This is a genomic window from Thiobacillus denitrificans (assembly GCF_001530125.1).
Classification (GTDB): Bacteria; Pseudomonadota; Gammaproteobacteria; order Burkholderiales; family Thiobacillaceae; genus Thiobacillus; species Thiobacillus denitrificans_C.
This window is the reverse complement of the sequence record NZ_LDUG01000007.1, coordinates 1-80,744: the sequence shown is the minus strand read 5'-3', so window position 1 is coordinate 80,744 and position 80,744 is coordinate 1. Positions and strand designations below refer to the sequence as shown.

The following is an 80,744-nucleotide window of genomic DNA, read 5'->3' as shown; positions in this document are numbered from 1 at the left end:
CGGTGCGATGGCATTTCACGCATTGGTGACACTCTCCATCGGCGCGGTGCTGGTGGACCCCACCCATTTCCATCAATATCAGGAAGTGGCGCGCGCCGCCTCCGAAGCCAAACACATGGCCAAACGCGTCGACGGCAGCAGCCTGTTCATCGACCAGCGCCGCATGCCTTTTGGCCGACGGCTGCTGGAGGAAACAAGCCCTATCCGGCCGGACGTCAGGTCAGAAGTCGCCTTCCCGCCGCTCTCCCACGCAATTTGACCCGCAGCACGCCGCCGCGGCTGCGGCCCAGTGCACGACCTCGGCTTTCCATTTCACAGCCTGGCGCCGGTTGGCGCTCATTACTCCAACAGCCGTTTGGCGCTGATCGTCAGCCTGGCTGACAATCTGTTTGGAACTTTCGACGTCGCCCGGTATAGCGCGGAGCATATCCCGCACGCCCGCTTCATCGGTTACGCGAGTGGGGGGCATCTATGGGTTGGGCACCAGTTGGGCACCAGAATGGAGTGATGTCGGAAATGGCTGCCTTTCTCCGGGAAGCGATGCAACCGGACGGTGACCCGACCGGGGCGCTTGGCATTGAGTTTGGGCGCAGTCTTGGCGAAGAGATCAGTCACACTGATGCTGCGCCCAACACCCGTTTCAATCCGGCCGTAACCTTCGCTAACGCGCCGAAGCACCCTTCCCTTGCCGCCATATCAAAACCATGACCAAGCTGACGATCTACCACATCCCCGTATGCCCTTTCTGTCAGCGACTGGAAATCCTGCTATCGCTGAAGGGCCGGCAAAACGACGTGCGTTTTCAGGTGATCGATATCACGCAACCACGACCCGCCTGGCTGCTGGAGAAGACACGCGGGACGACTGCGCTGCCTGTCCTGGAGACTGCTGACGGGCACATCATCAAGGAAAGCCTGGTCATCATGGAATATCTGGAGGCCATCTTCCCGGAGCGATCCGTTGCGCAGCGTGATCCCTATTGGACACCAACCTCTACCCAAAAGGCATTCGTGTAAGCGACGATGAACTGGAAATGGTTAACCTAACCAAGGCGCCATTCCACGGCGAATGGAACTACGCCATTGCTAATAACTGTTCAGGTTAAATCTGGACGGGCCCTTAGCTGACTTCGTCGATCCACGCCATCTGGATCGCTTCGAGGATTTTCTCGCCGGAGTGCTCGGGGTTATCGTCGAAATCCGGCAATTCCATGACCCAGCGATGCAGGTCGGTGAAGCGGATGCTGCGGGGGTCGATTTCGGGGTGCGCTTCGGTGAGTTCGATGGCGATATCGAGGGAATCCGTCCACTTCATTTCAATGCCCTTCCTTGACCATGTTGATGGTGTACTTGGGGATTTCGATCACCAGGTCTTCACCGTTGACGCGCGCCTGGCACGACAACCGCGACTGCGGTTCCAGCCCCCAGGCCTTGTCGAGCAGATCATCCTCTTCTTCGGTGGACGCTTCCAGCGTATTGAAGCCTTCGCGCACGATGACGTGGCAGGTGGTGCAGGCGCAGGATTTCTCGCAGGCGTGCTCGATCTCGACGCCATTGGCGAGCAGGGTGTCGCAAATGGTGTCGCCCGGCTTGGCTTCGATGACGGCGCCTTCGGGGCAGAGTTCGACGTGGGGCAGTACGATGAGTTGGGGCATAGGTTTGAGTTAGTTCAGTAAGTCAGGCGGCCTGGGCGTGTTGGCTGGGCAATGCTTTCAGCACACCGTCCCAGAATTGTAAGCGAGCGTTGACCGCGGCTTCGGCTGCGGCTTCGGCCTCGCGCCATTTATCGGCATCTTCGCCGCACAGGGCGGCGAGCAGGCGCAGCGACAGCGGCGCGTGGAAATCCTCGTCCAGGTGGACGTGGCGGTTGAGGTAGTAGTGGAAGCTGGGCGCCTGCGCTTCGGTCACCGCCATGCGCGACAGGAAGGCGCGGAACATCGACGGGATGACGTGCTCGCGCCCCAGCGCCAGCGCGGCGGCGACGGTGTGCGGCTTGCCGCTGGCAAGAAAACCAAAGGTAGTGCGGGTAAACGCAGCCGATGGCGCGGGCGCGAGACCCGAGGCGAGCGCAGCGTCGATCCCCTGTTCTGCCACGTGCTGCACGAATCGCTCGGGCGTGTCGGCATCAGCGTCGATTTCGCGCATGGCGGCGAGATACAGCATGAAATGGCTGGTGTGCCCTTCGTGTCCCGGCAAGGCGATATCGGTTTCCTCTTCCAGCACCAGTTCGTTGATGAAGCGCTGCACCGAGGCGTCACCGCCCGGCGTCCATGGCCAGCGCGCGGGAGCGACTTCATTCTGCAGGTACTTGATCAGCGACATGAAGTCCCACACCGAATAGACGTGGTGCTGCATGAACACGCGCAGGTCGTCCAGCGTGGACACGGCCGCGTAGATCGGGTGCACTTCGAGCTTGACCCGCAGGGATTCGATGAATTCATCGTTCAGCATGCGCTTAACCAAAGATTTCCAGTTTCTGCCCGGCCATCGCGCGGCGCACGTTCTGATCCATGCGACGCTGGGCAAATTCGGTGGTGGCCGCATTCAGCGCCTCGATGCCGCGCTTGATGGCCTTATGGTCGGTGCCGGCCAACAGGTTTTCAAGGGCAGCGATGCTGGCTTCGATCGCCACGGTTTCGGCCGCATCAAGCAGCGCAGCGTCTTCGGCCATCGCCGCGCGGGTGGCGGCGATCAGGCCCTGCGCGTCGACGATCTGCTCGTTCAGCGCACGCGCAAACATGTCGCCCTTGGCATACGTGAAGGCGTCCTTCAGCATGCGGGTGATGTCGTCGTCGGCCAGGCCATACGACGGCTTGACCTGCACGCTGGCCTCGACGCCGCTGCTCTGCTCGCGCGCCGACACCGACAACAGGCCGTCGGCGTCGACCTGGAAGGTGACGCGGATGCGCGCCGCGCCCGCCACCATCGGCGGGATACCGCGCAGTTCGAAGCGCGCCAGCGAGCGGCAGTCGGACGCCAGTTCACGCTCGCCCTGCAGCACGTGCACGCTCATCGCGGTCTGGCCGTCCTTGAAGGTGGTGAACTCCTGCGCGCGCGCGGTGGGAATGGTGGTGTTGCGCGGAATGACTTTCTCGGTCAGCCCGCCCATGGTTTCGAGGCCAAGCGACAGCGGGATGACATCGAGCAGCAGCCAGTCGTCGCCGGCGCGATTGCCCGCCAGCACATCGGCCTGCATGGCGGCACCGAGCGCGACGACCTTGTCGGGGTCGAGGTTGGTGAGCGGCGTCTGCTTGAAGAGCCCGGCCACGGCGTGGCGGATGCACGGCATGCGGGTGGAGCCGCCGACCATCACCACGCCCTTGACCTCGTCCACACTCAAGCCGGCATCGCGCAGCGCCTTGCGGGTGGGTGCCAGTGTCTTGTTGACAAGGCCGGTGGTCATGGCATTGAACGCGGCCTGGGTCAGCGTCGCGTCCATCATTTCGCCGGTCGACAGTACGGCGGTAACGCGCACTTCGGTGTGTTCGGTCAGGGCTTCCTTGGCGTCGCGCGCCTTGGTCAGCAGCATCCGCATGTCGCCCGCCGACAGCGGCGCAAATCGGCCCTGCTCGAGCATCCAGCAGAAGATGCGCTGGTCGAAGTCGTCGCCGCCCAGCGCCGAGTCGCCATTGGTGGACAACACCTCGAACACGCCCTTGGATAGCTTCAGAATGGAGATATCGAAGGTGCCGCCGCCGAGGTCATACACCGCATAGATGCCTTCGGACGCATTGTCGAGGCCATAGGCGATGGCCGCGGCAGTCGGTTCGTTCAGCAGGCGCAGCACGTTGAGGCCGGCCAGTTGCGCGGCGTCCTTGGTGGCCTGGCGCTGGGCGTCGTCGAAATACGCCGGCACCGTGATCACCGCACCGACGAGTTCGCCGCCCATGGAAGCTTCGGCGCGCTGGCGCAGCACCTTGAGGATTTCGGCCGAGACCTCGACCGGGCTTTTCACCCCGGCGGCGGTTTTCAGCTGCACCATGCCGGGCGCATCGACGAAGTGATACGGCAGGCTGGCGACGTCGTCGATGTCGGCAATGCCGCGGCCCATGAAGCGCTTCACCGACGCGATGGCGTTGTGGGGATCGCTGTTTTGCGCAGCCTGGGCGGCGTAGCCCACCTCCACGTCGCCGCTGGCACAGTAGCGCACCACCGACGGCAGCAGCGAATGCCCGGCTTCGTCGTCCAGCACCACGGCCAGGCCGGAGCGCACCGTGGCCACCAGCGAATTGGTCGTGCCCAGATCGATCCCGACTGCCAGCCGATGCTGGTGCGGGGCGGTGGTTATGCCAGGTTCGGCAATTTGCAGCAAGGCCATTAACTTTCCAGTTCTTCGTAGACGTCGCCTACTTCGGCGATGAGTTTGTCCATGAATCGCAGCTGGCGCACGGCTTCTGAGGCCGCCGCAAAATCGTGTGCGGCGTCGATCAGTTCGGCCAGTTGCGCCTCGATTCGGCGATGTGCCGCGCGCAGATCATCGGACAAGGCATCCAGCGCCGCTGCATTTTTCGCCGCGCGCGCATCCTCGACTGCCTCGCGCCATTCCATCTGCTGCATCAGGAACGCCGGCGCCATTTTGGTGTTGCTGGCGTCGAACGCGTCGATGCCCTGCAGTTTCAACAGATACACGCCGCGGTTCACCGCATGCTTAAGCGTCTGATACGCCTCGTTGACCTGCGTCGCCCACTGCATCGCCACCCGCTGTTCCGCCTCCGGCTGCGCGGCGAAACGGTCGGGGTGCACCGTGTTCTGCAGCTCGCGGTAGGCCGTGTCGAGCTTGTCGCGATCCAGCGCATACGATTGCGGCAGACCGAAGAGTTCGAAGTGGGTTTGGGAAAAGTCCATTTAGGGGTCAGGATTCAGGGATCAGGATTCAGGGGGCTTTGTGCTGCGCTTTATTTAAAATGCGGCCAGAGGCCGCACAAGAAACCCTGACCCCTGGCCCCTGAATCCTGACCCCTACTATCAAATGTTGAACGACTCGCCACAGCCGCACTCGTTCTTCACGTTCGGGTTATTGAACTTGAAGCCTTCGTTCAGGCCTTCACGGGCGTAGTCGAGTTCGGTGCCGTCGATATAAGGCAGGCTTTTCGGGTCGACGAACACGGTGACACCGTGGCTGGTGAACACCTCGTCGTCCTGCGGCGCCTCGTCGGCAAACTCCAGCTTGTAGGCCATGCCGGAGCAGCCGGTGGTGCGCACGCCGAGACGGATGCCGACACCCTTGCCGCGTTTGGCCAGGTAGTTGGAAACGTGTTGCGCTGCGCGCTCGGACAGGGTCACCGCCATGACTTACTCCATACCCTTTTTCTGCTTGTAGTCGGCGACCGCAGCCTTGATCGCGTCCTCGGCCAGGATCGAGCAATGGATCTTTACCGGCGGCAGCGCGAGCTCTTCGGCAATCGCGGTGTTCTTGATTTCCATCGCCTGGTCGAGGGTCTTGCCCTTGACCCATTCGGTCACCAGCGAGCTTGATGCAATCGCCGAGCCGCAGCCGTAGGTCTTGAACTTGGCATCCTCTATCAGGCCATCCTTGCCGACCTTGATCTGCAACTTCATCACGTCGCCGCAGGCGGGCGCGCCCACCATGCCAGTGCCGACGCCATCGTCGTCCTTGGTGAAGGAACCGACGTTGCGGGGGTTTTCGTAATGGTCGAGTACTTTATCGCTGTAAGCCATGTTTGTTCTCCTTGATTTAAATCAATGTGCAGCCCACTGCACGGTGTTCAGATCGACGCCTTCCTTGAACATCTCCCACAGCGGGGAAAGTTCGCGTAGTTTGCCAATCTTTTCATGTAACAGTTTGATTGCATAATCAACTTCTTCTTCAGTGGTGAATCGACCGATCGAGAAGCGGATCGAGCTGTGTGCCAGTTCGTCGCTGCGGCCGAGCGAGCGCAGTACATAAGAGGGTTCCAGGCTGGCCGAGGTGCAGGCAGAACCGCTTGATACCGCCAGTTCCTTGATCGCCATGACCAGTGATTCGCCTTCGACAAAGTTGAAGCTGACGTTAAGGTTATGCGGAACACGCTGCTCCATGTCGCCGTTCAGGTGCACTTCCTCGATGTCCTTGAGGCCGTTGTAAAGGCGGTCGCGCAGCATACGGATGCGCTCGTTTTCGGTCGCCATTTCTTCCCGGGCAATACGGAAGGCTTCCCCCATGCCGACGATCTGGTGAGTGGCCAGGGTGCCCGAACGCATGCCGCGTTCGTGACCGCCGCCGTGCATTTGCGCTTCCAGACGCACGCGCGGCTTGCGGCGGACGTACAGTGCGCCAATGCCCTTGGGGCCATAGGTCTTGTGTGCCGAGAACGACATCAGATCGACCGGCAGTTTGGTCAGGTCGATCGGCATCTTGCCGGTCGCTTGCGCCGCATCAACGTGAAAAATAATGCCTTTTTCACGACAGATATTGCCGATCGCTTCAATGTCCTGAATTACGCCGATTTCGTTATTGACCAGCATCACCGAAGCCAACACGGTGTCGGGGCGGATCGCCGCGCGGAACACGTCCAGATCGATCAGGCCGTTTTCCTTGACGTTGATATACGTCGCCTCGAAGCCCTGGCGCTCCATTTCGCGCACGGTATCGAGCACGGCCTTGTGCTCGGTGCGCACGGTGATGATGTGCTTGCCCTTGGTGCCCGAGTAGAAGTGGCCTGCACCCTTGATGGCGAGGTTGTTCGATTCGGTGGCACCCGAGGTGAAAACAATCTCCTTGGGGTTCGCACCGACTAGCGCGGCCACTTGAGCGCGCGCGTCCTCCACTGCCGCTTCAGCTTCCCAGCCAAACGGATGGGAGCGCGAAGCGGGATTACCGAAATGCTCGGTCAGATAGGGAATCATCTTGGCCGCCACACGGGGATCGACGGGAGTGGTGGCGGAATAATCGAAATACAGTGTTTTCATCGTGTTGCCCTTAATAGCTGAATCTGAGATAGCCCATTCCGGAGTCAGGCCGCCAGCGGCGTCACCTTCAACGCACGGCGATCCTGCATCACCTTTTCCTTGCATTCGTCCTGCTTGGCCACCAGGGTCGCCAGCGTCACGTTGTCGAGGTAGTCATATATATGGGCATTCAGGCCCATCCACAGGTCGTGGGTCATGCAGCGGTGCTCGTCCTGGCAGTTTTCCTTGCCGCCGCACTGGGTCGAATCGATGGGCTCGTCCACGGCGCGGATAATGTCGGCCACGCTGACGTCGCCGAGCGGCCGGGCGAGATAATAACCGCCACCGGGGCCGCGTACACTCTCGACCAGTTCGTGCCGGCGCAGACGGCTGAACAGCTGCTCCAGATACGACAGGGATATGTCCTGGCGCTCGCTGATGCCGGCCAGTGTCACCGGATTCTTGCCGCCGCGCAGCGCCAGATCCAGCATGGCGGTGACGGCGAAGCGGCCTTTGGTGGTCAATCTCATGACTTGTTCTCCTGAAATTTCGCTCGAACTATAAAATTCCCGAGCATTTCAGTCAACTATTGCTTACCTTAGCAATTTAGTCAACTATTTTGTTCAGATAGTTTGGGTCGAAATCGTCGGGCTGGTCCTGCCCGATCGGAATTTCCACGCCCAGCTTCTGCAACTGCGCCAGAATCAGCTCCAGCCGGTGGTCGACGTGGGCCGAATGATCGACCAGGCCGTGGATCGCCTGGACCACCGGGTCGTTCATGTCGGCCGATATGGCATAGGCCGAGAACCCGAGCTTTTCCGCCTGCTGATTGCGCTGCTTTTCGGCTGCGCTGTCGAGAATACGGGCGGGAATGCCGACCGCCGTCGCATTATCCGGCACGTCCTTCACCACCACGGCGTTGGAGCCGACGCGGGCATTGGCGCCGATGGTGATCGGGCCGAGAATCTTGGCCCCCGCCCCCACCACCACGCCGGGCATCAGGGTGGGATGGCGCTTGCCCTTGTTCCACGAGGTGCCACCGAGGGTGACGCCGTGATACAGCGTGCAGTCGTCGCCGATCTCGGCGGTTTCACCCACCACCACGCCCATGCCGTGGTCGATGAACACCCGGCGGCCAATGGTGGCGCCGGGGTGGATTTCGATGCCGGTGAGCCAGCGCCCGATGTGCGAGGTGAAGCGCGCCAGCCACTTCCATTGCATGCGCCACAGCTTGTTCGCCAACCGGTGGATGACCATGGCATGAAAGCCGGGGTAGGTGGTGACGACCTCGAAGGTCGTGCGCGCCGCCGGGTCGCGGTCGAACACGACGGCGATGTCTTCCTTGAGTTGGCTGAAGAGGTTCATGCGCTGAGGATGCTATTTCCGAGTAATTTAGTCAACTATTTCGCATCGGGGTTCCGTGCCGATAGCGCTGCACGCTTCGCGCCCTGCGCCGCGGTCAGTATCCCGCGCAGGATATTCACCTCCTCCTTCGCCAGCCGGGTGCGCGCAAACAGCCGCCGCAGTTTCAGCATCAGTTTGCTGGGCGAGCCGGGGTTGAGAAACTCCAACTCGGCCAGCGCGGTTTCCAGGTGGCCGTAAAACCGCTCCAGTTCGTCCCCCGTCGCCGCGTCCATTTCAGGCTGCGGCGTGCTCGCATGACCCAGCCAGGCCTGGCGGATTTCATAGCTCAACACCTGCACTGCCGCCGCCAGATTGAGCGAGCTGTAGTCCGGGTTGGCGGCTATCGTCACCAGCCTCTGGCACAGCCCCAGTTCCTCGTTCGACATGCCGCTGGTTTCGTTGCCGAACACCAGCGCCACCGGGGCGGCCTGCGCCTCGGTCAGCAGGCGAATGGCCGCTATGGGCGGGGTCAGCACCTCGGCCACGATGTCGCGCCGGCGCGCCGACACGCCCAGCGCCAGCGTGGTGTCGGCCAACGCCTCGGCCAGCGTGGCACAAACGCGTGCCTGCGCCAACACGTCGCCCGCGCTCGCGGCCATTGCATCGGCCTGGCTATTGGGAAAAACGGCGGGGGCGACGAGATATAGCTGCGACAGCCCCATCGTCTTCATCGCCCGCGCCGCCGCGCCGATATTGCCGGGGTGGCTGGTGCGGGTCAGCACGATGCGAATATTGGCGAGAAGTTTCGGGTCGGCTGAGTCCGTATGGTTCATAAATTCACGTGATGATCGCGCAGGATTTTGCTTTGTAGGGGAATTGGGGGATGGAGTGGCGTAGTTATTCATACGCCCGACTGAGCAAAGTTTCCATACGAAACAAAAGACCAGCGAGGGCACGTGAATTTATGAACCATACGGACTCGATACATCAAGTAAAATATATGTTCGTTCTTTGAATCTATTGCCAGACATCATGCATCCCATGCTCAATACGGCGGTGAAAGCTGCCCGCAAAGCCGGGGCGATCATCAATCGCGCCTCGCTCGACCTCGACCAACTCACCGTGCGCAGCAAGCAGGACCGGGATTACGTGACCGAGGTCGACCAGATGGCCGAGCGCGCCATCATCGAAACCCTGCTCGACGCCTATCCAAACCATGGGATTTTAGCAGAGGAGTCTGGCACGGCCGACGCCAAGAACGGCGAAGACTACCAGTGGATCATCGATCCGCTCGACGGCACCACCAACTTTCTGCACGGCCTGCAGCAGTATTCAATCTCGATCGCGTTGAAGCACAAGGGCCAGATCACCCAGGCCGTGGTGTACGACCCCGCGCGCAACGAACTCTTTACCGCCAGCCGCGGCCGCGGCGCCATGCTCAACGACCGCCGCATCCGCGCCAGCAAGCGCGCCAAGTTAAGCGAATGCCTGATCGGCACCGGCTTCCCCTTCCGCGATTTCAGATTCGTCGATGCCTACCTCAACATGTTCCGCGACATGATGCTCGCCACCTCCGGCCTGCGCCGCCCCGGTTCGGCCGCACTCGACTTGTGCTACGTGGCCTGCGGCCGCTATGACGGCTTCTGGGAAATGCACCTGCAACCCTGGGATCTCGCCGCCGGCAGCCTGATCGCGCAGGAATCCGGCGCGCTGGTCGGCAACTTCATGGGTGACGAAGGCTTTCTGGAGTCCGGCAACATCGTTGCCGCCACCCCGAAAATCTTTGCGCAGATGCTGCAGATCATCGCCCCGCACCTGCCGCCCGAACTGAAGGTCTGATCCCGACGCGCTTCCGTCCATGTCCATCGCCAAGGAGCCCACTGCCCACACGCCCATTGTGTTGGGACACTGACTCAATGCGCTGCCAGAAATCGACTTTCCCCTTTTGCAGCAACAGGTTAGGCCGAGGACGACCATCGCCTCACGAAGGTCGAATTGGCATAGATGGGCATGGTTTGGCGCTCAAATTGCCCCAAATTTGCCCCACGAAATCAGGTCGAATACTGGGGCATAGCCTGTCGTGTGCGAGCGTAGTTTTCAAGAGGACTACGCGGCACTGCGCTGGACTGTGACGACATGCGATGGACGGCGCGATTGCCGGAGCACTAATCCAATGCGTACCCCTCCTGAAGAGTTTGACTTGCGTCCTTAGTGCGTATAATATTTTATACATGGTGGAATAATGAGTGACGAAAAAGAGATTCGCTGGTTAGGTTCCGCCTATGACGACTTGTTGGCATTCCCGGACGAACCACGCCGCTATGCCGGTTTTCAGTTGGGCAAAGTGCAAGTTGGGTTGGACCCGGACGACTGGAAGCCATTCGATGATGTCGGGGCCGGCACCAAGGAAATCCGCATTCGGGAAACCAGCGGCATCTATCGGGTGATGTACATCGCCAAGTTTGAGGAAGCCGTGTATGTCTTGCACTGCTTCCAGAAGAAGACGCAGGCGGCCAGTAAGCAGGACAAGGGCATTGCCGAGGCGCGCTACCGCGCCGTGGTCAACGCGAGAAAGGCACAGAAATGACGATCGACACCGAAATCCGCCATGTGACGAAGCCGGGAGCGAACCTCTTCCTGGAGCTTGGCTTCGCGCCTGCTGAGGCCAAGCGCTTACAGGCAGCCTCTCGCAAGCAGATCAACGACACCCAGTTGCTGAAGCAGCAGCTGATGGACGAGCTGTCCACCTGGATTACCGAGCATCACCTGAAGCAAGCCGAGGCCGCCGAGATCCTGATGGTCTCGCGCCCGCGCGTGTCCGACGTGGTAAACAAGAAGACGGCCAAGTTCACCATCGACACGCTGGTGGAAATGCTCAGTCGCGTCGGCAAGTCGGTCAAGCTGGCCATCGGTTGACATGAAGTGGAGCAACCTGACCCGGCGCGCCGAGGTCCGGCACCGCCCGCCTTACCAGACCCGCCACACTTATGCCTGCTGGAACCTCACCGCACGCGGCAACCTGGCCTTCATCGCCAACCAGATGGGACACAGTGACTACTCGATGCTCGTGAAGGTCTACGGCCGCTGGATAGATTCGGAGTCCCCCAGAGAGCTGGGGCGCATCTGGCAGGGCATGAAAAAACTCGTTCAAATTGCCCCAAATTTGCCCCAATAAAAATAATAAAATAATATAAATAATTGATTTTTATGGGTAAAGAAGACTTATATACGCACACGCCCATGATGCAGCAGTACCTGGGCATCAAGGCGCAGCATCCCGACATGCTGCTGTTCTACCGCATGGGCGATTTTTACGAGCTGTTTTTCGAGGACGCCGAAAAGGCCGCGCGGCTCCTGAACATCACGCTCACCACGCGCGGCGCCTCCGCCGGCAGCCCGATCAAGATGGCCGGGGTGCCCTACCACAGCGCCGAGCAGTATCTGGCGCGGCTGCTGAAGCTGGGCGAGTCGGTGGTGATTGCCGAGCAGGTGGGCGATCCTGCAACGTCCAAAGGCCCGGTCGATCGGCAGGTGGCGCGCATCGTCACGCCCGGCACGCTGACCGATTCCGGCCTGCTGGACGAGACGCGCGACACGCTGATTCTGGCCATCGCCCCCGGCATGGTTAATACAGCGCCGGGAAACGAAACGGTCGGCGTCGCATGGCTCAACCTCGCCGCCGGGCGCTTTCAGGTCACCCAAGTCAATACAGCAACCCTGCCCGCCCTGCTGGCGCGAGTGCGGCCAGCGGAAGTCCTGGCACCCGATGACTTTGCTTTCGACGGTGCCCCTTGCGCGGTACGCCGACTGGCACCATGGCAGTTCGACCCGGGCGGCGCGCAGACCCGGCTGGCGCAGCAATTCGGCAGCCGCGACCTCGCCGGTTTCGGCGTGGCCGACCTGCCGCTGGCAATTGCCGCCGCGGGCGCCCTGCTCGACTACATCCAGACCACCCAACGCACCGCCCTGCCGCACATCCAGGCCATCCACGCCGAGCGCGACAGCGATTTCGTGCAGCTCGATGCCGCCACCCGGCGCAACCTGGAACTCACCGAGACCCTGCGCGGCGAAGCGGCGCCGACGCTGCTGTCGGTGCTCGACACCACTGCCACCGGCATGGGCACGCGTCTGTTGCGCCACTGGCTGCACCACCCGCTGCGCGACCGAACCGTGTTGACCCGGCGGCGCGATGCCATCGGCGTGCTGGCCGAGGCATCCGACGCGGCGGCGGCGATCAACCGGCTGCTGAAAAGCTGCGCTGACGTCGAGCGCATCAGCGGCCGCATCGCGCTGAAGAATGCGCGGCCGCGCGACCTCTCAGGCCTGCGCGACACCCTCGCCCTGCTGCCCGGGCTTGCCGCGGCGCTGCCCGACGACCGCGCTCGTCTGGCAGACCTGCAGGCCGCGCTCGCCGCGCGTCCCGACCTGCATGAGCTGCTGGCAAGTGCGATCCAGCCGGAGCCCGCCAGCGTGCTGCGCGAAGGCGGGGTAATTGCCGATGGCTATGATGCCGATCTAGACGAGTTGCGCGCGCTGACGCGCGACGCCGGCGCATTTTTACTGGAACTGGAAACGCGCGAGCGCGCGCGCTCCGGCATCGGCACCCTCAAGGTCGAATACAACAAGGTGCACGGCTTCTACATCGAGGTCAGCCGCGCGCAATCGGAAAACGTCCCCGACGATTACCGCCGCCGCCAGACGCTGAAAAACGCCGAGCGCTACATTACGCCGGAACTGAAAGCCTTCGAGGACAAAGCGCTATCAGCGCGGGACCGCGCGCTGGCACGTGAAAAAGCGCTGTTCGATGCGCTGCTGGACACGCTGACGCCGCATGTTCAGGATCTGCTGGCGATTGCCGCCGCGCTGGCCGAGACCGACGTGCTGGCGAGCCAGGCCGAGCGCGCGGGCACGCTCAGGCTCAACCCGCCCGAGTACGACGAGGAACCCGGCATTGTCGTCTGCGGCGGCCGCCATCCGGTGGTCGAGGCACAGGTGACGCACTTCATTGCCAACGACGTCAGCCTGACCCGCAGCCGCCAGATGCTGCTGATCACCGGCCCCAACATGGGCGGCAAGTCAACCTACATGCGGCAGGTGGCGCTGATCACGCTCCTGGCCTGCTGCGGCCTGTGGGTGCCCGCCAGCGCGGCGAAGATCGGCGACGTCGACCAGATTTTCACCCGCATCGGTGCGTCCGACGACCTCGCCGGCGGCCGTTCGACCTTCATGGTCGAGATGACTGAGACCGCGCACATCCTGCACAATGCCAGCGCGAATAGTCTGGTGCTGCTGGACGAAATCGGCCGCGGCACCTCGACCTTCGACGGCCTCGCGCTGGCGTGGGCAGTGGCGCGCCATCTGGTTACCGCGACCCGCGCGTTCACCCTGTTCGCCACCCACTATTTCGAGCTGACCCAGCTGGCGCAGGAATTCCGCCAGCTCGTCAACGTGCACCTGGATGCCAAGGAACACGGCGCTGACCTGGTGTTCCTGCATGCGGTGGAAGAAGGCCCGGCCTCGCAAAGCTACGGCATCCAGGTCGCGCGTCTGGCCGGCGTGCCCACTCCGGTCATCCACGCGGCGCGCCGCCACCTGCGCGAACTCGAGGACGCGCAACTGCAACCCGGCCCGCAGGGCGACCTGTTCGCCGCCCACCTGCCCAACGACGAGCCGCCACCGCACCCCGCGCTCGACCAGCTGCGGGAACTCGACCCCGATACGCTCACACCGAAGGCGGCGCTCGATATGCTCTATGCGCTGAAGGCGCATTTATGAAGGCAGGCGCATTGAAGGCTCTGACCGATACGTCACTATGAAAACCCTGCATCTGGAGAGCGCCGAACTCGGCCTCGACTTCAATACCGCACTGAAATTGGCGACGGCCATCGCCCAACAGCAGCTGGGGGATGACACGATGTTGTTGAGCTGGTACGACCTTGAACGCGATCTCGAATCCCCGGCGGGGGTGAGCGAATGCCACGTAGGCTGCGCCACCAAGGGCTCGTGGGACTATGCGAAGAACCGCGGGGCGCGGCTGGCGGTAGAGTTTGATTCCGGCCGTTTCTTCTTCTGCTTTCTTTGAGCGCAGCCGTTTTGGGCCTGAAAGCTTAGTCCGCCACAACCCGAACAGTCTGCCCAAGACACTGCACCGTCTGATTGGCCCGAATTTTTGCTGTCTTGCGGCTTTCGGGCCGGCCGTCAACGGTGACTTCGCCGTTGGCGATCATGAGCTTGCCTTGCCCGCCGCTGCCGGCGATACCGGTGAGTTTGAGCAGGTCGCAGAGTGCGACGTGTTCTCCGCGCAGTTTGAATTCCATGGTGTCCATGCCGCCTAACCCCCGCGCCGCCGCCACAAGTAACGGTAAACAAACCCCGGATAGGCAAACACCACGAACAGCGATGCGTTGACCGCGTAGAACTCCCAGTTCTGTTTATGGATATCGCCAAGCTTGCCTTCCAGCAGCAGCCCGATGCCACCGACCACAAAAAACAGCACGATCAGTTCCAGCAGCCGCCAGGCGAAGGACTTGCTGCCGGTTTTGGGTTTGACGACGAAGAAGATGCGTCCGAACAGGAACGGCAGGTTGGCGGCGATGAACGCCAGAATCAGCAGCAGGGTAGTGGAGAAATTCACGATGGATCCGAAAAACAGATGATGCCGGAGCAGACCTGCTCCGGCGGGGTTTGGTTCAGAACGACGCACCAATAGCGTACACGCACACCGTCATCAGCGGCTGCGGCAGGATGCCGAGCGCCAGCACGGCCAGGCCGTTGGCCGACATGATGACACGGGTGTCGGGGCTGGTGACAATCGGTGACGTGTCGTGCGGGGCATCGAAATACATCAGCTTGACGATGCGCAGGTAGTAAAAAGCCCCCACCAGTGAGAACAGCACCGCAGCCACCGCCAGCCACACATAACCGATCTCGACCACGGCCTGCAGCACCGCCAGCTTGGCGTAGAAGCCGACGGTCGGCGGCACGCCGGCCATCGAGAACATCAGCAGCAGCATCAGGAAAGCCAGCCACGGGCTGCGGCGGTTGAGGCCCTTGAAGTCGTCAAGCTGATCGGCCTCGAAGCCGGCGCGCGACAGCAGCAGGATCATGCCGAAACCGCCTAGGCTCATCAGCGCATACACCAGCACGTAGAACATCGCGCTGCCGTAACCGTTCTGCGAGCCGGCCAGAATGCCCAGCAGCATAAAACCCATGTGCGAGATGGTCGAATAGGCCAGCATGCGTTTGAGGTTGGTTTGCGCGATGGCCGCGATGTTGCCGACCGCCATCGACAGCACCGCCAGGATCACCAGCATATCGCGCCATTCGGCCACCTGCGATTCCAGTCCCTGCCCCAGGATGCGCACAACGAGGGCGAAGGCGGCAATCTTGGGGGCGGAGCCGATGAACAGCGTCATCGCGGTTGGGGCGCCGTGGTAGACGTCGGGCACCCACATGTGGAATGGCACCGCGCCGAGCTTGAATGCGAGACCGGCGACGATGAAGACGATGCCGAACACCAGCGGGATGCGCAGATCGGTGCCGTCGGCCAGGATCTGCGCCATGTCGGCCAGCGCCAGCGAGCCGGTGACGCCGTAGACCATCGACATGCCGTAGAGCAACATGCCGGATGCCAGCGCGCCCAGCACGAAGTACTTCATCGCCGCCTCGGTCGCCACGCTGGAATCGCGTTGCAGCGCGACCATGGCGTACAAGGACAAGGACAGCAGTTCGAGGCCCATATACAGCGTGAGAAAATGGCTGGCCGACACCATCACCATCATGCCCAGGAGCGCAAACAGCGCCAGCACGAAGAATTCGCCCTTGTAGAGCCCGCGCTGCCGCAGGTAATCGCGTGAATACACCAGCACTATCGCGACAGTCAGGTAGAGGAACAGCTTCAGCACGTCCGACAGCGGATCGTCGATAAACAGACCGCCGAGCGCCAGCACCGGCATGGTGGAGAAATCGCGCACGGTGAGGAAAGCTGCGCCGGCCAAGGTTGCGAGCGACAGCACGTAGGCGATGTAGCGCTTGCTGTCGCCGACGGCGGCGTCGATCACCAGGATCAGCGAGACCATCGCCAGCACGAAGATCTCGGGCAGTGCGGGGGTGAATTGAGTGAGGAAGTCGCTCATCTTGGAACCTTAAGGCAGTTTGCTTTGGGCGACGTGCGCCAACAGGTCGACCACCGACACGTGCATGACGTCGGTGAACGGCTTGGGATACAGGCCCATGGCCAGCACGAGGACGGCGAGGACGCCGAGCAGCAGAATTTCGCGCGCGTTGATGTCGGTCAATTCCTCAACGTGCGGGTTGGTGACTTCGCCGAACACGACGCGCTTGTACATCCACAGCGTGTAGGACGCGCCGAGGATCAGCGTGGTGGCCGCAACGAAGGCATACCAGAAATTGACCTGGGTGGCGGCCATGATGACCATGAACTCGCCGACGAAGCCGCTGGTAGCGGGCAGGCCCACGTTGGCCATGGCGAACAGCATGAAGAAGGCGGCGAACAGCGGCATCTTGTTGACCAGGCCGCCGTAGTCCTTGATCTGGCGCGAGTGCAGACGGTCGTACATGACGCCGATGCAGAGGAACAGCGCCGCCGAGACGAAGCCGTGGGAGATCATTTGCACCAGCCCGCCTTCGACGCCGAGCGGGTTGAACATGAAGAAGCCGAGGGTGACGAAGCCCATGTGCGCAATCGACGAATACGCGATGAGTTTTTTCATGTCGGACTGCGCCAATGCCACCAGGCCGATGTAGGCGACCGCGATCAGCGACAGGGCGATGACGAACCAGGCGTGTTCCGCACTGGCATCCGGCAGGATCGGCAGGATGAAGCGCAGGAAGCCGTAGGCACCGACTTTCAGCGTGACCGCCGCCAGCACCACCGAGCCGCCGGTGGGCGCCTCGACGTGGGCGTCGGGCAGCCAGGTGTGCACCGGCCACATCGGCACCTTGACGCCGAACGCCAACAGGAAGGCGAAGAACATCAGCGTCTGCGCCGTCATGCCGAGCGTGGTGGTGTGCCAGGTCTGGATGTCGAAGCTGCCGCCCGACTGGAAGTAGAGATAGATCATCGACACCAGCATCAGGAGCGAGCCGAGCAAGGTGTAGAGGAAGAACTTGAACGCGGCATAGACGCGCTTCGGCCCGCCCCACACGCCGATAATCAGATAAAGCGGGATCAGCATGCCTTCGAAGAAGACGTAGAACAGGATGCCATCGAGCGAGGCGAACACGCCGTTGATGAGGCCGGACATGATGAGGAAGGCCGCCATGTACTGCGCGACCTTGTCCTGGATCACCTGCCAGCCGGCGATCACCACCAGCACGGTGATGAAGCTGTTCAGCAGGACCAGCGGCATCGAGATGCCGTCGACGCCGAGGTGGTAGTGGATGTTGAACGCTGGAATCCACGCCGCCTTTTCGACGAACTGCATCGCCGACGTGCCGGTGTCGAATCCGATGACCAGCGGTACCGCGACGACCAGGCCCAGCAGCGCACCCGCCAGGGCAATCCAGCGAGCAAGTACGGCATTGCGGTCGGAGCCGGTGGCGAGCACGGCCACCCCGGCCAGAATCGGTACCCAGATGACGAGAGAGAGAATCGACTGTCCGAACATGGGTAGGCTTTAGTTGAGTCGCGCGAACCAGGTCACCAGGGCAAACACCCCGATCAGCATGGCAAACGCGTAGTGGTAGATGTAGCCGGACTGGAAGGCTTTGAGCGAGCGGGACAAGCGTTCGACCAGATGTACCGTGCCGCTTACGAAAAAGCCGTCGATCATGCCTTGGTCGCCACGCCGCCACAGGCTACCGCCCAGCACGCGCGCCCCCTTGGCGAACACCCAGCTGTAGAGTTCGTCGAACCAGTATTTGTTGAGCAGCATTTGATGCAGGAACTTGAAGCGCTGCGCAATGGCTGCAGGGATATCCGGACGCTTGAGATAGAAGAACGCCGCTAGCGCCACCCCCGCCACCGCCAGCCAGAACGGCAGCGTCACCAGCGCGTGCAGCCCCATCGCCGCCGCGCCGTGGAAATGCTGGTTGAGCTCGTGCATCACCGGATGGCGATCGGCGACGTAAATTGCGCTGCCGAAAAAGTCGCCGAACAGCATGGACTCGATCGTCATGTAGCCAATCGCCAGAGAAGGCAGCGCCAGCGCAAGCAAGGGCCCGGTGATGACCCATGGGGTTTCATGCGGCTTGCCGCCATGGTGCTCATCGTGGTGCGCGTCGGGCTCGTTGCCGTGGGCATGTCCCTGATGGAAGCGCTCCTTGCCGTGGAACACCAGGAAATACATGCGGAAGGAATAAAAGGCGGTGACGAAGACGCCGATCAGCACCGCCCAGTAGGCGATGTCGGCCACCGGCAGGTGCGACAGCCTGACCGCCTCGATGATGCTTTCCTTGGAATAGAAGCCCGACAGGAAGGGCGTGCCGATCAGCGCCAGCGAACCGATCAGCGAGGTGACCCAGGTAATCGGCATGTACTTCTTCAGGCCGCCCATGTAGCGGATGTCCTGGTTGTGGTGCATGGCGATGATGACGCTGCCTGCGGCAAGGAACAGCAGCGCCTTGAAGAAGGCGTGCGTCATCAGGTGGAACACCGCGACCGAATAGGCCGAGGCGCCGAGCGCGACCGTCATGTAGCCCAGCTGCGACAGGGTGGAATACGCCACCACCCGCTTGATGTCGTTCTGCACGATGCCGAGGAAGCCCATGAACAGCGCAGTGATCGCGCCGATCACCATGATGAAGGAGAGCGCCACGTCGGACAGCTCATACAGCGGCGACATACGTGCAACCATGAAGATGCCGGCAGTCACCATCGTCGCCGCGTGGATCAGCGCGGAAATCGGCGTCGGGCCTTCCATCGAATCGGGCAGCCAGACGTGCAGCGGAAACTGCGCTGACTTGCCCATCGCGCCGATGAACAGGAGGATGCCGATGACCGTCATCAGCATCCACGGTGTGTCGGGCAACAGGGTGATGGTCTCGCTGGCCAGCGACGGCGCCAGGGCGAACACGGTGGCGTAATCGAGCGAGCCGAAATGCGCCAGCACCAGGCCGATGCCGAGGATGAAGCCGAAGTCGCCCACGCGGTTGACCAGGAAGGCCTTCAGGTTGGCGTAGATCGCCGTTTCCTTGTTGTACCAGAAGCCGATCAGCAGATAGGACACCAGACCGACCGCTTCCCAGCCGAAGAACAGCTGCAGGAAGTTGTTGCTCATCACCAGCATCAGCATCGAGAAGGTGAACAGCGAGATGTAGCTGAAGAAGCGCTGGTATCCCGGGTCATCCTTCATGTAGCCGATGGTGTAGATGTGCACCATCAGCGAGACGAAAGTGACGACCAGCATCATCATGACCGTCAGCGCATCGATCAGGAAACCGACCTCGAAACGAAGGTCGCCCAGCACCATCCAGGTGTAGACCGTGCCGTTGTAGGTATGGCCGGCGAGCACGTCCTGAAACACCAGCACCGAGGCGATCAGCGACACCGCCACGCCGGCGATGGTGACGCCATGGGCGCCGGTGCGGCCGACCAGCTTGCCGAAAAAGCCCGCAACGATCGCGCCGAACAGCGGCGCCAGCGGCACGATCAGATAAAGCGTCTGCATGTCCATCGTCATCAACCTTTCAGATGGTCGAGGTCATCGACGTTGATGGTGTGCAGGTTGCGGAACAGCACCACCAGGATCGCCAGGCCGATGGCGGATTCCGCCGCGGCAACGGTAAGGATGAAGAAGACGAAGATCTGGCCGTGGATGTCGCCCAGATAATGCGAAAACGCGATGAAGTTCATGTTCACCGCAAGCAGCATCAGTTCGATCGCCATCAAGATGATGATCACGTTCTTGCGGTTGAGGAAGATGCCCAGCACGCTGATGGCGAACAGGATGCCGCCCAGCACCAGGTAATGCGATAAGGAAATCATGCGCCGCCCTCCCCTGCGCCCGGCTTCTGCGTGGCTTTCATTTTGATAATGCGCAGCCGGTCATTGCGCTTGACCTTGACCTGCTCGGCAGGGTTGATGTATTTGCTGTCCTTGCGACGGCGCAACGTCAGTGCGATGGCGGCGACGATCGCCACCAGCAGGATCACCGCGGCCAGCTCGAACGCGTAGATGTAGTCGGTATACAGCAGCCGCCCAAGCTCCTTGGTATTGCTGTAATCCGCCGGGTGCGCCTCGGGCGTGGCCATCACATCGAGCCCGAAATGGCGGCTGCCGAGGATCAGCGCCATTTCGATCATCAGCAAGACCGAGACGAATCCCGCGATCGGCAGGTAATCCCAGAAGCCCTCACGCAGTTTGTCCAGGTTGATGTCGAGCATCATTACCACGAACAGGAACAGCACCATCACCGCGCCGACATAGACCAGCACCAGGGTGATGGCGAGGAATTCGGCCTCCAGCAGTATCCACAGGCCGGCTGCGGTGAAGAATGCCAGCACCAGAAAAAGGGCTGCGTGCACCGGGTTGCGCGCGGTGATCACGCGCAGCCCGGCAAACACCAGGATGGCGGCGAAGAAATAGAAAATCGCGGTCGTATAGGTCATGTTTATCGTGATTAAGGCTCGGCGTCAGCGGTACTTTGCGTCGGCCGCGCGGTCTTTTGCGATTTGTTCTTCGTTCTGATCGCCGATGGCGTGCAGCATGGGCTTGGTGTAATACAGGTCACCGCGTTTTTCACCGTGGTATTCCAGGATGCGCGTCTCGACGATGGCATCCACCGGACAGGCTTCTTCGCAAAAACCGCAGAAGATGCACTTGGTGAGATCGATGTCGTAGCGTGTGGTGCGGCGGGTGCCGTCATCGCGCTTCTCCGACTCGATGGTGATAGCCAGCGCCGGGCAAACGGCTTCGCACAGCTTGCAGGCGATGCAACGCTCCTCGCCGTTGGGGTAGCGGCGCAGCGCGTGCAGCCCACGGAAACGTGGCGACTGCGGGGTTTTCTCTTCGGGGAACTGCACTGTGATCTTGCGCGCGAACATATTGCGGCCGGTGAGCATCATGCCGCGCAGCAGTTCGATCAAAAGCAGGCTGCCGAAGAATTGGGTGATCCGTTTCATCCTAGAAACCGTAGTTGGACGCACTCGATGGCGCGTTCAGGCGAGTGGCTGGCGCGAAGCGATGACGCTGTCTACCGGGGTAGGCAAGGAGGAGCGACAAAGCAAGGCGCTTGACTGGACGTGCCAGCGAGTGCGTAGTGAACTCACCTAAAGGGCACACTGCATCGAAGGCACGAAGCTCAATTTTCATATGGCCTTTGAAACATGATAAGCGGTCAACTGCGGTTTTTAGGATCATGGCGCGCTCAATGGAAGAGGTAACCATACGGCGTCTGCATCATGCCGCCGACGACGACGATCCAGGCGATGGTAATGGGAATGAACACCTTCCAGCCCAGACGCATGATCTGGTCGTAGCGATAGCGCGGGAAGGTGGCGCGGAACCACAGAAACAGGAACAGCACGAAGCCGATCTTGAAGAACAACCAGACGATGCTGTCGGGCAGGAAGGGGACCGGAGACTGCCAGCCGCCAAGGAACAACAGGCTCGTCAACGTCGCCACCAGGATCATGTTGGCGTATTCGGCGAGGAAGAACACGGCGAATGCCATGCCGGAATATTCCACATGAAAGCCGGCAACGATCTCGGATTCGCCCTCGGCGACGTCAAATGGCGCGCGGTTGATTTCGGCCACGCCGGCGATCAGATACACCACGAACAGCGGGAACAGCGGCCAGATGTACCACTGATGCAGACCGCCCGACTGGCCCTGCACGATGTCGATGAGGTTAAGGCTCTGCGCCGCCATCAGCACGCCGACCAGTGCGAAGCCCATGGCGATTTCATACGACACGATCTGCGCCGCCGAACGCATCGCGCCTAGGAAGGCATATTTTGAATTGGACGCCCAACCCGCGATGATGACGCCATACACCCCCATCGAGGTGATCGCCATCACATACAGCAGGCCGGCGTTGATGTTGGCCAGAACCAGCGTATCGGTGAACGGAATCACCGCCCACGCCGCCAGCGCCGGTGCGATGACCAGAATGGGGCCGAGGATGAACAATCCGCGGTTGGCGCCGGCAGGAATGATGATTTCCTTCATCAACAGCTTGAGACCGTCGGCAATCGGCTGCAGCAGGCCCAGGAAGCCGACGCGGTTGGGACCGATGCGCACTTGCATCCAGCCGATGATTTTTCTTTCGGCGTAGGTGAGATAGGCCACGCCCAGCATCAGAGGCATCACCAGTGCCATGATCTTGATCAGCGTCCAGACGACGGTTTGAATGGCGGTCCAGTCCATGCCCACGCTCTCCATCAGACTGACTCCGCCGTGATCGGGCCGAACATCGGACCCAGCCCCGCTGTCAGCGGATGGCCGCTGGGGATTCGCACGCAGGTATCGGGCAGCAGGTCGTCGCGCTGCACCTTGAGGGTCAGCGCGCAAGCCGTTTGGCGCACCGAGACACGACCGTTTTCCGTGAGACCCAGCTTCGCGATCAGGCGGCTGTGCATGCGCGCCACCGGCAGCGTGGCATCCTGCGTCATCTGCAGCGAGGGCGAGCGGCGCACCACGGCGTCGGTCTGGTAAATCGGCACCTCGGCGACGCGCTCCAGGCCTTCGTGCGTCTGGGGTGGTGCCACCGTCACGCCACTGACTTCATTATTGAGGAAGGCCTGGACGCTGCCTGTGGGGGTATCGCCGATCGCGTCGCGCAGCACGTCCTTCGAGTCGTTGTGATCGAAACCGGCCAGTCCCAGCAGATTGCCCAGCACGCGCAGCACCTTCCACGCCGGGCGGGTCTCGCCTAGCGGCTTGACCACGGCGCCGAAGCTCTGCACGCGGCCTTCGGTATTGATGAAGGTGCCCGAGGTTTCGGTCCACGGCGCAATCGGCAGCAGCACGTCGGCATAGTCGAGCGACATGCCCTTGTAGGGCGACATCACCACGACGAATTCCGCGGCGTTGATGCTGGCCATCGCCGACACCGGATCGTGGGTATCGAGTTCGGCTTCGACCCCCAGCAGCAGATAGGCGCGCAAGGGATTGGCCAGCATCTGTTGCGCGTTCAGCCCCTTGACGGCTGGCTGCCCGAGCGGGCCGCAGCCCGGAATCGCGCCGACCGCCACCGCCCCGACGCTGTTGGCAGCCTCGCCCAGCACGCCGAAACTCGCGCCGGCGAGCTTCGCCACTTCCTGCGCCAGCGCGTGGATCTGCCCATAGCTGGAATGATGCTGCGCCATGTTGCCGAGGAAGACCGCGCGGGTTTCGCCGCCTGCGAGGCTATCAGCCATCTTCTTCGCGGTGTCGTCGACAATGCCGTGTGCGGCAATAGCGGGCAGCGGCAGGTTTTTCAGCTCGGCCAGCGCACGACACACGCCGGCGAGCGCAGCGGCAAGCTGCGACGGCGCGACGATGCGCTTGGCGTGCACCTTGCCGAGGAATTCGTCTTCCGCCGCGTTGATGAGATTGAGCTGGCCGTACCAGCGCACCGATTCACGGATGCGATGTGCCATCAGCGGGTGGTCTTTTCTGAGATTCGAACCCACCACCAGCATGCGCTTGAGGCGCGACATGTAGGTCACCGGCATACCGAGCCAGAAACCGCCGTGCGCCTTGTCGTCAAGCGAGAAGTCCGACTGCCTCAGGCGGTGGTCGACGTTGCCGCTGCCCAGTCCGCGCATCAGCTTCTGCAGCAGGAACAATTCTTCCGCCGGACGGTACGGCGTCGACAGCGCACCGATCTGGTCGGCAGGGATGGCTTTCAATTTGTTCGCGACCAATTCGAGCGCTGCCTGCCAGGTGGCTTCTACCCACTGGCCGTCGTGCTTGAGCATCGGCCGGGTCAGACGCTCGGCCGTGTTGAGGCCTTCGTAGGAGAAGCGGTCGCGGTCAGCCAGCCAGCATTCGTTGACGTCTTCGTTCTCGCGCGGCAGCACACGCATTACCTTGTTGTCCTTGACGTGGACTTCAAGGTTGGAGCCGAGGCTGTCGTGCGGGCTGATCGAGGGGCGGCGCGACAGCTCCCAGGTGCGGGCGGAGTAGCGGAAGGGCTTGCTGGTCAGCGCGCCCACCGGACACAGGTCGATGACATTGCCAGACAGTTCGGACGCCACCTGATTTTCCAGGAAGGGCATCACTTCGACATGCTCGCCGCGCCCGGCCATGCCGAGTTCCATCACGCCGGCGATTTCCTGGCCGAAGCGCACGCAGCGGCTGCAGTGGATGCAGCGCGTCATGTCGGTGGCGATCAGCGGGCCGAGGTTTTTCTCGCGCACCACACGCTTGATTTCCTGGTAGCGCGACGACGAGCCGCCGTAGCCTACCGCCAGATCCTGCAGCGTGCATTCGCCGCCCTGGTCGCAGATTGGGCAGTCGAGCGGATGGTTGATGAGCAGGAATTCCATCACGCTTTTCTGTGCATTGATCGCGTATTCCGAACGCGTATGCACCTTCATACCCTCAGTCACCGGGGTGGCGCAGGCGGGCAGCGGCTTCGGCGCCTTCTCCACCTGCACCAGGCACATACGGCAGTTGGCAGCGATCGACAGCTTCTTGTGATAACAGAAATGCGGGATCGTAATGCCGGCCGCATTCGCCGCATCCATGATGGTGTCGCCGCTTTCAACCTGAAGCGTGCGGCCGTCGATTTCGATATTGAGCGTGGCCATTCTTACTGCTCCGTTCCGTCCATGCAGCGCTTGTGTTCGACGTGATGCTCGAACTCGTGGCCAAAATGCTTGAGGAAGCTTTGCACCGGCATCGCTGCCGCGTCGCCCAGCGCGCAGATGGTGTGACCGCCGATTCGGCCCGCGACACTGTTGAGCAATTCGATGTCTTCCGGCTTGCCCTGCCCGTGTTCGATGCGGTGAATGATGCGATACATCCAGCCGGTGCCTTCGCGGCATGGCGTGCACTGGCCGCACGATTCCTCGAAATAAAAATAGGAAAGCCGCTCCAGCGCACGCACCATGCAGACGGTTTCATCCATCACAATGACCGCGCCCGAGCCCAGCATGGATCCGGCCTTGGCGACGGAGTCAAAGTCCATGGTGCAGTCCATCATGATGTCGGCCGGCAGTACCGGTGCCGACGAGCCGCCGGGAATCACGGCTTTCAGTTTGTGGCCGCTGCGCACCCCGCCCGCCATCTCCAGCAGCTTGGCAAACGGCGTGCCGAGCGGCACTTCGAAGTTGCCTGGCTTGTTGACGTGGCCCGAGACCGAGAACAGCTTGGAGCCGCCGTTGTTGGGTTTGCCGAGTTCAAGAAATGCCTGGCCGCCGTGCTGCATGATCCACGGCACGCTAGCGAGTGTCTCGGTATTGTTGATGGTCGTGGGCTTGCCGTAGAGGCCGAAGCTTGCCGGAAATGGCGGCTTGAAGCGCGGCTGGCCCTTCTTGCCCTCGAGGGATTCGAGCAGCGCGGTTTCCTCGCCGCAGATGTAGGCGCCATAACCTGCGTGCGCATGCAACTGGAAGCAGAAGTCGGTGCCGAACAGCTTGTCGCCCAGATAGCCGGCGTCACGCGCTTCCTTCAGCGCGGCCTCGAATATCTGGTAGCAATCGAAAATCTCGCCGTGGATGTAGTTGTAGCCGACGCGCGCGCCCAGCACGTAGCCGGCGATCGCCATGCCCTCGATCAGCTGGTGCGGGTTGTAGCGCAGGATGTCGCGGTCCTTGAAGGTGCCCGGCTCGCCCTCGTCGCTGTTGCAGACAATGTACTTGTCGCCGGCGAACGCGCGCGGCATGAAGCTCCACTTGAGGCCCGTGGGGAAGCCCGCGCCGCCGCGTCCGCGCAGCGCGCTGGTCTTGAGTTCGGCGATGATGTCGTCGCCGGAAACCTGTTCCGTGATCACACGGCGCAGCGCCTGATAGCCGCCGTTTGCGACATAGGTCGCGAGCGAGCCCGGGTTGTCGAGCGCCTGCGTCCAGCTGCAGACCTGTGGGGTGGGCGCCAGCAGGCTCATTTCAGTTCATCCAGCAATTCATCCACCTTGTCGGGGGTGAGATGCGTGTGCATGGCATGGTTGTTGTGGAGGCACATCGGCGCATCGCCGCAGGCGCCCATGCACTCGCCTTCCTTCAGCGTATAGCGGCCGTCCTCGGTGGTTTCGCCGAAATCAATGCCGAGCTTGTCCTTGAGATGCGCGGCAATCTTGTTCGCGCCCATCAGTACGCACGGCAGATTGGTGCACAGGGTGATCTTGTGCCGCCCCACCGGCTGGGTGTCGTACATGTTGTAAAAGGTGGCGACCTCATACGCGGCAATCGCGGGCATATCGAGATATGCCGCAACGTATTCAATGGTTTCAGGCTTGAGCCAGTCTTTTTCAGACTGGGCGATGCGCAGCGCGCTCATCACGGCGGACTGCTTCTGGTCGGCCGGATATTTGGCGACCTCCACATCGATCAGCGCAAGCGATTCAGCACTCAGCGGAAGGCTGTCGTTCAGATTGGGATTGGCCATCAGCGGTCGATCTCCCCGAAAACAATATCCTGCGTGCCGATGATTGCGACGACGTCGGCAATCATGTGGCCACGGCTCATTTCGTCGAGCGCCGACAGATGTGCATAGCCCGGCGCGCGGATTTTCAGACGATAGGGTTTGTTGGCACCGTCCGACACCAGATAAATGCCGAACTCGCCCTTGGGGTGTTCCACCCCAACATAGGCTTCGCCCGCCGGCACGTGCATCCCTTCGGTAAAAAGCTTGAAGTGGTGGATCAGCTCTTCCATGTTCTGTTTCATGTCGATCCGTGACGGCGGCGCGACCTTGTGGTTCTCGACGATGACCGGTCCCGGATTTTTGCGCAGCCAGTCGACACACTGCTTGATGATGCGATTGGACTGCCGCATTTCCTCGACCCTCACCAGATAGCGGTCGTAGCAGTCGCCATTGGTGCCGACCGGAATGTCGAAATCCATGCGGTCGTAGACTTCGTAGGGCTGCTTCTTGCGCAGGTCCCATTCGACACCGGAGCCGCGCAGCATCGGGCCGGTAAAGCCCAGCGCCAGCGCGCGCTCGGGCGACACCACGCCGATGCCGACGGTGCGCTGCTTCCAGATGCGGTTGTCGGTCAGCAGCGTCTCGTACTCGTCGACATAGGTCGGGAAGCGCTGGGTAAAATCCTCGATGAAGTCGAGCAGCGAACCCTGGCGGTTGGCGTTCATCGACTTCATCGTCGCCTCGTTGCGGGTGTGCTGCGCCGCGTACTGCGGCATCGTGTCGGGCAGGTCGCGGTAGACGCCGCCGGGACGGTAGTAGGCCGCGTGCAGGCGCGCACCGGAGACCGCCTCGTAGCAGTCCATCAGGTCTTCGCGCTCGCGGAAGGCGTACAGGAATACCGTCATCGCGCCGACGTCGAGCGCGTGCGCGCCCAGCCACAGCAGGTGATTCAGCACGCGGGTGATCTCGTCGAACATCACGCGGATGTATTGCGCGCGCTCGGGGACGTCGATCTGCAGCAGCTTCTCGATCGCCATCACGTAGGCATGCTCGTTGACCATCATCGACACGTAGTCGAGGCGGTCCATGTAGGGAACCGACTGGATGAAGGTCTTGTGCTCGGCCAGCTTTTCGGTGGCGCGATGCAGCAGGCCGATGTGCGGATCGGCGCGCTGGATCACTTCGCCGTCGAGCTCCAGCACCAGACGCAGCACGCCGTGCGCCGCCGGATGCTGCGGACCGAAGTTCATCGTGTAGTTCCGGATTTCAGCCATTTGAACACTCCGGGACAACACCCATTAATCTAGCGTAGTTACGGATTTCGGCCATCAGCGCACATCTCCGTAGCTTTCGTCGCGCACGATGCGTGGCACGATTTCGCGCGGCTCGATCGACACCGGCTGATAAATCACCCGCTGCTGGCTTGGGTCATAGCGCATCTCGACGTTGCCGGAGAGCGGGAAATCCTTGCGGAACGGATGGCCGATAAAGCCGTAGTCGGTAAGAATGCGACGCAGATCGGGATGGCCTTCAAACACGATGCCATAAAGGTCGAAGGCTTCGCGCTCATACCAGTTGGCCGATGGCCAGAGGTCGACCATTGAGGCCACCACCGGCAGGTCGTCTTCGGGGCAAAATACACGCACCCGCACCCGCTGGTTGCTCGACACCGACAGCAGATGCACCACCACGGCAAAGCGGGCGCCGTCCCACGACCCGTCGCTGCCACCATCCGCACCGTAGCCTGAGTAATCCATGCCGCACAGGTCGATCAGCTGATCGAAGCGGCAATCGGGATGGTCGCGCAGGGTGCGCATCGCCGATTCGTAATGCTGCGACTTGATGACCAGCGTCAGTTCGTCCAAACGAACGAACGACTGCGCCAGCGCATCGCCTAGCACCATTTCAAGCGACAAAGAAAGAGCTTCCACAGTCTGGGGCATGGGCAATCAGCGGGCGATGGTGTTGGTGCGACGGATCTTGTTCTGCAGCTGGATGATGCCGAACAACAGCGCCTCCGCGGTGGGGGGGCAGCCGGGAACATAGATGTCGACCGGTACGATGCGGTCGCATCCCCGCACCACCGAATACGAATAATGGTAATAGCCGCCGCCGTTGGCGCAGGAGCCCATGGAAATCACCCAGCGCGGCTCGGCCATCTGGTCGTAGACCTTGCGCAACGCGGGCGCCATTTTGTTGCACAGCGTGCCCGCCACGATCATCACGTCGGACTGCCGGGGGCTGCCACGGAACACAATGCCGAAGCGGTCGAGGTCGTAACGCGCGGCGCCGGCGTGCATCATCTCCACCGCGCAACATGCCAGACCAAAGGTCATCGGCCACATCGAGCCGGTGCGCATGTAGTTGATCAGCTGATCGGCCTTGGTGGTGACAAAGCCCTGCTCGAGAACGCCTTCGATGCTCATGACCGGATCCTCCTGGCAAGCTTGACTGACGCCCCTGGGTTCAAAACCCTTACTCCCATTCCAGCGCCCCCTTCATCCATTCGTAGATGAAACCAACCACCAGGATGCCGAGGAACATCATCATGGCAAGGAAACCTGCCAGGCCGATTTCCTCAAGCACAATGGCCCAGGGAAAGAGGAAGGCGATTTCCAGGTCGAACAGAATGAAAAGAATGGCTACCAGGTAATAGCGCACATCGAACTTCATGCGCGCATCCTCGAATGCCTCGAAGCCGCATTCGTAGGGGGAGAGTTTTTCGCTATCGGGGCGATTCGGCGCCAGCAGGCCGCCTGCAACGATGGGGACAACACCAAAGGCCAGCCCGACCAGAACGAACAACAGAATGGGGAGGTAGTTCTCCAGCACCGGGGTCCTCCGTTATGCCTATTTCAGGCTATTGAGTGATTATGACCCGAGTTTATTAGCGGAGCGGCTCGACTGTCAAGCCGAAAAATTGGTATTTTTGTCTTAAAAATCAAAAGCTTATTCGATAGCGAACGCTAATGAATGAATCAGGAAATTTGATGGTGCCGACGGCGAGACTCGAACTCGCACGACCTAGGTCACTACCCCCTCAAGATAGCGTGTCTACCAATTCCACCACGTCGGCCAAAGGGCTTGCGCCCCAATGTGTTCTGCTGGTTTACTGCGGAATGTCACCCGCTTTCGAGCCGTTGCCCTGGCCTGGAATTTGTGCGGGCGCAGCGGGCTGCGTCGCTGTCGCCGGCACCGATGTGCGATCCAGCACACTGGCGGCCGGCTTGTGCTGCTGCAGCCCGAAATAGGCCAGCCCCAGACTGGTCAGGAAAAACAGGGTCGCCACGATGGCGGTGCTGCGGCTCAGAAAATTGGCAGAACCGGTCGCGCCGAACAGGCTGCCGGACGATCCGCCGCCAAACGCCGCGCCCATGTCCGCGCCTTTCCCATGCTGCAGCAGCACCAGCGCGATGACCGTGATGGCAACGATAACGTGAACGATCCAGAACAAGGTTTCCATATTTTGACTCTTACTTGGCTGCCGCGCGGCAAATCGCGATGAACTCGTCAGCGACCAGAGAAGCGCCGCCAATCAGGCCGCCATCGATATCCGGCTGAACCATCAATTCTGCCGCATTCGCGGCTTTTACGCTACCCCCATACTGGATCACCAGCTGGTCTGCCACGCCCGCATCGAGTGCGGCGATCTTGCCGCGTATGAAGGCGTGTACCGCCTGTGCCTGCTCCGGTGAAGCCGTTTTGCCGGTACCGATTGCCCACACCGGCTCATATGCCACCACCGCCTTGGCCAGCGACGCCACGCCGGCGGCGTTGATCACGGCATCGAGCTGACGCGCGACGACAGCTTCGGTCACGCCCGACTCGCGCTCGGCCAGCGATTCACCCACGCACAGAATAGGCGTCAAGCCCGCTGCCTGCGCGGCCACGTATTTGCTCGCCACCAGCGCGTCGGATTCGCCGTACAGACTGCGCCGCTCGGAATGACCAACAATCACATAGGTGCAGCCGAAATCGAGCAGCATGGAGGCCGACACTTCGCCGGTGAAAGCACCTTTGGCCTGCTCGGATACGTTTTGCGCACCCCAGGCAATCGACGAACCGGCGAGTTCGGCCTGCGCCTGCGCCAGATACGGAAAAGGCACGCACACCACGGCCTCGATACCGGACAGGGCGGGTTTGAGTGCGGCCAGCAACGCGGCGTTTTCCGCCAGGCTGCCGTGCATTTTCCAGTTACCGGCTACGAGCTTCTTGCGCATGGGAGTCTGCCGAACAAAAGTGCGCGATGGTAAGCGCAACGCGCCCGCCGGTCAACCGCCGAACCCGCTGCGCGCGCAGAGGGATTAGCCGAATCGGCCGGTAATGTAGTCTTCGGTCTGCTTCTTGCCCGGCTGCATGAAGATAGTGCCGGTTTCGTTGAACTCGATGAGTTCGCCCAGGTACATGAACGCCGTGAAGTCGGAAATCCGCGCAGCCTGCTGCATGTTGTGGGTGACGATGGCAATGGTGTATTCGCTTTTCAACTCGTTGATGAGTTCTTCGATTTTGGCGGTGGAGAGGGGATCCAGCGCCGAGGTTGGTTCATCCAGCAATACAATTTCTGGCTTGACCGCGACCGCGCGCGCAATGCACAGACGCTGCTGCTGGCCACCGGAAAGCGACAGGCCGTTCTGTTGCAACTTGTCTTTCACCTCGCCCCACAGCGCAGCTTTCTTAAGCGCCCATTCAACACGATCGTCCATCGCACTTTTCGACATGGGCTCGTACAGTCGCGCGCCGAAAGCAATGTTTTCATAGATCGTCATCGGAAATGGCGTCGGCTTCTGGAACACCATGCCGATCTTGGCGCGCACCAGGTTCACGTCCTGGCTCTTGTCGAGCAGGTTCTTGTCGTGGAACAGGATCTGGCCTTCGGCACGCTGCCCCGGATACAAGTCGTACATGCGATTGAAGGCACGCAGCAAAGTGGATTTACCACAACCGGACGGCCCGATGAAGGCCGTCACCTTCTTGTTGGCGATGTCCATATTGACATTGACGAGAGCTTTGAAATCGCCGTAGAAAAAATCCAGGTTGCGGACCTGCAGGGCAGCATTTTCGCCGGTGGGCAGGGCTTGATCGGGCATCGTGAAGCTCCGGAGAAATTAACGTTTGACTTTGTTGCGGAAAATGACGCGGACACCGATATTGACCGCCAGCACCAGGATGGCAATTAGCAATGCGCCACCCCAGGCCAGATTGACCCAGTTGTCATACGGGCTCAGTGCGAACTGATAAATTACCACCGGCAGGTTACCCATCGGTTCGGCCATATTGGTGCTGAAGAACTGGTTGTTCAGCGCGGTAAACAGCAGCGGCGCGGTCTCGCCGGTGATGCGCGCCATCGCCAGCAATACGCCGGTCACCACGCCCGACTTGACTGCCCGCAGCGTCACTTTGAGCGACACCTGCCAGCGTGGCGCACCTACCGCAAAGGCCGCTTCACGCAGACTGGTGGGTACCAGTTTCAGCATGTTTTCAGTGGTGCGCACCACCACCGGGATGGCGATCAGCGCCAGCGCCAGCGACCCCGCCCAACCTGAAAATCCGCCGGTGGTCGCTACGAACAAGGCATACACAAACAGGCCGATGACGATGGAGGGAGCCGACAGCATGATGTCGGTCATGAAGCGGGTGAACGACGCAAACCGGGAAATGCGCCCGTACTCGGCCAGATAGATGCCGGCCAGAATGCCGATCGGCGTCGAGATCAGCATGGAAAAAAACAGGATGAGGCCGCTGCCGACGATGGCGTTGCGCAGGCCGCCGCCTTCGGACCCCGGCGCCGGCGTGTCCTGGGTGAACAAATCCCAGCTCAGCGCGGCAAAGCCCCTGGAAAACAGCGTCCACAAAATCCACAGCAACCCGATCAGCCCCAGGCTCATCGCGACCATCGACAGAGCGATGCCGATGCGGTTGATCCAGACGCGGCGGGTGTACAGACTCATCATGATTTACAGGCCCTCGGATCCCATGCTGCGGCTGATCAACCAGCGCGAAATCGCCAGCACGATAAAGGTGAGGATGAACAGCACAAGGCCCAACTCGAACAGGGAAGCGATATGCAGACCGGGATCGGCCTCGCCAAATTCGTTCGCCAGGGTCGAGGCAATCGAGGTGCCCGGCGCAAACAGGCTGCCGTTGATGCGGTTGGCGTTGCCGATGACAAAAGTCACCGCCATGGTTTCGCCCAGCGCGCGCCCCAGCCCCAGCATGATGCCGCCGATGACGCCAACGCGGGTGTAGGGCAAGACAATGTTGCGCACGACTTCCCAGGTGGTGCAGCCGACAGCATAAGCCGACTCCCTCAGTACGTCCGGCACCGTCTCGAACACATCGCGCATCACCGAGGCGATAAAGGGAATCACCATCAGCGACAGCACGATACTGGCGGCGAAAATGCCCACCCCGATGGGCGGACCGGAGAACCAGCCGCCGATTACCGGCACATGACCCAGCAGATCCTGCAGGTGGGGTTGTATATATTCAGCAAACAAGGGGACGAAAACGAACAGGCCCCAGATGCCGTAGACAATGGAGGGGATCCCTGCCAGCAATTCAATCGCGGTGCCCAAGGGGCGACGCAACCACACCGGGCAGGTTTCGGTCAGGAACAGGGCGATGCCGAAGCTGATCGGCACCGCAATCAGCAGCGCCAGCACGGATGTCACCACCGTGCCATAGATCGCGGCCAGTGCCCCGAATTTGTCATCCGGCACACTCCAGATGTTGGTCCACAGGAAAGCCGGGCCGAATTCCTTGAGGCTGGGCCAGGCCTCGATGGTGAGCGACACCAGAATCCCCACCAGCGCCGCCAGCACGACAAACGCAAACAACTGGGTAGTGCGATGGAAAAGCAGGTCCTGCAAGCGGAATTTCCTGACCTGCCTGGCATGCAGATCGATTCCGGCGGTTACGCTGGGCTCACTCACGGTGGGGGGTGCCTATCGGTTCGTCTATTATCTGCGGAAGCACCCGCTGGAACAGGCAGGTGTTTTCGTAGAAAAGCCGGAGGCGGCAAGCCGCCTCCGGCATCCATCAAGTTAACAGATGCTTACTTGATTTTCTTCATTTCTGCTTCGACCATCTTCACGACATTGGGTGGCAGCGCCACAAAGCCGAGATCGGCGGCCATTTTCTGACCGTTGTTCAGGGACCAGGTAAAGAAGTCTACGATACCTTTCTGCTTGGCGGCATCGCTGCCCTTTTCATACGCCAGCATGTAGGTGGCGCTGGTGATGGGCCAGGCGTTCTTGTGCGACTGGTCCAGCAGGTCAGGCGCCATGCCCTTGACCTTGAAGTCGGCACCGGCAGCCGCGTCGGCAACCGAATCCTGGCTCGGCACGATATAGTTGCCGGCACGGTTCTTCAGCGCCACGAAGCTCATGTTGTTCTTCATCGCATCGGCGATATCCACATAGCCGATCGTACCCTTGATCTTCTGCACGTTGGCCGCGACACCCGGGTTGCCCTTGCCGCCCACCGCGTTCGAAGGCCAGTTCACTGTGTTGCCGGCGCCAACGTCACGCTTGAAAGCCAGCGACTGCTTGGCCAGGTAGTTGCTAAACGCATAGGTGGTGCCCGAACCGTCGGAACGATGCGACACCGTGATGGCCAGGTCCGGCAGCGTGACGCCGGGATTCAGCTTGGCGATGGCGGGATCGTTCCACTTGGTGATGGCGCCGCGGAAGATGTTGGCGGCAGTGTCGCCGTCCAGCTTCAGCTTGCCGGATTCAATACCGGGAACGTTCATGACGATGGTCACGCCGCCCATCACGGTCGGCACCTGAACCAAGCCTGCCGCACCCAGGTCGGCCTCCTTGACCGGTGCATCCGTACCGCCAAAATCGACAGTCTTGGCCTTGATTTGCTTGACGCCGCCCGATGAACCGATCCCCTGGTAGTTGACCTTGTTGCCGGTGGCAACCTGATAGGCTTCGGCCCACTTAGTGTAAACCGCGTAAGGGAAGGTTGCACCCGCGCCCGTGATGTCCGCGGCCAGCGCGCTGATCGAGAAAGCCAGTCCCATGGCCGCAGCCAGGGTACCTTGAGCGAGTTTGTTGAGTGTACGCATTTGAAATATCTCCGGTAGTAGTTGACGTTGCCGCATGGGCGACGTCGCCATACTAACGGGCGAATATTACAGAAATATTTCAGGACGGGAAATCATCCGGCCGCGGCTGCAATCTTTACAACAGAGGCGATTGTTTCAGCTGTGTGTCGGACCTGATCAACATCGCGCCCCTCCACCATCACGCGAATCAACGGCTCAGTGCCGGACGCACGCAGGACAACCCGCCCGTTGCCGTTCAAGGTCGCCTCGGCTTCCGCCACCGACGCACTGACTGCCGGCGTTGAGTCCACCTTGAAGCCTTTTGCCACCTGGACATTGATCATGACCTGGGGGTAAATGGCCAGATCGGCGGTCATTTCATCCAGGGTTTCACCGCTCTCCCGGACCGCGCGCAGCACCTGCAGCGCTGAGACAATCCCGTCTCCGGTGGTGTGCTTGTCCAGGCACAGAATATGTCCGGAGGTCTCGCCGCCGAGGGTCCAGCCGTTGGCATGGAGACGCTCCAGCACATAGCGGTCGCCCACCTTGGCGCGCTCGAACGGGACATGAATACGGCCGAGCGCGTGCTCCATGCCGAGATTGGTCATCAGGGTGCCGACCACCCCGCCCTTCATGTAGCCGGTCTGGATTCGGTGACGTGCGATGACATAAACCAGCTGGTCGCCGTCGTAAATCCGTCCATGGGCGTCGGCCATCATCAGGCGGTCGCCGTCGCCATCAAGCGAAATCCCAAGATCCGCGCGATGCGAGCGCACCGCATCGGAAAGTGTCTTGGTATGGGTTGCGCCGCATTCGTCGTTGATATTGAAGCCATTCGGTTCGTTGCCAATGGCAACCACCTCGGCGCCCAGTTCGTGCAGCACGTGCGGGGCAATGTGGTAAGTGGCGCCGTTGGCGCAATCGACCACGATGCGCATCCCCCGCAAGTCGAGCTGATTGGGGAAGGTGCTCTTGCAAAACTCGATATAACGCGCCGCTGCGTCCTCCATGCGGCGGGCGCGTCCCAGCTGGCGCGCATTGACCGTCACGATCGGGTGGTCCAGCCGCGCCTCGATGGCTTCCTCGACGCTGTCGGGCAGTTTCTGGCCGTTGGCCGAAAAAAATTTGATGCCGTTGTCCTCGAACGGATTATGCGAGGCCGAGATCACCACCCCGGCCTGCAGGCGCAGGGCACGCGTCAGATACGCCACCGCCGGCGTCGGCATCGGCCCGGTCATCAGCACGTTCACGCCGGCGGCGGTGAGCCCAGCTTCCAGCGCGGCTTCCAGCATGTAGCCGGAAATTCGGGTGTCCTTGCCGATCAGCACGGTCGGATGCTGGTTCGGCGGCAGGCTGCCGCGGTCGGCCACCAGCACCTGTCCGGCGGCGTAGCCCAGATGCATGACAAATTCGGGGGTGATCGGCGACTCGCCCACCCTGCCCCGCACGCCGTCGGTACCGAAATATTTACGTCCCATCCTGTTGTTCCTCCACTGCATTCCAGATGACCAGCGCATCGCGCATGGCCGCTACATTGTGTACCCGGAGCAGCCGCGCGCCGCGCGCCACGGCAGCCAGATGCGCCGCCACCCCGGCGAATTCGCGCGCCCCGACATCGCGTCCGGTCAGCGTGCCCAGCATGAACTTGCGCGACAGGCCGGCCAGCACCGGCAGCCCCAGTTCAACCAGGCGATTCAAGTGGCGGAGCAAGGCCAGATTGTGTTCCAGCGTCTTGCCGAAGCCAAAGCCCGGGTCGATTACCAGCCGCTCGCGGCTGATGCCTGCCGCTTCGCAGGCCGCAATGCGCTCCTGCAAAAACCGCTTCACATCTTCCACCACATCGGTGTAACAGGGCGCCTGCTGCATGCGCTGCGGCTCGCCCTGCATATGCATCAGGCACACCGCCGCATCGGACGCTGCCACCGTTTCCAGTGCGCCGGAGGCGCGCAAGGCCATCACATCGTTCACCATGACCGCGCCGGCACCGAGCGCCGCCCGCATCACCGCGGGCTTCATCGTGTCGACCGACACCACGCAGCCGCGACCGGCAAGCGCCTCGATCACCGGCAACACGCGGCGGATTTCCTCGTCGGCAGGCACAGCCGCCGCGCCAGGGCGAGTGGATTCCCCACCCACGTCAAGGATATCGGCGCCTTCTTCCTGCAACTTGAAACCGTGTCGGATCGCCGCCTGCGCATCGTCCAGACGGCCCCCATCCGAAAATGAATCAGGCGTGACGTTGACGATGCCCATGATGAGGGGCCTTGCCAGGGAGAGGCAGTGCGGACCTGCGCGGAGAAAGGACATAAAAATAGAGGAGCCTAAGCCCCTCTATTGTAGTGCGTGAACCCGAATCCTCATTCAGCCTTCCTGCACAGGCTGGGTGGTCGGCGCCGGTGCGCTCGGCTTGTCATCGCCGCCTGCCGGAGGCTGCGGGGTGGCGAGCGGCTTGGGCTGACGCACCGGACGCCCCGCCATGATGTCGCCGATCTGATCGGAATCGATAGTTTCGAATTCCAGCAACGCGGCAGTCATTGCTTCGACCTTGTCACGGTTGTCTGTCAGGATTTTCTTTGCCACCGCGTATTGCTCGTCCAGAATGCGGCGAACTTCGGCGTCGATCTTCTGCATGGTGGCTTCGCTCATGTTCTTGTGCGTGGTCACCGAACGCCCCAGGAACACCTCGCCCTCGTTTTCGCCATACACCATCGGCCCCAGGGCTTCTGACATGCCGTAGCGCGTCACCATGTCGCGCGCGATGCTGGTGGCACGCTCGAAATCGTTCGATGCGCCAGTCGAGATACTGCCAACGAAAATTTCCTCGGCCACCCGGCCGCCGAACAGCATGCTGATCTGCGACAGCATCTCATCCTTGTACAGGCTGAAACGGTCCATGGTGGGCAACGACATGGTCACGCCCAAGGCTCTGCCACGCGGGATCACGGTCACCTTGTGGACCGGGTCGCACCCTGGCAGGGACATGCCGACCACCGCATGGCCCGACTCGTGGTAAGCGGTTTTTTTCTTGTCCTCGGGCGTAATCACCATGGACTTGCGCTCGGCACCCATCAGGATCTTGTCCTTGGCCTTCTCGAAATCGTCCATATCGACCAGGCGCTTGTTGCCACGGGCGGCAAACAGGGCTGCTTCGTTGATCAGGTTGGCAAGATCGGCGCCGGACATGCCAGGGGTGCCGCGCGCCAGGATATCGGCCCGCACGTCGGGGGCGACCGGCACCTTGCGCATGTGCACCAGCAGGATCTGCTCGCGGCCGCGAATGTCGGGCAGGCCCACGAACACCTGGCGATCAAAACGGCCCGGCCGCAGCAGGGCTGGGTCGAGCACGTCGGGACGGTTGGTCGCCGCGATGACGATGACGCCAGTGGTCGCTTCGAAGCCGTCCATTTCCACCAGCAGCTGGTTCAGGGTCTGCTCGCGTTCGTCGTTGCCGCCGCCCAGGCCTGCACCACGCTGGCGGCCGACCGCGTCAAGTTCGTCGATGAAGATGATGCAGGGCGAACTCTTCTTCGCCTGCTCGAACATGTCGCGCACCCGTGCGGCACCCACGCCGACGAACATTTCGACGAAATCCGAACCCGAGATGCTGAAGAACGGCACTTTGGCTTCGCCCGAAATCGAGCGCGCCAGCAGCGTTTTACCCGTGCCCGGGGGACCCACCATCAGCACGCCGCGCGGTATATGGCCACCCAGTTTCTGGAATCGGGTCGGATCTCGCAGGAAATCCACCAACTCGGCCACGTCTTCCTTGGCCTCGTCACAACCCGCCACATCGGCAAAGGTCACCGGGTTGGTATTTTCGTCAAGCAGACGTGCCCGGCTCTTGCCGAACGAGAACGCACCGCCCTTCCCGCCCCCCTGCATCTGGCGCATGAAGAAGATCCAGACGCCGATCAGCAGCAGCATCGGGAACCAGGAAATAAGCAGGCTCATCAGGAACGACGGCTGCTCTTCCGGCTTGGCTTCGATCGAGACGTTGTTTTTCAGCAGGTCGGACACCATCCACGGATCGCTTGGCGCATAGCTGGTGAAGCGCTGGCCATCGCTGCGCTCGCCCTTCAGCACGTTGCCCTCGATCACCACCTTGGTGATCTGCTGCTGGCGCACCTCTTCGATGAACTGCGAGTACGGCATCTGCGTCTGCGCGGTGCGCTGCGCGCCGAACTGGTTGAAGACCGTCATCAGGACGACGGCGATGATCAGCCAGACAGCGATGTTTTTAGACAAATTGTTCACACTTACTCCTTGTGCAGCATATTTAATTCAAGCGCAGCACGTTAAATCCCAGCGCAGCACGTTTAGACTCATTCTAATCCGACTCTTGCCGGCTTGTCACGGCAGTTTCCTCTGCCGCAGCCTTGGTCGCAACGGGGTGACGCCCCAGCAGATAAACCTCGGCACTGCGGTCGCGCGAGGCATCGGGCTTGCGGATCTGTACCTGCTCGAATGCCTGCCGCATCTGCGCCCGAAAATCCTCAAAGCCGACGCCTTGAAATACTTTGACGAGAAAAGCGCCGTCTGGTTTCAACCAGTTCACAGAAAATTCGAGCGCCAACTCACACAATTCATACTGTCGCGCCTGATCTGACAGCATCACTCCACTGATATTGGGCGCCATGTCACTTAATACAAGGTCAACCCGTCCGTTTTGCAACTTTTCTTCCAGCCAGGCCAGCGCCGCCGGCTCGGTAAAGTCGCCTTCCAGGCTGTCGACGCCGGCGATGAGCGCCATTGGCAGCAGGTCGATCGCCAGCACCCTGCCCTGCCGCTTCATCTTCTCCACCGCCACCTGGCACCAGCTGCCGGGGGCCGCGCCCAGATCTACCACCGTCATGCCGGGGCGCAACAGATGGTCGCGCTTGTCGATTTCCAGCAGCTTATAAGCGGCGCGCGAGCGATAGCCGTCCTGCTGCGCTTTTTTGACGTAGGGATCCGTCACGTGTTCGTGCATCCAGGCACTGCCCGATTTGGTTCGCTTCGGTTTCTGCGCCATATCGTCTTTCAGCTACAATCCGCGCTCAGATTTAAGGAAAAAGCATGAAATCACTCACGCCCGCACAACGGCAATACTTGAAAGGGCTGGCCCACACGCGCCAGCCGGTGGTCATGATCGGCAACCAGGGGTTGACGGCTGCCGTGTTGAAGGAGATCGACCAGGCGCTGAGCGCGCACGAACTGATCAAGGTCAAGGCCGCCAGCAACGAGCCGGACACGCGCAGCGCCTGGCTGGATGAAATCTGCACTGCCACCGGCGCAGCGTCGGTGCAGCAAATCGGCAAGGTATTGGTGATTTATCGCACTGCCGCCAAGCCCGTCATCGTCCTGCCGGGCTGAATGTCGTCTGACGGGGCTTATCGCGCCAATCCCGAACGCCAGACCAGCAACAAGCCCAGCGCGCTCTGGATCAGGTAGAGAATGCTCGAAACGCCGTGCCAGTGGCGGAAGCGGTCGGCAAACACGCTTTGCATCACCGCGTGCGGCATGGCCTGATCCTTCAGGCTCTGCATGATGGGTTGGATGCCAAAGAGGCCGATCAGGATCAGGGCCAGCATGACCACCACTGCCCAGAAAAACAGCGTTTTCAGCGCAGCGCTACCGTCACGCGCGATGCGATAAATCAGCAGATAGATCGCCGCAGCAATGCCAATCCACGCCATCACCTCGAACAACTTGCCGGCCAGCATCCCGGCCAGCTGCTTGTCGCCCAGGCTGGCAAACAGCACGGGCGCGGCGACATAGCCGATCGCCCAGATGCCGCCGATCCACAGCACCAGCATCGTCCCGGCGAGGCCGTCCCAGAAACGCCGCATTATTTGTATTGGACGTCCAGCACTCCGTACTGACGCACGCCACCTGGCGCCTGAACGTCCACGCTGTCGCCTGCATACTTTCCGATCAGCGCGCGCGCGATCGGTGACGACACGGAAATCATGCCCAGCTTGATATCGGCCTCGTCGTCGCCGACGATCTGATAGGTGACGGACTCACCCGATCCGACATCTTCCAGTTCAACCGTGGCGCCGAAAACGATGCGGCCATCTGCATCGAGCGTCTTGGGATCGATGATCTGCGCATTCGACAATTTGCCTTCGAGATTGGCAATGCGGCCTTCGATGAAACCCTGTTTTTCCTTGGCCGCATCGTATTCGGCGTTTTCCGACAGGTCGCCCTGCGCACGCGCCTCGGCAATCGCCTGGATGACAGAGGGGCGCTCCACGCTCTTCAGATTCTGTAACTCAGCGCGCATCTTTTCTGCGCCCACGACAGTAATGGGAAATTTGCTCACTAGCTTGCCTTTTCAGATCAGTGCAGACGCTGATGCAGCGACTGCAGGGAATATATTTTTAACGAATCGCCGTGCTGCATGCCCATGCAGGCGGCATGCGCACCGGCCAGGGTGGTGAAGTACACCACCCTACGTGCCAGCGCCTCTGCGCGGATGGCGTAGGAATCCTTCACTGCTTTCTTGTCTTCGACCACGTTGACGATGAAGTCGATGTCGCCATTCTTGATCATGTCGACAATGTGCGGGCGGCCTTCTTTGACCTTGTTGACGATGGCCACCGGAATGCCTGCCGACTCGATCGCCTGGGCGGTGCCGCGCGTCGCGACCAGGTTGAAGCCGAGATCGCGTAGCGCCTGCGCGACCTCGACGATGGCGTCACGGTCGCCCGACCGCACGCTGACAAAGGCGCGTCCGCCCGGCTTCGGCAGTTCGGAGCTCGACGCCAACTGCGACTTGACGAAGGCTTCGCCAAAATTGTCGCCAACACCCATGACTTCACCGGTTGATTTCATTTCCGGGCCGAGGATGGTGTCGACGCCGGGAAACTTGCGGAACGGGAACACCGCTTCCTTGACCGAGAAATACGGCGGGATGATCTCTTTTTCGAACGCCTGTGACTTCAGCGAAATGCCCGCCATCGCGCGGGCGGCAATTTTCGCCAACGGTGCACCGATGGCCTTGGACACGAAGGGCACGGTGCGCGACGCACGCGGGTTTACTTCCAGCACGTACACGGTGCCGCCCTGAATCGCGAACTGCACGTTCATCAGGCCGACCACTTTCAGCGCCTTCGCCATCGCCACCGTCTGGCGGCGCATCTCGTCCAGCACGTCCTGCGTCAGGCTATAGGGCGGCAGCGAACACGCCGAATCGCCCGAATGCACGCCGGCCTGCTCGATGTGCTGCATGATGCCGCCAATCACCACCTGTTCGCCGTCGGACAGCGCATCGACATCGACCTCGATCGCGTCGTTGAGGAAACGGTCGAGCAGCACCGGCGACTTGTTCGATACCTTGACCGCCTCGGTCATGTAGCGCCGCAGGTCGGATTCCTCGCGCACGATTTCCATCGCGCGGCCACCCAAAACATAGGATGGGCGCACCACCAGCGGGTAGCCGATTTCCTCGGCCATGCGGATAGCGCTCTCGGGATTGCGCGCGGTGCGGTTGGGCGGCTGCTTGAGACCGAGGTCGTGCAGCATCTGCTGGAAACGCTCGCGGTCTTCGGCCGCATCGATCATGTCGGGACTGGTACCGATGATGGGCACGCCGTTCCGTTCCAGGTCGCGCGCCAGCTTCAGCGGGGTCTGGCCGCCGTACTGCACGATCACGCCCCAGGGCTTCTCGATGCGCACGATTTCGAGCACGTCTTCCAGCGTCAGCGGCTCGAAATACAGCCGGTCGGAGGTGTCATAGTCGGTCGAAACGGTTTCCGGATTGCAGTTGACCATGATGGTCTCGAAGCCGTTTTCGCGCAGCGCCAGCGCGGCATGCACGCAGCAGTAGTCGAATTCGATGCCCTGGCCGATGCGGTTCGGCCCGCCGCCCAGCACCATGATCTTCTTGGCGTCGGTCGGATGCGACTCGCACTCTTCCTCGTAGGTCGAGTACATGTAGGCGGTTTGCGTGGAAAACTCGGCCGCGCAGGTGTCGACGCGCTTGTAAACCGGATGCAGCGCCAGTTCATTGCGGCGCGCGCGCACCGCATGCTGGTCGGTGTTCAAAAGCTTGGCCAGGCGGCGGTCGGAGAAGCCGGCGCGCTTGAACTGGCGCAGTTCATCGCGCCCGAGGTCAATCAAGGCTCGTCCGGCCAGCGAGGTTTCCATCTCGATCAGACCCTGGATCTGGTCGAGGAACCACGGGTCGATTTTCGAAAGCGCGTGGATTTCCTGCATGCTCATGCCGACGCGGAACGCATCGCCGACAAACCAGATGCGATCGGGGCCGGGCGACATCAGTTCGGCCTCGATCTCTTCCTGGTCGGTGGTCTTGGGGTCGAAACCGTCGGCGCCGACTTCCAGCCCACGCAGGGCTTTTTGCAGCGATTCCTGGAAAGTACGGCCGATCGCCATCACCTCGCCGACCGACTTCATCTGCGTGGTCAGGCGGTCGTCGGCCTGCGGGAATTTCTCGAACGCGAAGCGCGGGATTTTGGTCACCACGTAATCGATCGAGGGCTCGAACGAGGCTGGGGTCGCGCCGCCGGTGATGTCGTTCTGCAACTCGTCGAGCGTATAGCCGACCGCCAGTTTGGCCGCCACCTTGGCGATTGGAAATCCAGTCGCCTTGGACGCCAGCGCGGAAGAACGCGACACCCGCGGGTTCATCTCGATCACCACCATGCGCCCGTCTTCGGGGTTGATGGAGAACTGCACGTTGGAGCCACCGGTTTCGACACCGATCTCGCGCAGCACTGCCAGCGAGGCATTGCGCATGATCTGGTATTCCTTGTCGGTCAGCGTCTGCGCTGGCGCCACGGTGATGGAGTCGCCGGTGTGCACGCCCATCGGGTCGAAGTTCTCGATCGAGCAGATGATGATGCAGTTGTCCTTGCGGTCGCGCACCACTTCCATCTCGTATTCTTTCCAGCCGAGCAGCGATTCCTCGATCAAGAGCTCGTGCGTCGGCGAAGCTTCCAGACCGCGCTCGCAGATAGCGATGAATTCGTCGCGGTTGTAGGCGATGCCACCACCCGAGCCGCCCATGGTGAACGAGGGGCGGATGATCGAGGGGAAGCCCAGCGCAGCCTGAACCTGCAGCGCCTCTTCCAGGCTGTGAGCGATCGACGAGCGCGCGGAGCCCAATCCGATCTTGGTCATCGCAGTCTTGAATTTTTCGCGGTCTTCGGCCTTGTCGATGGCCTCTTTCGACGCGCCGATCATCTCGACGCCGTATTTCTCCAGCACGCCGTGCTTGGCCAGATCGAGCGCACAGTTCAGCGCGGTCTGCCCGCCCATGGTCGGCAGCAGCGCATCGGGGCGTTCCTTCTCGATGATCTTCTCGACCACCTGCCAGGAAATCGGCTCGATGTAGGTGACATCGGCCATGTCCGGGTCGGTCATGATCGTCGCCGGATTGCTGTTGACGAGGATGACCTTGTAGCCCTCCTCGCGCAGCGCCTTGCATGCCTGGGCGCCGGAATAGTCGAACTCACACGCCTGCCCGATGACGATGGGGCCGGCGCCGATGATGAGGATGCTTTTAAGGTCAGTGCGCTTGGGCATGGTCGGCCATCAACTTGATAAATCGGTCGAACAAATAGCTCACGTCGTGCGGGCCGGGGCTGGCTTCCGGGTGGCCCTGGAAGCTGAATGCGGGGGCGTCGGTGCGCGCAATCCCTTGCAGCGAGCCGTCGAACAGCGATACGTGGGTGCTGCGCAAGTTGGCTGGCAGGGTCGCCGGGTCCACCGCGAAGCCGTGGTTCTGGCTGGTGATCGCCACCCGCCCACTGTCGAGGTCCTTGACCGGATGGTTGGCGCCGTGGTGGCCGAACTTCATCTTGACGGTCTTGGCGCCCGAGGCGAGCGCCAGCAGCTGATGGCCCAGGCAAATGCCGAAGGTCGGCACGCCTGCGGCGACCAGCTCACCGATCGCCTTGATCGCGTAATCGCACGGTTCCGGATCACCGGGGCCGTTGGAGAGGAAAATGCCGTCCGGCTTCAGCGCCATCGCCTCGGCCGCGGTGGCGGTGGCAGACAGCACGGTGAGGCGGCAGCCGCGCTCGGCCAGCATGCGCAGGATGTTGCGCTTGACGCCGTAATCGAAGGCCACCACATGGAAGCGCGGCTCGGTTAGCTGGCCGTAGCCGCGCCCGAGCTTCCATTCGGTCTCGCTCCACTCGTAAGACGCCGGCGCGCTCACCACCTTGGCCAGGTCCATGCCGGCCAGGCCTGGGAATGCGCGCGCAGCCTCGAGCGCGTTCGCCTCGTCCACCGCGCCGGCCATGATGCAGCCGCCCTGCGCACCCTTTTCACGCAGGATGCGCGTCAGCCGCCGCGTGTCGATGTCGGCAATCGCCACGATGTTCTGGTGTTTGAGATAGTCGGCCAGCGAAGATCCGGCACGGAAATTGGAATGCAGGCGCGGCACATCGCGCACCACCAGGCCGGCGGCATGAATGCGGTCCGCCTCGATGTCTTCGAGGTTGATGCCGGTGTTGCCGATATGGGGATAGGTCAGCGTCACGATCTGACTCGAATACGAGGGATCAGTGAGGATTTCCTGATAACCGGTCATTGCTGTATTGAACACCACCTCACCGGTCGTGACACCGTCGGCGCCGATGGATAGGCCGCGAAAAACCGAACCGTCAGCTAGAACAAGGATGGCGGGCTGGGCACGTAACAAGGAGGACTCCGCAAGGCAGTAAGCGTGGTGCAGGTGACAAAATTCAGGCGAGCCGCTTGCGCGAACCCGCCTGAACTTGAATATCGTAATTATAGCCGAACTAGCGCCCGGCTTCAATGCTCGACGACGCTTGAGCGGGCTATTCCCCGCCCGGATCAGGGCTGCAGGTGATCCAGCGCGCCGTCCATGTCGAGTTCGGTCAGCTCGGTGAAGCCGCCGATACAGGTACCTTCAACAACGATCTGCGGAACGGTGCGCGCGCCGTTGGTGACAACGGCGAATTCTTTCATCGCCTCGCGGTCGAGATCGATGCGGACTTCGTCATAGCCGATGCCGCGCTTGTCGAGAAAGGCCTTGGCCTTGACGCAGATGGGGCAGGTGCCGGTACTGTAGACCTTGACGGCGTTCATGTTCGTTTCCTGGTTGGTGCGGTTAATTCAGATTCAGCACGTCGCGCATGTCGTAAAGACCCGGCGCACGGCCCTGCAGCCATTTGGCAGCACGCAGCGCGCCCTGGGCGAAGGTGGCGCGGCTGCTGGCCTTGTGGGTGAGTTCGACGCGCTCGCCGATGCCGGCGAACAGCAGCGTGTGGTCGCCGACGATGTCGCCGCCGCGCACGGTGGCAAAGCCGATGGTTTTGGGGTCGCGCTCGCCGGTGATGCCCTCGCGCCCGTACACCGCGCAACTGGCCAGATCACGGCCGATGGCACCAGCCACGGCCTGGCCCAGGCCCAGCGCAGTGCCGGACGGCGCATCGACCTTGTGGCGGTGATGCGCCTCGATGATCTCGATGTCGTAGCCGTCCTGCAACACCTGGGCGGCGAGTTCGGCCAGCTTCATCAGCAGGTTCACCCCCACGCTCATGTTGGGCGTGAACACGATGGGAATCCGCTTTGCTGCCGCAGCGATGCGTGCCTTGCCGGCTTCATCGAAGCCGGTGGTGCCGACCACCAGCGGCACGCCGGCCGCCATGCAGGCATCGAGATAAGCGAAGGTGGCTTCGGGGCGGGTGAAATCGATCAAGACGTGCGCGCCATGCAGAACGGCGGCGGGCTGGTCGGTGACGTTCACCCCGCTGGCCGCACCCCAGGCAGCGCCTGCGTCCTGCCCCAGCAGCGGGCTGCCGGGACGATCAATGGCCGCATGCAGTGCGCAACCGGCATCGGCCGCCACCGCTTCGAGCAACGTGCGCCCCATGCGGCCGGACACGCCGGCAATCGCGGTCCGCACCGTCAAGGCTGGACGCCTTGCCCGGTCGACGCAGGCGACGGCTCGACCGGGGTTGCAACCGGCGGCACATCGCCTTCCATGCGCACCAGCGTATCACCCTCGAAAAACAGCGTGATGCGCTTTTGCTCGGCAAGCTTGCCCGCCTTGTAATACATGTACACATAATCCCAGCGATCGGTGCGGAACGGGTCGACCACCAGCGGCGTTCCCAGCAGGAAGCGGACTTGGGAACGGCTGAGGCCGGGCTTCAGGCGGGCGACGCTATCCTGGTCGAGCGCATTGCCCTGCTGCACATCGATGCGGTGGGGGCCGATATTGACGCTGGAACACCCGGCGGCCAGGCTCAAAAACAGGACAGAAATCAGGAAATGACGCATAGCCAGGAAACCGGGAAAGTTGGGACGGTTGGAAAAAAACGTATCATAACGTATTCCCGTTCCCGTTCTGGAGACCCCATTGAGCCATCCGTCCGATCTCAAGAGCATCGGTCTCAAAGCCACGCTGCCGCGCCTGAAAATCCTTGAATTGTTCGAGCAAAGCCACAAGCGGCACATGACCGCCGAAGAGGTGTATCGGCTGCTGTCCGACGAAGGCCAGGATATCGGCCTCGCCACGGTCTACCGCGTGCTGACCCAGTTCGAGCAGGCCGGGCTGTTGATCCGCCACCACTTCGACAGCGACAAGGCGGTGTTCGAACTGAACCAGGGCGAGCACCACGACCATCTGGTCTGCCTGCAATGCGGCAAAGTCGAGGAGTTCTTCGACGCCGAAATCGAAAAGCGCCAGACCCGCATCGCCAAGGAACGCGGATTTTCCATCCACGACCACTCGCTGCATATCTACGCCGACTGTATCAAGGAAAACTGCCCCAACCGCAAGCCGGGCGACAACCGTCACCGCGCATAGGCCTCCACTGCCGCACACAGTTCGGCCACGCCCTCGATCAGGCGCGGCGTGGGCCGATGCAGCAAATCCGCATTCACCCGCACAAATGCCTGATTTTTCACCGCCGGCAGGCCGGCAAAGCGCTGCCACTGACGGCGCATGTCGGGCGCGTCGCTGCCGCTCACGATCAATTCCGGCGCGCGCCGCAGCACCGTCTCGCGCGACACCACCGGCGAAGCCGCACGCAGGTCGGCAAACACATTGCGCGCGCCGCACAGCGCCAGCGCATCGCTGATCCAGTGGGTGCCGCCCACCGTCATCAGCGGGCGATCCCATACCTGATAGAACACACTCAGCGGCGGTTTCTGCCCGCCCCGTACCCGCAGCGCGTCCAGCCGCGCGGAGTACGCCCGCGCCGCCGCCTCGCCTTCGTCGGCATGTCCGCTCGCCTGCCCGATCAGGCGCAGCAGGCGCGCCACGTCGTCGAGCCGGGCGGCCTGCGTGTGCAGAACGGGCAGGCCCAGTTTCTTCAGACCGTGGATGTCCGCCGCGCGGTTGCCGCCGACCCAGACGATGACCAGATCCGGTTTCAGCGCCAGGATGCGCTCGAAGTTGATGCGGCTGTAGTCGCCGACGCGCGGCAGCGCCTGCGCCGCTTTCGGGTAATCGCTGGCGCTGTCCGCGCCCACCAGCTGCGCCCCGGCGCCGACGGCAAACAGCAGCTCGGTAAGATGCGGCGTCAGCGAAATAATACGCTGCGGTGGCTGGGCGAATTCGAGGGTTTGCCCAACGTCGTCGACCACCCGGAGGGCGGCTGCCTGCGCCGCCGGCAATGCCAGCAGCAGGCACAGCCACAGAAGGATGCGGCGGATCACCGGCCGACGCGCGTACTGCCATGGAAGATCAGGCTGGCGCGGCCGGCGTCGAAGCGCAGGCGCGTCAGCGAAGCGGTCGCCACTTCAATCCGGTAGACGTGTTCCAGCGGAATGTGCAGCGCCCACGCCAGCGTCATGCGCATCACGCCGGCGTGCCCCACCAGCAGCACATGCTGGCCGACGTGTTGCGCCAGCAGGTCTTCCAGCGCAGCGGCCACCCGCGCATGAAAGTCCGCCAGCGGCTCGGCGCCTTTCGGCCGCGCATTGACCGGGTCGGCCTTGAAGCGCGCCAGCGTGCCGGGCGCGTCCTGCTCGATCTCGGCCGCCGCCTTGCCCTCCCATTCGCCGAAGCCGATTTCCTTCAGGCGCTCATCCAGCGCCAGCGGCAAGCCATGGCGATCGGCCAGTGTTTGGGCAAACGCGCGGCAGCGCAGCAGCGGCGACGAGACGACGCGTGTCCACGGCACCGTGTCACCGACCGCCGCCTGCATCTGCGCCCAGCCCTTCTCCGACAGCGGATCGTCGATCTGGCCGCGATAGCGGCGACCGCCGACGGGTTCGCCGTGACGCATCAGGTCCAACATGGTCACGCCAGCATCACCAGATTGTCGCGGTGGATCAGTTCCGGCTCGTCCATGTAGCCGAGCGCCGCCTCGATCGCGCTGCTCGGCTTGCCGGCGATGCGGCGCGCCTCACTCGCGCTGTAGTTGACGAGGCCGCGTGCGATTTCGCTGCCGTCGGTGTCGACCACCGCCACCACTTCGCCGCGCGCGAATTCGCCGAGCACGCCTTTGACGCCGACCGGCAGCAGGCTCTTGCCGTCCTCGCGCAGGGCGCGCACCGCGCCATCGTCGAGCACCACGCTGCCGCGCAACTGCAGGTGGTCGGCCAGCCACTGCCGCCGCGCGTCGAGCGGCGCCTGGCGCGCCACCAGTTGGCTGCCGATCGCCTCTCCAGCGGCTAGCCGCAACAGCACGTTCTCCTCGCGTCCGCTGCAGATCACCGTATGCGCGCCGCTGCGGGCCGCGCGCTTGGCGGCGAGTATCTTGGTCAGCATGCCGCCGGTGCCGACGCTGCTGCCCGCACCGCCCGCCATGCGTTCGAGTTCGGGGTCGCCGGCGTGGGCGTCCATCACCAGCGTGGCGTCGGGCACCTTGCGCGGGTCGGCGGTATACAGGCCGGACTGGTCGGTGAGGATGATCAGGCAGTCGGCCTCGATCAGGTTGGTCACCAGCGCGCCCAGCGTGTCGTTGTCGCCGAGGCGGATTTCGTCGGTGGCGACGGTGTCATTTTCGTTGATGATCGGGACGACGTTCAATCCAAGCAGCGTGCGCAGGGTGATACGCGCATTCAGGTAGCGGGTGCGGTCGGCCAGGTCCTCGTGGGTGAGCAGTACCTGCGCGGCATGCAGGTCATGGCTGCGGAAAATAGATTCGTAGGCCTGCACCAGCCCCATCTGCCCCACGGCGGCGGCGGCCTGCAGTTCGTTGATCGCTTTCGGGCGTTTTTTCCAGCCCAGCCGTGCGATGCCTTCGGCAATCGCGCCGGAGGACACCAGCACCACTTCCCTGCCCTGTGCGGTCAGTGCGGCGATCTGACCGGCCCAGCGCGACAGCGCGGCGTGGTCGAGCCCGCGCCCTTCGGCGGTGACCAGGCTGGAGCCGACCTTGACGACGATGCGCCGGGCGTGTCTCACCACGGAATGCATCAGTGCGCCGCGCGCCGCAGGTTGCGCACGGCCTCTTTGGCGTCCTTGACACGGATGTCGTCGGGACAGAAATGATCCTCGAACAGCGCCTTGTGATACGACAGCAGCGAACGGAACTTGATGCCTTCCCAGCCGGCGGTGCGCGCCTTCGACCAACTGCCGTCGGGCTGGCCGTAGGCATACAGGCGGCGCTCGCCGGTGGCGCAGCGCATGCCCTCGAAGGAAACGTTCTTCGCCCCGCCGGCCGCTTCGATCACCACGCTGTAGCGCACCACCTTGTCCTCGCCGACGCTGATCGATGCCGTGTCGACGAAATGCCGGTTGCGCGTGGCCGACGACACATTGAACTCGACCAGATTTTCGGGCTTGGGATAGGGCGGCAACTGGGTGGACAGTTCCACCCATGGCTTGTCGCTTTCAAATTCGAAATCAAATTGTCCCCATTCGGCGTTGGCCGTTAGGGGCAGGATCAGCAGCAAGGCGGAGAGGATTTTCATGGCCGCCATTTTATGGCTTCGGCTACGGGATGTCTTTAGGAATATGGGGCGTCAGCGCGCCTTCAGTGGCGCCACGAGGCTAAAACCCCTTTGCACTTTCCAATCAGGCGTTTCCCGGAGCGCGAACAGGCCCTGAACTACAATCGAAATCCCTACTGGGCCCTCGCGACACATCGACATGCTGCCCCCCTCCCTCAAACGCTATGCCTGGCTCTCTATCGCGGCGGCCGTGGCGACTATCCTGCTCAAGGGCTGGGCCTGGTGGATCACCGGATCGGTCGGCCTGCTCTCCGACGCGCTCGAATCCTTCGTCAACCTGGCGGGGGCAATGATGGCGCTGGCCATGCTGACGCTGGCGGCGAGGCCGGCGGACGACAACCACACGCACGGACACGGCAAGGCGGAGTATTTCTCCAGTGCGTTTGAAGGTTTCCTCATCCTCATCGCTGCAATCCTCATCGGCTACGCAGCGATCGATCGCCTGCTCAATCCGCAACCGATCGAAGCCGTGGGCATCGGGCTGGCGGTGTCGGTAGTCGCCTCGATCATCAACCTGGCCACCTCGCGCATCCTCATGGGGGTGGGCCGAAAATACAAATCCATCACCCTGGAAGCCGACGCCCACCACCTGCTCACCGACGTCTGGACCTCCGCTGGCGTCATTCTCGGCGTCGGCCTCGTCTGGCTGACCGGCTGGCTCTGGCTCGACCCGGTGATTGCCCTGCTGGTGGCGGTGAATATTGTGTGGACTGGCTGGCAACTACTGCAGCGATCCGCCTCAGGATTAATGGATGTTTCCATTCCCGTGGAAGACCTCAAGGCGATCGAAGGCGTGCTGGACCGCTATCGCCAACAGGGGCTGGGGTTTCATGCCTTGCGCACGCGGCAGGCCGGCAGCCGCGCCTTCATTTCCCTGCACGTGCTGGTGCCTGGCGCCTGGACCGTTCAGCAGGGGCACGACTGGTCGGAACGCATCGAGGCCGACATCCGCCAGGCCGTGACCTATGCCCACATCATTACCCACCTGGAGCCGATTGAAGATCCCGTCTCGCTGGCGGACCAGGAGTTGGATCGCTGGGCGGATTGAGCCGATCGGGATTGATCAATTCCGCACTTCTTTCACGGCATCAGAGCGGCCACACCCAAAGCAGCATCGGGAGGCTGACAGCGATCACCAGCACCTCAAGCGGCAGCCCGAGACGCCAATAGTCGCCGAAACGAAAGCCGCCGGGGCCGAGGATCAGCGTGTTGTTCTGGTGTCCAATCGGGGTCAGGAAGGCGCAGGGGGCGCCGATGGCCACCGCCATCAGAAACGAGTCGGCATTCACACTCAGCCCCCGGCGGTACCAGTGGACGCCATCGCGCCGGCCACCGGTATGAGCGCGCCGAGCAGGACAACCACCGGCCAGTCGATGGCTGCATAGACCGCGCGTGGCGGGATGGTGCGCAGCGCCATCGAGGCCAGCACGCCGAGGGCGAACGAGATCGCTGCCGGAAGCAAGCCAAAGGCGGCGACGGCGACGGCAAAAGCCATGATGCCGCCGGCCATCCACGCCTTGCGCTTGTTCGGGATGCGCAACTCGCGTTCGGCCAGTGGCGCGCAGCCGGAGTCGGCCGCAAACTCGGCCAGCACCTCCTGGGGGCCCTGCATCAGCAGCAGATCGCCGGGCTGAATTTTCAGGGTGCGCAGCCGTGCCTTCGAGCGCGTGCCCTCGCGTGACACGGCCAGCAGGTTGAGCCCGTAGCGGGAGCGCAGCTGCATGTCGCTGGCCGAGCGACCGACAATCGCTGACTCGGGACGGACGACGAGTTCCATCAGCACAATCTTGTCGGAGGGCGGCGCCTTCTCTGCCGTCTCGTCGGCTTCTTCTCTGCGCCGGGCTCGTGGTCGATGGCCTTGCTGCTGTTGCGCCGCCCGGATTCCCGGGTCTCGCCCTCACTGGTTTCGTTTTGAGCATCCGACGAAACCGCTTCTTCCAGCGTCAAGCCGAGGCTGGACAGCACACTGGCCAGGGCCTCGACCTCGGCCTCGATGATCAGGATGTCGCCGGGCAGCACCTTTCGTCCGGCTTGCGGTGCGTTCATGCGCAGCTCATTGCGAACCCCAGACCCACGACTTGCGCGTCGGCCTCGTCGAGCGCGCTCTCGATGTCGCGCAGGGTCATGCCGGCAGCCTTGCTATCGTCCGTCACGCGGACTTCGGTGGTGTACGCCCCTGTCTCGAAACCCTCTGTGCCGGCCTGCTTGCGTGCTGGCACCAGCCGCCAGCCAACCAAGGCCACAAAAGTCACCCCGGCCACGGCCAGACCGACTGGCGTGAAGTCGAACATGGCGAAGCCGCCGGCGTTGTTCAGGGTGCGGAAGCCGGACACGATCAGGTTGGGCGGCGTACCGATCATGGTCGTCATGCCGCCGAGGATGGTGCCGAAGGCAAGCGGCATCAGCACCCGCCCGGGCGGCAGGTCGAGGCGCCTGGCAAGCTGTATGGCCACCGGCATCAAGAGCGCCATCGCCCCGACGTTGTTCATGAAGCCGGACAGCACCGCACCCAGCCCGACCAGCGCAGCCAGACTCAGCGTCGGGCCGGCATGCTTCGGCAAGGTATGACGGGTGAGCACATCGACCGCGCCGGACGTCTGCAAACCACGACTCAGCACCAGCACGCAAGCGACCGTGATCACTGCCGGATGACCGAAGCCGGCGAATGCGTCTGCCGGGGCCACCAGTCCGGCCAGCACGCAGGCCAGTAGCGCGCCCACGGCCACCATGTCGTGGCGCCAGCGGCCCCACATGAACATGGCTATCGTTGCCACCAGCACCGCAATGATTGCAGCGTGTTCATTCGCCATCAAAATTCACTCGGGGACAAACTACACCCAAATCCAGTTTCAACGGGAGACTGGCCGGGTGTCACGGTTGCGGTGCCGCAGCAAGTCGATGGGGCGCTTTAAAATGGCCAGACTTCATGGCCGGACGCGACTATCCGCAAACAATCGGCTCTGGCCCGCTGGATTGCTGCCCAGCCACCACGCAACTCATTCGCCGCGATAGATGAAGTCCCGTTTGAATGGATAGTTTGGCTGGTTGCCGTCCACGGCCTTGCCCGCCAACACCTGCCACAACTCCATCCAACCGTGGTCGAAGGCATAGGCGGAGCCCGCCATGTAGATGCGCCAGATGCGGTATTTCTGCTCGCCGATCAGATGGCGCGCCTCGTCGGCGTGTTGCTCCAGGCGCGTGACCCAGTGCCACAGCGTCTTGCCGTAATGCGGGCGCAGGTTTTCGGCATCGAGGCATTCGAGACCGCTGCCCGCGGCGGCGCGCAGCACGTCGGAGGCGTGCACCAGTTCGCCCCCCGGGAACACATAGTCTTCGATGAATTCGGATATGCCGCTGCCCAGCCCATTGGCCTCGGGTTCGGCCGTGGTGATGCCGTGGTTCAGCACCAGCCCGCCCGGCTTCAGCAGCGCGTTGATCTTGACGAAATAGGCAGCGAGGTTCGCGCGGCCGACGTGCTCGAACATGCCGACGCTGGCGATCTTGTCGTAGCCGCCGTTCTCGGGGACGTCGCGGTAGTCCATCCTGCGCACCTCGACCCGGCCGGTCAGGCCGCGCGCTTCGATTTGCTGGCTGACATGTGCATGCTGATCATCCGACAGGGTGATGCCGACCGCGTGCACGCCGTAGCGCTCCGCCGCATGCAGGAGCAGCCCGCCCCAGCCGCAGCCGATGTCGAGAAACTGCTCGTCGGGCTTGAGGTCGAGCTTACGGCAGATGTGGTCGAGCTTGGCTTCCTGCGCGGCTTCCAGGCTCATGTCCGGGGTCTTGAAATAGGCACACGAGTACACCCGCCGCGCATCCAGCCACAGGCCGTAAAAATCGTTGGAAACGTCGTAGTGATACTGGATGTTCCTGCGGTCCTTGGTGCGCGTATGGCGCCACCATTTCCAGCCGTCCGAGCCGGTTTTCGGCTTGAGATCTCCGGCATTGCACAGGCGGTCGCCGAGCGCGAGGATGTCGCGGACATTGCCTATGAGATCAAGATCCCCTTCAACATAGGCGCGTGCCAGTGAACCCAGGCTGGGGTCGGCCATGGCCTTCAGGCTGGCCGCCTCATGCAGCCGCACCCGCACGGCGGCATCGGCAGCATTGCCCACCAGTTCGCCGTTCCACAATTCGACGATGAACGGCAGCCCCGAGGCCTCCACCCGTCGCCGCACCTGATGAACCAACAATTTATCCAGCATCCCATCCTCCCCAAAGAGCAGGCGGCACCTTGTTGTGTTTCAACCGCCTGAACTTAGATTTAGGACAAATCGAGCACCAGTGCTGAACGGGTGTTCTCCGCCAGCGCGATCGGCTCCACCTTGTAGGCTTCGTGATCGATGCCCATGCGGATCGGGCTGCCGGCCTTGGCGGCCGCGACCGAGGTGGCATCGAGCTCGAAACGCAGAAAATGCACTGCCGAGGTTTTCTCCTCGTTCTCACGCGCCATATCCTCGTCGGCGATCGCATAAACCTTCGCCTGGTCGGCCACCTGCACCCACACGCGTTCCTCGATGCCCTTCAGCTTCGCCAGCGCGACCTTGCGCGCGTCCGGGTCGGAATACTGGATCATCATGGTCGCTTTCCAGTTGCTGCCGTCCGGAACCAGCGGGTTGTAGGCGTCGAGCTCGTCCTGGATACCGGCTTCCTCGAAGGTGCGCTCGGCGCGCAGCATTTCCTGGATCTGGTAGCGCATGGTCTTTTCGTCTTCGAAAATCAGCGTGACGTGGTCGCCCAACTCGACCATGCGGTTCTTCTTGTGCGCCATGACTTCGGCGCGCATTTCGGGGCGGACCTTGGCGTAGCCTTCCAGGCTCATCAGGCTGTCACGGGTAATGTGCGGCATGTTTTGCTCCTTACTCAATGTCGGTTGATTTAAAACCCTTCACCACAGAGACACAGAGAAACCCAGAAAGATATCGCGCTGCCTGTCGCGATATCCTGTTTTTCCTCTGTGTCTCTGTGCCTCTGTGGTTCAACAGGTTTACTCAAGACCATAGGCGATGCGCAGCAGCGTGATCGGATGCTGTTTCTGCGCGGTGGACTCGCCCATGCCCTGCAGGATGTGACGCGCGGCAATCGCGCAGTCGGAACTCACGTAATCCGGTTGCGGCTCTGCCATCTGGCGGAACACTGGCTTGCCGATCTTCATCGACTTGTCGAAGTATTCGCGCTTAACGCCCCAGGTGCCGTCGTGGCCCGAGCAGCGCTCGACCATCGTCACTTTGGCGCCGGCCAGCTGCAGCGCGTCACGCGTCTTGTTGCCGATGTTCTGCACCCGTTGGTGACAGGGGACGTGATAGGCCACCTTGCCGAGTGGGTGATTGAAATCGGTCTTCAAGAGGCCGTCGACGTTGCGCGCCATGAGGTATTCGAACGGGTCCCACATCGCCTCCTTCACCGCCTGCACGTCGGAATCGTGCGGGAACATCAGCGGCAGCTCTTGTTTGTACATCAGCGTGCACGAAGGCACTGCGGTGAGGATCGCGTAGCCTTCGCGCGCGAGCTTCGCCAGATGTGGGATGTTGATCTCCATCAGCTTTTCCACCGCGTCGAGGTCGCCCAGTTCCAGCTTGGGCATGCCGCAGCAGGCCTCCTTCTCCACCAGCACAGCGGGGATTTCGTTGTGCGCCAGCAGTTTCAGCAAGTCGTGGCCAATGCCGGGCTCGTTGTAGTTGACGTAGCAGGTGGCATAGATCGCCACCTTGCCCGGCGTTTTATCGCCGGCCTTCACCGCGAAATCGCCGCGCGGCTTGGCGGTGGAGCGGAATTTTGCGCTGTCGTATTCGGGCAACTTGCGGTCGGCGTGGATGTGCAGCACGCTGTCGACCAGCTTGCGGATCGGCTTGCTCTTCAGGCTGGCGTTCACCGCCTGCACCACCACCGGAATCGAGGCGAGCTTGCCCATCGCATCGGTGCTGGACAACAGCTTGTCGCGGAACGTGGTGCCGCCCTTCTTGAACTTGATCGCCTTGGCACGCAGCATGACGTGCGGAAAATCGATGTTCCACGGGTGCGGCGGCACGTAGGGGCATTTGGTCATGTAACAGAGATCGCACAGGTAGCACTCGTCCACCACCTTCGCGTAGTCGGCCTTGGCGACACCGTCCACTTCCATCGTCGAGGATTCGTCCACCAGATCGAACAGCGTCGGAAACGCGGTGCACAACGACACGCAGCGGCGGCAGCCGTGGCAGGCATCGAAAACACGCTCGAGCTCATGGTTGAGCTTCTCTTCGTTGTAGAAATCCGGGTTTTTCCAGTCGAGCGGGTGGCGGGTGGGGGCTTCGAGGTTGCCTTCGCTCATGCGAACTCCATTGGGATGCGTAGGGAATGGTTTTAAATCTTTCACCACAGAGGCACAGAGACACAGAGAAAATCGATAAACAATGGGTTATGCGTTTGCCTGTGGTTTATCCACCGGACAGGACGCGAATAGAAGCCCCTTTTGATTTTTCTCTGTGCCTCTGTGCCTCTGTGCCTCTGTGGTGAGAGGTCTTTGCAGCAGAAAAAGCGGGTCGAACCCGACCCGCTTTTTACCTGGGCAGGATTACGCGCCCAGGGTGTCCAGCGTCTTCTGGAACTTGTTGGCGTGCGAACGCTCGGCCTTGGCCAGCGTCTCGAACCAGTCGGCGATTTCGTCGAAACCTTCGCTACGTGCATCCTTGGCCATGCCGGGATACATGTCGGTGTACTCGTGGGTTTCGCCCGCAACCGCAGTTTTCAGGTTGTCGGCGGTGGGGCCAAAAGGCATGCCGGTGGCGGGGTCGCCGCACTTTTCCAGGTATTCCAGGTGGCCGTGCGCGTGGCCGGTTTCACCTTCGGCGGTGGAACGGAACACGGAGGCAACGTCGTTGTAGCCTTCCACGTCAGCCTTTGCTGCGAAGTAAAGGTAACGGCGGTTGGCCTGCGATTCGCCGGCGAAGGCGGCTTTCAGATGGTCTTCGGTTTTCGAGCCCTTGAGTTGCATAACCTGATCTCCTTGATTGACATAGATATGCTTTGCAGCACTGATAATCCATCCCTGTCCAACTTGCCCAACTATTTGTTTATAGCAGGCATCCCAGTGGATGAAATACGGTTTTTAGACTAAGTCTAATACCTGAACGAAGAATAAACCTGCTTCGATGACGCTGTCAACCGTGTCGCGGACAACCCTTGTGACACAGGGGCAATTGGGCCAGCCGCGACCGGCAACGGGTAAACTTCGGCGTATCAGGAGATATCATCATGACTGCAGACAAAACCAGAACCGACGCCGAATGGCGCGCCGAACTGTCCCCCGAGCAATACCGCATCCTGCGCGAGCACGGTACCGAACAGGCGTTCACCGGGGAATACTGGGACCACCACGAGGCCGGCGAATATCGCTGCGCGGCCTGCGGCGAGCCGCTGTTTCCATCCGCTGCCAAGTTCGATTCCGGCACCGGCTGGCCAAGCTTTTATCAGGCGCTGAATGCCGATGCGGTAGCGGAAAAGCACGACACCAGCCATGGCATGGCGCGCGTCGAGGCGCTGTGTCGCCGCTGCGGTTCGCATCTGGGCCATGTCTTCCCTGACGGCCCTGCCCCCACCGGCATGCGCTACTGCATCAACTCGGCCTCGCTCGCTTTCCAGAAGAAACAGGACTGAGCTTTGCACATCTTTGACGCGCAGATTGCTGCAATCACCCCTGCCACGCCCAGCATTCACGCCCTGCGCCTTGCCATCCCCGATCCCGCTTTCCGCTTTCTACCGGGGCAATGGGTGGACCTCAGCATCGAGGTCGATGGTGTGACGCACACCGCCGGCTATTCCATCACCACCTCGCCCATCCATCAGGGCGAAATCGAACTGGCGATCAAGGCAAGCGCGCACCATCCAGTGGCGCGCTGGATGCACGAACAGGCACGGGTAGGTGACGTCATTCGCATCTCGCAGGGCCAGGGGCCGTTCGTCTACCTGCCGGAAATGAGCGACAACGTGGTGCTGATCGGCGGCGGGGTCGGCATTACCCCGCTGCTGTCCATCTTCCGTCACGTGCGCGATGCCCGGTTGCCGACGCAGGCGCATCTGGTCTACAGCGTATCGGACAGCCGTGAAATCCTGTTTCGCGATGAACTCGACGCGGCCGCCCGCAACCACGACAACCTGCACGTGAGCATCACCGTGACCCAAGCCGACGCCGGCTGGCACGGTCTCACCGGCCGCATCGACCCAGTCAAGCTGCACGCACTCGACGTGCCGGACGACACGCTGTATTACCTGTGCGGCCCCAAGGGCATGGTCGAGGATATGAGCACCCTGCTGCATGACCTCGGGGTGCCGATGAACCGCATTATTTTCGAGAAGTGGTGGTAGGGCTATTCGACGTTCAAGGCGACCGCTACACGCGGTAGCCTTCAGAGGCGGGTGACGCTGGCGGCCCTGCCTGGCTGCCACTCGCCATCGAGGCTGACCCATTCGACCCGGTTGCCGAGCATGCGGATGACGCCGGGACGGCGGTTGTCGCCCGTGTCAGAAAACTCGAAGCGGTAATCGCGCAGGAACTGCAGCTGGCCGCTGCCGTTGCGCGCAAAGCGGGTTCTGCTCAAGGCCACGCTGTCGTCGAGGAACTGCAGACCGGCGTCGGTGCAGGCACGGCGGCCGACCGCGACGGCCTGTTCGCGCACCTGCATGCCGGCGTACCAGTACCAGCCGACGGCGCCGAACATCCCCAGCAGGAGGATTTCCCAGCTCACTGGCCAGCGGAATCGGGTTTGACCGGGCTGCGAAACAGCGCCGCGATCTGCTTTTTGGGCCCCGGCCGCACCAGGGCGGGCGTGCCGACGGCGGGCGGCGCCTCGCTGGGTTCATAGGGCACGTCGAACAGCGCATCGCGCGACGCGGCCGGTTTGGCGCGCGGCGCCCGGTGCTCGGTTGAAGGACGTTCGGCTGAACGCTCAACAGGGCGATCAGGCCGCGGCGGGCGCGACTGGTACGCGGGCACGTCGGCCACGCCCGGTTCGAAGCCGGGAACGATCACTGTCTCGATGGGGTTGCCGATGAGTTTTTCGATGTCCTTGAGATAGCGCGTTTCCGATTCGCTCACCAGCGAGATCGCCTCGCCGCTGGCACCGGCGCGCCCGGTGCGGCCGATGCGGTGAACGTAATCCTCGGCATTGTGCGGCAGGTCGTAATTGACGACGAAGGGCAGCGCCTCGATGTCGATGCCGCGCGCGGCGACGTCGGTGGCGACCAGCACGCGCATGGTACCGGCCTTGAAGGCCTCAAGCACCTTGATGCGCTCCTGCTGGGTCTTGTCGCCGTGAATGGCGTCGGCGTGGATCCCCAGCTTGTTGAGTTCGTTGGCCAGGCGGTTGCAGCCCAGCTTGGTGCCGGTGAACACCAGCACCTGCCGCAGATCACGACTCGTGATCAGATGCGCGAGCAGCTGCCGTTTGCGCTCGTGGTGCACCGGATGCACCACCTGGGTGACATTCACCGCGGTTTCGTTGCGCGCCACCTCGATGAAGGTCGGCTGGTTGAGGATGCTGTCGGCGAGCTTGCGGATTTCTTCCGGGAAGGTGGCCGAGAACATCATGTTCACCCGCTGCGCCGGCAGCAGCGCAACGATACGCTTCAAGTCGGGCATGAAGCCCATGTCGAGCATGCGGTCGGCTTCGTCGAGCACCAGCGTGTTGACCTGGTTCAGCATCAGCGTCTTGTTTTGCACGTGGTCGAGCAGGCGGCCGGGCGTCGCCACCAGGATTTCGACGCCGGCCTTGAGGATGGGAATCTGCGTGTTGATGCTGACCCCGCCATACACCACCAGCGAGCGCAGCGGCACGTGCTTGATGTAGGCCTGCACGCTTTCCTCGACCTGGATCGCGAGCTCGCGCGTGGGGGTGAGGATCAGCGCGCGGATCGGATGCTTGGCGGGCGAGGTGCCGGTGTTGGCGAACGGCAGCAAACGCTGGATCAGCGGCAGCGCGAACGCCGCCGTCTTGCCGGTGCCGGTCTGCGCCGCGCCGAGAATGTCGGCGCCCTGCAGCGCCAGCGGGATGACCTGCTCCTGGATCGGGGTCGGCGTGAGGTAACCCATCTCGTCGAGGGCACGCAGGATGTCGGGAGCAAGCCCGAGTTCAGCAAAAGTCGTCAAAGCGTTATCCAATTAAACCCTGCCGTCTGGCAGGCCACGCGCACATCGTCGTCCGCACAGTTCAGCACGCGGGCCAGCGCGCGTTGCGCCAGGGCGGCCGTATTGTTCTTGTGTGAAACATGCGCTGCCATCACGCATTGCAGTTTGTCGTGCTTCAGCTTGTCCAGCAAGGCCGCAGACTGGCCGTTTTCCAGATGGCCGAAACGCCCCCCCACACGCCGCTTGAGGCTGGCCGGATACGGCCCGTTTTCCAGCATCGCCGCGTCGTGGTTGCATTCCAGCACCAGCGCGTCAACGCCGGCCAGCATGGCCTCGATATGCAGGGTATCGCTGCCGGTATCGGTCAACACGCCGAGGCGCCGGTTGCCGTCGCCAAACACGTACTGCACCGGCTCGCGCGCATCGTGCGGCACCGGAAACGGCTGGATTTCCAGACCGTCCACCGCAAACGCCGCATGGCTGTCGATCACCTGCACCGCCACGCCGTCGAGGTCCTGCGCCATCACCAGGGTGCCGGCGGTGAGCCATACCGGCAGCTTGTGCTTGCGCGCCAGCCGCCCCACCCCGCCAATATGGTCGCTGTGTTCATGGGTCACCACAATGCCGGCCAGATCGGACGCCTGCAAGCCCAGCCGAGCCAGCCGCGCCTGGCTGTCGGCCAGGCCAAAGCCGCAATCCATCAGCACCCGGGTGGCGCCGGCCTCGATCACCAGGCCGTTACCGCCGCTGCCGCTGCCGAGACTGGCAAACCGCATGGACACGTCTATAAATCTACTGCGCGATCATGATCCGGGCGCATACGATCTTTCACGGGCTTCAGCCCGTAGAAAGTCGGAGTCCCCTTGTGGGGCGTCCGGTGCTCGGAATCCTCATGTATACCCACATACACTCCGGTTCCTGCGCTCCGGGCGCACCCGGCTGATGACCGCTCGCTACGATTTCTAGACGTGTCCATTACTTCAATTCTTGATGCAGCAGGTTGAGGATGCGGGTCTGCGTACTGGTGTCGGCCGGCTTGCCGTCCGTACCGGTGACGCTGACCCGGCTCTTCTCGCCCGCCTCGTTCACCACGATCTGCAATTGCGGCGAGGCCTGCTCTTTCTTGCCTCGCCAGAAGGCAAATTTGGACAGGAGGCCTTCGTCGCGCTTGCTGTCGTTGTCGATACCGGGATCGATGTAGCGCACGAAGTACACGCCCTTGGAACGGTCGCGGTCTTCCACCGCAAAGCCGACGCGATCCAGCGCCAGGCCGACACGACGCCAGGCGCGGTCGAAATTCTCGTCCATTTCCAGCACCGACGTGCCAGCTTCACTGAGGATGCGCGCCTGTTCCGGCGTCTGCTGTTTGACCAGCAGGGTCTGGGCGCGACTTTCTTCGACGCCGAAGCGCAGCATCAACCGGCGCAGCATTTCGGCCTCGAGCTCGGGGTTGGCCGGACGCGGCTGCCACACTGTCCTGTCCTGGTTCGCGGAGTCGTAGACTTCCATCATGCCGCGGTGGCTGACGTAGATTTCGGTGCCGCCTTCCTTGCCTGCTTCGATGCGGGTGCGGAACTTGTCGCGCTCGGCGGTGGAATACAGGCCGTCGAGCACCCTGCCGATGGTGCGGCGAATCACGTCCTGCGGGATGTTGGCGCGGTTTTCCGCCCAGTCGGTTTCGATCACGCCGGTTTCGGGCGATTCCAGATTGACGATGAAGCCTGTCTCCTGCCAGAAATCCTTGATCACCGGCCATACCTGCTGCGGCGTCGCCTGCACCACCAGCCAGCGCTGAGTGCCGGCGCGTTCGATGCGGGCCTTCTCCTGCGCGGGCAGCAGGGTTTGCACGCCGCTCGGCGTGGTCTGGCGTTCCTGGCTGTAGGTCGACAGGGTGGCGGTGCCGCTGCCCTGGGTATCGGGAATGGCGTAACGGTTGTCTCCGGCCGGCGCGGTGAGGTCGGGCGGCATTTCCAGTGTCGGCAGCTTGCCGGCCGATTTATAGTCGATCTTTTTGGATTCGATCATGCCGCAGCCCGAGGTGGCCAGGCTAAGCATCACAAACAAGGGCAATAAACGCATCAGGTTTCCTAAACGAAGATTTGCATCGAACCGGCAGGGCACATAGCCGCGCAAGACTGGATTAAATTAAATTGGCGTGGCGCATCGCGTCACGCAGGGTGTCGTGCAGGCCGGCAGACAGCGGGGTCAAGGGCAGGCGCAGGCCGTATGGGATCAGTCCCATCTCGGCGCACGCCCACTTCACCGGAATCGGGTTGGCCTCGACAAACAGCTTGTTGTGCAAAGGCAGCAGCCTATTGTTGAGTTCACGCGCGCGCGCCAGGTTCCCGTCGAACGCGGCCACGCACATCTCGTGCATCAATTTCGGCGCGACGTTGGCGGTGACCGAAATCACGCCATGCCCGCCCAGCAGCATGAAGGGCATCGCCGAGGCGTCGTCGCCGCTGTATAGCGCGAAGTCCTTCGGCGCACGACGCAGCAGGTCGGCCGCGCGCTCCATGCTCCCGGTGGCGTCCTTCACCCCGACGATGCCGGGCACTTCGGCCAGGCGCAGCGTGGTGTCGTTGGACAGGTCGGCCACCGTGCGTCCCGGCACGTTGTACAGAATCAACGGCAGGTCGACCGCTTCGGCGATTTTCTTGTAGTGCTGGAACAGGCCTTCCTGGGTCGGCTTGTTGTAGTACGGCACCACCGACAGGCCGGCCTGGGCGCCCGCTGCCCTGGCGCATTCGGTGAGTTCGATTGCTTCGGTCGTGGAATTCGCGCCGGTGCCTGCGATCACCGGCACCCGTCCGGCGGCCTGCTCGACCGTGGTGCGGATCAGCATGCAGTGCTCGTCGTAGCTCACCGTCGGCGATTCGCCGGTGGTGCCGACGATGACGATGCCATCCGTCCCCGCCGCGATGTGCCAGTCGACCAGGCGGCGCAGCGCGTCGAGGTCGAGCGCGCCGTCGTCCGACATCGGGGTGACTATCGCAACCAGGCTTCCTTTGACCGTATTTATGTCTGCCATGCTATTTCCGTCGCTCTTGTTTCAAACATTCGCCTTCGCCGTTGTCCCCGACGATGTCACGATAAACCCCGCATTCTAATCTATCTGGTCGTGCCGGGTTTTCTAAGATTTCCGATTCACGATACGCGTGTTGCTAGCCCTGGGGCGGACGTGGATTATGCCAACGGCCGCCGGCAAGCAGCAGGTCGGCCTCGGACGGGCCCCACGTGCCGGGTTCGTAGACATATGCCGGGTCGCGACGCGAAAGCACGGGTTCCACCACGCGCCATGCCGCTTCCACCGCATCCTGGCGGGCGAACAGCATGGCCTCGCCGTCCATGGCGTCGCCAAGCAGGCGCTCGTAGGCGCTCATCTCTTCCGGATGATTGTTGCAGACGTACAGTTCCACGGGCCGCCCGACCATGCGATCGCCCGCATTCTTGGTGCGCGCGCCCAGCGCGATGGATACGGTGGGCGACAAGCGCATGCGCAGGTAATTGGGCGCCAACGGTCCGGTCTCGGACAGCGCGAATACGCGCTGCGGCGGAACCTGAAACTCGGCGCGAATCTCGGTGGTGGTGAGCGGCAGGTTTTTGCCCGTGCGCACGATAAAGGGCACGCCCGCCCAGCGCCAGGTGTCGACGAAGAAACGCACGGCGGCAAAGGTTTCCGTGTCCGAACCATGTGCGACGCCTTCCTCATTGCGATAGCCTTCGTACTGCCCCCGAACCAGGTCGCCGGGGGCCAGCGGGCGGATCGCCTTGAGCAATTTGGCCTGTTCATCGCGAACCGCTTCTGCACTGGTGCCGAGCGGCGGCTCCATGGCCAGCAGGGCGAGGATCTGCAGCAGGTGGTTCTGCAGCACGTCGCGGATGGCCCCGACCGAATCGTAAAAGCGCCCCCGCCCGGCCACGCCGAAGCTCTCCGCCATGGTGATCTGGATCTGCCGGATATGGTTGCGATTCCAGATCGGTTCGAGAAAGGAATTGGCAAAGCGGAAATACAGAATGTTCTGCACCGCTTCCTTGCCCAGGTAATGATCGATGCGGAAGATTCCGGATTCGGGCAGCGCTTCGTACAGCGTTGCATTGAGCGATTGTGCCGATTCCAGATCGCGCCCGAAGGGCTTCTCCACCACCACGCGCGCGCCCTCGGTGCAACCGACGGCGGCCAGTCCGCGCACCACCACGGGAAACATGGCCGGCGGAATGGCAAAGTAATGCAGCGGGCGCTGCCGGTTCTCAAGCGCACGGCGCAGCGCCACGTAAGTTGCCGGGGCCTCGTAGTCGCCGTTGATATAGGTCAGCAAGCTGGCGAGATTGCGGAACACCGCCTCGTCCACCGCACCGCCAAATTCGGCAATGCCATCATGGGCGTGGGCGCGCAAACGCTCAAGATCCCACCCCGGAGAATTCGCCACGCAGACGATGGGCGGCAGCGTGCGTCCATGCCGCAACATGTCATGCAGTGCGGGAAATATCTTGCGTCGGGCAAGGTCGCCCGTGGCGCCAAACAGGACCAGGGCATCTGAGATTGGTCTCTCGGTCACGGCATCAAGCTCCAGGTTCGTTTCAGGCTGACGCAATAACCGCCACGCAGGCGCGCCGAAGATTTTTCATACAACAGCATTTCTTGATGGTCCATGCTCATCTGAGCCGACCCAGCCAGCCCGCCAGCTGCTCGATGCCCAGCCCGACACCGTGAGCGACCAGTGGCACTGCCCACACCCAGGCGGCCATCAGCCCCAGCATCGCCACCCCCAGCCCGACCGAGAACATGTCCAGCCCCGGCGTGGTACGCGCCACGATGCCGAGTGCCAGCTGGATCAGCAGCGCCAGCGCCAGCAGCGGCAAGGCCAGCTGCACGCCGGTAGCGAACAGCCAGCTGCCGGCTTCGGCCAGCTGGCGCAGGTCGGTTGCGGCGGGCAGGACGGCAACCGGCATGACGGCAAAGCTGTCGCGCAGCGCGTCGACGATCAGCAGATGGCCGCTGGCAGCCAGAAACGCCATGGCCGCCAGCCACCCCGCCAGCGCGCGCCAGGCGGCGTCCGCGGGTGCCGCCTGCTCGGCGGTCAGGGTCAGCAGGCCGCCGGTCGCCGTGTGGCCGGTCCATACCAGCATGGCCTCGACCGCAGCAAAAACCAGCCGCACGCAAAGCGCCAGCGCCGCGCCCCACACGATTTCCAGGCCCAATGCCAGCATGCCTTGGACGGTGAAGGGTGCAATCGCATCGATCACCAGGCCCGGCGCCAGCGCGGCGGCCAGCACGGCGGCCAGCAGCAGTCGCAGCAGCAGTGGCAGGCGGCCGGTCAGCGGATCGAACAGCGTCCATCCGGCGAGGCGGGCGAAGGCGAACAACCAGACCGCCAGGCTCGCTTCGCTCAGGGGCATAGGCCATTCACTCGACGAGACCCGGGAAATCGGTCAACAGCATGCGCGCAAACTCGACCAGTTGCCCGCCCATCCAGCTGCCCAGTACCGCCAGCACGACCAGCATGACGATGAGCTTGGGCACAAAGGACAGCGTGGGCTCAAGAATTTGGGTGGCGGCCTGGAACAGGCTGATGGCGATTGCGGTGAGCAGTCCCGCCAGCAATACCGGCGCGGCCACCAGCATCAACAACCACAGCGCGTCGCGCGCCACGCCCTCCATTAAAAAACACCGCCTTCCATCAAAAACTCCCGAGCAGTGAACCGACCAGCAGGTGCCAGCCGTCGACCGTAACGAACAGCAGCAATTTGAGCGGCAGCGACACCAACTGCGGCGGCAGCATGATCATGCCCAGCGCGGTCAACACGGCGGCGACCACCAGGTCGATCACCAGGAAGGGCAACACCACCATGAAGCCGATCTGGAACGCGGTCTTGAGTTCGCTGGTGAGGAAGGCCGGCGCCAGCGCCGCCAGTGGCACGCTCTCCACCTGCTGGGGATCGACGGTCTTGTCGTCGCCGGTAAACAGGCTCAGGTCTTCGGCGCGGGTCTGCCGCAGCATGAAGCTTTTCAGCGGCTGTGCGGCTTGCTCGGCGGCGTCGTTGAAGCTCAGCGCGCCGGACAGGAAGGGCTGATAGGCCTCGCTGTTGATGGTCTTGAGTGCGGGCGACATCACGAAAATCGTCAGCAGCACGGCCAGCGCCATCAACACCAGGTTGGGCGGCGCGGTGTGGCTGCCCAAGCCCTGCCGCAGCAGGAACAGCACCACCGCGATGCGGGTGAAGGCGGTGAACGCCAGCAGCAAGGCCGGCAAAAACGGGAACAGCAGCAGCCACGGCAGGCTCGCGCCCGGCACACCGATCACCTGCCCGCCTGCGCCGGGGGTCACGGCGAGCAGCGGCACGCTGCTGTCCACGCCCAGGGCAGGCACACTCAGCGCCAGCGCCGCCAGCGTCAGGATCATTTTCATCATGCGCGCTCCGCCAGAGATTTGGTTGGATCGGCAGGCCGCGGCAGGGTATGAAGCAGCCGCACGTTGCCGCCCCCCACGCCCAGCAGCAGCCAGGTGTTGTCGACCTCGACCACCACGACGCGCTCGCGCGTGCCGACCGGCGTCGTCCCCACCACCTTGACGGCGCCCTGCGCGCCCATGCCCGGCAGATAGCGGCGGGCGAGCCACGCCACCGCGACGAATCCGCCCAGGATCAGCCCCAGGCTCAGCAGCACGGTGAGCATGCTGGAAGCGGTGTCGGGCGCGGCCAGCGCCCATGAAGGAACTAGCAGCAACGCGCCTGCCGCAACGAACTTAACCATGCCGTATCACTCCTCGCGCCCAGCGCGTCATGTCGGTTGTGGGGTGCGGCAAGCGCACGGTGAGCGTTGCCTGCGTGTGCGCTGCCATGATTTGCCACACCAGCGCAGCGGGCAGCGTGGCCTGTGCCGCCGCATCCAGCCAGCACTCCGCCAGCGCGGCGTCCAAGGTATGGATCAGGGAGTGCGGCACAAAGGGGGTCGCGCCCATCACGCGCTGGCCACCGAGGCGGCGGACCAGCCACAAGCTGGCAAGCGCGACATCGGGCTGCCAGGCGGGGAACGCCGGCGCATCGGCCGGCACATCGACCGACATCGCCATCGCCTGAACCGGCAGGCGCAAACGCGCGCTCAGCGTCGCGGCAAGCTTGCAGGTCAGGCGAGGCTGCAAGTTGTCAGGGTCAGCGGCAGGCGCCGTCAGGAAAGCGGTTTCCGCGGGCGTAAGTTCCCGCAAACGCATCAACGCCCCCACCGTCCCGCAACCTGATGATGCGTCAACTCCACCAGCTCGTCGTGCTCACGCTGCTCGCTGCGGCGTTGCTGGATGGCGGTCTGCGCCAGATGGCGCTGCTCCAGCAGGCGTAGCGCCTTGACCCGCTGCTCGACCTGCATCCACTCGGCCAGCCGCGCCTGCCAGTCACGGTGCGCAGCGTCGATGGCGGCCTGTGCGGCCTGCATTTCGGCTGCCTGCGCGTGCTGCAAATAATTCATTTCCTGCAGCTGCGCGGCCGACACGCCATCGCGCAAGTGGCGGGCCAACTGCGCAACGTGCGCATCGCGCAACGTGGTCAACTGCACCTGCCGCCCGCGCGCGCGCAGCCAGATGCCGTGCGCGAACTTGACTGCGCGCGACAGGCCTTCGGCCCGGCGCTCGGCCAGCTGCAGCACCCGCGCCAGGGAAAACGGCTTCAACCGATCACCTCATCCAGTCCGGTGCGAGCCGAATCCATCGACGCGCGTTCGCGCATGCCCTGCATCAGATAGCCCTGCATTCTGGGGTACAGCCGCACCCCCTCGTCCAGCACCAGATCCGCACCCGGCACATAGGCGCCGACGGCCAGCAGGTCGCGGCTGCGCATGTAGCGCGAATAGAGATATTTGAAGCGGCGGGTGCGCTCCAGCGCCTCCTCGGAAAGCAGGTCGGGCTGGACCCGGCTGATCGAGGCTTCGATATCGATGGCGGGGTAATGCCCGGCGTCGGCCAGATCGCGGGAGAGCACGATGTGGCCGTCGAGGATCGCGCGCGCCGCATCGGCGATCGGGTCCTGCTGATCGTCGCCTTCCATCAGCACGGTGAAAAACGCGGTGATCGAACCGCTGCCGTTGCGGCCGTTGCCGGCGCGTTCGGCCAGCTGCGGCAGCTTGGCAAAAACCGACGGCGGATAGCCCTTGGTGGCGGGCGGCTCGCCGATCGCCAGCGCCACCTCGCGCTGCGCCATCGCGTAGCGGGTGAGCGAGTCCATGATGAGCAGCACGTGCTTGCCCTGGTCGCGAAAATACTCGGCGATCGACATCGCATACGCCGCGCCGTTCAGCCGCATCAGCGGCGGATGGTCGGCCGGCGCGGCCACCACCACTGCGCGCGCCATGCCTTCGGCACCGAGGATGCGGTCGATGAATTCCTTGACCTCGCGGCCGCGTTCGCCGATCAGGCCCACCACCACCACGTCGGCTTCGGTGAAACGCGCCATCATGCCGAGCAACACGCTTTTACCGACGCCGCTGCCAGCGAACAGGCCGAGCCGCTGCCCGCGCCCCACCGTCAGCAGGCCGTTGATCGCGCGTACGCCCACGTCCAGCGTCTGCCGGATCGGCGCACGCTCCAGCGGATTGATCGGCCGGCTGTACAGCGGCACCCGGCGTTCCAGCGACAGCGGGCCGAGGCCATCCAGCGGCCGCCCGGCGCCGTCGAGCACACGCCCCAGCAAGTGTTCGCCGACCGGCACCTGTCGCACCCGGTCCTGCGCGCGGCGACGCGGCACGTAGCGCATCCCCAGGCGGGGCGGCTGCGCCGCCATCGTGTTGTCCGGAATCACCCGTGCGCCCGGCATCACGCCGTAGATGTCGGTCGCCGGCATGATGAACAGGCGGTCGCCGGAAAACCCGGCCACCTCGGCCTCGATGCTCTGTCCGCCGGGCACCTGCACATGACACTGACTGCCCACCGGCAGCTGCAGCCCCACCGCTTCCATCACCAGACCGGACACCCGGGTGAGGCGCCCACTGGCCGCAATCGGCGATGCCCAGCTCACTGCGCGCCGGCAGTTGGCAAGGTACTCACGCAGGCGGACGATGCGGTCCATTATCCTAAAATCCCTGAACCACAGAGACACGGCAGCATCCCGCGGGGGTGTGCTGTTGTAGGAGGCCCGCCCTCGGGCCGATGCCGTGGTGGTTGCGACGGCGCGCAAATCGGGGCGAGGGCGCCCCTCCTACAGCGCTGGCCAACACCAACAAATAACGATGAAAGCGCCATTTATTAAAATTATTCCAGCCAGTTCTTGTTGCTGCCGAGCACCTGCACCACTTGGCGCCAGCGCCCGGGCAGCGTGGCGTCGAGGTCGCCCTGCGCGGTTTCGATCAGGCAGCCACCCCGCACGATGCGCACGTCTTCAACGATGCGCAGGCGGTTCTTGTCCAGCACCTGGTCGAGGTGCGGCCGCACCAGCGCAGCATCGTCCGGATTCAGCAGCAGGCGCGCCTCGCGGCTGGTTTCCGCCATCTGTTTCAGCGCCAGATTGACCACATCGAGAATCCGCTCCGGACGGGCCGCGAGCTCGCCCGCCACCACCTGGCGCGCCACATCCAGCGCCAGTTCCAGCACCATGTCGGCAAGGCGAAAATCGAAGTTGTCGAGGGTGTTGCCGAAGCTTTCGGCCAGCTGTTTCATGCGCCCGCAGGCCTGTTCCCCTTCCACTCGCCCGGCGGCCAGCCCTTCGGCGTAGCCCTCGGCGCGCGCGGCATCGCGCAGCCTGACGCACTCGGCCTCGACATCCTCGGCGGGCGTCGCCGCCTCGCTTGCAGACGCGGCCAGCTCCACCACCTCCCATTGTTCAAACGCCGTGGCTTGATTGAGCGTGGCTTGATTGAACGGGGTGTCGTCGTCTGTGCTCATGCCGCCTCCTCTTCCGGGAACAGGATCGCCCCTTCTGCCGTCAGCCGCCGCAAGGTGGCGCCGGCCTCGTCCTGCGCCGCCTGGATCGCGGTCACCGGCAGGGCGCCCAGGGTGTCGAGATCATCGCGCATGCGCTGCGCCGCGGTCGGGCTCATCACCGCGGCGAGCGCATCGAGCACCCGCCCGTCGCTGCCCTTCAACGCATGCAGCAGGGTGCGCGCGCCGACGTTGCGCAAGAAAGTTTTGCGGCTCGCTTCCGGCAGCCGCGCCAGGTCCTCGAATGCGAGATGGCGTACGCGCAGGCGCGCAGCCAGCGCCGCATCGTTCTGGTCGAGCTGGCTCAAGGCGGCGGCCGCACTGCCCTCGCTCATCTGCCCCAGCAGGTTGGCGACGGCGGCTTCGCCCTGCGCCGGCGCGACGGCTCCGAGCCCGGCCAGCCAGTCGTCCAGTTCGCGCAACATGTCGGCACTGGGGGCGTCGCTGTGCGCCAGACTCTGTAAAGTGTCCGCGCGCGTTTTACCGGGAAGCAGGTCGAGCACCGCGGCCGCAACGTCGCGCGGCAGCTGCGCCAGCACCACGGCAATCAGCTGCGGCGGCTGCGCCTCCAGCAGGCCGGCAATCTCCGCCGGTTCGCGCCAGGCAAGTTTTCCCAGCGTCTGCGCGCCCGTCGCACCCAGGCGTTGCAGCATCGCCTGCGCGCGTTCCGGGCTCAGTGCCCGCTTGAGCGTCTCATCGAGAAAGCGTCCGGTATCCGCGGCAAATCCGGTCTGTTCGGCTGCCTCGGCGGCGTAATCGCGCAGGATTGCGCGTACGCGTTCGCGCGGCAGCATCTCCAGTTCGCGCATGGCGCTACCCAGACGGCTCACCTCGAGCGGGCTCAGGTAACGCAACACCGCAGCCGTGGCCTCCTCGCCCAACGCGAGCAGCAGCACGGCGGATTTCTCGATTCCGGCCTGGCTCATGCGCGCATCCATAGCTTGATGACATCCGCCGTCACGCGCGGATCGGCCAGCACCCGGCTGCGCGCCGCGTCGAGCTCGGCGTCGAAATCCATCACCTCCGCCGCAGCTGCGGGCGTCCGGCGGGCTCGCAGCCATGCCGAGACCGCGAGCAGGATCAGCGCCGCAGCAGCAGCCGCCAGCGACCAGTGCGGCAAGGCAAACGGACTGGCCGCAGCGGGCGGCGGGTTGGCCGGCTGCACTGGCTGCACCGTGGGTGCCGGCACGGGAGCCGCGGCCTGGGGTGTTTCGGCAGGCAAATCGGCCTGCGGTTTGGGCGCCGCCGCAGGCAGCGCATACACGCGTAGCGTGTCGCCGCGCGCCGGCTGTAGTCCCAGCGCCTGGCCGGCCATCTGCCTGGCGCGCCACTGTTCGTTGGCACTGGCGTCGAACCCCAGAATCACAATGGCATTGATGCGCTGGATGCGTCCTTCCGGCACGCGCGTGGTGCGCACGGTTTTTTCCAACGGGCGCGCCTGCCCGGCCACCACGACATTCTGCACGCGCTCGACCGTCTGCCGGGTTTCGCTGTCTTCCAGGGTGGCGGTCACCTGCACGCTGACGCGGTCTTCGCCCAGCCACGGTGTCAATACCGCCAGCGCCCGCCGCACCAGATCCTGCTCCAGCGCCAGGCGCTGCGACTGGGCGGCCTCGGGCGCGGCAGCGCCCAGCAGGACGCCGCGCGGATCGAGCACCTGCACCTCGGCGCGCTTCAGGCGCGGCACCCCGGCGGCCACCAGGGTCTGAATGGTCGTCACCTGACCGGCATCCAGTTGCGAACCGGGACGCAAGCGCACCAGTACCGCAGCGGTGGCGGGCGGCGCATCGCGCAGGAAGGGCGAAACCTTGGGCAGGGCAAGATGGACGCGCGCGAGCTCGACCGCTTCCAGCTTCTGGATCGAACGCGCCAGGTCGATCTCGAGCGCCCGCTGAAAGCGCTGCTGCTCCTGCAGCGACGAGGCGCCAAACCGGGGAGCGCGGTCGACTTCGTCCTGCGCATCGTCATCGGATTTGGGCAGGCCGCGCGCAGCCAGGCGATAACGCGCCGCATGCAGCTGGGTGGCCGGCACCTCGATGGTGCCGTCGGCGGCAGACAGGCGATAGGGAATGTCGAGCTGTTCGAGCGCGGCGATGACTTCGCCACCGGCGCGGTCGGACAGTTGCGTATACAGCACGCGATAGACCGGCGGGTTGAACCGCAGGTAGGCGGCGGCCAGTGCGGCCAGCGGCAGGATCACCAGCAGGGCAAGCATGAAGCGGCGCACCGGGCTGGCATCCGCGATCAGGTCGCGCAGGCTGCTCAGCCAACCCGGCACTGCATGCACCTCGTCTGGGTGGCCGGGTTCAACTGGATCACGTCTTGCTTGATAAGCTGAATATTCACCCGGCGATTATAACCAGTCAGGCGCCGCCACGGCGCGCAACACCACCTGCAATTGACCCGCCCGCTCACGACCCTGGAACCACCAGATGCCGCCTTTCTTGACCGCCAGATCGCCCGCCTGCCCGGCCAGCAGCTGCATCGCCACCTGCCCCAGCGTGGGCTGATGCCCGACGATCAGCACCGGATAAGGCGCATCCGGCCAGCTGGCCGCGGCCAGCACGTCTTCGGCACTGGCTCCGGGGGCCAACACCGGCGCTAGTTCGTATTCGCGCCCCAGCGCCTGCGCCGTTTGCAGGGCACGGGTAGCGGGGCTCGCCAGAATGCGGATGTCCGGCGGCAGCCGCGGATTGAGCCAGTCAGCCATGCGCGCGGCCTGCTTGCGGCCGCGTCCGGTCAGTTCGCGGGTGAGATCGGGAGTCGTGTCCTCGGCCTCGGCGTGTCGCCATAAAATGAGTTCCATCCGGCTTTCCTCCAAAAATATCTGATTCTGAATCGGTGCGGCGCCTATTGTGCGACAAACGGAAGAACGGGAGATACCTACCAGTAAGACTTCAATTTCAGGAAATCCTGCAAATGTCTGGTGCTTTCACCGTTCGCCGCAGCTGCCTGTTTCGCCGCCAGCCAGCCGAGGACGAAGTCCCCCATCGGCCCCGCATCCGTGTGCGCTGCAATCAGCAGGCCCCACGCCACCCGCGCATCGTTGGTGCGCCCCAGGCTGTCCTGCGCGTCACGCAGCACAGTCAGGTATCGATCCTGCCGGCGCCCGCCGAACAGGGTCTGGAAAAACTCAGCAGCATAACGCTGGCGCTTGATGGCAATGCGCAGGGCATGGCGCTGCGCCGCTTGCAGTTGCGCGAAATCGCGCGCGCCGCGAACGATGGGGCGATGGCCTTTCTGCAGCGCCCGGCGCGCCCACTTGCTCAACGGCGACAGCTGGACGAAGCGCTGCGCTTCCGGGGCGTCACGCCAGCCGCGCTGCAACAGCCAGCGCTGCAGCGCCAGCAACCATGCGCCCGGGCGTGCCTGGGTCAGCGCTGCCTGCATGGTCGCGCGCACCTCGGCGCGATGCGCCTGCAGCGCGCCCATGCCGCGCTGCCAGGCGTCGGCATCGGGGTAATGCGGCGCAATCGCGGTCAGGGTTTCTCCGCAAAGCACGTCCCAGTCGCGCGCCGGGCCGAGCGCGGCAGCCAGCGTGCGCAGGCCGTCCATCAATTCGTCCGGCAGCACGCACACGCGGCGAGTCAGCCGCAGCGCCGCGCGCAGGCGCCGCAGCGCCACCCGGGCCTGGTGCACGTATTCGATGTCGTCGGATGCCAGCACGCCCGGCAGATTGGCCTGGAACTGTGCGAGACACGCCTGGGCGATCGCGGCAAAGCCGTCTTCCACGCGCATGTCCCGGTTCAGCACCAGTGGCACGGATTTCACCGGCGCCGCACCCTCGCCATGCGCCAGGCGCACGCCGCGCTCGGCCTTGCTGAGATCCAGCGGCACACAGTCGAGCTGCTGGGCCCAGCCCTGCGCCAGCGCGAACAGCGCATCCGGCTGGCCGGCTTTGAGTTCGAGCTCGATCTCGCAGATCGGCTGGCTGTTTTTTCCCGCACGCACTTCGCCCACGTCCAGTGCGACCTCGATCTGCGCGCCGCCACGGCCCTTGAGCAACCAGGCAGTGCGGCTGAACCGCGTTTCGAACACCGGCACCAGTTGCGCGCGCAGCGCGTCGGGCACATAGGCCAGCGCCTCGGCCGGAAACCGGCTCCAGTCCGGCGTGCCGCGGGTGACCGCCATTTCATACTCGGCGCGCCGCGACAGCCCGCCGCGCCGCTCGCCCTCGGTTTTCAGCGTCTGCAGCCAGCGCCGCCCGACCCGCCGCACCCTCAACGCGACGCCCTGTTCGCTCAAGGCAAAATCCGGGGTGTCGAAATAACGGGTAATCAGCGCCTGTTGCACGGGTGCGCTGCGACGCCGCGCCATCAGTTTGAGAAAAGCCGCAGCCTGCTGCGGCGGCAGCGCCAGCTTGAGTTCGATTTCGAATGAATCGGAAACTGTCATATATCTGTCATGTCAGGATAAACGTGGACGTTTATCATTGAAGCACACTACGAAAAACCAACCATGAACCTGCCCAGCCCCGACACCCTCATCAACCGCGAACTCGGCATCCTCGAATTTCAGCGCCGCGTGCTGGCGCAGGCGGACGATCCCGATATGCCGCTGCTGGAACGGCTGAAGTTTCTCTGCATCTTTTCCAGCAACCTGGACGAATTCTTCGAGGTGCGGGTGGCCGGGCTGAAGGAGCAGATTCGCGCCCATACCGCCCAGCGCTCGCCCGATGGCATGACGCCAGGCCAGCAATACCGCGCAGTATCGGAAACCGCGCATGCGCTGGTGGCCAGGCAATACGAACTCTTCAACAAGGAAATCATTCCCGAGCTGGCCACCCACGGAATTCACTTTTTTCGCCGCACGCAGTGGAACGAAACCCAGACGGCGTGGATTCGCGACTATTTCTTCCGTGAGCTGATGCCGGTGCTGACGCCGATCGGCCTGGACCCTTCGCATCCTTTTCCGCGCGTGCTCAACAAGAGCCTCAACTTCGCGGTGGAATTGTCCGGCCGCGATGCCTTCGGCCGCAATTCCGGTGCCGCCGTGGTCCAGGCGCCGCGCTCCTTGCCGCGAGTGATCCGCATGCCGGCTGACATCGCCGGCTGCGAATACGGCTTCGTCTTTCTGTCGTCGATCCTGCACGCACACGTCGGCGAACTGTTTGCCGGGATGACGGTGGAAGGCTGCTACCAGTTCCGCGCCACCCGCAATTCCGATTTATTTGTGGATGATGAGGAAACCAAGAACCTGCGCCAGGCCCTGCAGGGCGAACTGCCGCAGAGGAATTTTGGCGCGGCGGTGCGGCTGGAGGTGGCCGACAACTGCTCGGCGTCGATGGCGGCCTTTTTGCTGGAACAGTTCGAGCTCGACGCCGACGACCTCTACCAGGCGCACGGCCCGGTGAACCTGGTTCGCCTGATGCAGGTGCCCGACTGGGTCGATCGCCCGGACCTGAAATTCCCACCCTTCGTCCCTGCCCTGCCCGCCCGGCTGGCCAAGAACGAAGACATCTTTGCGCAGATCCGCAAGGGCGACATCCTGCTGCACCATCCGTTTGAGTCCTTCCAGCCGGTGACCGACTTCATCGAACAGGCCGCCGCCGACCCCAACGTGGTCGCCATGCGGCAGACGGTCTACCGCACCGGAACCGACTCGAAACTGATGCAGGCGCTGATCCGCGCCGCACTGTCAGGCAAGGAAGTCACCGTGGTGGTCGAACTGATGGCGCGCTTCGACGAGGAAGCCAACATCAACTGGGCCGCCAAGCTGGAAGAAGTCGGCGCCCATGTGATCTACGGCGTGGTCGGCCACAAGACCCACGCCAAGCTCGCGCTTGTCATCCGCCGCGAAGAAGGCGTGCTGCGCCGTTACGCCCATCTCGGCACCGGCAACTATCACGCCCGCACCGCACGCCTGTACACCGACTTCGGCCTGCTGACCGCCGACGAGACCATGACCGCCGACGTCGGCAGCCTGTTCACCCAGATCACCGGGCTAGGCAAGGCCGGCAAGCTGAAGCGCCTGTGGCAGGCGCCGTTCACCCTGCACAGCGAAGTCATCGCCGCGATCAACCGCGAGACCGCACACGCTGCCACCGGCAAGCCCGCCGCCATTGTCGCCAAGATGAACGCCCTGCTGGAGCCACAGGTCATCGCCGCGCTCTATGCCGCCTCGCAGGCCGGGGTGAAAATCCATCTCATCATCCGCGGTGTGTGCGCGCTGCGCCCCGGCATCCCCGGCCTGTCAGAACACATCCGGGTGCGTTCGATCGTCGGGCGCTTCCTCGAACACACGCGGATCTTCTATTTCAAAAATGGCGGCGACGAACAGGTGTATCTGTCGTCGGCCGACTGGATGGACCGCAACTTCTTCCGCCGCATCGAAACCGGCTTCCCAGTACTCAATCCCAAGCTGAAAAAACGCGTCATCAACGAAGGCCTCAAGCCCTACCTGCGCGACAACGTGCAGGCCTGGGAAATGCTGTCCGACGGCAGCTACCGCCGCCGTTCGCCGCGCCGCGCCCAGCCCTACAACGCGCAGGTGGAACTGCTGGCCCTGCTCGCCAAGCAGAAATAGTCGCCCCGCCATTCCGGCGGACAAAACCGCTGTTGTAGGAGCGGCGCCCTCGCCGCGATTTTCGCACCGTCGCAACCCCCACCCCATCGGCCCGAGGGCGGGCCTCCAACATCCCCTCCATGCGTACACCCTGGGACAGCCCTTGAAACCCGCCGCCCCCGCCCCCATCTCCCGTTCCACCTTATTTGTACGTTCAACGGGAGATAAAGGCATGTCCGCCACCAAAGAAACCCTGGGCTTCCAGGCCGAAGTCAAACAGCTGCTGCAGCTGATGATCCATTCCTTGTATTCCAACAAGGACATTTTCCTGCGCGAACTGATTTCCAACGCCTCCGACGCCTCCGACAAGCTGCGCTTCGAAGGCCTGTCGGATTCCGCGCTGTTCGAGAACGACCCCGAGCTCAAGATCCGCATCGCCTTCGACCGCGAAGCGCGCACGCTGACCATCAGCGACAACGGCATCGGCATGAGCCGGCAGGAAGTCATCGAGCACATCGGCACCATCGCCAAGTCCGGCACCCGCGAGTTCTTCTCGCAGCTCTCCGGCGACCAGAAGAAGGACGCCGCGCTGATCGGCCAGTTCGGCGTCGGCTTTTACTCCGCCTTCATTGTCGCCGACCGCATCACCCTCACCACCCGCCGCGCCGGCTTCACGTCCGAGCACGGCGTGCGCTGGGAATCCGAAGGCGCCGGCGACTACACCCTGGAAACCGTCGCCAAGCCCGCGCGCGGCACCGAGATCGTGCTGCATCTGCGCGAAGGTGAGGACGAGTTCCTCTCCGACTACAAGATCAAGTCAGTCATCCGCACCTATTCCGACCACATCACCCTGCCCATCGTGATGAAGAAGAGCGAATGGAAGGACGGCGTGGAAACGCCGACCGACGAGGACGAAACCGTCAACCGCGCCTCCGCCCTGTGGGCGCGCGCCAAGAAGGACGTCAGCGAAGAGGAATACCAGGAGTTCTACAAGCACGTCGCCCACGACTTCGAGCTGCCGCTCGCGTGGTCGCACAACCGCGTCGAGGGCAAGCAGGAATACATCTCGCTGCTCTACGTGCCCTCGCACGCGCCGTTCGACCTCTACGACCGCGAGCGCCGTCACGGCATCAAGCTCTACGTGCGCCGCGTCTTCATCATGGACGACGCCGAGCAGCTGATGCCGCAATACCTGCGCTTCGTGCGCGGGGTGATCGATTCGGCCGACCTGCCATTGAACATCTCGCGCGAAATCCTGCAGAACAGCCGCGACATCGACGCCATCAAGGCCGGCTCGGTGAAGAAGGTGCTGGGCCTGCTGGAAGACCTGGCCGAAAACCAGCCGGAGAAATACGTCGAGTTCTGGAACGCGTTCGGCAAGGTGCTGAAGGAAGGCCCGGGCGAGGACTACGCCAACAAGGAACGCATCGCCGCGCTATTACGTTTTGCGTCGACCCACACCGACACCGACGCGCAGGTCGTCTCGCTCAAGGACTACATCGGCCGCATGAAGGAAGGCCAGGAAGCGATCTACACCATCACCGCCGACAGTTTCGCCGCCGCCCAGCACAGCCCGCACCTCGAAATCTTCCGCAAGAAAGGCATCGAAGTGCTGCTGCTGTCCGATCGCGTCGACGAATGGCTGTCGGGCAACCTGAATGAATTCGACGGCAAGCCGTTGAAATCCGTCGCCAAGGGTGGGCTTGATTTAGGCGCGCTGGAAGACGAGGCCGAAAAGACCGCGCAGAAGGAAGCCGAAGACGCCATGAAGCCGCTGGTCGAGCGCATCAAGACCACGCTCGGCGAGCGCGTGAAGGACGTACGCGTCACCCACCGCCTCACCGATTCGCCGGCTTGTCTAGTCACCGGCGAAGGCGACATGAGCGCCAACCTCGAACGCCTGCTCAAAGCCGCCGGCCAGGCCGCGCCCACGGTGAAGCCGACGCTGGAAATCAACCCGTCACACGCATTGGTCACGCGGCTCAACAGCGAATCCGACGACGCCCGCTTCGCCGACTGGGCCAACCTGCTGTTCGAGCAGGCCCTGCTGGCGGAAGGCGGCCAGCTCGACGATCCGGCGAGCTTCGTACGGCGGCTGAATGGGTTGCTGGCGATGCTGCCGGGCTAAGGCTTGGTCGTTCTGGACTTGAAACGCCCCCGTGATCCCTGGAATCGCCGGGGCGTTTTTACATGCCTGTGCACCATTCCAGATTTTTCGCCATGAGCGAAGGTTAGCAATAGTGCTAACCTTCGCTCATGGCGTTTTCCGTCGAATATTTCCACGAACGCGTGCTGGCCGAAATCGAATCCTGGCCGGTCGATGTTCTCGCGGACTACGCGCGGATCGTCGAATTACTGATGGAACACGGCCCCACCTGAAGCTGCCGTATTCGCGCGCGTTTGGAGACGGCTTGTTCGAATTGCGCCCGCGCGGCCGCTCGGGCATCGGCCGGGCGTTCTATTGTTTTCTCGTCGGCCGGCGCGTGGTTGTGCTGCATGCCTTCATCAAGAAGTCGCAGCAAACGCCCGACCACGAAGTCAAGATCGCCCGCAAGCGATTGAAGGAGGTTCAAAATGGCTGATCTGAAATTCCAACCTGTACGCCACGACCACAAGGCGTTCCTTGAAAAGGCATCCAAGCGGCGTGGCTTCAGCGAAGCCTACGAAGCGCTGGAACTCGAATACGCTCTGGCCAGCGAAATGCTGGCCGCGCGTACCCGCGCCGGCCTGACCCAGGAAGCCGTGGCCACCCGCATGGGCACCACCAAGAGCGCCATCTCGCGCCTGGAATCCGCCGGCAAGCACGCCCCCTCGGTCGCCTCGCTCAAGCGTTATGCCGAGGCTGTGGGATGTACGCTCAAGATCGAACTGATTCCCGCTGATCGCAAACGTCGAAAAAACGCGAAGCCCGACCTGCATCAGGACGCAGGGTAGAGTGGGAATGTTGGGAACAGACATGAAATTAACGCCCATCAAAACGTGGTCTGAGAATCATCTAGCCGACGCCACGCTTAAGGAAACACTGATTAATTCGATATAGCCGTCATTGCGAGCGAAGCGCGGCAATCCAGCGCATTGATCAAGCAGGCATTTCTGGATTGCCGCGTCGCTTCGCTCCTCGCAAAGACGGATTAATCAGCGTCTCCTTAACGACCGTACCCGGTAAGCGTTTTAGCCGTTTGATTGGGAAGAAAAATTGAGCGGGCGGATGGACAGGTTAGAATCAATTTCATTTCCTTTCCGCAGATTACCAAGGAGCCGCCATGCAAACGGTCAAACAAATCGTTCACGACATTGCCGATCACCTGCCGGACCAGGCAAGCTTCGACGATGTCATGTATGCCCTCTACGTGCGTCAGAAGCTGGAACGCTCGCTGAAGGCAGCCGAAGAAGGAAGAATCACCTCGCAGGAAGAAATGGAAAAACGTTACCTGAATCATGAAGGTTGAATGGTCGGAGTGCGCGCGGGACGACCTGGATGATCTTGTACGCTACATCAGCAGGGATTCAGCGTTTTACGCCCGGCGTTTTGCCGAAAGAATTGTCCTGTCCACACGACGGCTACAGGGTTTTCCGGAAAGCGGCCGCATG

94 protein-coding genes, 1 tRNA gene, 1 other RNA gene and 2 pseudogenes are annotated in these 80,744 nt (G+C 62.9%); 23 read left to right on the top strand and 75 right to left on the bottom strand.

The features are described 5' to 3' along the window. From ABW22_RS02445 to ABW22_RS17140, 4 genes and pseudogenes are all read left to right on the top strand, one after another. Positions 1–259, top strand: a pseudogene (locus ABW22_RS02445) (hypothetical protein); the annotation flags it as partial. 257 nt (positions 260–516) lie between these two features. After that, entirely contained in the window at positions 517–708 is a 192-nt protein-coding gene (locus ABW22_RS02440) for a hypothetical protein (RefSeq protein WP_157648514.1), read from the top strand. Then, positions 705–1,016, top strand: coding sequence for a glutathione S-transferase N-terminal domain-containing protein (locus tag ABW22_RS02435; RefSeq protein ID WP_082708380.1), 312 nt, complete (start codon positions 705–707; stop codon positions 1,014–1,016). Before ABW22_RS02440 ends, ABW22_RS02435 begins: the two co-directional genes overlap by 4 nt. Then, a pseudogene (locus ABW22_RS17140) lies at positions 980–1,105 on the top strand (ISAzo13-like element transposase-related protein); the annotation flags it as partial. The gene ABW22_RS02435 and the pseudogene ABW22_RS17140, both read left to right, overlap by 37 nt. Before the next feature lie 14 nt (positions 1,106–1,119). Here ABW22_RS17140 and iscX read toward each other — a convergent pair. The 11 genes from iscX to ABW22_RS02380 form a co-directional block, all read right to left on the bottom strand. Then, positions 1,120–1,320: a Fe-S cluster assembly protein IscX gene (iscX, locus tag ABW22_RS02430; protein WP_202813895.1), complete on the bottom strand. Its 201-nt coding sequence runs from the start codon at positions 1,318–1,320 to the stop codon at positions 1,120–1,122. Beyond that, entirely contained in the window at positions 1,316–1,654 is a 339-nt protein-coding gene (fdx, locus tag ABW22_RS02425; RefSeq protein WP_059751642.1) for an ISC system 2Fe-2S type ferredoxin, read from the bottom strand. Before fdx ends, iscX begins: the two co-directional genes overlap by 5 nt. A 22-nt stretch (positions 1,655–1,676) precedes the next feature. Continuing rightward, positions 1,677–2,450: a DUF3050 domain-containing protein gene (locus tag ABW22_RS02420; RefSeq protein ID WP_059751640.1), complete on the bottom strand. Its 774-nt coding sequence runs from the start codon at positions 2,448–2,450 to the stop codon at positions 1,677–1,679. Positions 2,451–2,454: 4 nt separating this feature from the next. Then, complete coding sequence (gene hscA / locus ABW22_RS02415) at positions 2,455–4,317, bottom strand: Fe-S protein assembly chaperone HscA (protein ID WP_059751639.1); 1,863 nt, start codon at positions 4,315–4,317, stop codon at positions 2,455–2,457. Further along, positions 4,317–4,844 (bottom strand): Fe-S protein assembly co-chaperone HscB, encoded by a 528-nt coding sequence (gene hscB, locus ABW22_RS02410; RefSeq protein WP_059751637.1) that lies wholly within the window; start codon positions 4,842–4,844, stop codon positions 4,317–4,319. The genes hscA and hscB overlap by 1 nt, the downstream gene beginning before the upstream one ends. Before the next feature lie 120 nt (positions 4,845–4,964). Continuing rightward, entirely contained in the window at positions 4,965–5,288 is a 324-nt protein-coding gene (gene iscA / locus ABW22_RS02405) for an iron-sulfur cluster assembly protein IscA (protein WP_059751636.1), read from the bottom strand. 3 nt (positions 5,289–5,291) lie between these two features. Further along, a complete protein-coding gene (iscU, locus tag ABW22_RS02400) occupies positions 5,292–5,678 on the bottom strand; it encodes a Fe-S cluster assembly scaffold IscU (protein WP_059751634.1) in 387 nt (128 codons plus the stop codon). 21 nt (positions 5,679–5,699) lie between these two features. After that, on the bottom strand, positions 5,700–6,908 hold the full coding sequence (locus tag ABW22_RS02395; RefSeq protein ID WP_059751632.1) for an IscS subfamily cysteine desulfurase: 1,209 nt from the start codon (positions 6,906–6,908) through the stop codon (positions 5,700–5,702). A 44-nt stretch (positions 6,909–6,952) separates the two neighbouring features. Then, positions 6,953–7,417: a Fe-S cluster assembly transcriptional regulator IscR gene (gene iscR, locus ABW22_RS02390; protein WP_059751630.1), complete on the bottom strand. Its 465-nt coding sequence runs from the start codon at positions 7,415–7,417 to the stop codon at positions 6,953–6,955. A gap of 76 nt (positions 7,418–7,493) precedes the next feature. Then, the gene (cysE, locus tag ABW22_RS02385) at positions 7,494–8,252 is read right to left on the bottom strand and encodes a serine O-acetyltransferase (protein WP_059751629.1); all 759 of its coding nucleotides are present in this window, start codon (positions 8,250–8,252) and stop codon (positions 7,494–7,496) included. A gap of 35 nt (positions 8,253–8,287) precedes the next feature. After that, positions 8,288–9,064: an RNA methyltransferase gene (locus ABW22_RS02380; protein WP_059751627.1), complete on the bottom strand. Its 777-nt coding sequence runs from the start codon at positions 9,062–9,064 to the stop codon at positions 8,288–8,290. Between the two features lie 199 nt (positions 9,065–9,263). Here ABW22_RS02380 and ABW22_RS02375 point away from each other — a divergent pair, with 199 nt between their 5' ends. The 6 genes from ABW22_RS02375 (at position 9,264) to ABW22_RS02350 (ending at position 14,313) form a co-directional block, all read left to right on the top strand. Then, a complete protein-coding gene (locus tag ABW22_RS02375; protein ID WP_059751625.1) occupies positions 9,264–10,070 on the top strand; it encodes an inositol monophosphatase family protein in 807 nt (268 codons plus the stop codon). A 403-nt stretch (positions 10,071–10,473) separates the two neighbouring features. Continuing rightward, positions 10,474–10,818: a type II toxin-antitoxin system RelE/ParE family toxin gene (locus tag ABW22_RS02370; RefSeq protein ID WP_059751624.1), complete on the top strand. Its 345-nt coding sequence runs from the start codon at positions 10,474–10,476 to the stop codon at positions 10,816–10,818. After that, positions 10,815–11,147 carry a helix-turn-helix domain-containing protein gene (locus ABW22_RS02365; protein WP_059751622.1) on the top strand — a complete coding sequence of 111 codons (333 nt, stop codon included), beginning with the start codon at positions 10,815–10,817 and terminating at the stop codon, positions 11,145–11,147. The genes ABW22_RS02370 and ABW22_RS02365 overlap by 4 nt, the downstream gene beginning before the upstream one ends. A gap of 1 nt (position 11,148) precedes the next feature. Then, positions 11,149–11,406 (top strand): hypothetical protein, encoded by a 258-nt coding sequence (locus ABW22_RS02360; RefSeq protein ID WP_059751621.1) that lies wholly within the window; start codon positions 11,149–11,151, stop codon positions 11,404–11,406. A gap of 32 nt (positions 11,407–11,438) precedes the next feature. Continuing rightward, complete coding sequence (gene mutS, locus ABW22_RS02355) at positions 11,439–14,006, top strand: DNA mismatch repair protein MutS (protein ID WP_059751619.1); 2,568 nt, start codon at positions 11,439–11,441, stop codon at positions 14,004–14,006. 37 nt (positions 14,007–14,043) lie between these two features. Further along, positions 14,044–14,313: an AF1514 family protein gene (locus ABW22_RS02350; protein WP_059751617.1), complete on the top strand. Its 270-nt coding sequence runs from the start codon at positions 14,044–14,046 to the stop codon at positions 14,311–14,313. 25 nt (positions 14,314–14,338) lie between these two features. On the opposite strand, the gene ABW22_RS02345 is transcribed toward ABW22_RS02350, so the two are convergent. From ABW22_RS02345 to ABW22_RS02215, 27 genes are all read right to left on the bottom strand, one after another. After that, on the bottom strand, positions 14,339–14,557 hold the full coding sequence (locus ABW22_RS02345) for an RNA-binding S4 domain-containing protein (protein WP_193393271.1): 219 nt from the start codon (positions 14,555–14,557) through the stop codon (positions 14,339–14,341). Positions 14,558–14,562: 5 nt separating this feature from the next. After that, the gene (locus ABW22_RS02340; protein WP_059751615.1) at positions 14,563–14,865 is read right to left on the bottom strand and encodes a DUF2818 family protein; all 303 of its coding nucleotides are present in this window, start codon (positions 14,863–14,865) and stop codon (positions 14,563–14,565) included. Positions 14,866–14,920: 55 nt separating this feature from the next. Further along, positions 14,921–16,366: an NADH-quinone oxidoreductase subunit NuoN gene (gene nuoN / locus ABW22_RS02335; protein WP_059751614.1), complete on the bottom strand. Its 1,446-nt coding sequence runs from the start codon at positions 16,364–16,366 to the stop codon at positions 14,921–14,923. A 9-nt stretch (positions 16,367–16,375) separates the two neighbouring features. After that, complete coding sequence (locus ABW22_RS02330) at positions 16,376–17,860, bottom strand: NADH-quinone oxidoreductase subunit M (RefSeq protein ID WP_059751612.1); 1,485 nt, start codon at positions 17,858–17,860, stop codon at positions 16,376–16,378. A 9-nt stretch (positions 17,861–17,869) separates the two neighbouring features. Continuing rightward, positions 17,870–19,867, bottom strand: coding sequence for an NADH-quinone oxidoreductase subunit L (gene nuoL / locus ABW22_RS02325; protein ID WP_419184913.1), 1,998 nt, complete (start codon positions 19,865–19,867; stop codon positions 17,870–17,872). Positions 19,868–19,872: 5 nt separating this feature from the next. After that, positions 19,873–20,178, bottom strand: a complete 306-nt coding sequence (gene nuoK / locus ABW22_RS02320) for an NADH-quinone oxidoreductase subunit NuoK (protein WP_059751608.1) — start codon at positions 20,176–20,178, stop codon at positions 19,873–19,875. Further along, complete coding sequence (locus ABW22_RS02315; RefSeq protein WP_059751607.1) at positions 20,175–20,801, bottom strand: NADH-quinone oxidoreductase subunit J; 627 nt, start codon at positions 20,799–20,801, stop codon at positions 20,175–20,177. The genes nuoK and ABW22_RS02315 overlap by 4 nt, the downstream gene beginning before the upstream one ends. Positions 20,802–20,825: 24 nt before the next feature. Then, entirely contained in the window at positions 20,826–21,314 is a 489-nt protein-coding gene (nuoI, locus tag ABW22_RS02310; protein WP_059751605.1) for an NADH-quinone oxidoreductase subunit NuoI, read from the bottom strand. 245 nt (positions 21,315–21,559) lie between these two features. Next, positions 21,560–22,576 (bottom strand): NADH-quinone oxidoreductase subunit NuoH, encoded by a 1,017-nt coding sequence (gene nuoH / locus ABW22_RS02305; protein WP_059751603.1) that lies wholly within the window; start codon positions 22,574–22,576, stop codon positions 21,560–21,562. Continuing rightward, the gene (gene nuoG, locus ABW22_RS02300) at positions 22,576–24,930 is read right to left on the bottom strand and encodes an NADH-quinone oxidoreductase subunit NuoG (RefSeq protein WP_059751601.1); all 2,355 of its coding nucleotides are present in this window, start codon (positions 24,928–24,930) and stop codon (positions 22,576–22,578) included. The genes nuoH and nuoG overlap by 1 nt, the downstream gene beginning before the upstream one ends. 2 nt (positions 24,931–24,932) lie before the next feature. Beyond that, positions 24,933–26,225, bottom strand: a complete 1,293-nt coding sequence (gene nuoF, locus ABW22_RS02295; protein WP_059751600.1) for an NADH-quinone oxidoreductase subunit NuoF — start codon at positions 26,223–26,225, stop codon at positions 24,933–24,935. After that, on the bottom strand, positions 26,222–26,725 hold the full coding sequence (gene nuoE, locus ABW22_RS02290) for an NADH-quinone oxidoreductase subunit NuoE (RefSeq protein WP_059751598.1): 504 nt from the start codon (positions 26,723–26,725) through the stop codon (positions 26,222–26,224). Before nuoE ends, nuoF begins: the two co-directional genes overlap by 4 nt. Then, complete coding sequence (locus ABW22_RS02285) at positions 26,725–27,978, bottom strand: NADH-quinone oxidoreductase subunit D (protein ID WP_059751597.1); 1,254 nt, start codon at positions 27,976–27,978, stop codon at positions 26,725–26,727. The genes nuoE and ABW22_RS02285 overlap by 1 nt, the downstream gene beginning before the upstream one ends. A 54-nt stretch (positions 27,979–28,032) precedes the next feature. Further along, positions 28,033–28,647: an NADH-quinone oxidoreductase subunit C gene (locus ABW22_RS02280; protein ID WP_059751595.1), complete on the bottom strand. Its 615-nt coding sequence runs from the start codon at positions 28,645–28,647 to the stop codon at positions 28,033–28,035. A 6-nt stretch (positions 28,648–28,653) separates the two neighbouring features. Beyond that, entirely contained in the window at positions 28,654–29,130 is a 477-nt protein-coding gene (locus tag ABW22_RS02275; RefSeq protein ID WP_059751592.1) for a NuoB/complex I 20 kDa subunit family protein, read from the bottom strand. A gap of 49 nt (positions 29,131–29,179) precedes the next feature. Then, positions 29,180–29,536: an NADH-quinone oxidoreductase subunit A gene (locus ABW22_RS02270; protein ID WP_059751590.1), complete on the bottom strand. Its 357-nt coding sequence runs from the start codon at positions 29,534–29,536 to the stop codon at positions 29,180–29,182. Positions 29,537–29,695: 159 nt separating this feature from the next. After that, positions 29,696–29,780: transfer RNA gene (locus ABW22_RS02265), tRNA-Leu, on the bottom strand. 33 nt (positions 29,781–29,813) lie between these two features. Then, complete coding sequence (secG, locus tag ABW22_RS02260; protein WP_059751588.1) at positions 29,814–30,167, bottom strand: preprotein translocase subunit SecG; 354 nt, start codon at positions 30,165–30,167, stop codon at positions 29,814–29,816. 10 nt (positions 30,168–30,177) lie between these two features. Continuing rightward, a complete protein-coding gene (gene tpiA / locus ABW22_RS02255) occupies positions 30,178–30,924 on the bottom strand; it encodes a triose-phosphate isomerase (protein ID WP_059751587.1) in 747 nt (248 codons plus the stop codon). 84 nt (positions 30,925–31,008) lie between these two features. Then, positions 31,009–31,791 (bottom strand): phosphate ABC transporter ATP-binding protein PstB, encoded by a 783-nt coding sequence (gene pstB / locus ABW22_RS02250; protein WP_059751585.1) that lies wholly within the window; start codon positions 31,789–31,791, stop codon positions 31,009–31,011. A gap of 18 nt (positions 31,792–31,809) precedes the next feature. Continuing rightward, the gene (pstA, locus tag ABW22_RS02245; protein WP_059751583.1) at positions 31,810–32,655 is read right to left on the bottom strand and encodes a phosphate ABC transporter permease PstA; all 846 of its coding nucleotides are present in this window, start codon (positions 32,653–32,655) and stop codon (positions 31,810–31,812) included. Positions 32,656–32,658: 3 nt separating this feature from the next. Continuing rightward, positions 32,659–33,636: a phosphate ABC transporter permease subunit PstC gene (pstC, locus tag ABW22_RS02240; RefSeq protein ID WP_059751581.1), complete on the bottom strand. Its 978-nt coding sequence runs from the start codon at positions 33,634–33,636 to the stop codon at positions 32,659–32,661. A 122-nt stretch (positions 33,637–33,758) separates the two neighbouring features. After that, positions 33,759–34,778: a phosphate ABC transporter substrate-binding protein PstS gene (gene pstS / locus ABW22_RS02235; protein WP_059751579.1), complete on the bottom strand. Its 1,020-nt coding sequence runs from the start codon at positions 34,776–34,778 to the stop codon at positions 33,759–33,761. Positions 34,779–34,870: 92 nt separating this feature from the next. Continuing rightward, entirely contained in the window at positions 34,871–36,235 is a 1,365-nt protein-coding gene (gene glmM, locus ABW22_RS02230) for a phosphoglucosamine mutase (RefSeq protein WP_059751577.1), read from the bottom strand. After that, entirely contained in the window at positions 36,225–37,064 is an 840-nt protein-coding gene (gene folP / locus ABW22_RS02225) for a dihydropteroate synthase (protein ID WP_059751575.1), read from the bottom strand. The genes glmM and folP overlap by 11 nt, the downstream gene beginning before the upstream one ends. Before the next feature lie 54 nt (positions 37,065–37,118). Then, positions 37,119–39,011: an ATP-dependent zinc metalloprotease FtsH gene (ftsH, locus tag ABW22_RS02220; protein WP_059751573.1), complete on the bottom strand. Its 1,893-nt coding sequence runs from the start codon at positions 39,009–39,011 to the stop codon at positions 37,119–37,121. 73 nt (positions 39,012–39,084) lie between these two features. Then, on the bottom strand, positions 39,085–39,768 hold the full coding sequence (locus ABW22_RS02215; protein WP_059751571.1) for an RlmE family RNA methyltransferase: 684 nt from the start codon (positions 39,766–39,768) through the stop codon (positions 39,085–39,087). A 44-nt stretch (positions 39,769–39,812) separates the two neighbouring features. Between ABW22_RS02215 and yhbY the strand changes: the two genes are divergently transcribed. Next, a complete protein-coding gene (gene yhbY, locus ABW22_RS02210) occupies positions 39,813–40,109 on the top strand; it encodes a ribosome assembly RNA-binding protein YhbY (protein ID WP_059751569.1) in 297 nt (98 codons plus the stop codon). Positions 40,110–40,126: 17 nt separating this feature from the next. On the opposite strand, the gene ABW22_RS02205 is transcribed toward yhbY, so the two are convergent. The 7 genes from ABW22_RS02205 to ABW22_RS02175 all read right to left on the bottom strand — a co-directional run bounded on the left by ABW22_RS02205 (position 40,127) and on the right by ABW22_RS02175 (position 47,015). After that, complete coding sequence (locus ABW22_RS02205) at positions 40,127–40,585, bottom strand: DUF4149 domain-containing protein (RefSeq protein WP_059751567.1); 459 nt, start codon at positions 40,583–40,585, stop codon at positions 40,127–40,129. Then, positions 40,585–41,061, bottom strand: coding sequence for a transcription elongation factor GreA (gene greA, locus ABW22_RS02200; RefSeq protein WP_082708379.1), 477 nt, complete (start codon positions 41,059–41,061; stop codon positions 40,585–40,587). Before greA ends, ABW22_RS02205 begins: the two co-directional genes overlap by 1 nt. Before the next feature lie 17 nt (positions 41,062–41,078). Continuing rightward, complete coding sequence (gene carB / locus ABW22_RS02195; RefSeq protein ID WP_059751564.1) at positions 41,079–44,285, bottom strand: carbamoyl-phosphate synthase large subunit; 3,207 nt, start codon at positions 44,283–44,285, stop codon at positions 41,079–41,081. Next, positions 44,269–45,408, bottom strand: coding sequence for a glutamine-hydrolyzing carbamoyl-phosphate synthase small subunit (gene carA, locus ABW22_RS02190; RefSeq protein WP_059751562.1), 1,140 nt, complete (start codon positions 45,406–45,408; stop codon positions 44,269–44,271). Before carA ends, carB begins: the two co-directional genes overlap by 17 nt. 155 nt (positions 45,409–45,563) lie before the next feature. Continuing rightward, complete coding sequence (locus tag ABW22_RS02185) at positions 45,564–45,818, bottom strand: glutaredoxin domain-containing protein (RefSeq protein WP_059751560.1); 255 nt, start codon at positions 45,816–45,818, stop codon at positions 45,564–45,566. Positions 45,819–45,840: 22 nt separating this feature from the next. After that, the gene (gene dapB, locus ABW22_RS02180) at positions 45,841–46,644 is read right to left on the bottom strand and encodes a 4-hydroxy-tetrahydrodipicolinate reductase (RefSeq protein WP_082708378.1); all 804 of its coding nucleotides are present in this window, start codon (positions 46,642–46,644) and stop codon (positions 45,841–45,843) included. Continuing rightward, the gene (locus tag ABW22_RS02175; RefSeq protein WP_082708377.1) at positions 46,641–47,015 is read right to left on the bottom strand and encodes an outer membrane protein assembly factor BamE; all 375 of its coding nucleotides are present in this window, start codon (positions 47,013–47,015) and stop codon (positions 46,641–46,643) included. Before ABW22_RS02175 ends, dapB begins: the two co-directional genes overlap by 4 nt. A gap of 79 nt (positions 47,016–47,094) precedes the next feature. Between ABW22_RS02175 and fur the strand changes: the two genes are divergently transcribed. Then, on the top strand, positions 47,095–47,544 hold the full coding sequence (gene fur, locus ABW22_RS02170) for a ferric iron uptake transcriptional regulator (RefSeq protein WP_059751559.1): 450 nt from the start codon (positions 47,095–47,097) through the stop codon (positions 47,542–47,544). On the opposite strand, the gene ABW22_RS02165 is transcribed toward fur, so the two are convergent. The 4 genes from ABW22_RS02165 to ABW22_RS02150 are packed head-to-tail and all read right to left on the bottom strand — an operon-like array spanning position 47,532 to position 50,603. Further along, complete coding sequence (locus ABW22_RS02165) at positions 47,532–48,398, bottom strand: cobalamin-binding protein (protein WP_059751557.1); 867 nt, start codon at positions 48,396–48,398, stop codon at positions 47,532–47,534. The two genes, fur and ABW22_RS02165, sit on opposite strands and share 13 nt — an antisense overlap. After that, positions 48,395–48,982, bottom strand: a complete 588-nt coding sequence (locus ABW22_RS02160; protein WP_059751555.1) for a histidine phosphatase family protein — start codon at positions 48,980–48,982, stop codon at positions 48,395–48,397. The genes ABW22_RS02165 and ABW22_RS02160 overlap by 4 nt, the downstream gene beginning before the upstream one ends. Positions 48,983–48,984: 2 nt before the next feature. Beyond that, positions 48,985–50,106, bottom strand: coding sequence for a glutamate 5-kinase (gene proB / locus ABW22_RS02155; RefSeq protein ID WP_059751553.1), 1,122 nt, complete (start codon positions 50,104–50,106; stop codon positions 48,985–48,987). After that, the gene (locus ABW22_RS02150; RefSeq protein ID WP_237763200.1) at positions 50,106–50,603 is read right to left on the bottom strand and encodes a CNP1-like family protein; all 498 of its coding nucleotides are present in this window, start codon (positions 50,601–50,603) and stop codon (positions 50,106–50,108) included. Before ABW22_RS02150 ends, proB begins: the two co-directional genes overlap by 1 nt. Before the next feature lie 178 nt (positions 50,604–50,781). Here ABW22_RS02150 and ABW22_RS02145 point away from each other — a divergent pair, with 178 nt between their 5' ends. Next, on the top strand, positions 50,782–51,690 hold the full coding sequence (locus ABW22_RS02145; protein WP_059751549.1) for a cation diffusion facilitator family transporter: 909 nt from the start codon (positions 50,782–50,784) through the stop codon (positions 51,688–51,690). A gap of 40 nt (positions 51,691–51,730) precedes the next feature. Here the strand turns inward: ABW22_RS02145 and ABW22_RS17805 are convergent, their stop codons facing one another. From ABW22_RS17805 to ABW22_RS02120, 8 genes are all read right to left on the bottom strand, one after another. After that, on the bottom strand, positions 51,731–51,931 hold the full coding sequence (locus tag ABW22_RS17805; RefSeq protein ID WP_202813894.1) for an anion permease: 201 nt from the start codon (positions 51,929–51,931) through the stop codon (positions 51,731–51,733). 2 nt (positions 51,932–51,933) lie between these two features. Next, the gene (locus ABW22_RS17800) at positions 51,934–52,419 is read right to left on the bottom strand and encodes a TrkA C-terminal domain-containing protein (protein WP_202813893.1); all 486 of its coding nucleotides are present in this window, start codon (positions 52,417–52,419) and stop codon (positions 51,934–51,936) included. Beyond that, entirely contained in the window at positions 52,419–52,688 is a 270-nt protein-coding gene (locus tag ABW22_RS17795; protein ID WP_202813892.1) for a hypothetical protein, read from the bottom strand. The genes ABW22_RS17800 and ABW22_RS17795 overlap by 1 nt, the downstream gene beginning before the upstream one ends. Next, on the bottom strand, positions 52,685–53,452 hold the full coding sequence (locus ABW22_RS17790; RefSeq protein ID WP_202813891.1) for an SLC13 family permease: 768 nt from the start codon (positions 53,450–53,452) through the stop codon (positions 52,685–52,687). Before ABW22_RS17790 ends, ABW22_RS17795 begins: the two co-directional genes overlap by 4 nt. Positions 53,453–53,638: 186 nt before the next feature. Continuing rightward, the gene (locus tag ABW22_RS02135; protein WP_059751547.1) at positions 53,639–54,850 is read right to left on the bottom strand and encodes an SAM-dependent methyltransferase; all 1,212 of its coding nucleotides are present in this window, start codon (positions 54,848–54,850) and stop codon (positions 53,639–53,641) included. Positions 54,851–54,909: 59 nt separating this feature from the next. After that, positions 54,910–55,494, bottom strand: a complete 585-nt coding sequence (locus tag ABW22_RS02130) for a DUF3501 family protein (protein WP_059751545.1) — start codon at positions 55,492–55,494, stop codon at positions 54,910–54,912. Positions 55,495–55,632: 138 nt separating this feature from the next. Continuing rightward, positions 55,633–56,955: a heterodisulfide reductase-related iron-sulfur binding cluster gene (locus ABW22_RS02125; RefSeq protein WP_059751543.1), complete on the bottom strand. Its 1,323-nt coding sequence runs from the start codon at positions 56,953–56,955 to the stop codon at positions 55,633–55,635. 243 nt (positions 56,956–57,198) lie between these two features. Continuing rightward, positions 57,199–57,618 carry a rubrerythrin family protein gene (locus ABW22_RS02120; RefSeq protein ID WP_059751541.1) on the bottom strand — a complete coding sequence of 140 codons (420 nt, stop codon included), beginning with the start codon at positions 57,616–57,618 and terminating at the stop codon, positions 57,199–57,201. A 260-nt stretch (positions 57,619–57,878) separates the two neighbouring features. On the opposite strand from ABW22_RS02120, the gene msrB reads away from it, so the two are divergent. Together msrB and ABW22_RS02110 are read left to right on the top strand one after the other, a co-directional pair. Beyond that, the gene (gene msrB / locus ABW22_RS02115) at positions 57,879–58,280 is read left to right on the top strand and encodes a peptide-methionine (R)-S-oxide reductase MsrB (protein ID WP_059751540.1); all 402 of its coding nucleotides are present in this window, start codon (positions 57,879–57,881) and stop codon (positions 58,278–58,280) included. A gap of 3 nt (positions 58,281–58,283) precedes the next feature. Next, complete coding sequence (locus ABW22_RS02110; protein WP_059751538.1) at positions 58,284–58,988, top strand: ferredoxin--NADP reductase; 705 nt, start codon at positions 58,284–58,286, stop codon at positions 58,986–58,988. A gap of 41 nt (positions 58,989–59,029) precedes the next feature. Here ABW22_RS02110 and ABW22_RS02105 read toward each other — a convergent pair whose 3' ends face one another. From ABW22_RS02105 to ABW22_RS02095, 3 genes are read right to left on the bottom strand one after another with little or no spacing between them, the layout of a single operon-like run. Further along, entirely contained in the window at positions 59,030–59,368 is a 339-nt protein-coding gene (locus ABW22_RS02105; protein ID WP_059751536.1) for a DUF3301 domain-containing protein, read from the bottom strand. Continuing rightward, positions 59,365–60,768, bottom strand: coding sequence for a DEAD/DEAH box helicase (locus ABW22_RS02100; RefSeq protein ID WP_059751534.1), 1,404 nt, complete (start codon positions 60,766–60,768; stop codon positions 59,365–59,367). Before ABW22_RS02100 ends, ABW22_RS02105 begins: the two co-directional genes overlap by 4 nt. Beyond that, positions 60,765–61,523, bottom strand: a complete 759-nt coding sequence (locus tag ABW22_RS02095; RefSeq protein ID WP_059751532.1) for an MBL fold metallo-hydrolase — start codon at positions 61,521–61,523, stop codon at positions 60,765–60,767. The genes ABW22_RS02100 and ABW22_RS02095 overlap by 4 nt, the downstream gene beginning before the upstream one ends. Before the next feature lie 116 nt (positions 61,524–61,639). Between ABW22_RS02095 and ABW22_RS02090 the strand changes: the two genes are divergently transcribed. Further along, positions 61,640–61,715: non-coding RNA, sX9 sRNA (locus ABW22_RS02090), on the top strand. Positions 61,716–61,722: 7 nt separating this feature from the next. Here the strand turns inward: ABW22_RS02090 and bamC are convergent. From bamC to ABW22_RS02015, 15 genes are all read right to left on the bottom strand, one after another. After that, positions 61,723–62,826 carry an outer membrane protein assembly factor BamC gene (gene bamC, locus ABW22_RS02085; protein ID WP_059751530.1) on the bottom strand — a complete coding sequence of 368 codons (1,104 nt, stop codon included), beginning with the start codon at positions 62,824–62,826 and terminating at the stop codon, positions 61,723–61,725. A 61-nt stretch (positions 62,827–62,887) separates the two neighbouring features. Continuing rightward, positions 62,888–63,778: a 4-hydroxy-tetrahydrodipicolinate synthase gene (gene dapA / locus ABW22_RS02080; protein WP_059751528.1), complete on the bottom strand. Its 891-nt coding sequence runs from the start codon at positions 63,776–63,778 to the stop codon at positions 62,888–62,890. Between the two features lie 133 nt (positions 63,779–63,911). Beyond that, positions 63,912–65,306, bottom strand: a complete 1,395-nt coding sequence (zwf, locus tag ABW22_RS02075; protein ID WP_059751650.1) for a glucose-6-phosphate dehydrogenase — start codon at positions 65,304–65,306, stop codon at positions 63,912–63,914. A 97-nt stretch (positions 65,307–65,403) separates the two neighbouring features. Beyond that, positions 65,404–66,147, bottom strand: coding sequence for a flagellar biosynthetic protein FliR (locus tag ABW22_RS02070; protein WP_059751526.1), 744 nt, complete (start codon positions 66,145–66,147; stop codon positions 65,404–65,406). A 7-nt stretch (positions 66,148–66,154) separates the two neighbouring features. Continuing rightward, positions 66,155–66,409, bottom strand: a complete 255-nt coding sequence (locus tag ABW22_RS02065; RefSeq protein WP_059751524.1) for a flagellar biosynthetic protein FliQ — start codon at positions 66,407–66,409, stop codon at positions 66,155–66,157. Positions 66,410–66,428: 19 nt separating this feature from the next. Further along, positions 66,429–67,160: a flagellar type III secretion system pore protein FliP gene (gene fliP, locus ABW22_RS02060; RefSeq protein ID WP_059751522.1), complete on the bottom strand. Its 732-nt coding sequence runs from the start codon at positions 67,158–67,160 to the stop codon at positions 66,429–66,431. Further along, positions 67,157–67,501 (bottom strand): flagellar biosynthetic protein FliO, encoded by a 345-nt coding sequence (gene fliO, locus ABW22_RS02055; protein WP_059751520.1) that lies wholly within the window; start codon positions 67,499–67,501, stop codon positions 67,157–67,159. The genes fliP and fliO overlap by 4 nt, the downstream gene beginning before the upstream one ends. Continuing rightward, positions 67,494–67,889 carry a hypothetical protein gene (locus ABW22_RS02050; protein ID WP_237763199.1) on the bottom strand — a complete coding sequence of 132 codons (396 nt, stop codon included), beginning with the start codon at positions 67,887–67,889 and terminating at the stop codon, positions 67,494–67,496. Before ABW22_RS02050 ends, fliO begins: the two co-directional genes overlap by 8 nt. 68 nt (positions 67,890–67,957) lie before the next feature. Then, complete coding sequence (locus tag ABW22_RS02045; RefSeq protein ID WP_059751516.1) at positions 67,958–68,410, bottom strand: flagellar export protein FliJ; 453 nt, start codon at positions 68,408–68,410, stop codon at positions 67,958–67,960. Further along, positions 68,407–69,801 carry a flagellar protein export ATPase FliI gene (fliI, locus tag ABW22_RS02040; protein WP_059751514.1) on the bottom strand — a complete coding sequence of 465 codons (1,395 nt, stop codon included), beginning with the start codon at positions 69,799–69,801 and terminating at the stop codon, positions 68,407–68,409. Before fliI ends, ABW22_RS02045 begins: the two co-directional genes overlap by 4 nt. 182 nt (positions 69,802–69,983) lie before the next feature. Next, positions 69,984–70,613, bottom strand: coding sequence for a flagellar assembly protein FliH (locus tag ABW22_RS02035; protein WP_059751513.1), 630 nt, complete (start codon positions 70,611–70,613; stop codon positions 69,984–69,986). Further along, positions 70,610–71,575, bottom strand: a complete 966-nt coding sequence (locus ABW22_RS02030; protein WP_059751648.1) for a flagellar motor switch protein FliG — start codon at positions 71,573–71,575, stop codon at positions 70,610–70,612. The genes ABW22_RS02035 and ABW22_RS02030 overlap by 4 nt, the downstream gene beginning before the upstream one ends. Next, the gene (gene fliF, locus ABW22_RS02025; RefSeq protein WP_088178740.1) at positions 71,572–72,927 is read right to left on the bottom strand and encodes a flagellar basal-body MS-ring/collar protein FliF; all 1,356 of its coding nucleotides are present in this window, start codon (positions 72,925–72,927) and stop codon (positions 71,572–71,574) included. The genes ABW22_RS02030 and fliF overlap by 4 nt, the downstream gene beginning before the upstream one ends. Positions 72,928–73,002: 75 nt before the next feature. After that, the gene (locus tag ABW22_RS02020; protein ID WP_059751509.1) at positions 73,003–73,455 is read right to left on the bottom strand and encodes a SixA phosphatase family protein; all 453 of its coding nucleotides are present in this window, start codon (positions 73,453–73,455) and stop codon (positions 73,003–73,005) included. A 77-nt stretch (positions 73,456–73,532) separates the two neighbouring features. After that, positions 73,533–75,044: a CYTH and CHAD domain-containing protein gene (locus ABW22_RS02015; protein ID WP_059751507.1), complete on the bottom strand. Its 1,512-nt coding sequence runs from the start codon at positions 75,042–75,044 to the stop codon at positions 73,533–73,535. A 63-nt stretch (positions 75,045–75,107) separates the two neighbouring features. On the opposite strand from ABW22_RS02015, the gene ppk1 reads away from it, so the two are divergent. The 7 genes from ppk1 to ABW22_RS18385 form a co-directional block, all read left to right on the top strand. Continuing rightward, positions 75,108–77,174: a polyphosphate kinase 1 gene (gene ppk1, locus ABW22_RS02010; RefSeq protein ID WP_059751504.1), complete on the top strand. Its 2,067-nt coding sequence runs from the start codon at positions 75,108–75,110 to the stop codon at positions 77,172–77,174. 211 nt (positions 77,175–77,385) lie between these two features. Then, on the top strand, positions 77,386–79,281 hold the full coding sequence (gene htpG, locus ABW22_RS02005) for a molecular chaperone HtpG (RefSeq protein ID WP_059751502.1): 1,896 nt from the start codon (positions 77,386–77,388) through the stop codon (positions 79,279–79,281). A 128-nt stretch (positions 79,282–79,409) separates the two neighbouring features. After that, positions 79,410–79,532, top strand: coding sequence for a hypothetical protein (locus ABW22_RS18230; RefSeq protein ID WP_269083888.1), 123 nt, complete (start codon positions 79,410–79,412; stop codon positions 79,530–79,532). Then, the gene (locus ABW22_RS02000; RefSeq protein ID WP_193393272.1) at positions 79,505–79,735 is read left to right on the top strand and encodes a type II toxin-antitoxin system RelE/ParE family toxin; all 231 of its coding nucleotides are present in this window, start codon (positions 79,505–79,507) and stop codon (positions 79,733–79,735) included. Before ABW22_RS18230 ends, ABW22_RS02000 begins: the two co-directional genes overlap by 28 nt. Next, positions 79,728–80,087 carry a helix-turn-helix domain-containing protein gene (locus ABW22_RS01995; RefSeq protein WP_059751500.1) on the top strand — a complete coding sequence of 120 codons (360 nt, stop codon included), beginning with the start codon at positions 79,728–79,730 and terminating at the stop codon, positions 80,085–80,087. Before ABW22_RS02000 ends, ABW22_RS01995 begins: the two co-directional genes overlap by 8 nt. 329 nt (positions 80,088–80,416) lie before the next feature. Continuing rightward, the gene (locus tag ABW22_RS01990; protein WP_059751498.1) at positions 80,417–80,602 is read left to right on the top strand and encodes a hypothetical protein; all 186 of its coding nucleotides are present in this window, start codon (positions 80,417–80,419) and stop codon (positions 80,600–80,602) included. Continuing rightward, positions 80,592–80,744, top strand: a 153-nt coding sequence (locus ABW22_RS18385) for a type II toxin-antitoxin system RelE/ParE family toxin (RefSeq protein WP_162264463.1), incomplete at its 3' end; no start/stop codon positions are given. The genes ABW22_RS01990 and ABW22_RS18385, both read left to right, overlap by 11 nt.

What these genes read in the sequence shown, in the direction of transcription:
- ABW22_RS02440 (WP_157648514.1), top strand. Translation starts at nt 517, where the DNA reads ATGGCTGCCTTTCTCCGGGAAGCGATGCAACCGGACGGTGACCCGACC.
- ABW22_RS02435 (WP_082708380.1), top strand. Translation starts at nt 705, where the DNA reads ATGACCAAGCTGACGATCTACCACATCCCCGTATGCCCTTTCTGTCAG.
- fdx (WP_059751642.1), bottom strand. Translation starts at nt 1,654, where the DNA reads ATGCCCCAACTCATCGTACTGCCCCACGTCGAACTCTGCCCCGAAGGC.
- ABW22_RS02420 (WP_059751640.1), bottom strand. Translation starts at nt 2,450, where the DNA reads ATGCTGAACGATGAATTCATCGAATCCCTGCGGGTCAAGCTCGAAGTG.
- hscA (WP_059751639.1), bottom strand. Translation starts at nt 4,317, where the DNA reads ATGGCCTTGCTGCAAATTGCCGAACCTGGCATAACCACCGCCCCGCAC.
- hscB (WP_059751637.1), bottom strand. Translation starts at nt 4,844, where the DNA reads ATGGACTTTTCCCAAACCCACTTCGAACTCTTCGGTCTGCCGCAATCG.
- iscA (WP_059751636.1), bottom strand. Translation starts at nt 5,288, where the DNA reads ATGGCGGTGACCCTGTCCGAGCGCGCAGCGCAACACGTTTCCAACTAC.
- iscU (WP_059751634.1), bottom strand. Translation starts at nt 5,678, where the DNA reads ATGGCTTACAGCGATAAAGTACTCGACCATTACGAAAACCCCCGCAAC.
- ABW22_RS02395 (WP_059751632.1), bottom strand. Translation starts at nt 6,908, where the DNA reads ATGAAAACACTGTATTTCGATTATTCCGCCACCACTCCCGTCGATCCC.
- iscR (WP_059751630.1), bottom strand. Translation starts at nt 7,417, where the DNA reads ATGAGATTGACCACCAAAGGCCGCTTCGCCGTCACCGCCATGCTGGAT.
- cysE (WP_059751629.1), bottom strand. Translation starts at nt 8,252, where the DNA reads ATGAACCTCTTCAGCCAACTCAAGGAAGACATCGCCGTCGTGTTCGAC.
- ABW22_RS02380 (WP_059751627.1), bottom strand. Translation starts at nt 9,064, where the DNA reads ATGAACCATACGGACTCAGCCGACCCGAAACTTCTCGCCAATATTCGC.
- ABW22_RS02375 (WP_059751625.1), top strand. Translation starts at nt 9,264, where the DNA reads ATGCATCCCATGCTCAATACGGCGGTGAAAGCTGCCCGCAAAGCCGGG.
- ABW22_RS02370 (WP_059751624.1), top strand. Translation starts at nt 10,474, where the DNA reads ATGAGTGACGAAAAAGAGATTCGCTGGTTAGGTTCCGCCTATGACGAC.
- ABW22_RS02365 (WP_059751622.1), top strand. Translation starts at nt 10,815, where the DNA reads ATGACGATCGACACCGAAATCCGCCATGTGACGAAGCCGGGAGCGAAC.
- ABW22_RS02360 (WP_059751621.1), top strand. Translation starts at nt 11,149, where the DNA reads ATGAAGTGGAGCAACCTGACCCGGCGCGCCGAGGTCCGGCACCGCCCG.
- mutS (WP_059751619.1), top strand. Translation starts at nt 11,439, where the DNA reads ATGGGTAAAGAAGACTTATATACGCACACGCCCATGATGCAGCAGTAC.
- ABW22_RS02350 (WP_059751617.1), top strand. Translation starts at nt 14,044, where the DNA reads ATGAAAACCCTGCATCTGGAGAGCGCCGAACTCGGCCTCGACTTCAAT.
- ABW22_RS02345 (WP_193393271.1), bottom strand. Translation starts at nt 14,557, where the DNA reads ATGGACACCATGGAATTCAAACTGCGCGGAGAACACGTCGCACTCTGC.
- nuoN (WP_059751614.1), bottom strand. Translation starts at nt 16,366, where the DNA reads ATGAGCGACTTCCTCACTCAATTCACCCCCGCACTGCCCGAGATCTTC.
- ABW22_RS02330 (WP_059751612.1), bottom strand. Translation starts at nt 17,860, where the DNA reads ATGTTCGGACAGTCGATTCTCTCTCTCGTCATCTGGGTACCGATTCTG.
- nuoL (WP_419184913.1), bottom strand. Translation starts at nt 19,867, where the DNA reads ATGGACATGCAGACGCTTTATCTGATCGTGCCGCTGGCGCCGCTGTTC.
- nuoK (WP_059751608.1), bottom strand. Translation starts at nt 20,178, where the DNA reads ATGATTTCCTTATCGCATTACCTGGTGCTGGGCGGCATCCTGTTCGCC.
- ABW22_RS02315 (WP_059751607.1), bottom strand. Translation starts at nt 20,801, where the DNA reads ATGACCTATACGACCGCGATTTTCTATTTCTTCGCCGCCATCCTGGTG.
- nuoI (WP_059751605.1), bottom strand. Translation starts at nt 21,314, where the DNA reads ATGAAACGGATCACCCAATTCTTCGGCAGCCTGCTTTTGATCGAACTG.
- nuoH (WP_059751603.1), bottom strand. Translation starts at nt 22,576, where the DNA reads ATGGAGAGCGTGGGCATGGACTGGACCGCCATTCAAACCGTCGTCTGG.
- nuoG (WP_059751601.1), bottom strand. Translation starts at nt 24,930, where the DNA reads ATGGCCACGCTCAATATCGAAATCGACGGCCGCACGCTTCAGGTTGAA.
- nuoF (WP_059751600.1), bottom strand. Translation starts at nt 26,225, where the DNA reads ATGAGCCTGCTGGCGCCCACCCCACAGGTCTGCAGCTGGACGCAGGCG.
- nuoE (WP_059751598.1), bottom strand. Translation starts at nt 26,725, where the DNA reads ATGGCCAATCCCAATCTGAACGACAGCCTTCCGCTGAGTGCTGAATCG.
- ABW22_RS02285 (WP_059751597.1), bottom strand. Translation starts at nt 27,978, where the DNA reads ATGGCTGAAATCCGGAACTACACGATGAACTTCGGTCCGCAGCATCCG.
- ABW22_RS02280 (WP_059751595.1), bottom strand. Translation starts at nt 28,647, where the DNA reads ATGCCCCAGACTGTGGAAGCTCTTTCTTTGTCGCTTGAAATGGTGCTA.
- ABW22_RS02275 (WP_059751592.1), bottom strand. Translation starts at nt 29,130, where the DNA reads ATGAGCATCGAAGGCGTTCTCGAGCAGGGCTTTGTCACCACCAAGGCC.
- secG (WP_059751588.1), bottom strand. Translation starts at nt 30,167, where the DNA reads ATGGAAACCTTGTTCTGGATCGTTCACGTTATCGTTGCCATCACGGTC.
- tpiA (WP_059751587.1), bottom strand. Translation starts at nt 30,924, where the DNA reads ATGCGCAAGAAGCTCGTAGCCGGTAACTGGAAAATGCACGGCAGCCTG.
- pstB (WP_059751585.1), bottom strand. Translation starts at nt 31,791, where the DNA reads ATGCCCGATCAAGCCCTGCCCACCGGCGAAAATGCTGCCCTGCAGGTC.
- pstA (WP_059751583.1), bottom strand. Translation starts at nt 32,655, where the DNA reads ATGATGAGTCTGTACACCCGCCGCGTCTGGATCAACCGCATCGGCATC.
- pstS (WP_059751579.1), bottom strand. Translation starts at nt 34,778, where the DNA reads ATGCGTACACTCAACAAACTCGCTCAAGGTACCCTGGCTGCGGCCATG.
- glmM (WP_059751577.1), bottom strand. Translation starts at nt 36,235, where the DNA reads ATGGGACGTAAATATTTCGGTACCGACGGCGTGCGGGGCAGGGTGGGC.
- folP (WP_059751575.1), bottom strand. Translation starts at nt 37,064, where the DNA reads ATGTCCTTTCTCCGCGCAGGTCCGCACTGCCTCTCCCTGGCAAGGCCC.
- ABW22_RS02215 (WP_059751571.1), bottom strand. Translation starts at nt 39,768, where the DNA reads ATGGCGCAGAAACCGAAGCGAACCAAATCGGGCAGTGCCTGGATGCAC.
- yhbY (WP_059751569.1), top strand. Translation starts at nt 39,813, where the DNA reads ATGAAATCACTCACGCCCGCACAACGGCAATACTTGAAAGGGCTGGCC.
- ABW22_RS02205 (WP_059751567.1), bottom strand. Translation starts at nt 40,585, where the DNA reads ATGCGGCGTTTCTGGGACGGCCTCGCCGGGACGATGCTGGTGCTGTGG.
- carB (WP_059751564.1), bottom strand. Translation starts at nt 44,285, where the DNA reads ATGCCCAAGCGCACTGACCTTAAAAGCATCCTCATCATCGGCGCCGGC.
- ABW22_RS02185 (WP_059751560.1), bottom strand. Translation starts at nt 45,818, where the DNA reads ATGAACGCCGTCAAGGTCTACAGTACCGGCACCTGCCCCATCTGCGTC.
- ABW22_RS02175 (WP_082708377.1), bottom strand. Translation starts at nt 47,015, where the DNA reads ATGCGTCATTTCCTGATTTCTGTCCTGTTTTTGAGCCTGGCCGCCGGG.
- ABW22_RS02160 (WP_059751555.1), bottom strand. Translation starts at nt 48,982, where the DNA reads ATGTTGGACCTGATGCGTCACGGCGAACCCGTCGGCGGTCGCCGCTAT.
- proB (WP_059751553.1), bottom strand. Translation starts at nt 50,106, where the DNA reads ATGCATTCCGTGGTGAGACACGCCCGGCGCATCGTCGTCAAGGTCGGC.
- ABW22_RS02150 (WP_237763200.1), bottom strand. Translation starts at nt 50,603, where the DNA reads ATGAAAATCCTCTCCGCCTTGCTGCTGATCCTGCCCCTAACGGCCAAC.
- ABW22_RS02145 (WP_059751549.1), top strand. Translation starts at nt 50,782, where the DNA reads ATGCTGCCCCCCTCCCTCAAACGCTATGCCTGGCTCTCTATCGCGGCG.
- ABW22_RS17800 (WP_202813893.1), bottom strand. Translation starts at nt 52,419, where the DNA reads ATGGAACTCGTCGTCCGTCCCGAGTCAGCGATTGTCGGTCGCTCGGCC.
- ABW22_RS17795 (WP_202813892.1), bottom strand. Translation starts at nt 52,688, where the DNA reads ATGAACGCACCGCAAGCCGGACGAAAGGTGCTGCCCGGCGACATCCTG.
- ABW22_RS17790 (WP_202813891.1), bottom strand. Translation starts at nt 53,452, where the DNA reads ATGGCGAATGAACACGCTGCAATCATTGCGGTGCTGGTGGCAACGATA.
- ABW22_RS02135 (WP_059751547.1), bottom strand. Translation starts at nt 54,850, where the DNA reads ATGCTGGATAAATTGTTGGTTCATCAGGTGCGGCGACGGGTGGAGGCC.
- ABW22_RS02130 (WP_059751545.1), bottom strand. Translation starts at nt 55,494, where the DNA reads ATGCCGCACATTACCCGTGACAGCCTGATGAGCCTGGAAGGCTACGCC.
- ABW22_RS02125 (WP_059751543.1), bottom strand. Translation starts at nt 56,955, where the DNA reads ATGAGCGAAGGCAACCTCGAAGCCCCCACCCGCCACCCGCTCGACTGG.
- ABW22_RS02120 (WP_059751541.1), bottom strand. Translation starts at nt 57,618, where the DNA reads ATGCAACTCAAGGGCTCGAAAACCGAAGACCATCTGAAAGCCGCCTTC.
- msrB (WP_059751540.1), top strand. Translation starts at nt 57,879, where the DNA reads ATGACTGCAGACAAAACCAGAACCGACGCCGAATGGCGCGCCGAACTG.
- ABW22_RS02095 (WP_059751532.1), bottom strand. Translation starts at nt 61,523, where the DNA reads ATGCGGTTTGCCAGTCTCGGCAGCGGCAGCGGCGGTAACGGCCTGGTG.
- bamC (WP_059751530.1), bottom strand. Translation starts at nt 62,826, where the DNA reads ATGCGTTTATTGCCCTTGTTTGTGATGCTTAGCCTGGCCACCTCGGGC.
- dapA (WP_059751528.1), bottom strand. Translation starts at nt 63,778, where the DNA reads ATGGCAGACATAAATACGGTCAAAGGAAGCCTGGTTGCGATAGTCACC.
- ABW22_RS02070 (WP_059751526.1), bottom strand. Translation starts at nt 66,147, where the DNA reads ATGCCCCTGAGCGAAGCGAGCCTGGCGGTCTGGTTGTTCGCCTTCGCC.
- ABW22_RS02065 (WP_059751524.1), bottom strand. Translation starts at nt 66,409, where the DNA reads ATGGAGGGCGTGGCGCGCGACGCGCTGTGGTTGTTGATGCTGGTGGCC.
- fliP (WP_059751522.1), bottom strand. Translation starts at nt 67,160, where the DNA reads ATGATGAAAATGATCCTGACGCTGGCGGCGCTGGCGCTGAGTGTGCCT.
- fliO (WP_059751520.1), bottom strand. Translation starts at nt 67,501, where the DNA reads ATGGTTAAGTTCGTTGCGGCAGGCGCGTTGCTGCTAGTTCCTTCATGG.
- fliI (WP_059751514.1), bottom strand. Translation starts at nt 69,801, where the DNA reads ATGGACCGCATCGTCCGCCTGCGTGAGTACCTTGCCAACTGCCGGCGC.
- ABW22_RS02035 (WP_059751513.1), bottom strand. Translation starts at nt 70,613, where the DNA reads ATGAGCACAGACGACGACACCCCGTTCAATCAAGCCACGCTCAATCAA.
- ABW22_RS02030 (WP_059751648.1), bottom strand. Translation starts at nt 71,575, where the DNA reads ATGAGCCAGGCCGGAATCGAGAAATCCGCCGTGCTGCTGCTCGCGTTG.
- ABW22_RS02020 (WP_059751509.1), bottom strand. Translation starts at nt 73,455, where the DNA reads ATGGAACTCATTTTATGGCGACACGCCGAGGCCGAGGACACGACTCCC.
- ABW22_RS02015 (WP_059751507.1), bottom strand. Translation starts at nt 75,044, where the DNA reads ATGACAGTTTCCGATTCATTCGAAATCGAACTCAAGCTGGCGCTGCCG.
- ppk1 (WP_059751504.1), top strand. Translation starts at nt 75,108, where the DNA reads ATGAACCTGCCCAGCCCCGACACCCTCATCAACCGCGAACTCGGCATC.
- htpG (WP_059751502.1), top strand. Translation starts at nt 77,386, where the DNA reads ATGTCCGCCACCAAAGAAACCCTGGGCTTCCAGGCCGAAGTCAAACAG.
- ABW22_RS18230 (WP_269083888.1), top strand. Translation starts at nt 79,410, where the DNA reads ATGGCGTTTTCCGTCGAATATTTCCACGAACGCGTGCTGGCCGAAATC.
- ABW22_RS01995 (WP_059751500.1), top strand. Translation starts at nt 79,728, where the DNA reads ATGGCTGATCTGAAATTCCAACCTGTACGCCACGACCACAAGGCGTTC.
- ABW22_RS01990 (WP_059751498.1), top strand. Translation starts at nt 80,417, where the DNA reads ATGCAAACGGTCAAACAAATCGTTCACGACATTGCCGATCACCTGCCG.